The 115,343-nt window shown below is 40.5% G+C and carries 89 protein-coding genes and 1 tRNA gene (1 of these 90 running past the window's edge); 51 read left to right on the top strand and 39 right to left on the bottom strand.

The genetic code is table 11. The features are described from left to right. The 3 genes from ACM0OY_RS02715 to ACM0OY_RS02705 form a co-directional block, all read left to right on the top strand. Window positions 1-722 carry the 3' end of a filamentous hemagglutinin N-terminal domain-containing protein gene (locus tag ACM0OY_RS02715; protein WP_414567352.1) on the top strand. It extends 2,530 nt beyond the left edge of the window, so the window shows 722 of its 3,252 coding nt (coding positions 2,531-3,252); its start codon lies off the left edge, out of view; the stop codon is at window positions 720-722. 149 nt (window positions 723-871) lie between these two features. Next, window positions 872-4,129: a filamentous hemagglutinin N-terminal domain-containing protein gene (locus ACM0OY_RS02710; protein WP_414567351.1), complete on the top strand. Its 3,258-nt coding sequence runs from the start codon at window positions 872-874 to the stop codon at window positions 4,127-4,129. A gap of 122 nt (window positions 4,130-4,251) precedes the next feature. Then, complete coding sequence (locus ACM0OY_RS02705) at window positions 4,252-4,695, top strand: retroviral-like aspartic protease family protein (RefSeq protein WP_414567350.1); 444 nt, start codon at window positions 4,252-4,254, stop codon at window positions 4,693-4,695. 61 nt (window positions 4,696-4,756) lie between these two features. Here ACM0OY_RS02705 and ACM0OY_RS02700 read toward each other — a convergent pair whose 3' ends face one another. The 4 genes from ACM0OY_RS02700 to ACM0OY_RS02685 form a co-directional block, all read right to left on the bottom strand. Continuing rightward, complete coding sequence (locus tag ACM0OY_RS02700; protein ID WP_414567349.1) at window positions 4,757-6,511, bottom strand: ShlB/FhaC/HecB family hemolysin secretion/activation protein; 1,755 nt, start codon at window positions 6,509-6,511, stop codon at window positions 4,757-4,759. A gap of 248 nt (window positions 6,512-6,759) precedes the next feature. Continuing rightward, entirely contained in the window at window positions 6,760-7,497 is a 738-nt protein-coding gene (locus ACM0OY_RS02695; protein WP_414567348.1) for a DUF928 domain-containing protein, read from the bottom strand. 75 nt (window positions 7,498-7,572) lie between these two features. Further along, window positions 7,573-9,465, bottom strand: coding sequence for a CHASE2 domain-containing protein (locus ACM0OY_RS02690; RefSeq protein WP_414567347.1), 1,893 nt, complete (start codon window positions 9,463-9,465; stop codon window positions 7,573-7,575). Between the two features lie 66 nt (window positions 9,466-9,531). Next, window positions 9,532-10,242, bottom strand: a complete 711-nt coding sequence (locus ACM0OY_RS02685) for a response regulator transcription factor (protein ID WP_322732354.1) — start codon at window positions 10,240-10,242, stop codon at window positions 9,532-9,534. A gap of 700 nt (window positions 10,243-10,942) precedes the next feature. Here ACM0OY_RS02685 and ACM0OY_RS02680 point away from each other — a divergent pair. Next, on the top strand, window positions 10,943-12,997 hold the full coding sequence (locus ACM0OY_RS02680; RefSeq protein WP_414567346.1) for a S8 family serine peptidase: 2,055 nt from the start codon (window positions 10,943-10,945) through the stop codon (window positions 12,995-12,997). A gap of 257 nt (window positions 12,998-13,254) precedes the next feature. On the opposite strand, the gene ACM0OY_RS02675 is transcribed toward ACM0OY_RS02680, so the two are convergent. After that, window positions 13,255-13,467, bottom strand: coding sequence for a hypothetical protein (locus ACM0OY_RS02675; RefSeq protein ID WP_414567345.1), 213 nt, complete (start codon window positions 13,465-13,467; stop codon window positions 13,255-13,257). Between the two features lie 22 nt (window positions 13,468-13,489). Between ACM0OY_RS02675 and urtA the strand changes: the two genes are divergently transcribed. The 4 genes from urtA to urtD all read left to right on the top strand — a co-directional run bounded on the left by urtA (window position 13,490) and on the right by urtD (window position 17,701). Further along, window positions 13,490-14,608 carry an urea ABC transporter substrate-binding protein gene (urtA, locus tag ACM0OY_RS02670; protein WP_414567344.1) on the top strand — a complete coding sequence of 373 codons (1,119 nt, stop codon included), beginning with the start codon at window positions 13,490-13,492 and terminating at the stop codon, window positions 14,606-14,608. A 73-nt stretch (window positions 14,609-14,681) separates the two neighbouring features. Beyond that, the gene (gene urtB, locus ACM0OY_RS02665; RefSeq protein WP_322732358.1) at window positions 14,682-15,842 is read left to right on the top strand and encodes an urea ABC transporter permease subunit UrtB; all 1,161 of its coding nucleotides are present in this window, start codon (window positions 14,682-14,684) and stop codon (window positions 15,840-15,842) included. Then, window positions 15,835-16,980 carry an urea ABC transporter permease subunit UrtC gene (urtC, locus tag ACM0OY_RS02660; protein ID WP_414567343.1) on the top strand — a complete coding sequence of 382 codons (1,146 nt, stop codon included), beginning with the start codon at window positions 15,835-15,837 and terminating at the stop codon, window positions 16,978-16,980. The genes urtB and urtC overlap by 8 nt, the downstream gene beginning before the upstream one ends. After that, complete coding sequence (gene urtD, locus ACM0OY_RS02655; RefSeq protein ID WP_414567342.1) at window positions 16,955-17,701, top strand: urea ABC transporter ATP-binding protein UrtD; 747 nt, start codon at window positions 16,955-16,957, stop codon at window positions 17,699-17,701. Before urtC ends, urtD begins: the two co-directional genes overlap by 26 nt. A gap of 74 nt (window positions 17,702-17,775) precedes the next feature. Here urtD and ACM0OY_RS02650 read toward each other — a convergent pair whose 3' ends face one another. Beyond that, window positions 17,776-18,765: an adenosine kinase gene (locus ACM0OY_RS02650; RefSeq protein WP_322732361.1), complete on the bottom strand. Its 990-nt coding sequence runs from the start codon at window positions 18,763-18,765 to the stop codon at window positions 17,776-17,778. A gap of 94 nt (window positions 18,766-18,859) precedes the next feature. Between ACM0OY_RS02650 and urtE the strand changes: the two genes are divergently transcribed. Beyond that, on the top strand, window positions 18,860-19,558 hold the full coding sequence (gene urtE / locus ACM0OY_RS02645; RefSeq protein WP_322732362.1) for an urea ABC transporter ATP-binding subunit UrtE: 699 nt from the start codon (window positions 18,860-18,862) through the stop codon (window positions 19,556-19,558). Here urtE and ACM0OY_RS02640 read toward each other — a convergent pair. The 4 genes from ACM0OY_RS02640 to ACM0OY_RS02625 all read right to left on the bottom strand — a co-directional run bounded on the left by ACM0OY_RS02640 (window position 19,521) and on the right by ACM0OY_RS02625 (window position 24,954). After that, entirely contained in the window at window positions 19,521-20,261 is a 741-nt protein-coding gene (locus ACM0OY_RS02640) for a hypothetical protein (RefSeq protein WP_414567341.1), read from the bottom strand. The genes urtE and ACM0OY_RS02640 overlap by 38 nt on opposite strands. Window positions 20,262-20,461: 200 nt before the next feature. Then, the gene (locus tag ACM0OY_RS02635) at window positions 20,462-21,772 is read right to left on the bottom strand and encodes a cytochrome P450 (protein WP_414567340.1); all 1,311 of its coding nucleotides are present in this window, start codon (window positions 21,770-21,772) and stop codon (window positions 20,462-20,464) included. 158 nt (window positions 21,773-21,930) lie between these two features. Then, the gene (locus ACM0OY_RS02630; RefSeq protein ID WP_414567339.1) at window positions 21,931-23,244 is read right to left on the bottom strand and encodes a cytochrome P450; all 1,314 of its coding nucleotides are present in this window, start codon (window positions 23,242-23,244) and stop codon (window positions 21,931-21,933) included. Between the two features lie 222 nt (window positions 23,245-23,466). Continuing rightward, complete coding sequence (locus ACM0OY_RS02625; RefSeq protein ID WP_322732365.1) at window positions 23,467-24,954, bottom strand: MOP flippase family protein; 1,488 nt, start codon at window positions 24,952-24,954, stop codon at window positions 23,467-23,469. Between the two features lie 987 nt (window positions 24,955-25,941). On the opposite strand from ACM0OY_RS02625, the gene ACM0OY_RS02620 reads away from it, so the two are divergent. After that, entirely contained in the window at window positions 25,942-27,141 is a 1,200-nt protein-coding gene (locus tag ACM0OY_RS02620) for a polysaccharide pyruvyl transferase family protein (protein WP_414567338.1), read from the top strand. Window positions 27,142-27,267: 126 nt separating this feature from the next. Here ACM0OY_RS02620 and ilvD read toward each other — a convergent pair whose 3' ends face one another. The 4 genes from ilvD to ACM0OY_RS02600 form a co-directional block, all read right to left on the bottom strand. After that, complete coding sequence (ilvD, locus tag ACM0OY_RS02615) at window positions 27,268-28,953, bottom strand: dihydroxy-acid dehydratase (RefSeq protein ID WP_414567337.1); 1,686 nt, start codon at window positions 28,951-28,953, stop codon at window positions 27,268-27,270. A 641-nt stretch (window positions 28,954-29,594) separates the two neighbouring features. Then, complete coding sequence (locus ACM0OY_RS02610; RefSeq protein ID WP_414567336.1) at window positions 29,595-32,012, bottom strand: beta strand repeat-containing protein; 2,418 nt, start codon at window positions 32,010-32,012, stop codon at window positions 29,595-29,597. A 789-nt stretch (window positions 32,013-32,801) separates the two neighbouring features. Beyond that, window positions 32,802-34,289 (bottom strand): beta strand repeat-containing protein, encoded by a 1,488-nt coding sequence (locus ACM0OY_RS02605; protein WP_414567335.1) that lies wholly within the window; start codon window positions 34,287-34,289, stop codon window positions 32,802-32,804. 43 nt (window positions 34,290-34,332) lie between these two features. Next, window positions 34,333-34,485, bottom strand: coding sequence for a hypothetical protein (locus tag ACM0OY_RS02600; protein WP_414567334.1), 153 nt, complete (start codon window positions 34,483-34,485; stop codon window positions 34,333-34,335). A 529-nt stretch (window positions 34,486-35,014) separates the two neighbouring features. On the opposite strand from ACM0OY_RS02600, the gene modA reads away from it, so the two are divergent. The 4 genes from modA to ACM0OY_RS02580 all read left to right on the top strand — a co-directional run bounded on the left by modA (window position 35,015) and on the right by ACM0OY_RS02580 (window position 37,854). After that, window positions 35,015-35,869: a molybdate ABC transporter substrate-binding protein gene (modA, locus tag ACM0OY_RS02595; protein ID WP_414567333.1), complete on the top strand. Its 855-nt coding sequence runs from the start codon at window positions 35,015-35,017 to the stop codon at window positions 35,867-35,869. Window positions 35,870-35,935: 66 nt separating this feature from the next. Further along, on the top strand, window positions 35,936-36,553 hold the full coding sequence (locus tag ACM0OY_RS02590) for a DUF642 domain-containing protein (RefSeq protein ID WP_414567332.1): 618 nt from the start codon (window positions 35,936-35,938) through the stop codon (window positions 36,551-36,553). A gap of 256 nt (window positions 36,554-36,809) precedes the next feature. Next, window positions 36,810-37,478 carry a DUF642 domain-containing protein gene (locus ACM0OY_RS02585; RefSeq protein ID WP_414567331.1) on the top strand — a complete coding sequence of 223 codons (669 nt, stop codon included), beginning with the start codon at window positions 36,810-36,812 and terminating at the stop codon, window positions 37,476-37,478. Between the two features lie 302 nt (window positions 37,479-37,780). After that, window positions 37,781-37,854: transfer RNA gene (locus ACM0OY_RS02580), tRNA-Met, on the top strand. A 229-nt stretch (window positions 37,855-38,083) separates the two neighbouring features. On the opposite strand, the gene ACM0OY_RS02575 is transcribed toward ACM0OY_RS02580, so the two are convergent. Both ACM0OY_RS02575 and ACM0OY_RS02570 read right to left on the bottom strand, forming a co-directional pair. Next, the gene (locus ACM0OY_RS02575) at window positions 38,084-38,842 is read right to left on the bottom strand and encodes a carbonic anhydrase (protein ID WP_414567330.1); all 759 of its coding nucleotides are present in this window, start codon (window positions 38,840-38,842) and stop codon (window positions 38,084-38,086) included. A gap of 139 nt (window positions 38,843-38,981) precedes the next feature. Beyond that, entirely contained in the window at window positions 38,982-41,207 is a 2,226-nt protein-coding gene (locus ACM0OY_RS02570) for an amylo-alpha-1,6-glucosidase (protein ID WP_414567329.1), read from the bottom strand. 131 nt (window positions 41,208-41,338) lie between these two features. On the opposite strand from ACM0OY_RS02570, the gene ACM0OY_RS02565 reads away from it, so the two are divergent. The 4 genes from ACM0OY_RS02565 (at window position 41,339) to crtH (ending at window position 45,328) form a co-directional block, all read left to right on the top strand. Next, the gene (locus ACM0OY_RS02565) at window positions 41,339-41,950 is read left to right on the top strand and encodes a peroxiredoxin (RefSeq protein WP_073644091.1); all 612 of its coding nucleotides are present in this window, start codon (window positions 41,339-41,341) and stop codon (window positions 41,948-41,950) included. A 149-nt stretch (window positions 41,951-42,099) separates the two neighbouring features. After that, the gene (locus tag ACM0OY_RS02560) at window positions 42,100-42,276 is read left to right on the top strand and encodes a hypothetical protein (protein ID WP_414567328.1); all 177 of its coding nucleotides are present in this window, start codon (window positions 42,100-42,102) and stop codon (window positions 42,274-42,276) included. 14 nt (window positions 42,277-42,290) lie between these two features. Continuing rightward, complete coding sequence (locus ACM0OY_RS02555; protein ID WP_414567327.1) at window positions 42,291-42,833, top strand: peroxiredoxin family protein; 543 nt, start codon at window positions 42,291-42,293, stop codon at window positions 42,831-42,833. A gap of 1,004 nt (window positions 42,834-43,837) precedes the next feature. After that, window positions 43,838-45,328 (top strand): carotenoid isomerase, encoded by a 1,491-nt coding sequence (gene crtH, locus ACM0OY_RS02550; protein WP_414567326.1) that lies wholly within the window; start codon window positions 43,838-43,840, stop codon window positions 45,326-45,328. 180 nt (window positions 45,329-45,508) lie between these two features. Here crtH and xth read toward each other — a convergent pair whose 3' ends face one another. After that, on the bottom strand, window positions 45,509-46,291 hold the full coding sequence (gene xth, locus ACM0OY_RS02545) for an exodeoxyribonuclease III (protein ID WP_414567325.1): 783 nt from the start codon (window positions 46,289-46,291) through the stop codon (window positions 45,509-45,511). 458 nt (window positions 46,292-46,749) lie between these two features. Between xth and ACM0OY_RS02540 the strand changes: the two genes are divergently transcribed. The 5 genes from ACM0OY_RS02540 (at window position 46,750) to ACM0OY_RS02520 (ending at window position 50,640) form a co-directional block, all read left to right on the top strand. Beyond that, window positions 46,750-47,820 (top strand): glycosyltransferase family 4 protein, encoded by a 1,071-nt coding sequence (locus ACM0OY_RS02540; protein ID WP_414567324.1) that lies wholly within the window; start codon window positions 46,750-46,752, stop codon window positions 47,818-47,820. 57 nt (window positions 47,821-47,877) lie between these two features. Then, the gene (locus ACM0OY_RS02535) at window positions 47,878-48,063 is read left to right on the top strand and encodes a hypothetical protein (RefSeq protein WP_414567323.1); all 186 of its coding nucleotides are present in this window, start codon (window positions 47,878-47,880) and stop codon (window positions 48,061-48,063) included. Window positions 48,064-48,183: 120 nt separating this feature from the next. Beyond that, entirely contained in the window at window positions 48,184-49,206 is a 1,023-nt protein-coding gene (locus ACM0OY_RS02530) for a zinc-dependent alcohol dehydrogenase (protein WP_414567322.1), read from the top strand. 34 nt (window positions 49,207-49,240) lie between these two features. Beyond that, complete coding sequence (locus tag ACM0OY_RS02525) at window positions 49,241-49,513, top strand: DUF3303 domain-containing protein (protein ID WP_414567321.1); 273 nt, start codon at window positions 49,241-49,243, stop codon at window positions 49,511-49,513. Between the two features lie 515 nt (window positions 49,514-50,028). Next, the gene (locus ACM0OY_RS02520) at window positions 50,029-50,640 is read left to right on the top strand and encodes a hypothetical protein (RefSeq protein ID WP_414567320.1); all 612 of its coding nucleotides are present in this window, start codon (window positions 50,029-50,031) and stop codon (window positions 50,638-50,640) included. 93 nt (window positions 50,641-50,733) lie between these two features. Here ACM0OY_RS02520 and ACM0OY_RS02515 read toward each other — a convergent pair whose 3' ends face one another. Further along, a complete protein-coding gene (locus ACM0OY_RS02515) occupies window positions 50,734-51,102 on the bottom strand; it encodes a Dethiobiotin synthetase (protein WP_414567319.1) in 369 nt (122 codons plus the stop codon). Window positions 51,103-51,311: 209 nt separating this feature from the next. Here ACM0OY_RS02515 and ACM0OY_RS02510 point away from each other — a divergent pair, with 209 nt between their 5' ends. From ACM0OY_RS02510 to glmS, 4 genes are all read left to right on the top strand, one after another. Continuing rightward, the gene (locus tag ACM0OY_RS02510) at window positions 51,312-51,548 is read left to right on the top strand and encodes a hypothetical protein (RefSeq protein WP_414567318.1); all 237 of its coding nucleotides are present in this window, start codon (window positions 51,312-51,314) and stop codon (window positions 51,546-51,548) included. A gap of 133 nt (window positions 51,549-51,681) precedes the next feature. Then, window positions 51,682-51,918 carry a hypothetical protein gene (locus ACM0OY_RS02505; protein WP_414567317.1) on the top strand — a complete coding sequence of 79 codons (237 nt, stop codon included), beginning with the start codon at window positions 51,682-51,684 and terminating at the stop codon, window positions 51,916-51,918. A gap of 365 nt (window positions 51,919-52,283) precedes the next feature. Beyond that, a complete protein-coding gene (gene psaC, locus ACM0OY_RS02500; RefSeq protein ID WP_012411495.1) occupies window positions 52,284-52,529 on the top strand; it encodes a photosystem I iron-sulfur center protein PsaC in 246 nt (81 codons plus the stop codon). 545 nt (window positions 52,530-53,074) lie between these two features. Further along, entirely contained in the window at window positions 53,075-54,961 is a 1,887-nt protein-coding gene (gene glmS / locus ACM0OY_RS02495; RefSeq protein ID WP_414567316.1) for a glutamine--fructose-6-phosphate transaminase (isomerizing), read from the top strand. Between the two features lie 287 nt (window positions 54,962-55,248). Here the strand turns inward: glmS and ACM0OY_RS02490 are convergent, their stop codons facing one another. Continuing rightward, window positions 55,249-57,240, bottom strand: coding sequence for a protein phosphatase 2C domain-containing protein (locus tag ACM0OY_RS02490; RefSeq protein WP_414567315.1), 1,992 nt, complete (start codon window positions 57,238-57,240; stop codon window positions 55,249-55,251). 210 nt (window positions 57,241-57,450) lie between these two features. Here ACM0OY_RS02490 and ACM0OY_RS02485 point away from each other — a divergent pair, with 210 nt between their 5' ends. Further along, window positions 57,451-57,885 (top strand): NfeD family protein, encoded by a 435-nt coding sequence (locus ACM0OY_RS02485; protein WP_414567314.1) that lies wholly within the window; start codon window positions 57,451-57,453, stop codon window positions 57,883-57,885. Window positions 57,886-58,033: 148 nt separating this feature from the next. Then, the gene (locus ACM0OY_RS02480; RefSeq protein WP_414567313.1) at window positions 58,034-59,044 is read left to right on the top strand and encodes an SPFH domain-containing protein; all 1,011 of its coding nucleotides are present in this window, start codon (window positions 58,034-58,036) and stop codon (window positions 59,042-59,044) included. Window positions 59,045-59,158: 114 nt separating this feature from the next. On the opposite strand, the gene ACM0OY_RS02475 is transcribed toward ACM0OY_RS02480, so the two are convergent. Then, window positions 59,159-59,542, bottom strand: coding sequence for a Fur family transcriptional regulator (locus tag ACM0OY_RS02475; protein ID WP_414567312.1), 384 nt, complete (start codon window positions 59,540-59,542; stop codon window positions 59,159-59,161). 145 nt (window positions 59,543-59,687) lie between these two features. On the opposite strand from ACM0OY_RS02475, the gene purS reads away from it, so the two are divergent. After that, window positions 59,688-59,966, top strand: coding sequence for a phosphoribosylformylglycinamidine synthase subunit PurS (gene purS, locus ACM0OY_RS02470; RefSeq protein ID WP_414567311.1), 279 nt, complete (start codon window positions 59,688-59,690; stop codon window positions 59,964-59,966). A gap of 155 nt (window positions 59,967-60,121) precedes the next feature. Further along, window positions 60,122-60,799: a phosphoribosylformylglycinamidine synthase subunit PurQ gene (purQ, locus tag ACM0OY_RS02465; protein WP_414567310.1), complete on the top strand. Its 678-nt coding sequence runs from the start codon at window positions 60,122-60,124 to the stop codon at window positions 60,797-60,799. Window positions 60,800-60,825: 26 nt separating this feature from the next. On the opposite strand, the gene ACM0OY_RS02460 is transcribed toward purQ, so the two are convergent. The 3 genes from ACM0OY_RS02460 to ACM0OY_RS02450 form a co-directional block, all read right to left on the bottom strand. Then, window positions 60,826-67,104 carry an eIF2A-related protein gene (locus ACM0OY_RS02460; protein WP_414567309.1) on the bottom strand — a complete coding sequence of 2,093 codons (6,279 nt, stop codon included), beginning with the start codon at window positions 67,102-67,104 and terminating at the stop codon, window positions 60,826-60,828. Between the two features lie 106 nt (window positions 67,105-67,210). Beyond that, entirely contained in the window at window positions 67,211-68,635 is a 1,425-nt protein-coding gene (locus ACM0OY_RS02455; RefSeq protein WP_414567308.1) for an ATP-binding protein, read from the bottom strand. Between the two features lie 130 nt (window positions 68,636-68,765). Then, on the bottom strand, window positions 68,766-70,649 hold the full coding sequence (locus ACM0OY_RS02450; protein ID WP_414567307.1) for an ABC transporter ATP-binding protein: 1,884 nt from the start codon (window positions 70,647-70,649) through the stop codon (window positions 68,766-68,768). A gap of 662 nt (window positions 70,650-71,311) precedes the next feature. On the opposite strand from ACM0OY_RS02450, the gene ACM0OY_RS02445 reads away from it, so the two are divergent. From ACM0OY_RS02445 to ACM0OY_RS02435, 3 genes are all read left to right on the top strand, one after another. Then, window positions 71,312-72,334: a tetratricopeptide repeat protein gene (locus ACM0OY_RS02445; protein ID WP_414567306.1), complete on the top strand. Its 1,023-nt coding sequence runs from the start codon at window positions 71,312-71,314 to the stop codon at window positions 72,332-72,334. Between the two features lie 167 nt (window positions 72,335-72,501). After that, the gene (locus ACM0OY_RS02440) at window positions 72,502-73,347 is read left to right on the top strand and encodes an oxidoreductase (protein ID WP_414567305.1); all 846 of its coding nucleotides are present in this window, start codon (window positions 72,502-72,504) and stop codon (window positions 73,345-73,347) included. Window positions 73,348-73,460: 113 nt separating this feature from the next. Beyond that, a complete protein-coding gene (locus tag ACM0OY_RS02435) occupies window positions 73,461-74,477 on the top strand; it encodes a zinc-dependent alcohol dehydrogenase family protein (protein WP_414567304.1) in 1,017 nt (338 codons plus the stop codon). A 383-nt stretch (window positions 74,478-74,860) separates the two neighbouring features. Here the strand turns inward: ACM0OY_RS02435 and ACM0OY_RS02430 are convergent, their stop codons facing one another. Next, entirely contained in the window at window positions 74,861-76,468 is a 1,608-nt protein-coding gene (locus ACM0OY_RS02430) for a protein kinase domain-containing protein (RefSeq protein WP_414567303.1), read from the bottom strand. A 609-nt stretch (window positions 76,469-77,077) separates the two neighbouring features. On the opposite strand from ACM0OY_RS02430, the gene ACM0OY_RS02425 reads away from it, so the two are divergent. The 3 genes from ACM0OY_RS02425 to ACM0OY_RS02415 are packed head-to-tail and all read left to right on the top strand — an operon-like array spanning window position 77,078 to window position 80,329. Then, entirely contained in the window at window positions 77,078-78,217 is a 1,140-nt protein-coding gene (locus ACM0OY_RS02425; protein WP_414567302.1) for a glycine amidinotransferase, read from the top strand. 3 nt (window positions 78,218-78,220) lie between these two features. After that, window positions 78,221-79,567 carry a cytochrome P450 gene (locus tag ACM0OY_RS02420; protein ID WP_414567301.1) on the top strand — a complete coding sequence of 449 codons (1,347 nt, stop codon included), beginning with the start codon at window positions 78,221-78,223 and terminating at the stop codon, window positions 79,565-79,567. Between the two features lie 15 nt (window positions 79,568-79,582). Continuing rightward, a complete protein-coding gene (locus ACM0OY_RS02415; protein WP_414567300.1) occupies window positions 79,583-80,329 on the top strand; it encodes a sterol desaturase family protein in 747 nt (248 codons plus the stop codon). 254 nt (window positions 80,330-80,583) lie between these two features. Here the strand turns inward: ACM0OY_RS02415 and ACM0OY_RS02410 are convergent, their stop codons facing one another. From ACM0OY_RS02410 to ACM0OY_RS02395, 4 genes are all read right to left on the bottom strand, one after another. Further along, window positions 80,584-81,957: a condensation domain-containing protein gene (locus ACM0OY_RS02410; protein WP_414567299.1), complete on the bottom strand. Its 1,374-nt coding sequence runs from the start codon at window positions 81,955-81,957 to the stop codon at window positions 80,584-80,586. A gap of 366 nt (window positions 81,958-82,323) precedes the next feature. Continuing rightward, on the bottom strand, window positions 82,324-83,340 hold the full coding sequence (locus ACM0OY_RS02405) for an aldo/keto reductase (protein WP_414567298.1): 1,017 nt from the start codon (window positions 83,338-83,340) through the stop codon (window positions 82,324-82,326). 25 nt (window positions 83,341-83,365) lie between these two features. Beyond that, entirely contained in the window at window positions 83,366-84,715 is a 1,350-nt protein-coding gene (gntT, locus tag ACM0OY_RS02400) for a guanitoxin biosynthesis MATE family efflux transporter GntT (protein WP_414567297.1), read from the bottom strand. Between the two features lie 223 nt (window positions 84,716-84,938). Continuing rightward, on the bottom strand, window positions 84,939-87,023 hold the full coding sequence (locus tag ACM0OY_RS02395; RefSeq protein WP_414567296.1) for a BamA/TamA family outer membrane protein: 2,085 nt from the start codon (window positions 87,021-87,023) through the stop codon (window positions 84,939-84,941). A 273-nt stretch (window positions 87,024-87,296) separates the two neighbouring features. Between ACM0OY_RS02395 and ACM0OY_RS02390 the strand changes: the two genes are divergently transcribed. Then, window positions 87,297-88,661 carry a lipid-A-disaccharide synthase-related protein gene (locus ACM0OY_RS02390; protein WP_414567295.1) on the top strand — a complete coding sequence of 455 codons (1,365 nt, stop codon included), beginning with the start codon at window positions 87,297-87,299 and terminating at the stop codon, window positions 88,659-88,661. A 126-nt stretch (window positions 88,662-88,787) separates the two neighbouring features. On the opposite strand, the gene ACM0OY_RS02385 is transcribed toward ACM0OY_RS02390, so the two are convergent. After that, on the bottom strand, window positions 88,788-89,510 hold the full coding sequence (locus ACM0OY_RS02385; protein WP_414567294.1) for a response regulator: 723 nt from the start codon (window positions 89,508-89,510) through the stop codon (window positions 88,788-88,790). Window positions 89,511-90,478: 968 nt separating this feature from the next. Between ACM0OY_RS02385 and ACM0OY_RS02380 the strand changes: the two genes are divergently transcribed. From ACM0OY_RS02380 to ACM0OY_RS02370, 3 genes are all read left to right on the top strand, one after another. Then, window positions 90,479-90,625: a hypothetical protein gene (locus ACM0OY_RS02380; protein WP_414567293.1), complete on the top strand. Its 147-nt coding sequence runs from the start codon at window positions 90,479-90,481 to the stop codon at window positions 90,623-90,625. A 352-nt stretch (window positions 90,626-90,977) separates the two neighbouring features. Continuing rightward, window positions 90,978-92,312: a hybrid sensor histidine kinase/response regulator gene (locus ACM0OY_RS02375; RefSeq protein ID WP_414567292.1), complete on the top strand. Its 1,335-nt coding sequence runs from the start codon at window positions 90,978-90,980 to the stop codon at window positions 92,310-92,312. 37 nt (window positions 92,313-92,349) lie between these two features. After that, a complete protein-coding gene (locus tag ACM0OY_RS02370; protein ID WP_414567291.1) occupies window positions 92,350-93,477 on the top strand; it encodes a response regulator in 1,128 nt (375 codons plus the stop codon). 99 nt (window positions 93,478-93,576) lie between these two features. Here the strand turns inward: ACM0OY_RS02370 and ACM0OY_RS02365 are convergent, their stop codons facing one another. After that, the gene (locus ACM0OY_RS02365) at window positions 93,577-94,032 is read right to left on the bottom strand and encodes a response regulator (protein WP_414567290.1); all 456 of its coding nucleotides are present in this window, start codon (window positions 94,030-94,032) and stop codon (window positions 93,577-93,579) included. Between the two features lie 4,644 nt (window positions 94,033-98,676). Here ACM0OY_RS02365 and ACM0OY_RS02360 point away from each other — a divergent pair. The 3 genes from ACM0OY_RS02360 to ACM0OY_RS02350 all read left to right on the top strand — a co-directional run bounded on the left by ACM0OY_RS02360 (window position 98,677) and on the right by ACM0OY_RS02350 (window position 101,125). Further along, the gene (locus ACM0OY_RS02360; RefSeq protein ID WP_414567289.1) at window positions 98,677-99,546 is read left to right on the top strand and encodes a CmcJ/NvfI family oxidoreductase; all 870 of its coding nucleotides are present in this window, start codon (window positions 98,677-98,679) and stop codon (window positions 99,544-99,546) included. Window positions 99,547-99,900: 354 nt separating this feature from the next. Then, a complete protein-coding gene (locus ACM0OY_RS02355) occupies window positions 99,901-100,434 on the top strand; it encodes a GNAT family N-acetyltransferase (protein ID WP_414567288.1) in 534 nt (177 codons plus the stop codon). Then, window positions 100,415-101,125 carry an HAD family hydrolase gene (locus tag ACM0OY_RS02350; protein ID WP_414567287.1) on the top strand — a complete coding sequence of 237 codons (711 nt, stop codon included), beginning with the start codon at window positions 100,415-100,417 and terminating at the stop codon, window positions 101,123-101,125. The genes ACM0OY_RS02355 and ACM0OY_RS02350 overlap by 20 nt, the downstream gene beginning before the upstream one ends. Here the strand turns inward: ACM0OY_RS02350 and ACM0OY_RS02345 are convergent. Next, a complete protein-coding gene (locus ACM0OY_RS02345) occupies window positions 101,050-102,477 on the bottom strand; it encodes an amidase (RefSeq protein WP_414567286.1) in 1,428 nt (475 codons plus the stop codon). The two genes, ACM0OY_RS02350 and ACM0OY_RS02345, sit on opposite strands and share 76 nt — an antisense overlap. 30 nt (window positions 102,478-102,507) lie before the next feature. Beyond that, window positions 102,508-102,633: a hypothetical protein gene (locus tag ACM0OY_RS02340; protein ID WP_414567285.1), complete on the bottom strand. Its 126-nt coding sequence runs from the start codon at window positions 102,631-102,633 to the stop codon at window positions 102,508-102,510. 186 nt (window positions 102,634-102,819) lie between these two features. Here ACM0OY_RS02340 and ACM0OY_RS02335 point away from each other — a divergent pair, with 186 nt between their 5' ends. From ACM0OY_RS02335 to ACM0OY_RS02320, 4 genes are all read left to right on the top strand, one after another. Next, complete coding sequence (locus tag ACM0OY_RS02335) at window positions 102,820-103,743, top strand: DUF1932 domain-containing protein (protein WP_414567284.1); 924 nt, start codon at window positions 102,820-102,822, stop codon at window positions 103,741-103,743. Between the two features lie 493 nt (window positions 103,744-104,236). Continuing rightward, window positions 104,237-104,431, top strand: coding sequence for a heavy-metal-associated domain-containing protein (locus ACM0OY_RS02330; RefSeq protein WP_414567283.1), 195 nt, complete (start codon window positions 104,237-104,239; stop codon window positions 104,429-104,431). A gap of 132 nt (window positions 104,432-104,563) precedes the next feature. Then, entirely contained in the window at window positions 104,564-106,864 is a 2,301-nt protein-coding gene (locus ACM0OY_RS02325; protein WP_414567282.1) for a heavy metal translocating P-type ATPase, read from the top strand. Window positions 106,865-106,961: 97 nt separating this feature from the next. Next, window positions 106,962-107,183: a hypothetical protein gene (locus tag ACM0OY_RS02320; RefSeq protein ID WP_414567281.1), complete on the top strand. Its 222-nt coding sequence runs from the start codon at window positions 106,962-106,964 to the stop codon at window positions 107,181-107,183. Window positions 107,184-107,269: 86 nt separating this feature from the next. Here ACM0OY_RS02320 and ACM0OY_RS02315 read toward each other — a convergent pair whose 3' ends face one another. Beyond that, entirely contained in the window at window positions 107,270-107,701 is a 432-nt protein-coding gene (locus ACM0OY_RS02315) for a nucleoside deaminase (RefSeq protein WP_414567280.1), read from the bottom strand. A gap of 16 nt (window positions 107,702-107,717) precedes the next feature. On the opposite strand from ACM0OY_RS02315, the gene ACM0OY_RS02310 reads away from it, so the two are divergent. After that, window positions 107,718-108,641 (top strand): nucleoside hydrolase, encoded by a 924-nt coding sequence (locus ACM0OY_RS02310; protein WP_414567279.1) that lies wholly within the window; start codon window positions 107,718-107,720, stop codon window positions 108,639-108,641. A gap of 117 nt (window positions 108,642-108,758) precedes the next feature. Here ACM0OY_RS02310 and ACM0OY_RS02305 read toward each other — a convergent pair whose 3' ends face one another. Both ACM0OY_RS02305 and ACM0OY_RS02300 read right to left on the bottom strand, forming a co-directional pair. Next, window positions 108,759-109,310 (bottom strand): NUDIX hydrolase, encoded by a 552-nt coding sequence (locus ACM0OY_RS02305; protein WP_414567278.1) that lies wholly within the window; start codon window positions 109,308-109,310, stop codon window positions 108,759-108,761. Between the two features lie 130 nt (window positions 109,311-109,440). After that, complete coding sequence (locus tag ACM0OY_RS02300; protein ID WP_414567277.1) at window positions 109,441-109,653, bottom strand: hypothetical protein; 213 nt, start codon at window positions 109,651-109,653, stop codon at window positions 109,441-109,443. A 275-nt stretch (window positions 109,654-109,928) separates the two neighbouring features. Between ACM0OY_RS02300 and ACM0OY_RS02295 the strand changes: the two genes are divergently transcribed. After that, entirely contained in the window at window positions 109,929-110,078 is a 150-nt protein-coding gene (locus tag ACM0OY_RS02295) for a hypothetical protein (protein WP_414567276.1), read from the top strand. Between the two features lie 754 nt (window positions 110,079-110,832). Further along, window positions 110,833-111,075 (top strand): ferredoxin-thioredoxin reductase variable chain, encoded by a 243-nt coding sequence (locus ACM0OY_RS02290; protein ID WP_414567275.1) that lies wholly within the window; start codon window positions 110,833-110,835, stop codon window positions 111,073-111,075. A gap of 1 nt (window position 111,076) precedes the next feature. Here ACM0OY_RS02290 and ACM0OY_RS02285 read toward each other — a convergent pair whose 3' ends face one another. The 4 genes from ACM0OY_RS02285 to ACM0OY_RS02270 form a co-directional block, all read right to left on the bottom strand. After that, window positions 111,077-111,298, bottom strand: a complete 222-nt coding sequence (locus ACM0OY_RS02285; RefSeq protein WP_414567274.1) for a hypothetical protein — start codon at window positions 111,296-111,298, stop codon at window positions 111,077-111,079. Between the two features lie 8 nt (window positions 111,299-111,306). Further along, window positions 111,307-112,098, bottom strand: coding sequence for a YdcF family protein (locus ACM0OY_RS02280; RefSeq protein WP_414567428.1), 792 nt, complete (start codon window positions 112,096-112,098; stop codon window positions 111,307-111,309). 141 nt (window positions 112,099-112,239) lie between these two features. Beyond that, on the bottom strand, window positions 112,240-112,743 hold the full coding sequence (locus ACM0OY_RS02275) for a hypothetical protein (protein ID WP_414567273.1): 504 nt from the start codon (window positions 112,741-112,743) through the stop codon (window positions 112,240-112,242). Window positions 112,744-112,951: 208 nt separating this feature from the next. Then, window positions 112,952-114,496: an AAA family ATPase gene (locus ACM0OY_RS02270; RefSeq protein WP_414567272.1), complete on the bottom strand. Its 1,545-nt coding sequence runs from the start codon at window positions 114,494-114,496 to the stop codon at window positions 112,952-112,954. Between the last annotated feature and the right edge of the window lie 847 nt (window positions 114,497-115,343).

Raw genomic sequence — 115,343 nt, 5'->3', positions numbered from 1 at the left:
CAGGTAATATATCTATTAATCTGCGTAATAGTTTGCGTAGTAATAACAGTACAATTGGGACAGCTAGCACACAGTCTTCAGGTGGCGGTATCAATATTACAGCACAAGATATCCGGCTGCGGGGTGATAGTGATATTCGGACAAATGTCCTCAGCGGTGCAGGTGGTGGTGGTAATATTACCCTTACTGCTAATACCATCATTGCCTTAGAAGACAGCGACATCTTAGCATTCGCTAGTGATGGTAGAGGCGGCGATATTACTTTTAACACCCAAGCATTTTTAAGTTCTCCACTGTATCGTTCCCAAGCTGAAACAGGCAATAGAGCAAATTTAAGGACAGAATTAGAGGGTAATAATCGCGCCGATATTAACGCCAGTGGTGCAATTTCCGGTAATATCATCGGTGTGCCTGACATCACCTTTCTCCAAAACAGCCTTACGGAATTACAAGATAATCCTATTAATACTAATGCGCTAATTGCTAATAGTTGCATTGCTCGTAGTCCTAAGCAAGAAGGTACTTTTTTCATTACAGGCGTTGGTGGTTTACCTACCCGTCCCGGTAATGCTTCAGCTTCCGGCTATCCTACAGGTGATATACAAAATGTCAGCAATAATAGTGCAACCCATCATTGGAAAAAAGGCGATTCAATCATTGAACCCGAAGGTATTTATCGGCTAGCAAATGGTGAGTTAATAATGAGCCGGAAGTGTCGTTAAAAAGTACAACTCGTCTTAAGGGCACAACAATGTTGTGCCCCTACCGTCGTATTTCATTTATCTGAAAAATCCTGTAAACCCAAAACCTCATGTAGAGACGCGATTTATCGCGTCTTATCTAGACGAAAAATAAACTGGAGGTAAAAGCTGTGATTAATCAAAATTGCTGGAATTGGTATTTACCCTTGGGACTATTGTTAAACTTGGCATTGACAACAAATATCAGCGCCTTGGCTCAAGTAAAAACTGACCAAACATTAGGAACACAAGTTACAGAAAACGGCTCATTTTATTTTATTGAAGGTGGCACAACAGTTGGTAACACAAATCTATTCCACAGTTTCAGTAGTTTTAGTATTCCTAATGGTGGTGCGGGAATTTTTCTCAACGATTCCAGTATTAGTAATATCTTTGCACGAGTAACTGGCGGAACCGCCTCTGATATTCAAGGATTCATTCGTACCCAAGGCACTGCTAATTTATTTTTGATGAATCCCAACGGTATTATCTTTGGAGAAAACACTTTCTTGGATATTCGTGGTTCATTTGTAGCTACCACAGCGAATGCAATTCAATTTCCTGGTGGTGCTGAATTTTCTTTAACTTCCCCAGTTACACCCCAAAATACTTTACTAAGCGTCAATCCTACAGCCTTTTTGTTTAATCAAATTGCCAATCAAGGCGCAAACTCGATTGAAAATCGAGGTATTTTAGCAGTACCAAATAATAAAAGTTTAATATTACTTGGTGGTCGTGTGTTACCTACGCCTGAATCTACAGGGCAAATCTTCATGGATGGAGGATTAGTTGCAGCACGAGGTGGTAGGGTAGAGATTGGTGGATTAAGCGCAGCAGGAACAGTAGGACTCAATATTGATAACAACAATTTCAACTTGACTTTTCCTGATGGTGTAGCGAAAACAGATATCTCACTTGTGAATGTTTCTAGTGCTTTTAGTTTTGGTGCAAGCACTGGTAATGTTATAGTTAATGCGAATAATCTCAACCTAGAAAACTCCAGTAGTATTTATACATCTATAGCTAGAAATCAAGGTACTCCTGAAGCTAAAGCAGGCGATGTTTTCATAAATGCTGATGGAATTATTCGCTTAGAAAATGAAAGTTCTATTGCTAGTCTTGGTATTGGGACAGGAAATACAGGAAACGTCAACATCTCTGCCCAATCGCTAGAACTTTATAATGGAAGTCAAATTAATTCCACTGCTACAAAAGGTAACGCAGGTGGGGTTAATATCAAAGTTGAAGATACAATTTCTCTTATTAATAGCCAAATCATCAGTCAGGCTTTTTCAGCAGAATTAACATCTTCTTCAGAGGTAGTCAGATCCCAAACACGGACTGATGGCAGCAGTAGTGGTATTAATATACAAGCTCGAAATGTTTTGCTTTCAGATCGTGCTTTAATAACTTCTAGCAACATTTTAGCAGGCAAACCTGGAGATGTTAAAATTCAAGCTGATGATTCAATTATTTTGAATGATACAGCGATAATCTCGTCAATTACTGACGGTCAAGAAAACGCAGGAAATTTATCAATTATTGCTAATCGCTTAATTCTAAATAATGGTTTCTCGAACATATCAGCAAGTACTTTTGGCAGTGGTAATGCTGGAAGTATTAATATTAAAGTAAAAGAACTGAGAATGGAAAATAGGTCTTTTATCTCATCAAATGCATTGAACTCACAGACAAATGGTTCTGTTGGTAATGGAGGAAATATTAGTATTGAAGCAGAACAAGTATTTTTAAAGAATGGCGCATTTATAGCTGCTCAATCTGGAGGAGAAGGACAAGGAAAAGTCGGCCGCGGGGGAAACATAACTATTACTGCTAGTGATGGCATAGAAATAGATGGTACAGAAACAAATGTTTTTGCTACTGGCTTTTTAACCTCAAGCAAAGGTAATGATGCAGGCAATATAACTATTAATAGTAAATTTTTACAACTCATTAGTGGAGACATAAGTGCTGGAACTTTGGGTGAGGGTAATGGAGGTAATGTCATTATCAATAGTACAGATGCAGTAGTTCTTGACGATAGCGTTATTACTAGTGAGATAAGAGAAGGTGCAGTGGGAAAAGCTGGAGATATTCAAATTAATACATCAAAATTTACCTTAACAAATGGCGGTCAAATTATTGCAGGTATTAGTGAGCCTAATGGAAATCTCCCTGGAGGACAAGGCGAGGGTGGAAATGTTCGCATTAATGCTGCGGATGCTGTAATTATTTCCGGACTAGATGCAGATGGGTTTCCTAGCTTAATATCAGTTAGAAGCGATAACGGAAGTATTGGAAAACCAGGAAACATTACAATTAACACAGGTTATTTCCGTTTAACAGACAGGGGCGAAATCAGTGCTAGTACAAGTAATTCTAGTGATGGAGGTAATATCACCATCAACGCCCGAACACTTGAAGTGTTGAATGGTGGACGAATTCTCAACTCAACTAGCAGTAGTGGGAATGCTGGTGATATTAATATAAATGCTAAAGATAGTATAACTATTTCTGGTACAGTTGCTGAGAATATTAACGCAGCTATATTTGCAGGCACAAATCCCGATTCTATTGGTAATGGTGGAACGATATCTTTATTCACAAATAACTTCAATGTAGCTAATGGCGCTGGAGTGACTGTACGTAGCGAGGGACAAGGTATTGCAGGGGATATTAATATTATTGCAACAGGAAATTACACTGCAAATAATAGCTTTGTTAGCGCCAGGGCTGAACAAGCAGGCGGTGGGAATATTAATATTACTGCAAAAAACATTAGCTTGCGTAATAACAGTGATATCCGCACCGACCTTTCTACAGGTCAAGCAAATGGAGGTAATATTAATCTAAATGCTAACACTATCATTGCTTTAGAAGATAGCGACATTCTGGCATTTGCACCTGAAGGTCAAGGAGGCAATATTACTTTTAATACCCGTGCTTTATTGACTGCACCATTATACAGTCCGACGCAAACATCAATTGACAGAAATACTCTTGAGTCATTAGCTAATAGCGATCGCACCGATATCAACGCCAGCGGTGCAATATCTGGTAACATCATCGGTGTCCCCGATATCACCTTTATTCAAAACAGCCTCACAGAGTTACAAGATAATCCTATTGATACTAATAGGCTGATTGCTAATAGTTGTATTGCTCGTAGTTCTAAGCAAAAAGGCACTTTTTTAATTACGGGTGTTGGCGGGTTACCTACTCGTCCTAATAATGCAGTAGCCTCAAATTATCCTACAGGTAATGTAGAAAATATCAGCAATAATAATAGTACAAATCGCCAGTGGAAAAAAGGCGATCGCATTATCGAACCACAAGGAGTGTATCGGCTAACAAACGGCGATTTAGTGATGAGCCGAGAATGTCGTTAAACTTATTGAGAGTTTGAAATCCCCGACTTCTTAAAGAAGTCGGGGATCTGATTTTTCATAAAATTCAATAAAATGTAAATATATATTCACCCATCAACCTCACCAGTTTATAGGAAAATAGTATGGCAATGAGCAAAATAGAAAAAATGGGCAAAGTAACTACCACAATCACTATTACTAACCAAATTGACCAAACTCTTGCAGAAAGAGGATTTATTCCAGCAGAACAAATACGTTCAATTACTTTACATGATGTTTTAGTTGATACAGGTGCAACTAGGTTATGCTTGCCTAAAAATATTATTCTTGATTTAGGATTGCCTCTTCAAGGAGAAGTAGATGTTAAAGTCGCTACAGGAGTACACAAAGCTCGGATTTTTAAAATGTTAAATCTTTCAGTTGAGGGAAGAGAAGGAACATTTAATTGTATTGAATTGCCAGAAGGTTCAGATTCTTTATTAGGTTTAATACCTTTAGAAGATTTAGGATTAGAACCCGATTTGGTTAATCAAAAATTACGAGTTTTGCCAGTAGAAGGAAAAGATACTTATTTAATGGTTTTATAATTACAACAGAATTCAGAATTCAGGAGTCAGAATTCAAAATTATCTTTGACAATTATTGGTATTAAAACGCCTGATATCGCAGGGAAAAAGTAAAACCATTATCTTGTAGAGTATTTCCTCCGCTATTCACATCTATTAACGGAATACCATAATCTAAACGCAAATTTAAATTTTGAATTGGTTGCCAAATTAAACCTAATCCCAAACTTGCAAGAGTCTCTGAACTCGAATTAGTACCACGATTATTCCACGCTGTACCAATATCAAAAAAAGGTGCGACTTGCAATGTATTGGAAGATATTAAAGGAATACGAGCTTCAAATGACGCTGTAATTCCATTGTCTGCCACAAATTCATTTTGACGGTAGCCGCGGACTGTATCAACTCCACCAATACTAAACTTTTCTAAAGATAATAAAGAATCTCCTGTGAGTTGTGCATTTAGTCTTGCTAATAAAATTGTTCCTGGTGATAATCGCTGCACCCATTGAAATTGTCCTAGCCAAGAAAAGAAACGTCCGTCAGTACCGGAATCGTTAACTGTAGCGTCAAAAGCATCAATACCAACACTAAATTGAGAACGTGCAGCCAAAACTCTACTAGCACTGCGTTCCACCCAATCTTGTGAAAAACGAATTACTGTCACTTTTGACAAACCGTTTTCTGGGCCTTCAGAAAAAGAAAAAGGAATGTCATTGAGTAAAAATGTTTGACTGCGGCGTAAATCTAACCCTAAACCAATAGCAAATTCGGATTGGGGTTTGCGGTACAAAGGCTGGCGATAATTAAAAGAATAAGTTTGCGCGTCACTTTTAATATCTAACTCGCTAAATTCATCTTCAATGATACGGCTGTCACTATTGTTGACGCGAAAAGCAAGAGTACCGTTATTCGGATTTAGGGGAATTGTATAGCTGAAATTATATATATTCAGCCCTTCAGTAATTCCATATTCAGCAGTTAAACTATCCCCAAAACCCGACAAGTTATCATGGCTGAAAAATATTCCTGCTTGGGTAGAACCAATACTAGGAGTTTGATTGTTGGCTACAAATACTCCACCATGAAATGCAGCTGCTTCGGTAATTGTTACTTGTAAGATATTGCTACCGGGAGTACTACCGGCGGTTAATTGTGCGTTTACCTGTTCTATTAAAGGGTCGAGTTGTAGTAGTTGCAGTGCTTCTTCTAAACGTTTTTGATTTAAAGGTGTAGACGAAGCTTTTCGCAAACGCGATCGCACGTATACTGGTTGTAATCTCCTTAATCCGCCTAGCTCAATTTTTTCTAGTCCACCTTCTACTACTTGAATTTCTACCACACCATCAGTCAGATTTTGATTATTGGGTAAAAATGCGCCACTGGTGACATAGCCATTTTTGATGTAGAGTTCGGTGATGTCTGAACGCAGTTGAATCAAGTCTGCAAAAGTCACTTGACGATTTTCAAATGGCTTGATTAACTCTGCAATTTCATTTTGTAAAACTGTAGCTCCCAGAACTTCGACTTTTTTCACTAGAAAACTTTCACTACTGGGAAAACTCGTATCCGGTGATATTTGTGTTTCAGGAGGAGTCAGAATCTCAGGAGCAGCAGCAGGTGGAGTCGGCGAAGGAGTTGGTGAGGGGGTTGGTTTGGGAATTGTTTGGTCGAGGGTTTCTGGTGTTGTTGGCGGAATATTAACTCCAGGTGGAGGAGTGGACTGAGCAGATACAACACTTGGGAAAATAATTAAACTCAAGACTAGGGATATACTGTAGCGATTAAATCTTGGTTTTTTTCGCTTATTATTCAACTGTAAATCAATATTTCTCACAGCTTTAAATTTAGTAATTAACACTGAAAAATATTTTTATATAACTTAAGTTAAGATTACCATACTGAGTTTTTTCTTGCAAGTAATTGAGGCTAATTTTGCTTTTATTTGAATGGCGATCGCCAATATTATCTTGATTTCTCTTTACTATCTAATAAGTCAAAAATAGAATTAAAATGTAGTAATTATGGCGGGCAAAAAGCCCACCACACAAGAATTTCACAGTGCAACAGCTTATGAACTAAATATCACTTTTCTTGATTTGCAATTGTTTGTAAATTCGCTATTCGTTTTTTGACTAATTCTTCATTGTCTTTGAGTCTAGCTGACTCATATTTGGCAAACTCTTGCACAAGATTTGAACCTACCTGTCCTAACTTTCCAGGACTGGCTGATTTGAGGGCTTCAGCTAAGGCTTCGTACCACAAATTCGCTGCGGCGTAGGTATTGGATTTTTGTAAACCATTGTCTGTAGCCAATAATTTGTTTTCGATTGTAGATGGTATTTCTACAACCATAAATTCTGCTCTTTCTACTAAATCGTCTCCTGGACAACTGATTGCTACTTGCCAAAAATATTTTTTACCTACAGTTAATTTTGGATAACTTTCAGGGAGAGATACTTGGAAAATACCTGGTGATGTATTTTGTTTGATAGGGTTACTTAATGCGGTGACTGTATTATTGGAAACAAACTCAAAAATTTGAAATTCTATTTCATGAGAACTAGATACATAACCTGCAAAAGTAGGACGTGTAGAAGCTGTATAGCCAATGTATGTTTTAGGCGCAAGTAATGTCAGAGGAATTTGATTATCCGACTTCGGACATCCTCTACTACCTCCGCTTCTGGTGTAGTCGCTTGCAGGTTTGCGATCGCCTGGTCTAAAATTAGCACTTGCTAGTGGTGTTAAAAACAATAACAAGCCCACAACACAACTAGTTACTAATTTGACATTGATAGTTTTGTTAAAAAACTGTGACATTTTATGCCTCATATTTAAGCACAGGAATATTTAAATAAATTTACCACCCTCCAATTACTACTATTACTACTATTGCTATTTTCTTAATTTCCAACTTATTTCACAGACCGTTCCTTTGGGGGTAATGCTTTCACGTCTAAAATCACCTCCTAAGTTTTTGGCAATATTTCTCAGTTGTTTTGTTCCTTTATTTTCAATGTATGAAACAAGCCCCGGACCATTATCCTGAATTTTCAGAATATAGAAATCTTCATCTTTTTTGCCAATAGCTTCAATGCGTTTGACACCTTTAGCATGTTTCCCTACGTTGCATAAAGCTTCTTCCAGAAATAAACAAAGTTCTTGTTTATTATTTACACTCAAACATTTATCATCTACTGGTTCAAAAGTACGAATTTTCACTTTAATATTTTTTAAGTATTCTAGATCTTGCCGTTCAAGTGTGCTACTATACACTGCATAAAAAAGCTCATGTATTGGGCGTTTTAAATCAAGCTTTAACCCGCTACCTAAACGCAGACTTTCATCTTGAGATAAAGCCTCAAGCTTGAGATATTCCCCGATTTCTCGAATTTCATAATTAAGTTTTTCTAACTGTAATTTTAATTCCTCATGCGGCCAATCTTGAGCCTGCATCTGTCTCAAGACATTTGCTAAAGTTTGTAGAGGTCCATTATGAATTACAGTAAACGCATGTTCAATTGTATGTTGGCGTTCGTTCATTTTAATTTTAAATACTTGATTATTTTGATATAAAGCAAATGCAAAACCACTCAATCCTAAGCCATTTATTATTAAGGTTAATAAACCCGGTGCTATCGGAATCCACCAACCAAATGAAATTAATACTAAACCCAAACCAAATAAAGCTAAAGCTACTACTACAACTGCCAGTAAATTCTTCCATAAAGATTGGGCTAACCAAAAAAGAATTATCGGATAACAGCCGCAAATTATTATCCATATATATTCCCATTCATTCGACCAAACTTTTAACAGGGGTCGTCCATTAATTACTGCATTAATTATCTGCGAACAAGCGTGAGCATGAAATTCTACTCCATATATTTGCCCAGGAATTTTTTGATAAACAGTTGCAGAGGTATTGACAAAATCAGTGACACTAGTAGCGACAATCCCAATGATGACTACTTTGTCTTGTAGTAAATTTGGATTAAAATTTTGAGTTTTAATATCATTCAATGATAAAACGTGAAAGGGTTTTCTCCCAGCACGAAAATTCATTAATATTTTTAATCCACTACTATTTTCTTTGACATACCCTCCACTATTCGATGAGAAACGAGGCAGTTCTGTAGTTTTAAATTTGATTGTATTTTTGTCAATTATTCCAGTTTCAATATTAATATCTCGATGAGATAAATAAGCTCGTGCTAACTGTAATCCAAAAGAAAATTTATCTTCTTCAGGATTTTGAGGATTTTTAGGCGATGGTGTCCAAAGTAGGTAACGGCGATATTTATTATCCTTATCTACTACGATATCAGAAAAACCTAATTGTTTTTGTGTTAGTTGTGGCGGTGGTGAAATTGGATCTGGAGGTAATACCTTTTCAATACCAATGAGATTTTTAGAATTTTGAAATACTTCTACTAATTTTTGATGACCTGGTTCAACAGGTAAATCTCGAACTATATCAAGACCAATGGCGATGGGTTTATATTTTTGTATTTTCTGGATCAGTGTTGCAATTTCTTCATCGGGAATGGGATACCTACCAAGACTGCGGATATCTTCTTCATTAATACCGACAATCACAACTTTATCATCAGTTACTTCTCTAGGACGTAAACGTAAAAACGTGTCCAACGCCATCAATTCAAAGTCTTGTAAAAATCCGTATGAACGTGCAATGACTATAACAATTAAAAATACTGCTCCTGGAACTGACGCCAATAGTAAAATTTTGATTTCATTTTGAATCCTTCTCCAATTAACCCACACCATAAAGATTTTTAAGGCAAAACTAATAATTCAATGAAGTTCCCAAAATCACTTTTTTATCATAAATAACTAATCAATTAATCCTTCTTGTCTAGCGCGAATTTCTGTTTGAATACGGATATTTTTACCTTCCTTTTTACAGTCTTCTGGATAAAGTCCGAGAACGTCTTGAATTTTTGTCCAGTATGCTCTGACTGCACGTTCAGATCTATACATCCGTTCGGATATTAATTTATCTGTTAATCCTTCTTCAAAAGCTAATCTTAAAACTTCTAACCACTCTGGTTTGAGTTCTAAGCCGTTTTTGATATCTTGTGTATGAGTTGCGCCTTGGAGTGCTATGTAGACGCGAGCTAACATTTCTTGTTCTGATAATCCTTTATCAGCGATCGCAAATCCACCTTGATGCTCGTCAATCTCGTGTTTTATCCTTACCAAAGCCTTTACATAACTGCTTTGCACCATCAAATTTTGCTGGGGATATTGCTTGAGTAACTGTTGAATCAAGTTGATACCCGTATCAATTTGGGCCGTCATTCCTGTTTCTTCTGGTATAGATAAATCCATCACAATCAAGTCAAAGGAAGAAGTCGCAATCTTACTGAGAGCTTCAAATGCGCTTTTAACCTTAATGATATCTGCATTTGGATATTCTTGTTGCAATAAATTAAAGGTTGCAGTCAAGATTAATTGGTGGTCATCAATAAGTAGAATTTTCATCGCTGGTGATTGAGGTAAATCTTGACTTTTTATCAATTTATCAGCATAAACTCTAATCATATTTCTCTAAGCAATCAATTAACGTTTTATAACTTAATAAATATACTGCATACTATAGGATCGGATTTCGGCTACTCTTTGTTTTCATACTTACTTTATAAATAAGTTGTTAACAAGGCTTAGATTTAGCCCACAAGCTAAAGCCTGGGGCTATGAAACCAAGCCTGTCTATCCCTTCTACCCTAAAATGCAGACCGCTCGACGTAGCTTGCTTTCTCGTAAAGTTACGGAAATAATTCTCTACGAGAGGCTACGCCAACGCGAATACAGTAAAAGTTACCGTGAATGCTGACTGCTTTTAATAGGGTATTGTAATTTTTGCAACACATCTATCAAATGACAATGCAGTTTTCTGCAATCTTGCATACACCATCCTGCATCTAAGCAAGCAGCAAAGGTGCGTGAATTATATCGATGCTTTCTCTATTCTATAGGAATCATATTTGATTTTTGAAATATACGTAGGGTGTGTTATGCCGTAGGCTAACGCACCAAAACCTTCGGGTGGTGCGTTACGGAAGCCGTAACACACCCTACACATACTTAGATTTTTTCAGAAATCAAATACTAGTCCTATATTTTATGTACGTAAGTACATTACTAATTGTCAGAATTACTGCTAACAGATTAATCGACGTGGGGGCGTACAGCTTTACGCCTCTACATTCCCTCGTAATTCCAGAATTAAGGAGATAAATTTATGGTTACTTTTCCTGCTGATTTTCTATTCCCTTATCAATGGCATTTGTATAACCCTGGTGGTTTAGACCTTAACGTTGTTAATGTATGGGATGACTATACAGGGAATGGTGTTGTTGTTGGTGTTATTGATGATGGATTTGATTATCTCCACTACGACCTGGACGATAATTATGACGCAACAATTGATTATGACAGTATCGACCAAGATTTTATTCCCTTCGGAGATATCTATGAGGATAGCCACGGGACATCAGTAGCAGGTATTATTGCTGCTGAGGCCAACGGAGTTGGTAGTGTGGGCGTTGCTTTCAATGCAACAATTGCTGGTATTAGAGCGATTCCTGGCTCTATATACACTGCGACTGATGCGCTGTGGCGTGCTGTGAATTTTGATGTTGTCAATAATAGCTGGGGTTTTGGAACCAACTTTTTTCTCGATAATTTTTATAATGCCCCACAAACAGGACAAGCTATTGTAAATGCTGTTGCTAATGGACGTAATGGATTAGGAACAGCGATCGTATTTGCAGCCGGTAACGATCGCGAAAAAGGAGATAATACTAACTATCACAACTTTCAGAACTCTCGCCACGTCATTACCGTAGCAGCCCTCAATTCTGATGGTTCGGCATCTGCATACAGTACTCCAGGGGCTTCGATTCTGGTTTCTGCGTTTGGGAGCGGTAGTTATGGCAGTATTGTAACCACCGATCGCATCGGATATGGCGGCTATGATTACGGTGATTATAATTACAGTTTTAACGGCACTTCAGCCGCCGCCCCAATGGTTTCTGGCGTAATTGCCTTAATGTTGGAAGCAAATCCCAATTTAGGTTATCGAGATATCCAAGAAATTCTTGCCTATTCTGCTCGTCAAAACGATCCTTCTGCATGGGGAGCAGATTATATTTGGCAATTCAACGGCGCTAACAACTGGAATGGCGGAGGCTTACATGTCAGCCAAGACTATGGATTTGGATTAGTTGACGCTCATGCTGCTGTGCGTTTAGCAGAAACTTGGCAAAATGAAAGCCGATTAGACAACGAGCAGAGTCTTTCTTTTAGTTCGGGTAATTTAGGCTGGATTATCCCAGATAACAATAACGCAGGTATTAGCCATACGTTTACTGTCGGCGCAGATTTAGATATTGACACTGTTGAAGTGGAACTCGATCTGACTCATCCCTATCGCGGCGATTTGGTTGTTTATCTGACTTCTCCCAGTGGAACTGAAAGTGTTCTTGTTCACCAACCTGGCAATAAGGAAGATGATGGAGACAATATCGTGTTTAAGTTTTCTAGCACGCAACACTGGGGAGAAAACAGCGCTGGCAACTGGACACTCACAGTTAAGGATTTAGGCCCTACAGATATTGGTATCTTCAATAGTTGGAAATTAAATTTATATGGAGATGCAGATACTGTTAATGATACTTATTTCTACACCAATGAGTACGGCATTTATGGCGCCACAACTCTGACTGATACTTCCGGTATCGATACAATTAATGCTGCGGCAATTACTTCCAATTCTTTCCTCAACCTGACTCCGGGTTCTGTGAGTACCTTGAACGCAACAGCCCTAACTATCAGCGCCGAAACCGTGATTGAAAATGCCTTGGGTGGTGATGGCGATGACATGATTATTGGTAATAGTGCTGCTAACATTTTGTATGGTGGCAGAGGCGATGACATCCTGGTTGGCGGAACTGGCAACGATACGCTAATTGGTGGGACGGGATATGATTACTTTACCTTCTACTCTCCGACTGAAGGAAGTGATACAATTAGTGATTTTAACACCCTTGATGATACTATTTTTATATCTGCGGCTGGTTTTGGTAGTGGACTAATTGGTGGTGCTGCGATCGCTGTTAATCAATTCGCTTTAGGTTTGGCAGCTACGACGAGTGATAGTAGATTTATCTTTAATCAAGATAACGGTTCTTTATTTTTCGATCAAGACGGAACAGGAGCGATCGCTCAAACCCAAATTGCTACTCTCAACACCGGATTTTCTTTGAGCAATGCTAATATTTACGTTTTTGCTTAGATAACTTAACCACACAAGAAGTTAAAAATCAAGTTTTTCGTCAATATGCGATCGAGAGATTTGAAATTAAATCAGAGGATAGTACTAAAATACTATCCTCTGATTTATATTGACATGATAATTGCAACAACGAAACAAAAGTTAATATTGAAATTTAATTTTTTATTACAAAAACAAAGATTTTGTATAACAAGTAACTTTTTACTAGTAAACTATCGCACTAATATCACAATTTAATCATTGATATTGTCAACTTCCTATGAGTTGGCTAATTCATCAAGAAGAAAATTCATCAAATATATGACAAGAGAATTTAACCGCCGCAAGTTTTTAATCTTCGGATCTGTAAGTTTCACAAGCAGCATTTTTCTAAAGGCTTGCGCGAATAATACCCCAGTTGCTACAGAAACTGCTCCTCCGGCCGCTTCTCCTGTTGCTGCTGCTACTGGCGGGACTATCAAAGTAGGCATATTGCACTCCCTGAGTGGTACGATGGCTATTAGTGAAAAAAGCGTTGTTGACGCTGAAAAATTAGCAATTAAAGAAATTAATGCTAGTGGTGGTGTTTTAGGTAAACAAATTGAAGCAATTAGTGAAGATGGTGCTTCTAACTGGGATACTTTTAGAGAAAAGGCAACCAAGCTAATAGATCAAGATAAAGTCGCCGTAGTTTTTGGTTGTTGGACTTCTGCTAGCCGCAAGAACGTCAAACCAGTATTTGAGAGCAAAAATCATATGCTCTGGTATCCCGTACAATACGAAGGTCAAGAGTGTTCTAAAAACATTTTTTATACTGGCGCCGCGCCAAATCAACAAATCGAACCATCTGTTGATTGGTTGTTGAAAAATAAAGGTAAAGAATTCTTTTTAGTTGGTTCTGACTACGTTTTTCCTCGAACAGCTAACACAATCATCAAATCCCAATTAGAAGCTTTAGGTGGTAAAACAGTCGGCGAAGATTATTTACCATTGGGTAACACAGAAGTTACACCAATTATCACTAAAATCAAACAAAATTTACCCAACGGTGGCGTTATTTATAACACCTTAAATGGTGATAGCAATGTTGCTTTCTTCAAACAACTAAAAGGTGCTGGATTAACACCAGATAAATATCCTTCTATGTCTGTAAGTATTGCTGAAGAAGAAGTTAAAGCAATTGGTGTAGAGTATCTCAAAGGTCATTACGCTGCTTGGAATTATTTCCAAACAGTAGACACACCTGCTAACAAAAAGTTTGTTGCTGCTTTCAAAAAAGAATACGGTGAAAACCGGGTTACAAATGACCCAATGGAAGCAGCATATATCGCAGTTTATTTGTGGAAACAAGCAGTAGAAAAAGCTGGGACTACTGATTTAGAGAAAGTGCGTGCTGCAGCAGTCGGCCAAACTCTAGATGCACCTGAAGGTAAAGTGACAATGGATGCCAATCATCACATCTCTAAAATTGTGCGAATTGGCGAAGTCAGACAAGATGGTTTGTTTGATATTGTCTATGCGACGCCTGCACCAGTTGAACCAGTTCCTTGGAATCAATTTGTGAAAGAAACTAAGGGATTTGCTTGTGATTGGACCGACCCAGCGAAGGGCGGTAAATATAAGAAAGTTTAAATAATTCGTAATTCGTAATTCGTAATTCGTAATTAATTACCAATTACGAATTAGTATATGGAGAAGTAAACAAGTGTTAGCAGGTTTTTTAGAGGCTATCTTTAATGGGATTAGTATTGGCGCTGTATTATTAATTGCAGCGTTGGGATTAGCCATTGTATTTGGATTGATGGGTGTCATTAATATGGCACATGGCGAATTGATGATGTTTGGTGCCTATACAACATTTGTTGTGCAGAATGGCTGTAAACAATTGGGCGGAGTGTGGTTTGAAGGTTATATATTTTTGGCTTTGATTATTGCTTTTATTTTCACAGCCTTTGTGGGATTAATTTTAGAAAAGGGTGTAATTCGCTATCTCTATGGGCGTCCCCTAGAAACTCTCTTGGCAACTTGGGGAGTGAGTTTAATTTTTCAACAATTTGTTCGCAGTGTGAATTGGGTTTTAATAATTGGCATAGCTATATTTTCTCTGTTGTTTTTTGGCGGGTTATGGATTTTAAATTCTCGCACAAATTTAGAAAGAGTTCGTAGTTGGGTTGTGGCGGTGTTGTTATTGCTATCGCTGGGGATAACAATCATCACGGGCAATTTATTAAGCCAAACTTATCAGCTAGCAGTAACTCAACCTTGGTTCGGCGCTCAAAATGTGGATGTAACTGCACCTACTTGGTTACAAGCGGGGATGTCTTTGGGTGGCGTGCAATTGCCTTTTGCAAGGTTATTTATTATTGCTTTAACAATCATTTGTGTGGCGGGTATTTACGTATTTTTGCAACGTTCTAGCTGGGGTTTAAGAATTCGGTCTGTGACGCAAAACCGCAGTATGAGTGCTTGTTTGGGTATCCCGACTCAAAAAGTTGATGCGGTTACTTTTGCACTTGGTTCTGGTTTAGCTGGCGTGGCTGGATGTGCGATTAGTTTACTAGGTTCTGTAGGCCCAAACACCGGACAAAACTATATTATTGACACTTTTATGGTTGTTGTCGTTGGGGGTGTGGGGAATTTAGCAGGTAGTATTGTCGCAGCTTTGGCAATTGGTACAGCTAATTTTTTAATCGGTTCTGGAACTTTGGCTTTGTTGTTGAGTTCTGTGAAACCTTTGGCAGATTTCTTTACCTTTTTTGCCACGACAAGTATGGCCAAGGTAATGGTATTTGCGCTGATTATTGTGTTTTTGCAGTGGAAGCCTGGCGGAATTTTCCCGCAGAAGGGACGTACTGTTGATGTTTAAATTGAACGCACAGATGCAGAGAATGAAGCAGAAGAGAGGATTATTGATTGAAGTGGGAGTGGTGGTGGCGATCGCACTTTCCCTGATTACCATTATGCCACTGGTGCTGTCGGAGTTTCGCCTGAATTTGTTGGGGCGATTTTTATCGCTGGCGATCGTGGCTTTGGGTATTGATTTGATTTGGGGGTATACTGGTTTATTGAGTTTGGGACATGGGATTTTCTTTGGCTTGGGTGGATATGCGATCGCCATGTACCTCAAACTGCAAGTTCCAACTGGTGAATTACCCGATTTCATGGGACTTTATGGAGTTACGGAACTTCCCGCTTTTTGGCAACCTTTTTATTCTTTTCCTTTGACAATAGCTGCCGTGATATTAATTCCAGGCTTATTGGCAGGATTGTTGGGATATTTAGTATTTAGAAATCGCCTCAAGGGAGTTTATTTTTCTATATTGACTCAAGCCGGAACCATTGTCTTTTTCAACTTCTTCAATGGTCAACAAAAATTATTCAACGGTACGAATGGGCTGATAGATTTTACAACTTTATTTGGGGCAACAGTCAGCGATACTAAAACACAATTTGTATTTTACACGTTGACAGTGGTATTTCTCGCCGCTACCTACGGAATTTGTCGCTGGCTGACAAGCGGACGCTTTGGCAGATTGTTAATAGCGATTCGCGATGATGAAAGTCGAGTCAGATTTTCTGGCTATGACCCTACAGATTTTAAGGTGCTGGTGTTTGGAGTTTCAGGTGCGATCGCAGGCATAGCAGGAGCATTTTACACCGTTCAAAGTGGTTCTGTGTCACCCAGAGCGATGGATATTGCCTTTTCCATTGAAATGGTAATTTGGGTCGCTGTAGGAGGACGCGCTACTTTAATTGGCGCAATTGTCGGAACTTTATTAGTCAATTATGCCCGCACTTTTTTAAGCGAACAATTTGCTGAAATCTGGCTATTTTTCCAAGGCGCACTATTTTTGATTGTCGTAACAGTGCTTCCTGACGGCATAGTTGGATGGTTGCGTCGTCAGAATCTTTCTTTTTTCAAAGGCCCTCAAGAAATTGTTACATACCCTGCTTTAGAAGAAGACATCGAAGTGCAACATGAACGCGAAAATATTAGAAACTGAAAATGTAACTGTTAGCTTTGATGGTTTTAAAGCTATAAATAAGCTAAACTTTAGCATGGATGTGGGTGAGTTACGAGTAGTAATTGGGCCAAATGGTGCGGGAAAGACAACATTTTTAGATGTCATTACCGGGAAAGTGAAACCAACCATTGGGCGAGTTTTATTCAAAGGTAGAAACCTACGTTCTTTCTCCGAACATCAAATTGCGCGGTTGGGAATTGGGCGCAAATTCCAAACACCAAGAGTTTATCTAAATTTAACGCCCCGTGAAAATTTAGAAATTACCAACAACCGCAATAAAAATGTCTTTTCTACTTTGTTTGGCAGCTCTAGTATTACCGAAAAAAATAGTATTAAAGGCTTATTAGAAACCATCGGTTTAACTGCTAAAGCAGACATTCCAGCAGCTTTACTTTCTCATGGAGAAAAGCAACGTTTAGAAATTGGGATGTTAGTAGCACAGTCTCCTGATTTATTACTCGTTGATGAACCTGTTGCTGGTTTAACAGATGAAGAAACCTACAACGTTGGCGAACTACTTTTAGCTTTAGCTCAGAGTCATTCAATCTTAGTCATTGAACACGATATGGAATTTGTGCGTCAAATTGCTCGCAAAGTAACAGTATTACATCAAGGTTCGGTGCTGTGCGAAGGGAATTTTGAAGAAGTACAAAATGACCCCCGCGTCATTGAAGTATATTTAGGAAAACAGGAAGAATAAAGACAGTTGACCGTTGACAGTCAACCATCAACAGCCAACGACTTGAAGCAGAATAATTTATTTTTGGGAGTTCCCTAAGCAGTAAGTAATGCCTTCAATTCCTCAGTTTTTAATCTTGGCCCGTAGGATGTAACAACCTTAGAAGCCGCAGTTGATGCTAATTTTCCGGCTTCTTCATAGCTCATACCTTGGGTAATTCCATAGAGGAAAGCTCCTGCATACATATCTCCTGCTCCCACTGTATCTACGGCTTTTACTTGAGGTGCAGCGATTTCAATTAATTTATCACCATCAAATACTACTGAACCTTTGGAACCGCGAGTAATGGCAAATTTCTTACTCAATATTTTTAGTTTGTCTACAGCTACTTGAAAATCTTGTGTATCTGCTAGTCCTAATGCTTCACTTTCATTAGCAAAAATAAAGTCTAAACCAGGGCCAATGATGTCTAATAAACCATCTTTAAAAAATTTCACCATGTTGTAATCAGATAGGGACAGGCTAGTTTTTACTCCCGCTGTTTCAGCTATTTCTCTAGCTTTTATAGCTGCTTCTTTTCCTGTGGGAGAAGTTACTAAATATCCTTCAATATATAGATATTTTGAATCAGCGATCGCTTCTAATACTAATTCTTGTGTAGAAAATTCTCCAGTAATTCCCAAAAATGTATTCATGGTGCGATCTGCATCCGGAGTTACTAACACCAAACATTTACCTGTAATTCCTGATTGGCGATCGCCATTTTTTAAGTTAGTATCTACCTGACAGTTGAGTAAATCTTCTATGTAAAAGTCTCCAAATTCATCATTAGCCACTTTACAGGAATAAAAAACTTTTCCTCCTAGTTGACTAATTGCCACTATTGTGTTTGCTGCTGAACCTCCACAACTCTTACGACAATGAAGATTTTTGAGATTTTCCAAAATATGATTTTGATTATCTTCATCTAGGAGTGTCATTACACCTTTATCAATCTTTAACTGTTGTAGTAACTCTGGAGATACTTCGTATTCTATATCTACTAAGGCATTACCTACACCATAAACATCATATTTCTTGCCCATCGTTTATCTCCTAGAATAATTACTGTCTGACTTGAACAGAATTGATAATAACAGAATTCTTCCTCTCTGCGCCTTTGCGCCTCTGCGTAAACTAATGCTAAAAATCTCAAACCTCAACGTTTACTACGGCGAAAGCCACATTCTCCGCAACGTAGATTTAACCGTACCATCCGGTCAAATGGTCTGCCTCATCGGACGCAATGGTGTCGGTAAAACAACCCTACTTAAGACCATCATGGGTTTACTCAAACCCCGCATCGGTACAATTCACTTAGCCGAACAATTAATCAACTCCAAATCTCCCGACCAAAGAGCAAAATTAGGAATTGGTTATGTTCCCCAAGGACGAGAAATTATCCCCCGTTTAACAGTCAAAGAAAACCTACTGCTTGGTTTAGAAGCTAGACGCAAACCAGTCAAAAAACCAGAAATTCCCGAAGAAATTTTTAGCTTATTTCCAGTGTTAAAAACCATGCTTTCGCGCATGGGTGGCGATTTGAGTGGAGGACAACAGCAACAGTTGGCGATCGCACGTGCTTTAATGGGAGAACCTCAACTACTCGTCTTAGACGAACCCACCGAAGGTATTCAACCCTCCATCATCCTAGAAATTGAAGCCGCAGTCCGTCGCATCGTCCAAACCACAGGCATTTCTGTTTTATTAGTAGAACAACACTTACACTTTGTTCGTCAAGCCGATTACTATTACGCCATGCAAAAAGGCGGTATCGTCGCCTCCGGCTCCACCGACGAACTCAGCCAAGATGTGATTCAACGTTTTCTAGCGGTTTAATTTCTGATATTTTTAACTCAATCGTATCAGCAGCAATCAAATCTGCTGCTTCTTCTAAAAGCTCATGTTGTTCCTTTTGAATTGCCTCTAAACGACTAGAAATTTCTGCCAATCTTAGTTGTTTATTTTTTGGCAAATTATCAGGTGGTAAAACTGATAGATTATCAGCTGTTTTGGTATTTTTAATTCGCTGTACAGCAAAACTACCAACTTGAGTTAAAGAAAGAAAGCTAACTTTAACTAAACCCTGAAGTAACTTAAATGGAAACTGGAGTATTGACCAACTAGCTGTTTCGATGACGCGGACAATTGCTTTAATAATACTCCAAAATAAAGCAAGCGCAAAAATCAGAATTACAACGCTAATAATGGGATGATTGGCTGCCCAGCCGACTATTTGAATTAACCGCAAAATTACAGGGTGTTGTATCAGCCAATCATTAAAAGAAGAACTGATTGCTGTTTCAATTGCTCCCGATGTGGTGCTTTTCAACTGTTCAGCCGTTTGCCAAGTTTGTTCTAAACTTGTCGTCACTGTATCAATTGCTGTATTAGTCGTTGTAGTAGCTTGTGCTTTTAAAGATTCGCCAACTTGTTCTACTGAGTTACTCAAAGAATTAACGCTTTGGTTGACGATATCTTTCGCTGTTTGCCAGCGTTGTAAAACTTGTTCAGGCAAATTTATCTCTATGGAAAGTGCCATAAAAAAATTCGGTGTTGCAGAACAGGGGAATGAATTGAGGCAGGGGAAGCTCTTGAGGCACGGGGAGAGATTTTATCAGTTGCTAAATCATCCCTTGATTCAGCAATGCCAAAATTTCATATGCAAGTCCAGCTAATCACTTATGATTATCCCCTCATCTTTGCGTCAGCCTAAACGATTAGTCTTTAGCAGACATGATATCACTGAGGCTTAAATCGAACTCGTAACCCATCTTTAGGACGATTAGGAATTCCCATTGTATCTAAACTTTGATTGGGTAAGATTTCCCAATCATAGCTACGTAGAAGGTGAGCTGCGATAATCTTCATTTCCATTTTGGCAAAAGCTATCCCAATACACACGCGTGGCCCACCGCCAAAACCAACTAAACTAAAAGGATACTGCTTGTGTTCTTGACGCTGGGGACTGAAGCGGTCAGGCTCGAAAAGCTCTGGCTGAGAATAAATTTCTGGGAGGCGATGAGTAAATGCGATCGCATAGTATAATTGCCAACCAGCAGGAACATAAAAGCCTTTAAATTCAAATTCTTTAACAACACCACGAAATCCCGCACCAACTGACGGACGTAGCCTTTCAACTTCCCATAAAATTTGGTCTAAATAAGGCATTTGCCCCAGTTGTTCCAAAGTTAAAGAATTAACATCAGCAAATTTCAGTTGTTCTTCCCTAGCGCGTTGCAGTACCTCTGGATGACGAGCTAATTCTAAACACAACCAAGTTAACATCGTGGTTGTGGTGTCGTGTCCGGCAAAAAGTAGTAGTACTGCTTGGGCGATGAGTTCTTGTTCGCTGAGACTGTTACCATCTTCATCTCTAGCTTGCACTAACAAACTCAGAACATCTTTGGTTGGGTTTTGCTGGCGTTCTCTAACAACCTTAGTTACATGCTCTAAAATTTGATTACGGGCTGCTAGGGCTTTACCAAATTTGGTAAATGGTAAAGGCAATGGATTAATAGCAAATAACCCACTTGATAGGGTTGTAAACAAATTGCTCACGCGCCTAGCTTCAACACCAGGAGGCGTACCCAATAATAATTGACTTGCAATATCAAACGTCAGTTGTTTAAACTCCCCAAACCAGGTAAACTCCTGCTGCTTTTCCCACTTTTGCAGATAAATACGTGTGATATCTTCCATAGTAGCAACGTAATTTACCAACGCTGGTCCGTGCAACGCCGGCATCATCAAGCGGCGATTTCTGCGATGTTCCTTTCCGTCTTGCAAAAAAAGTGATTCGCCCAGCAAGATTTTGAAATTAGCAGGCCATCCCTCGCGCCAAGAAAAATTCTCCATATGGCTTGACAAAACGAACTCTAACGCCTCTGGCCCTACCATTACCACAGTTGGTCTGCCAAAAATATGAGTTTTGAAGATAGGCCCAAACTCGCGATAGCGCTTTTTACTAAAGTCGCGGTCAAAAAAAAAGGAAAGTGTTTCACCTAATACAGGTAGACCAAAGCTTCCAGGAGGAATTTGATGATTTTTCATATATTTAATTTAATTACTTCATCAAAAAAGTCATTTTAACCTGCAATTACAGCGCTTTTCATTTAAATGAGGCACATTATTCTAGCCTCTAGTCTTTCTTCCTTATCAACATCTACTTTACTCAACTGAGAAGCGCTGTATTAATATTCAGAAAAATTTCATCGCCGATGAAATCGAACTCGCAACCCATCTTTCGGGTGATTTGTGGGCAACTGCACGGAATCCAAACTTTGGTTAGGCAATATTTCCCAATCATAGTTGCGTAGGAGATGGGAAGCCACTATTTTCATTTCCATTTTGGCAAAAGCTATACCGATACAAACACGGGGACCACCGCCGAAACCAACTAGACTAAAAGGATATTTTTTGTGTTCTTGCCGTTGAGGGCTGAAACGTTCAGGCTCAAAACGGTCTGGCTGAGAATAAATTTCTTCAATTTGGTGAGTAGTTCTAATTGAATAAAATAGTTGCCAACCAGCAGGTACATGAAAACCTTTAAATTCAAAGTCTTTAATAACACCACGAAACCCACCGCCCACAGATTGATATAATCTTTCAACTTCCCATAAAACCTGTTCTAAATAAGGCATTTTTCCTAATTGTTCTAAATCCAAGTTCCCCTTACTTGCAAGTTGTAATTGTTCTTCCCTAGCCTTTTCCAGGATTTCTGGATGACGGGCTAATTCTGTACATAACCAAGTCAGCATAGAAGTAGTTGTTTCATGTCCAGCAAAAAGTAACAGCAGCGCTTGGGCTACGAGTTCCTTTTCACTTAAACTGTTACCATCTTCATCTCTAGCTTGGATTAACAAACTCAGAGCATCCTTGGTTGGATTTTGTTGGCGTTCTCGGACAATTTGAGTTATCTGCTCTAAAACTTGATTACGAGCGGCTAAAGCTTTGCCAAATTTTGTAAACGGTAAAGGCAAGGGATTAATTGCAAACAGTCCATTGGTTAAAGTTCCAAACAACTTGCTCAGGCGCGCACCTTCGGGACCAGGAGGCGTACCCAATAACAATTGACTAGCAATATCAAACGTTAGTAGTTTAAACTCCTTAAACCAGGTAAACTCCTGCTGCTTCTCCCACTTTTGCAGATAGCTACGTGTGATATCTTCCATAGTGGCGACATAATTTACCAATGCTGGACCATGCAACGCCGGCATCATCAAACGGCGATTTCTGCGATGTTCCTCTCCATCTTGCAAAAAAAGCGATTCACCAAGCAATATCTTGAAATTAGCAGGCCATCCCTCGCGCCAAGAAAAATTTTCCATATGGCTTGACAAAACGAACTCTAAAGCTTCTGGCCCCACCATCACCACAGTTGGTCTGCCAAGAATATGAGTTTTGAAGATAGACCCATGCTGTCGATAGCGCTTTTTAACAAAGTCTGGGTTAAGAACAAAAGAAAGTGTTTCACCTAATACAGGTAGACCAAAGCTTCCAGGAGGAATTTGATTATTTTTCATACGTTAACTTGTTACAAAAGTTATTTAAACAATATCTCAATGTCAGCAAATTCACGAATCATGGCACGTAGTTTGTTTCCTGCATGGTAACGCTACGAGTAATTTCAAAAATCAAATACTAGTCCTATAGTAAAATTTTTGCCCAAGAATTTTTCTTGATAGCTGAAGTTGAAATAGGCATTGCCCAATCAAGCGATGATTTAGCAATGCCAGAATTTATTATTATCTTTTACTGTGTCCCAATTTTTTAGATATCAATGGGTTAACTATCTCAAGTATTTGCTGTACTATCTTTGGTGCAAGCAATACAATAAGCACTCCATAGGTTATGGCACCCAACAATATGCAAACAGCTAATAATGTTTGTAGGTTTATGAGGTTTTTCAGGAAGTGTCTAGCCGCAAAAATTACAACTGTCATACCCAGGACTCCAGTTAATGGAATCACATACTGCCGCAGATAAACAATCAATTTTATACCAATTAATTTACGAATTAACCACAAATCTACAGGCGTCAACAAGTAACTGCGAATCACATAAACTGCTGCAACAGCTACAATTCCCCAGTGTACAGCAATTGCAAAACCGATAACATTTGCTACGGAGTGCATAAAGTTTAACTTCAGTTTCCAAGCCGGTTTACCCATCGCTGTGATTACAGTACCGTTGAAGTAGGTAACTGAATGAACAATACCAATAAAAGCAAGTATTTGCATCACTGGAATACTTGGCAACCATTGTTCTCCGAACAAAACTCTTACTAATTCGGGTGCTAATGCTGCCATACCCAAAAATGCTGGAAAAGAAATCAGACTTGTAAGTTGCGTTACCTGATAAAAAGCATTTTTCAACTTTTCAGGTTCTTGCTGTAACCTAGAAAATGCAGGTATCGCTACCTGATTGATCACGCCAGTTAATAACTGTGTAATTATTAAGAGCAAGCGATAAGCGACGGAGTAATAACCCAAAGCAACTGGGCCTAGATAATAACTAATTAATAAGTCATCAGATCTGCGATTAACAAAGTTGAGTATTTGGGTTCCAACTACATTAATACCAAAAGAAAATAATTCATGAAAATGCCTTTGAGAAAACTTGAATCTTGGTCGCCAATTGCTGGCCGACCAGAGAACTACAACCTTAGCCAAACCATTTACTAACTGCTGACTAACTAGACTCCAAACACCAAAGCCCATAAAAGCCATTGTCACGCCAACCACACCACCTAAACATACTGCTACCAGTTCGCGTATCGCTAGGGGTTTGAAATCAAGATTGCGTTGAAAAATTGCTTCCTGAGTACTACTCAGGGAAATAATTACAAAACTGAGAGATAACCAACGAATGATTGGTGTTAACTCCGGTTGAGAAAAAAAGTTGGCAACCAATCCAGCCGCCGCAATACTCAAAGCCGTCATTACCAAGCCGATGACAAAGTTAGTCCAAAAGGCTGTATCGAGATGTTCTGGTTCCAGTTCCTTTCGTTGGATGATCGCTACAGAAAATCCTTGGTCAAGAAAAATACCTACGAATGCCAGGAATATAGTAGCTGAAGCAACTAAACCAAAAGTCTCAGGCCCAAGCAGACGAGCAAGCAGCGCAAAAACAACAAAGGCGATCGCTTGGCGTCCCCAATTTTGAATTGCAGACCAAAATACACCTTTTAACGCCTTCTGTCGAAAATTCGATGATTCTTTAGGTGGTTCCATTGGGTAAGTCTCTAAAAAAAATTAATTCCTTCTGCTTGTATTGGTATGGCTACAGGTATGGTGGTGATTTTTTTGAGCAAAAAACTGTTACTGCAATGAACTCAATCCTTTCAAACAAGGCTTGTTAGAGAAATCGAATCAAAAAAATACCCAAACGTTGCTTTCGCCCCAAGGCGAAAGCGCCAGAAATATAGTTGATAGGCAATAATATTGTCGATTCGGCTGGGCATTTTTATTGGCAAGTGTCTTAAAAGACATTGTTCCTAACAATACCCTATTATGATTGTGGATACTTCCTAACCGGAATTATAAACTCCAAACTTCACCAACTATCAAACCGTCATCAATAAAGTACAAAGTTAAATATATTACATAAAGTGCTTTTTTATTCATGAGATTTAAGTATATTGCCCACACTGTAGTCATCCTAACGCATAAAGACTTACGAACTGAAGTCTGAAACTGACGCAACTGCAAAAATTGAAGAACAATTCACAAGTCAGAATTCACGAGTCAAGCCGGAAAGTTCCGTCTACCGCCAGAATCAAGACAGTGGGGAATTTACGAGTAAGCCTTAAAAAGCGGGAAATACAGCAGTCCCTGGAAGGCGTTGCCCAATTGCAGTATGAATCCAGATGTAGAGACGTTCCAACACAACGTCTCTACAATAATTTTGATATATGCACAATCGTTTTCATACATGAAATCAGCAACGCCAATTAGCAAGGCACGATGTAGCTTCTGAAAACTGTGAAATCAGGTATTTCCACCCCGGAATTTTTCCCTCTTAATATGGTCTGTTTGGACGCTATCCGGGGTTCAAAATTGAAGAAGTTTTTTTTGCCAACAGAGTTTAAAAAAAGTTAAAAAAAATAAAATTCGTACTATACTAAACAAAAGTTCAAATCTGTTAATAATCTTTAAAAATAAATGAAACAAGATATCTTGTCTCTTTTTCTGAACGCATATGCTACTAAATTAAGGCTAATGCGGATTTTTAACCATGCTCGTAATCAGCAAAATCGTTCTATTCTTATACTGCCTCCCAGCAATTTTGGTAGTATTGGCGATGAAGCTATGATTACTGGAATTATTGATTATTTCAAAGATAAAGGTGTAGAAAAAATTGGATTAATTTCCTGTAGTCTATCTCCTGATTGGAACAATTTTAAAACAGAATCTCAAAATTTAAAAATTGTTCATCACATCTTTAGCGATTCATGGAAACAGTGGTTTGAATTTATAAAACTAGCTAGCACTTATGACCAATTTTATTGTCTGGGTGCCGACGTAATGGATGGCAAGTATAGTGAGTACCGATCTGCCAGAAGAATCCAATGTGCTGCATTAGCTAAGCAAACAGGTACAGATAGTGCTATACTTGGCTTTAGCTTCAATGAAGAACCAACAGAAAAAGTAGTTGAAGCTTTTCAAAAATTACCTTTAGATATCAAGTTATACGCTCGAGATCCAATTTCACAGAATCGTCTGATTCAGAAATTAAAAAGACCAATAGAACTAGTCGCTGACTTAGCATTTCTCGTGCATCCTGCTAGTAATGATGGACATCTATCAGATGTATTGAAATGGATTAAAGACCAGAAAATCAATCAACGGGTAGTTCTTGGAATCAACGCCAATTCTCAAATAATTTCCCAACCTGACGAGCAAGATATTAATAAAATAATTCACATCTATGTAGAGGCTTTAACTGAAATATATTCTCAAAATGATAACGTCAGCTTCATACTAGTTCCTCATGATTTTCGCCATCCTGACAAGAAGTCTAGTGATATTGGTTTATCTGAGGCAATCTGGCAAGATCTTCCGGCAGAAGTGCAGTATCATTGTTTGAAGCTACCTGCACAGTTTAGTGCTAGACAAATCAAATCTATAGCTGGGAATCTTGATATGGTACTGAGCGGTAGAATGCATTTTGCTATTGCCTGTTTGGGGCAAGGAACTCCTGTCGCTTGCATAACCTATCAAGGTAAATTTGAGGGGCTATTCAGACACTTTGAGCTAGAGGGAATGCTAATTAAACCTGAAGAGGCTCTTGAGGAGAGCAATCTAGGTAAATTAATCATTGCTTTGCTTGAGAAGCGAGATAATATCCGCAAAAATATTCAAAACAAACTTTCAAAAGTTCAGCAATTAGCGCAGGCTAATTTATACGATCAAGTTTAATTAGTAAGCTGCTCCACATTTAAATTGCATAATCAGGGCAGACAAAATGCTCACGCCACAAGACTTTCATCAAATTTAGATATGCGAATTAGATGTGGAACAGCTGATTACTCTCAAATTTTCACTTTAAAATAAATCTAAATCCGTTACCGCACCAACACTACTAGAAGATACCAACTTGGCATATTTCGCCAACACACCTTTTGTGTAACGTGGTGCAGGAGGTTGCCAATTAGCACGCCGACGAGCTAATTCTTCATCGGAGATATTTAACTGCAATAAACGAGCGGGTGCATCAATGGTAATGCGATCGCCTTCTTCCACAAGAGCGATCGCACCTCCAACTGCTGCTTCTGGTGCAACGTGACCAACTACCATACCATAAGTACCACCAGAAAAGCGTCCGTCAGTAATTAATCCCACAGCATCGCCCAAGCCAGCACCAATAATTGCGGAGGTGGGGGCCAACATTTCTCGCATTCCAGGGCCTCCCTTAGGGCCTTCGTAGCGAATTACCAAAATATCACCTGGTTGAATCTTACCCGCTAAAATCGCATCCAAGGAAGCTTCTTCGGATTCAAATACCCGTGCAGGCCCAGTAATTACTGGCTTTTTCACACCAGTAATTTTAGCTACAGCCCCTTCTGTTGCCAGATTACCTCTGAGAATAGCTAAATGTCCTTGGGCATACATCGGGTTGTTCCAAGGACGAATCACATCTTGGCTCGCGGCTGGTTCTTCTGGGATATCTGCTAATGTCTCTGCAATGGTTTGACCGCTGATGGTCAAGCAATCCCCATGTAGTAAACCATGTGTAAGTAGCATTTTCATCACTTGGGGAATGCCTCCAGCTTTGTGCAAGTCTGTAGCTACATATCTACCACTTGGTTTTAAATCACACAAAACGGGAACACGGGCGCGGATAGCTTCAAAGTCGTCTATAGTTAACTCTACCTCTGCGGCACGAGCGATCGCCAAGAAATGCAACACCGCATTTGTGGAACCACCCACCGCCATAATTACAGAAATGGCATTTTCGATAGATTTGCGGGTGATGATTTGTCGGGGTAAGATTTGTTTGCGAATAGCTTCGACTAAAACAAATGCCGATTTTTCTGTACTGTCGGCTTTTTCGGCATCTTCCGCTGCCATTGTTGAGGAATAGGGCAAACTCATACCCAGCGCCTCGAAAGCAGAAGACATGGTGTTAGCCGTGAACATTCCACCACAGGAACCAGCGCCAGGACAAGCCCGACCTTCAACTTCTAATAATTCCTTTTCGTCAATTTTTCCAGCACTGTATTGACCAACAGCTTCAAAAGAACTGACAACAGTTAAATCGCGTCCGTTGTAGTGACCGGGTTTGATGGTGCCACCGTAAACAAAGATAGCTGGAATATTCATCCGAGCGATCGCCAGCATTGCTCCTGGCATATTTTTATCACAACCACCAATTGCCAACACCCCATCCATACTTTGTCCGGTACAGGCAGTTTCAATGGAATCAGCAATTACTTCCCGCGACACCAGGGAATATTTCATCCCTTCAGTTCCCATGGAAATGCCATCGCTAATGGTAATCGTCCCGAACACTTGCGGCATCGCCCCGGCAGATTTAATCCCAACTTCTGCCCTTTGCGCCAGTGTATTAATCCCCATATTACAGGGAGTGATTGTACTATAGCCATTGGCAATGCCCACAATGGCTTTGTTGAAATCTTCATCTTTAAAACCAACTGCACGCAGCATAGCTCGATTTGGCGATCGCTGCACCCCTTTGGTGACAATTTGGCTTCTCAAATTCTCCGACATCTTTTTTCCTTGTGTGCCATCATCGCTAAAGTTGCGATTGTATTACCTGATTTTCTCATGCCTGGGGAGCGCGATCGAGCCTGAGTAATTCTCGATGTTTCATCAAAAAAGTGTTGAGTAGGAGTAGGAAGATGAAAAAAGGGAGAAGCAAGCTAACCTCTCCCCCCGACTATTCAATTAACCTTACTTACAGCAGTTTCATTTATTTGAACCACATCTATCGTAGGGGTACAGCATTGCTGTGCCCCTAGCGCGTGGTCTATTTACCTGAAAATAGCTGTAATTTAATTAAAGGATAATGTCGCTTCCAGGATTTCCTGCGGCTACAAATAGTGCTGGCGCTCCTGCGAGCTGAATATCGAACTCAGATTCCAAGCCGAAAACGAGATCGGTGTTAGCTCGAAGAATGCCTCCAATATAACTGACTTGGCCAACTGCGGTGAATAGGTTAGCCCCAATGAAAGTGAAGGCTTGGTTGCCTGCTAAAAATGGGTTAGCGTCAATGGTTGATAGATCGATTCGATCGCCTAATCCAGCAGGGCAAACGCATCTAAATTACTCTTGATCACAACGAAGGTTAAAAACCAACGAAAAAATCAGGATTTCGCGCTTGATTATTTTTTAAGCCCCAAAGCGATCGCCTAAAATTTTCGCAATAAGCAAGAGTTAATGACATTAATTTTAGTTCTATTGAGAATAGACTTTGCTTGTTGACATGATGCGGCCGCCCTGCCTAATCCAGCGCCTAATCCAGCGAAGCCATTGATGACATCGCGCAACACACCAGGTTGACTCTCAGCAAGTGAGTTGAAGTCGAAAACATCGTTACCTAAACCACCAGTCAGAAGATCGGTTCCATTACCACCAGTAATGGTATCGTTGCCAGCACCACCGTTAATGTTATCGTTGCCATTACCACCAGATAATACGTTATTTTGGCTGTCACCAACAATGTTGTCACCTGCATTTGTACCGATGACATTATCAAAGTTAACCGCAGTAAATGACAATGTTCCCAAACCAGGAACATTATTTGCAGCCAAACTTTGGGTTTGCAGGTTAACAGTAATAGATACCCCAGGCAAAGATGCGGATGCATCTATGGTGTTATTGGCAACACTCGCATTCGCAACAACCTTTTCGACTTTAAAGAGTTGGTCTTGCCCGAATCCCCCAGCTTTTTGAACGGTTCCGACACCTGACAAAGTGATTTGACCTAGTTGACTGTAGTCGGCGGTATCAAAGCCATCTCCACCATTAATATTGTCATTGCCAGCACTGCCTTTGAATGTGTCATTACCAGCACTGCCATTGAGGCTATCGTTGCCAGCACCGCCATCGATGCTGTCGTTGCCATTGCCTCCATTGATGGTGTCATTGCCACTACCACCAAAGATTGTATCGTTACCGTCCAACCCAAAGAGGCTATTATTGCTACCGTTGCCGTTGATAACGTTATTCCGGAAGTTGCCTGTACCGTTTGCTGCCAACCCTGTCAAAGTTAGGTTCTCCAAGTTAGCACTCAAAGTGTAACTAACTGAAGACTGTACAGTGTCTACACCGCCCAAAGCATCACCGAATACTTCGGTAGCGATATCCCCAACGTTGTCTACAATGTACAGGTCATTGTTGTCACCACCGTCTAGTCTGTCAGCACCTGTGCCGCCATTTACGGTGTCGTTGCCATTGCCACCAAAGATTGTATCGTTACCATCCAACCCAGAGAGGTTATTATTGCCACTGTTGCCGTTGATAACGTTGTTGCGGAAGTTGCCTGTACCGTTAATTGATCCAAACCCTGTCAAAGTCAGGTTCTCTAGGTTACTGCTCAAGGAGTAGCTGACTGAAGACTGTACAGTGTCTACACCACCCAAAGCATCACCAAATATTTCGCTGGCTACATCAAAAATGTTATCTACGATGTAGGTATCATCATTGTCACCACCGTCCATTATGTCAGCACCTGTGCCGCCATCTACAAAGTCGTTGCCCAATCCACCGTTAATAGTATCGTTACCATCCAACCCAAAAAGGCTATTATTGCCACTGTTGCCGTTGATAACGTTGTTGCGGAAGTTGCCTGTACCGTTAATTGATCCAAACCCTGTCAAAGTCAGGTTCTCTAGGTTACTGCTCAAGGAGTAGCTGACTGAAGACTGTACAGTGTCTACACCACCCAAAGCATCACCAAATATTTCGCTGGCTACATCAAAAATGTTATCTACGATGTAGGTGTCATTATTGTCACCACCGTCCATTATGTCAGCACCTGTGCCGCCATCTACAAAATCGTTGCCCAATCCACCGTTAATAGTATCGTTACCATCCAACCCAAAGAGGCTATTATTGCCACTGTTGCCGTTGATAACGTTGTTGCGGAAATTCCCTGTGCCGTTAATTGCTGCAAACCCTGTTAAAGTTAGGTTTTCCAGGTTAGCACTCAAGGTGTAGCTGACTGAAGACTGTACAGTGTCTACACCGCCCAAAGCATCACCGAATACTTCGGTAGCGATATCCCCAACGTTGTCTACGATATATAGGTCATCGTTGTCACCACCATCTAGTCTGTCAGCACCTGTGCCTCCATTTACAGTGTCGTTGCCATTGCCTCCATTGATTGTATCGTTACCACCATTGCCGTTGAGAACGTTATTGGCAAATGAACCAATAATCGTTTCACCGCCTTGGCTACCTTCAACGTTCTCGAAGTTACTGATGGTTTCAGTGTTGCCACCACTGACGGAGGTAACACCTGTTGCCAGGTTGATAGTGACTACTCCATCACCGAAGGTAATACTTGAATAATCTATTGTGTCAACGCCAGATCCACCATTGTGATTATCGAAGTTTACAAAGTCATCATCAATGACGCGATCGTTGCCACCGCCTGCGTTGGTGGTGTCACTCCCACTACCTGGATTAATTGTATCGTTGGTGTTAAAAGCAGTGATAGTATCGTTACCGTCAAATCCGTTGAAGACATCAGCAACGCCTGGATCTGGATCAAAACCAAACAAAGGTAGGAAGTCAGCACCGTTAGTACCATTAAAATTTGCCATAATAAGTTCTCCTTAATTTATAGAGTCAAGAAATTGTTTGCTCACAGTCAAATGAGCAAGAAAAATCAACAGACAGCTCAATTAGACCTGATTGAAGCAGGTTGTTGCCGTCAGGTTTGAAGATTTGAGAAGCACTGCATATATCGATGATGTTGGCATCAAAAATTTGCTGTTCCTGAATCGAAGTATGAATTGACACTATCGATATGACTAAACAACAATTGTTTGGGCTTTTACCAAGGCAGTCAGTCCTTCACGGAAACTAAAAAGGATAATAAACACAGTTGCTAATGGCAGCCACCCAGACCCTTGAGGACTTGCTAACGGCAGAAACCCCCAAAATAGAGGCTACATAACTGCATTGCCGAGTCTTAGGTCGGACAGATTTATACTTTCGATCAGCAACACCAAAAATTATGTCATTAGCGATGTTGTATACTTGTGCCTTATGTCTTTGCTAGTTATAAGACTAGGTTCCTAAGCAACAAGCAGATTCTTTCGTAACAACTGTGATTGTTTCGGGACGTTTTTACTCTATTCAAAATAACAAGGTAAAGATAGTACCCCTAAGGGTACTTTTTTTAGCTATATTACAAAACTAACTAGTACCGTGAGGCGGAAGTCAAAAGTATTATCAAATCGGCTTTTTAGGGTTTTTAACTGGTTGCTCTATTTACACGTCGATGTACTAGTCAATACGTTTAACTAGAGAAATCTATGCAAATAAAAAAGGAGAGGCAAGCTCACCTCTCCCCCCGACTATTCAATTATCCTTACTTAATTACAGGATTACAGTATGATATCGCTTCCTGCTCCTCCTACAAACAGCACTGGCGCTCCTGCGATCTGAATTTCAAATTCAGCAGCAGCATCGAAATCGATGTTACCTCGAAGAATGCCTCCACTATAACTGAGATTACCAATTCCGAATCCACCACCGATAGTAAAGGCTTGGTTGCCTGCTAAAAATGGGTTAGCGTCAATGGTAGATAAATCGATTTGATCGCCTATTCCAAAACCATTGCCAACGAAGCCACTGATTACATCGCGCAATACACCGGGTTGACTCTCTGAAACTGAGTTGAAATCGAAAATATCATTACCTGCTCCTCCAATCAGAAAATCAGTCCCACTACCGCCAACGATGAAATCGTTACCACCACCACCATTGATAGTATCGTTACCAGCCAACCCAAAGAGTACGTTATTGCTACCGTTGCCATTGATGACGTTACCCCGAGCGTTGCCTGTACCGTTTGCTGCAAACCCTGTCAAAGTTAGGTTCTCCAGGTTAGCACTCAAGCTGTAGCTTACAGAAGCCTGTACAGTGTCTACACCACCCAGAGCATCACCAAATACTTCAGTAGCGATATCCCCAACGTTGTCTACGATGTAGAGGTCATTATTATCACCACCGTCTAGTCTGTCAGCACCTGTGCCGCCATTTACGGTGTCGTTGCCATTGCCACCAAAGATTGTATCGTTACCAGCCAATCCAGAGAGGAAGTTATTGGAACTGTTGCCGTTGATGACGTTACCCCGAGCGTTGCCTGTACCGTTTGCTGCAAACCCTGTCAAAGTTAGGTTCTCCAGGTTAGCACTCAAGCTGTAGCTTACAGAAGCCTGTACAGTGTCTACACCACCCAGAGCATCACCAAATACTTCAGTAGCGATATCCCCAACGTTGTCTACGATGTAGAGGTCATTATTATCACCACCGTCTAGTCTGTCAGCACCTGTGCCGCCATTTACGGTGTCGTTGCCATTGCCACCAAAGATTGTATCGTTACCAGCCAATCCAGAGAGGAAGTTATTGGAACTGTTGCCGTTGATGACGTTGCCCCGAGCGTTGCCTGTACCGTTTGCTGCAAACCCTGTCAAAGTTAAGTTCTCCAGGTTAGCACTCAAGGTGTAGCTTACAGAAGCCTGTACAGTGTCTACACCACCCAGAGCATCACCAAATACTTCAGTAGCGATATCTCCAACGTTGTCTACGATGTAGAGGTCATTATTGTCGCCACCGTCCAGTCTGTCAGCACCTGTGCCGCCATTTACGGTGTCGTTGCCATTGCCACCAAAGATTGTATCGTTACCTGCGCCCCCGTTTAGGGTGTCGTTACCATTACCACCATTCAGGGTATCGTTGGTACCAAGACCTCTGAGAGTGTCGTTACCGTCAAATCCGTTGATGACATCAGCGAAATCAATATTGAAAAAAGGAATATCAACTACACCGACCAGATTGTTAGGGCCATTATTACCGTTAATGGTTGCCATAATTAGCTTTATCCTTAATTTGTTAGGTAAAGAAACTACCTCACTAATTCCCGACAGGATGGGAAAATGAGGTGGAGAAATCAAAAAACTGTTGAATCAGACATGATTGGAATAGGCGATCGCAGTCATGTCTTAAGATTTCAGAAGCACTGCACATATCGATAATGTTGGCATCAAAAACTTTGCCAGCATTCATGTTCTGTACTTATGTCTTCAATAGTTGTAAGACCAGGCTGCAAACCAAAAAGCAGGTTTTATAGTCTGCTAACTGTATGCGTTTTTGAGATACCTTTACTTTATGTCAAAGTAGCAGATCGTGATAGTACCCCTGAGGGTACTATTTCTAGTCATCAGAGAAAATGCTAACTAGCAGTGTTCAGTACATTACCAACTTGAAGAGTAAAATTAGCTTGGTTGGTATTTAATCGGCTACCTGCTTAAGCTTGGGAAACAAAGGCTATCTATACATATTAGGGCACAAATCACTTTAGGTAACTACGAACTCATGCTTTAATGTCATGGATTTTTTACCAAAATATTTGGTATTTACCTACTTTGCTGGTAGAATCTCTACATTCTATCCTTTTTACTCCCTGTTTAGGTAAACCTACTGGAAAATCATCAATTTCCATCGTCGGAAACGCTTTGGGCGATTCCGGCTTGGTTATTTGTTTCCAGGTATCGATTACGTGAGTGATGGGATTTCATCTCAAACTATGACTTTCATGAACAGAAGAAGATTTATCGCTTGGATTGCTACGGCAGTTGCCAGCATGATGCTGGTAATAGGCTTACAGTTTGTCAATTTATCGCCAGCAAACTCTGTAACCACACTTAACGTGTATGCGGCTGTCAGCTTAACAAACGCGCTGAATGCGATTAAGACTCAGTACCAAAGTGCTAACCCAAGTGTCAACATTGTTTATACATTTGGTGCTTCTGGTACTTTGCTCAGCCAAATACAAGCAGGCGCTCCAGCAGATATTTTCATTTCTGCCGCCACCGACCAACTAGATGTTTTGCAGAATTCAAGCCCAAGCAAAATAGTCGCAGGTAGCCGTAAAAACGTTGTCAAAAACCGTCTAGTTTTGATAGCTCCTACCACGCCTCCTGTTAGTGCTGGTAGTGCTGCTCTGACTAGCTTCAATGGTTTGACCAACGCCAATATTACTGGCATCGCTATAGGTGACTACACAGGTACTCCGCCACTTGTGCCAGCGGGAAATTATGCCAAACAAGTTCTTACTAGCCGAGGTATTTTCACTACTGTTAGTCCTAAAACATACCTTGCTAGCAATGTGCGTAACGTCTTAACTGCTGTTGAAAATAAAACTCTTGTAGTTGGAGGCGTAAATAAAACTATTGATGCAGGTGCCGTTTACAAAACTGATGCCGCCATTTCTACCAAGGTAAGAGTCGTAGAAACTGCCTTAACAACAGAAAGCGATCCGATTGTCTATCCACTAGGTATACTCACCAGAACTACAGTTCTATCGACAGCACAGAGTTTTTCTACTTACTTAAGTGGTACTACCGCCCAGAATATTTTCAAAAATACTTACGGGTTTATCTTGCCTTAATCACCACAAAGTAAATCAATCAAGTACTCACCATCGTGAATTTTGAACCATTTGGAGTTATGTCTTGTGAAGTTCACTAAAAAACTCTCAATTATTGTTTGTAGTTTGACCACTGCTCTCCTTCATACTGCTGTGATTACCAATACTTACAAATCAGCAGCACAAGCAGAAGGACAAGAACTGATTATCAACGGGGGATTTGAAGACGACCAACTCGTAGATCCTAATAATGCCAACGCTACAAATCCTAATGTTACAGGATGGGTTAAAACTGGCGATCCGATAGATACATCAGGTACTAGGATTGACAATTTTGCTAACACTGGTAAACAAGGTTTATCGCTTGGTGGATTTTCAGCCTTGAGCTACATATCACAGACTATCCCTACAGTTGTTAATCAACACTACCGACTTACTTTCTATTTGGCATCCACAGAGGAGATACCTGACCTGGATAATAAATTTAAGGCTTTTATACGTGGAAACAGGGTTTGTTGGAAAAAAAATACTTCTTACCAACCCTACACACTATACACGTTTTATTTTAAAGCGAAAGAAACATCCACCGAGATCAAGTTTGCTTCCAGAGTCAAGTATGCATTTTTATATTTGGATGATGTGAGTGTCAAATCAATAGAACAACAAGGGGAAAACTCTGTGTGTGACGATCCTGAGAATGAATAAACCACAGATCGCAAGGTAACCCTCATTTTCTTAAAATCCCAAGCGATATCTGGCTCTATAGTGTTGAGAATGTCACTTAAATTCACCTGATTAAAAACTCCATCATTGGTTTATGGAAAGATTATCTATGGTGAATAGCTAATTCTTATAAACCTGGATAAAGTGTTTATTTTCTTGATACCAATTAGAGCCAGTATAGATGTAACTATCAACTTGTTTTAATTGTCGTAATTTGTATTATTTGGAGTCAAGTTTCATGAAGTTAACTAAAAAGCTCTCAAGTATTGTTTTTAGTGTTACTATTACCTTAGTTAGCACTGCTGTGGTTACCAATATTTATAATGCAGCAGCGCAAGCAGAACTTGTTAAAAACGGAAGTTTTGAACTCGACCCTCTCGTAGATCCTAACAATCCCAACACTACAAATCCCAATATTACAGGATGGAATAAGTCTGGCGATCCGATAGATACATCAGGAATTAAAATTAGTAATTTTCCCCAAAATGGTAACCAAGGTTTAGCAATTGGTTCATTTGTAAATCCTGCTTACATCTCCCAGAATCTGGCTACGACTATCGGTAGTAACTATAATCTCAGTTTCTTTTTGGGAACGGACGAAGATAGCAGTCAAGTTGATAATATATTTCAAGCATTTGTTGATGAAAGCAAAGTTTTTGAGAAAATAAATAGTATAAATGTTGCTGGAACTCCGTTCACACAATATGACTTGAATTTTGTCGCCACCAAATCATCTACAGAGTTAAAGTTGGGTGCTAGAGCTAGTTATGGTTTTTTATACTTAGATAATGTCAGTGTTAAAGCTGTGCCCGAACCATCAGCTATTGGAGGAATAGCAGTTGCAGGATTACTGGGAATTTGGCTGAATAAAAAGCGGTTAGCTGGTAATATCAAGCTAACCAAATAGGACAGCAATTTCACTGTTAGGTAACCTGGATACTTAGCCACGCGAGTATAAGTAATTTGTCTTGAGTGGTAGCCAGAGAAAGTTTTCGCCTAGACAATACCTTCGCCATTCTTTTGTAGGTTGGGTTCCGTCCGTCAACCCAACCTAGGAATCGAGGCATTTTTTGATTTGGCGAAGCTATATGCTAGATAAACTGATTTGGCCGCCATTCAGCTAAATTTCAAGCTAGAAAAACTAATTGCAAAAAAAGCTAGCGTTGAGGAGATTTATATGCTAGCATCATTAATGAATTTAAAAAATATGGCTCAGTAGCTCAGTTGGTTAGAGCACGGGACTCATAAGCCTGGGGTCGTTGGTTCAACTCCGACCTGAGCCATTTTAAAAATTATTTAAGCAATCGTAGTACAAAGATTCCAGGTTGAATGTCACTAAGAAAACCTGAAATTCTTGCGATGATTGGGTTTAGGGGTGTGGGGGTTTAGGGGAAGAACGTTATTTGTTACGTATTTTGATTTAATTATTCATTCTTTATCTTACACCCTTACCCCGATAAGCCTTATACCTTAAATAGTTGTGCTTATCTTACTGCCATTGACATATAGACTTTAGTAATTAATACAACTAGGAAGCATTCTATCGCGTACAAGACATACTTCTCCTGTATCCAAATCGTACCATCCCCCGCGAATTTTCAGTTTGCCTTTCTGTACAAGGTCAGCCAGAACTTTCGACTCTTTTTGTAGCTTTTCAATTTGATATCTAATATTTTCTTCAACTGCCTTATTCACTAAAACACTTGAATTTAGATCGCTCAAATAGCTATTGTTCTTGATTGCTGGTTCGATCGCCTTAACCAAAGTGCTAATTTGGCCAGGGAGCGGTTCCCCTGCTAACGCTGCTTTAACTGCGCCACATCTTTCATGACCAAGCACCATAATTAGAGGAACATCTAATTTTACGGCGGCGTATTCAAGACTAGCGATCGCCTCAGGGGTTGCGATATTTCCAGCGATGCGAACGTCAAATATATCTCCAATTCCCTGGTCAAAGATAATCTCTGCTGGTACACGCGAATCGGCACAACTCAGCACGGCAGCAAATGGCTGTTGCTTTTGTGCAACTTCTTTCAAACGGGAAAGCGAACGATTGGGATTCTGAAACTTTTCCTCCATAAATCGGCTATTCCCCTCCACCAGCCTTTTCAATGAAGAAACAACAGGCTTATCTGCTGATGCAACCGCGGCTTGCGCTGACTGAGCATTCCCAAATACGCTACCTGCACAACTAGCAGCAATACCAACTCCGCCAACTCCCATTAACTTTAAAAGTTGCCGCCGACTCCTCAATCCATTCATCGCAACCATAAGGCTTTTCCTTTTATTTCTAGAAATTAATTATCCTTGTTTCTAGGAACAGTACGCTACCCAGTTAACTCAACCTTTTCGGTAAGCAGCGCTATGGCTTAAAGTTGCCTTTTGCGCCCAATGCCAACACCACTCGGCACTATTTAATATGCCGAATGACTTCAGCAATTGACCAAGCTTGAGCGATCGCTCCTCTGGGTGTATGAGGTGGATCGCCATCAAAAATCTCAGAAATAGAACCAATACAAGCGGCAAATAAAAAGTGATCTACCAGGGGTTGCCAATCAAAAGGCAATGCCTGTTGTGGATAAAAGCGTTGCCAAGCACGAATATATGGGCCAATTAACCAAGCCCAAACACTACCTTGGTGATAAGCCCGATCGCGTTGCTCTTGGTTACCCTCATATTTCCCTTTGTATTCGGGATCTCCTGGGTCGAGACTGCGAAGACCGTAGGGAGTCAGTAAGCTTGCAGTTGCTAAATCTAGTATTTGACACCCTTGCTGTTCAGAAAATCCACAATGTTGCAGCGACAGGGCTAAAACAGCATTGGGACGAATTTGAAAATTTCGGCGATCGTCCGGGTCAATAGTATCGTAGAGATAACCTAGCTGAGGATTCCAAAACTTTTGCAGGGAATTTTTTACCTGTTGTGCTTGCTGAGCATAACGCTGTGCTTGTTTACTAAGGCGGACTGGTTCACCAAACTCAAGTTGACTCAAGCGTTCTGCCCACTGACTTAGCCAACACAAAGCGGAATACCACAGCGCATTGATTTCCACTGGCTTCCCACGACGGGGAGTAACAGGATTTGCGCCAATTACCACATCCATCCAAGTCAGGGCTACACCACGAGCATCCCAACCAATTAGTCCATCAGTAGCATCAGCCTGGATATTATAGCGTGTGCCACCGACAAAGGCTTTATGAATTTGCTGCACTACAGAAAACTGCTCTGCCAAAAACTGCCAGTCTTGTGTAGCTTCCAAATAAAGTCCTAAAGTTTCAATCCACCAAAGCGGCGCATCAATGCTGTTATAAAACGGTTCTTTATCGACATCGGGAAAGGCATTAGGAATCAAACCGTGGCGACAGTGATGCCCAAAAGCTTGCAATAGTTCTTTTGCTAAATCAAAGCGCTGTGGAACTAGCGTCAATCCGGGTAAGGCAATTAATGTGTCCCGCGCCCAGTCATTAAACCAGTGATAACCAGCAATCACCGTTGGGCCTGCTATTGAGGCTCGATAGACGATAAACTGATCGCTGGCTTTGAGTAGTTGTTGGGTGATTGGGGCGTCAGAAGAGGATGCAGCGACACGCACAGAAGTCGGAACGCTCGCTTCCGGCGCTCTGAACTTCGGGCGACACGGAGACGCGAAGAGTAATTTACCCGCGTCTTGCTCTTCACTCCATCCAAAAATGTCAGAGAGCCTTTGTTGTTCTGCTTCCACAGCTTCTGCAAAAGTTTCGGGGGTGAGAACACCTAGCAGTGGGTTGGGAAAACCTAATCGTGCTTCTAGAGTTACCGTATCTCCTGGTTGGAGTGTAACTGTTAAGTAACCAGGACTATGGAGGTCTTCCCTGTCGGCTAATCCCCGTTTTGTCTCCTCAGAGAATCTATAATTCCAATACCAAACCGCATCTGGTTGATAATTTCCTTGTGTCCAACGCAGATGCCAAGGTATACCAAAATGCTGAGATTTTCTTGCTTGCAGGCAAACTTGCTGTTGACCTAGCAATTGTGAAAACTGTAATTCTAGGCTAGCAGTCTGCTGATGGTGAAAGTCACGTTCTGCTATCAGCAGTCGCAGCCGTAATATTGCTTGTTCGCTTCCCTCGTAGCGATACTGGATTAAAATCCGATCGCAAAATTGGTTAGGGACATTGGGCACTTGTACTGAGCGACTTGTGCCCAGCGTACCCCTACAGGGAAGCAAGCTACGCGTAGCGTCTGGTAGAGAATTCGAGGTCAGCCGAAGTATTGGGGATTGGGCATTGGTTATTTCTCCCATCTCCCCAGTCCCTTCCCAACCATAAGGCATCACTAATTGCCTAGTTAATTGCCAGTTATTTTGACCCCAAATCCATTTTGGAACTGGTTTAATATCAAAAGAGCGCAACAGTTCGTAGCCCGCCCGCTCTATCTGACCGTTACCCCAAATATTTGTCCCCAGCGCCACAACGTCCCCTAATACTTCCAAGCTAGCTTCCAGGTGTGATAACAGCAAAGTACGCTCAGAAGGAGGGTTTTTAGCGGCAAACAGCCAACCGTGATAAGTGCGTGTACGGGTATCAGAAACCGTACCACTGGCAAAACTTCCTAGACCATTGGTAAGCAACCATTCTCTTGTATCTAAATCAGACATTGGTTACTCAAAATCGTTATGAGTATGATATAGTCGTAACAGATCGTAATCAAACTGTGAGAGCGTGGATGGGTAAGTTTTACCTGACCCTAATTCCAACGCTATTAAACCGATAAAGGAGAATTAAGTTAATGTCCCTAACTTACGGAACAGAAGGAAGCCTCCGCGTTGGTCAGCAAGCTCCCGATTTCACAGCAACAGCTGTGGTAGACCAGGAATTTAAGACAATTAAACTTTCCGATTATCGCGGTAAGTATGTCGTCCTGTTTTTCTACCCCCTAGACTTTACGTTTGTTTGTCCTACTGAAATTACAGCATTTAGCGATCGCTACGAAGAATTCAAGAAAATTAATACGGAAATCCTTGGAGCTTCCGTAGATAGTGAATTCTCTCACCTCGCTTGGATTCAAACCGATCGTAAGTCTGGTGGCGTTGGCGACCTGAATTATCCTCTAGTCTCCGACATTAAGAAAGAGATTAGCGCTGCTTACAACGTGCTTGACCCAGCAGCAGGCATAGCCTTGCGTGGTCTGTTCATCATCGACAAAGATGGTATCATACAGCACGCCACAATTAACAACTTAGCTTTTGGTCGCAGTGTAGATGAAACCCTGCGGACATTGCAAGCAATTCAGTATGTTCAATCTCACCCAGACGAAGTGTGCCCAGCTGGTTGGCAACCTGGTGACAAAACAATGAATCCTGACCCAGTGAAGTCCAAAGTCTACTTCTCTGCTGTCTAGATTAGGCTTGCTGGAAAACTTCAATCGATTTATTGCGGTTAATTCGGCAATCTAAAATAACCACAGATAAACAAAAAATCTATCTGTGGTTTTCTCATCAAAAAAGAGATTAGGAAGATGAGGGAGATGAGGAGATGGGGGAATAAACAATGACCAATACTTCTCTACCAGAGACTGCACCAATGGCTTCTCTACTAGACGCTACGCTTTCTTGTACTGAATGTACTTCGACTCCCTTCTCTACAAGAGGCTGCACCAACGGCTTCTCTACGAGACGCACTCGCGTTCGCTCAGGACAAGTGCCCGATGCCAAATTTTTTAAATAAAATAATTTAAAAATATGCTGACTTCAACTGATTTTAGCGGATTATTAAACGAGCGATTCTTTCGCAACTTTTTACCAGTTCCAGCTACAAATCAACTTAGATTAGGAGTAGGAACACCGGATTTCCAGTTGCCAGATATCACTAACGGTAGTTTAGTAAAATTGTCTGATTATAAAGGTAAGCAACCAGTGTTACTCGCCTTTACTCGCATCTTTACTGAAAAGCAATATTGCCCTTTTTGTTATCCTCACATCAAAGCTTTGAATGAAAATTACGAACAATTTAAAAATCGAGGAATAGAAGTTTTAATGGTTACTAGTACTAATGAACGGCAGAGTCAAATAGTTGTGAAACATTTAGGTTTAAAAATGCCGTTACTTAGCGATCCTAGTTGCCGAGTGTTTCGTACCTATAATGTAGGACAGGCTCTGGGAGCACCTTTGCCAGCACAGTTTGTATTAGATAAACAAGGAAAACTCCAATATGGGCATTTATTTTCCTTTTTGGATCATAATGCTAGTGTCGAGACATTGCTGGAACAATTCATCGAGAATTAATAAAAATAATTAATGTTTTGATTTTCATTTAACTAAATGAAAGTTAACTAGATTCTCAATTCAGTTGTAGCTATAAATGCTAAATTTAAAATCAATTTTACTGGATGTTTTTGTTTGATGATTTGAGGAGCGATCGCATTTGTCACATGACAGTGAGCTAAATTTTTTTTTTACTGTATTTATTCATCACATTATTTGCAGCGATCGCCCAACGGATAAGTTTTTCGCTTCCGCACGATGGATTTCTACAACCTACCATCATTAACGATCGCAATTCATCTTCAGACCTGAGTTAGGCTACTTGAATTTGTGATCATCATGCCAAAGCTACAAGTTGCCAGCCCCATCGCTTGCGGCATTGATACAGCAGATTGCAAGTAAGTGAGGTACAAAATTCAGGACTGATTTATCAAATATAAACAGTGTTTACCTCTTCCCTCCTGCCTCCTGCCTTCTGCCTCCTGCCTCAAAACCCGTAACTTTGTACTTCATGCAAATGAAAATTGCTGTAAATGTGGCATCCTCTCTGAAACTATGCATGACCACTCTTTGAGATACTTGTTTTTCAGCATTTTAGTTGGAAGTACACCTCTGGTTTCATGCTTTATTTTCTAGTTTCCAGTTGTGAATGCTCACACCCACGTAATAAACCTACACCTGTCAGGTGGGGAGGTGTGGGAAGGATGAGAAGCTTTTTTATAATTTCCCCTCACTCTCCACACTCGGCATCACCTAGTCCCCTGAGATGGCAGATAAAATTAATGTCTAAAAATTATTGATAAAAATTTTCATTAGCAGTTGACATCAATTCTCAATCAAGGTTATATTGTTATACAGTGTTCTCCTCTCTTTAAGGATCGGCAGACGGGATTAGCCAGCGGCAGCAGGCTTGTCCCTCTTTTTTGTGATTGGGCATGGGTTATGGGATATTGGGCATTGGGTATGTGGCGTTAGTAAGACTAATGACCAATGGTTAATGACTAATGACCAAGGACAAATGACAAATGACATTTGATGCGATCGTGATTGGGTCTGGGATTGGCGGTTTAGTAACAGCAACTCAGCTAGCAGCAAAGGGAGCAAAAGTGCTGGTACTGGAACGTTATTTGATCCCAGGTGGTAGCGCTGGTTATTTTGAACGGCAAGGTTATCGATTTGATGTTGGGGCATCAATGATTTTTGGGCTGGGGCAAAACGGTACTACCAACTTACTCACGCGGGCATTGTCAGCTGTCAATGTTAGCCAAGAAGCGATCGCAGATCCAGTGCAAATTCACTATCATCTACCCCAAGGTTTAGACCTGAAAGTTGACCGGGTTTATGAAAAATTTTTGCAAAATCTTACTGCTCATTTTCGCCAGGAAGAACGGGGGATTCGTCGCTTTTATGACGAATGCCAAAAAATATTCAACTGCCTCAATAACATTGATTTGCTTTCGCTGGAAGAACCTCGGTATCTACTGCGGGTATTTTTCCAGCATCCTTTAGCGTGTCTCGGTTTAGTTAAGTATCTGCCGCAAAATGCAGGGGACATAGCGCGACGCTACATTAAAGATCCTCAATTATTGAAATTTATCGATATGGAGTGTTATTGCTGGTCGGTGGTTCCAGCAGATATGACACCAATGATTAATGCTGGGATGGTCTTTTGTGATCGGCATTACGGCGGAGTCAACTATCCCAAAGGCGGAGTTGGACAAATTGCCCAAAAACTGGTCGAGGGTCTAGAAAAAGCTGGAGGTAAGATTCAGTACCAAGCCAGAGTTACGAAAATTCTTACAGAACAGGGGCGAGCGGTGGGTGTGCAACTGGCTAATGGTAAAGTATACCGGGGTAAACGCATAGTTTCTAATGCTACACGCTGGGATACATTTCACCAATTACTACCAGCAGAACAAATACCTGATAATGAGAAAAAATGGCAACAAGATTATCAAAAATCACCTAGCTTCTTGAGTTTACACATGGGAGTAAAACAGTCAGTTTTACCTGAGGGAACAGAGTGTCACCATATTTTGCTGGAAGATTGGGAAAAGATGACGGCAGTGGAAGGCACAATTTTTGTTTCGATTCCCACACTGCTCGATCCAGATTTAGCACCAGGTGGATATCATATCATTCATGCGTTTACGCCTCACTGGATTGATGATTGGCAACAACTTTCTCAGACTGAGTATCAAGCCAGGAAAGAAAAGGCGGCTTGGGGAATTATTGACCGCCTAGAGAAGATTTTTCCAGGGTTAGATGCTGGATTAGATTATTTAGAGGTAGGGACACCGCGCACCCATCGCCGTTTTTTGGGTCGTGCTGATGGTACTTATGGGCCAATTCCCCGACGCAAGTTACGTGGCTTGTTGAAAATGCCCTTTAATCGCACCGCTATTCCAGGACTTTATTGTGTAGGGGATAGTACCTTTCCCGGCCAAGGATTGAATGCAGTAGCTTTTTCTGGGTTTGCCTGCGCTCACCGCATTGCCGTAGATTTGGGATTATAAAAATTTGTCGTTTCCACTCAAAAGCGATGGCTTTTGAGTGCAGGTAAGCCACAGGAGCGGAGGGACAGAGGAGATGGCTTCGCCAAGGGAAAAGGAAAAAAGGCAAAGGAGGCATCTTTGTTTTCCCCCTTGCCCCTTGCCCCTTGCCCTTTGCCCAATGCCCCATGCCCCATGCCCAATTTAAAATTCAACAATCACCGGCACATGGTCGCTGGGTTGGGTTAATTTTCTCGGTGCAGCATCAATGATGCAACTTTTAGCGCGTTCATAAAGTATGGGTGTAAGATAGTGGTGGTCAATCCGCCAACCTAAGTTGCGACGGAAGGCGGCAGCGCGATAATCCCACCAGCTATAATTTCCGCCTTCGCTAGTAAATTTACGAAAAGCATCGGCAAACCCTAGTGTCACAATATCCCGTAACGCTTGGCGCTCTGTTTCTGTTGCCATTATATGATTTTCTGTACTCACTTGTTCGTGAATATCCTTAGCTTCTGGTGCAATGTTGAAGTCACCGCAGACACAAATATCAGGTTGCGATCGCAGGAGCAATCGCAAGTATTCACGTAGCACTGTCAGCCAACGCAGTTTATATTCGTATTTTTCGGTTCCTACCGCTGCGCCGTTGGGAATGTATAAGTTCACAATCCGAATACCGTCAATTACACCTGTAATTACTCGCTTTTGCTCATCCCATTCCGGCGATAAATCTTTCAAAATTGCCTTAAAACCGCTAGTTACGTCTAAGAGTGGTTCGCGGCTGATGAAAGCTACACCATTATAAGATTTTTGTCCTGATAGATAAAGGTGATAGCCCATTTCCTCAAAAGGCGATCGCGGAAACTCGGCATCTATAACTTTGGTTTCTTGCAAGCACAGAACATCAACGGGATTGTGAGTTAACCAATCAGTAACCTGTTCGAGACGAATGCGAATTGAGTTGACGTTCCAAGTAGCGATTTTCATGAGTTGGCCATCAAAACTTTTGTAAATTACTAATTACAAATTATGTAATTTTTGTACAATATTTTAATATTTATAATTTACATCCTATTTGTTCATTGCTTTTAAATCAAGCTGGAATAATTTGATCCCGTTTAATAATTTAGTATTTTCAGCTACAAAATATTCGCTTTTGTAAGTTCTGCTACAAAATATTTTACTAGATTATGATTCCGAAGACAGATGCAACAAGTAATTGATTAGCTATAGGTTATAAATATAGCTCAGGGTTGACTTTTGCCGACAGTCCAGCGATTTGTCGGCGAAAAATATTCGGTAGGGTTAACCGATTATTGTGTTTTTGGTAGGCTGTAAGGTTAATTTAAATTTCAAAAAAGTAAGTACAAATGCTTTGTTCTCATAAAATAATGAGGTAGTTCATTATTTTGAGGACAACTTTAGATACTGAACCAAAACAACTTATGAAAATCGCTCAAGTTGCCCCCTTATGGGAAAGGGTTCCACCTCCTAGTTATGGAGGAATAGAACTGGTAGTGAGTCGCTTGACTGACGAACTTGTTCGTCGCGGTCATGAGGTAACTTTATTTGCCTCCGGCGATTCTCAAACTATGGCTAAATTAGAAGCAGTTTATCCGCGTGCATTACGCTTAGACCCAAATGTCAAAGAGTATATAGTGTATGAAATGCTAGAAGTGAGTCAAGTTTATCAACGTGCTGCCCAGTTTGATATTATCCATTCTCATGTAGGGATTTCGGCATTACCTTTGGCGAGTTTGGTAACAACAACTTCTACAGTGCATACCCTACACAATAATTTTACAAAGGATAACCGTAACGGATTTAGCTACCACCAAAAGCAAGCATACGTCAGCATTAGCAACTCGCAGCGTCAAATCGATCTTAACTATGTTGCCACGGTTTATAACGGAATTGAGCTAACAGATTATCCATTTGTAGCCCAACCGTCAGAGCCTCTATATTTGGCATTTTTAGGTCGTTTTTCACCAGAGAAAGGGCCACAACATGCGATCGCTATTGCTAAACAGACTGGTTGGCGCTTAAAGATGGCTGGAAAAGTTGACTTAGGAGATTCTAAGTTTTTTGAACAAGAGATTGCCCCCTATATTGATGGTCAGCAAATTGAATATTTAGGCGAAATCAACCACGCCGAAAAAACTGAACTTCTGGGCAATGCTGCTATTACTCTTTTCCCCATCGCATGGCAAGAACCTTTTGGCTTAGTAATGATCGAATCAATGGCAACTGGTACACCAGTAATTGCCATGAATTTAGGCTCTGTACCTGAAGTGATTGCTCGCGGTAAAACAGGTTTTATCTGCCAAAATTATGCAGAAATGGCCGCAATGATTCCATTAGCTTTGGAACTCAATCGTCAAACCTGTCGAAAATATGTAGAAAACAAGTTTAGTGTTAGCCAAATGGTTAACGGATATGAAGCTGTTTACAGACAAATTATTAAAGACCGCATAGAATCGAATGGCCGCATTCATGCTGGGAAGATCCGCTTTTAATCAACTGCTTTTTTTGCTTAGCTTAAACAACAACTTTTATTTAAGGAGGACATTGGTATGAGTACGAGAGCCAACACTTGCCCATGTTGCGGTGGTTCCCTCCTGCGTCATATCCGTCATGGTGAACTATATTGGTTTTGCCTGTCGTGCCGACAAGAAGTACCACTGTTAACTGTTACTCGCTTGCCAAATACGGAAAGCCGAAATACCGGAGTCCTTCCTCAAACAGCTGCGAATTCCTAATTTTTCAGGATTTTAGTTTGATAAAAGCTTACTAAAAAATCAAAACCAAATTTTGGTTTAGACCTATCAAATAGATTCAACTGGTAAAATCAGGTGGATCTAATTGATAGGTTTAAAATTTTGTTAGCAGCGTTACTTTATGGGCAAGAAAATTTACGCCTAGAAGAAGTTGCTGACCCCACTCCTGCGGCTGGCGAAGTTGTCATTCAAGTGGGAACAGCAACAACTTGTGGTACTGATTTGAAAGTCTGGCGGCGTGGTGGCCATGCCAAAATGTTGAAACCGCCAACGCTGTTTGGGCATGAAGCTGCTGGGCGAATCGTTGCCTTGGGAGCAGGTGTTACGGGTTGGCAAGTAGGCGATCGCGTTGTCGCGAATAATTCTGCTCCCTGCATGGAATGTTTCTTTTGTCAACGTCAAGAATATTCATTGTGTCCAAATTTAACCTGGAATAATGGAACTTTTGCCCAATATCTGAAAATTCCTGCATCGATAGTACAGCATAATTTATTGCAGATTCCTGATGATTTGCCTTGGGAATTAGCAGCGATGACGGAACCCCTAGCTTGTGTGTTACATGGTATAGCGCGTTCTCATATTCAGCCAAAAGATAGAGTAGTGGTTTTGGGAGATGGGGCGATCGGGTTGATGTTTGTAGCTGCTTTAGCGGATACCGCTGAGGTGTTGCTGTGGGGAGGTAACGATCGCAGGTTAGAAATTGGTAAAAAATTGGGTGCAGCCCAGACCTTTAATTATCATCAAATTCCGGATATTCCAAGTGTAGTGAAAGAACTTACCCAAGGATGGGGTGCAGATGTAGTCATTGAAGCTACTGGTGTGCCTAGTGTTTGGGAAACTGCGATCGCCTGCGCTCGTCCTGGTGCAACAGTCAACTTATTCGGTGGCTGTCCGCGGGATACCAGCATAACTGTAAATACAGAACAGCTACACTATAGCGAACTAACCCTAAAAGGCGTGTTTCATAATACACCAAAGTATGTGCGATCGGCTTTATCACTAATAGCTAGTCGGAAAATTCCCTTTGAATTACTTATTAGCGAACAACGCCCATTAAAAGATTTGGAACAAGTGTTTTATGACATGAAAGCGCGTCGAGTAATTAAAGTAGCAATGATTCCTTGAATTTTGTTAGTTACAGTATGAGCAAGGAGGCAAAATGTTATTCATGGTAATCGAGCGATTTAAGGACGGTAAAACTAAAGAAATATACCGTCGATTTCAAGAGAAAGGGCGCATGATGCCTGAAGGTTTAAAGTACATACATAGCTGGGTTGAGGTGAACTGCGATCGTTGCTTTCAACTGATGGAATGTGACGATTTAAGTTTATTCCAGGAGTGGATATTGCAATGGCAAGATCTTGCTACCTTTGAAATAATTCCCGTCGTTCCGTCAAAACAAACAGCAGAGATAGTTAATAAGACGCTCTAGTCAATCTATACATTATTGATTTGCGTAAACTTTGTTGTAACAGAGTACATCTCTAAAGATTGTATCGGAATTTCACTATTGTAAGTGCAAACTTTTTATAGGAATCCGGTTTGATTTCTGAAAAAAATCCGTACACTTCTAATCCCTTTCTCACTATTGCCTATTACCTGTTCCCTGCCTCTACGAGTAATTTCAAAAATCAAATACTAGTCCTATAGAAGTATTTTTGATAAGTACAATTCTTTCATATAAAAGGCACAATACAGTTTTAATTAGTTCGCTACAGGTATTAAATTTAACTTTTGCTAGCAAAACTTGAATAATCTGTTCTTGCTCTAGAGTAAACGTAATATTCTTAACCACTTTATTGTTGGCTTTTTCTAAGATAAAGCCTTTATAAGTAAGATCCCTGATGTCTAAAGTTGAATAGATATTTGAAATAATCTTGCCCAAAAACGGGAAAACTATGGTTAATCCCTAATAGGGAAATTTCCATATAAATCCTGAATAGAAAAATGCTCAAAAAATCTCTGCTTAAAGTTTTAATTTTGTCTTTTTCTCTAGTGCCTTGGCTATGCGTGGGAACGCTTTTTGATGCCAAAGTTAATGCTTTACCAGGACAAAGTACAGAAGAAGTAGGCACTTGGATTAAAGCACATCCCACACTCCGTCCCAGGAATGGGGAGCAATTGTATGTGCAAAAAACTGATACAGCTGCTCAACGATTCACTTTTCAAGCGTCGGTATTGCCTCCTGGTAGAGTAGAGTTTTCCAAAGACCGTGGCACAATTCGCAGTGAGCGCATTGCTATGTATGATGCCATTAACGGTATGACATTCGATCGCCTCCAAGAATCCTTGCGGGTGATTTATGGCTTGGAGATTTATCAAGACTACGATCGCGCCGAAGTTGTGTATCAATACCCCAGCCAAAAGACTGTTAACTCAGCGCGTCTTGCCAAAACTCCCATTCGAGAAGCTTTAAAAGGAGAATTACGAGTAGGTTCGCGCTATGTGTATTGGGTCGAAATTGCCCAACCCAAAACAGGCAAAGCTTTTACCGGCCAAATGACGATTTTACTCAAAACAGATTTAGATAAGTTAGAAAAGGAATTGCAAATTCGGTAGTGAGTATGGGGCATGGGGCATTGGGCATTGATTATTCTCCGTGTCTCCCTCATCCCCCTCATCTCCCTATTTCCCACTCTCCAATTCTCTTGTTCACAATTTCTCCAAACTCACGGAAGCTAAGGTTTGCCATGTGCCCGAAAAGATACTTTCAGATCCTAAGGAAATTCGTAACAAATCTTCCTTGAGTAGTGGCGGCCAATCAATGCCAGCTTTACGTCCTGCGGCAAATAGCTGTTGCGTTTTGATGCTTAACTGATAAAGTGCCAAAACCAGTTCTCGGTCTAAGGTGGGGGCGTCTTTGAGGGCTTCAAACACTACTTTCAATGCCAACAAAATTGAGGTGATTTGACCAGGTACTGGGGGTTTCCCATGTTTCATACGCTCTAACAGCGCATCTGGGTAATCCTTAGTTGGGATTGTCTGATCTATCAGGAGTTTCCGAGCTGTTTCGTAATTCATGTAACAAGCTTACCCTACATTTTGATTGGGCAGTAATACTTAATTAAAATGTCATAAAACTGGCTGATGGTTATTTATAGCAATCTCATTTAATTTGTGAAAAGATAGACGTGGAAAAAATGATGACGAATTTGCGATGCTCTGGATTAACCGGATAGACTGAGTATAATAGCTTTGAAAAATACACCTTTTTGGAAATCACAAGCAAAATGATATCATCGAATTTACTAGCAATTGAGCGCTCCATCCGTGCCTTGTCTGTGGAAGAACAACTGTGGCTACTGGAAAGTATTGCTCGCGAAATTAGAGAAACGGAGTATACAAAAGATAAGTTTGCTGATGTCAAGCCTGCACAAGAAGAATTGATTGAAATAGCGAGTGAGCCAGTTATTCAAACAAAATTCTCTCTAATTAATGATGAATTTGCCAGTTCGGAAATACTCTAAAACATCTGGGAGTAAAAATTATAAATTTGCCAGAATTAAAAATCTAAATATAGAAATTCTTGGTGAGCGATCGCTGATAAATACTCAGGGCGATCGCTGTTTTTTCTGTTAGTTATGTGAGCTGATCGCATAATTGTTTCAAAACATAGCTCGTTATCGAGGATATACAGCAGATTTTGACAAGCGTGAAGTACGCTCTCTAGCTCTAAAAGCCACGTTTCGAGGCTATTCTAAATCTGACTTCACCAATTCTGCTGTATTAGAGTTTCATCGTTTTATTCTCAACAAAGATGCTGTTCTCAATCGAAACTTGCGATCGCCTACCTGCTCAGACCAGGCGATCGTTAAAATACATTATCTCAACACTTAATTTGAAACTTTTGCTAAATATTTAATATTTTGTTACAAATTTGCTGTATTTGACATTAGTATAGTATGCGATCAATAAGTACTATAGATAACTTTCTTATCTCATCTTGGGAATTGATTTTTTTGTAGATGACTTTACTATCAAACCATATTATGGTAAATGAGTAGGGTAAATACGTCATTTATAATGTTGCTAATTTAGAGGTCAATAGGGACGATCTCGTAAAAACAAATTTTCTAACGTGCTTATTAAATTGTTTGAAGTTATGTAGCCTTTTGACTACGGCCTATCAAGCACTGCGGTAAACTATGCGTTGATTATGATTCTTTCGCAGAGAAGAACACTCGAAAGGAGCCGTTTTTTCAATGTCTCATACCGTAAAAATCTACGATACCTGCATTGGCTGCACCCAATGCGTCCGCGCTTGCCCCACTGACGTACTGGAGATGGTTCCTTGGGATGGCTGCAAAGCTGCTCAAATTGCCTCTTCACCCCGTACCGAAGATTGTGTAGGCTGTAAGCGTTGCGAAACCGCCTGTCCCACCGACTTTTTGAGCATCCGGGTTTACCTGGGTGCTGAAACAACTCGCAGTATGGGTCTGGCTTACTAAAAGGCTCGTGCCGAGTGCCGAGTGCTGAGTGCCTAGTGCTGAGATACAAACAAGTAAATTAAAAAAATAATTTCTTGATTCTTCACTCAGAACTCGGAACTCAGCACTCAACAATTTCAAGTGTTTCAATAGCAAGCATCTTTAGGATTGTAGGGGAACCAGTGCCATCTTTTGATCTCCAAACGAGGTGTCAACGCCCTTCGGGCAGAGAAAAGCGAAGGGGAAAAGGGAAAAAGAACCCCATAACTAAAGTTATGGGCTTGAATCCTTTCCCCCTTCCACCTCTTGGTCAACTGGTATTGAGTACTGCCCACCTTACAAAATCGTAATTTTAGATTGGGGATAAAATCTCTGAGTATCTAAATCCGAGAAGCTGCCCTGGTAGCTTCGAGTCAAAAACGCAGAATCCGCTGTCAAAACTCAAAATCTATAACAATACCTAGTGGGAGAGGGAGCAAATAGCCCCCTTTTTTCTTTGCAAAACACCCAATTTGTGGTAACAACTATACTGGATTTAATCATCCTGAAAAAAAGTGGTGTGAGCAATGTGCGGAATTGTTGGATATATAGGCACTCAAGCTGCAACAGACATTTTACTGGCTGGGCTGGAGAAACTAGAGTACAGGGGCTATGATTCCGCTGGAATCGCCACTGTTTGGGAAGGTGAGGTTAATTGTGTGCGGGCAAAGGGCAAACTGCATAACCTACGTTCCAAACTCGAACAAATGGAAACCCCTGCCCAAATTGGTATTGGTCACACTCGCTGGGCGACTCATGGTAAACCAGAAGAGTACAACGCCCATCCCCACATGGATACCGCAATGCGAGTGGCGGTGGTGCAAAATGGCATTATCGAAAATTACCGGGATTTACGCGAAGAACTCAAAGCAAAAGGACACGTTTTTCGTTCTGAAACCGATACCGAAGTTATCCCCCACCTCATCGCGGAATTTTTAAAGAATTTTCCCCCCTCATCTAACTCATCATCTCCTTTCCTAGATGCAGTTCGCCAAGCTGTTAACCACCTAGAAGGGGCATTTGCACTCGCAGTCGTTTGTGCTGATTATCCCGATGAATTGATTGCTGTTCGCCAACAAGCACCTTTGGTGATTGGTTTTGGTCAAGGAGAGTTCTTTTGTGCCTCCGACACACCAGCGATCGTTGCCTATACCCGTGCGGTGCTACCTTTGGAAAATGGCGAAATTGCCCGCCTGACACCATTGGGTGTTGAGATTTACAATTTTGCTGGCGATAGGCTCAAAAAACAACCCCGACTACTCAACTTGAATCCCACGATGGTAGAAAAACAGGGATTCAAACATTTCATGCTCAAGGAAATTCACGAGCAACCTGGGGTAGTGAGAGCTAGTTTAGAAGCTTATTTTAATAATTTAGAAGAAAATGCGCGATCGCCGATCAATCTAGGTTTACCTGAAAATTTATACACAGATTTAGAACAAATTCACATCGTTGCTTGTGGTACAAGTTGGCACGCAGCATTAATTGGCAAATATTTAATCGAACAATTAGCAGGAATTTCAACCCAGGTACATTACGCTTCTGAGTATCGCTATGCCCCATCACCATTGACATCCAATACTTTGATTATTGGCGTTACTCAATCAGGTGAAACTGCTGATACTCTAGCAGCTTTGACCATGGAAAAAGAACGCCGCCAAGGGAAAGAAGCCAAATATCAAGCGCGACTTTTAGGTATTACTAATCGTCCAGAAAGCAGCCTTGGTCATTTAGTGCCGCATATCATTAGTACCTTAGCGGGAATTGAAATTGGGGTAGCGGCGACAAAAACTTTTACTGCCCAATTAATGGCGTTTTATGCATTGGCATTAGATTTAGCAGCTCATCGGCAAACAGTTTCAAAAGAAACTTTAGAGAAAATTATTAATGGCTTGCGACAAATTCCTAAAGACATTGAGTCAACATTAGAAAGTCAGGAAACTTTAAGCGAACAGCTAGCCCACGAATTTGCCGAAACCCAAGATTTTATTTTTGTGGGTAGAGGAATTAACTTTCCAATTGCTTTAGAAGGGGCGTTGAAATTAAAAGAAATTAGCTACATTCACGCTGAAGGATATCCAGCTGGAGAGATGAAACATGGTCCCATCGCACTTTTAGATGCGAAAGTACCAGTAGTGGCGATCGCAATTCCTGGTAGTGTATATGAAAAGGTTATTTCCAATGCCCAAGAAGCCAAAGCTAGAGATTCTCGCTTAATTGGCGTGACTCCCGTCAACGATGGCGAAGCTGCGGAAATTTTTAATGATTTACTCCCTGTCTCCCACGTCGAAGAATTACTTTCTCCCCTCCTCACAGTTGTACCTTTGCAACTATTGGCTTATCACATTGCTGCGCGTCGTGGTTTAGATGTCGATCAGCCAAGAAATTTGGCCAAGTCTGTAACGGTGGAATAGTCTATTGTGTTGTGGAAGAATAATTGTACAACAATAAAAAAGTCGTATAACAAATAAAAAAGTTATACAATACATAATTCGGTTCAACAATTCATAAAACGACTGAACAATAACCTCTGAGGAAGTACAATTGCACCATGTAAAGTGCGATCGCTTCCAGAGGTTATTTTTATGGTTAGGGGCAGAAGCGATCGCTCCACAGTAACAGTAAACGACTTAAAGTTTTACTACACCACTTCCGAGTTGAGCGAAGCCGCTCCCGCTTTTAATTGAATGGAATACACCCTTTAAAATTTACCACGCGGACATACTTGCTGTACCTTTGAAGGAAATTGCCGACATACTTGCTCAAAACTTTGAGGATTAATTTGCCACCAAGCAAATAATCCCAGACTTGTACCCCCTAGCAGCGCCAACACTCCGCCCAGCATTAGTAAAGGTTTACGCAAACGAGGTTTTTCGATTAAAGTTGGTGGAATTTCTGGGGTTGTAGAGGTTGTAACTGGTTCCTCTGGAATATCCAAATCTAGATGCAAATCTAGTAGCGCTTGCGAACTTTCTGTGAAGGAAGTTGGTTCTTCTTCTTGTGCTTGTAATTCTTCTTGTTCTTCTGGTTCTTCTATTTCTGGTTCTAGAATTTCTACTGGCGGCGTCGGAGTAACAGGTGCTACATATTCTGGGGAAACACGGCAATAAGTCAGAACGACCGAGATATTATCACGCCCATTTTTTTCGTTTGCCAGGTTAATCCAGTTGCGGACAGCATCTTCAACTGTAACTTCACCCGCGAACACAGGTTTTGCATAATCCTGCCAAGATTGTTCTACTAAGTTGCGATCGCTTAAACCATCAGAACATATTAGCAAGATACCATCTTCTTCGACGATGAAACGCTGAATCCGCAGACGCAAAGATTCTGAATCTCTTGTTCCCAATGCTTGAGTTAGGGCAGTAGCATCTGGTCTTAAGAGTGCTTTGCGATACAAGCTTTTAGCAAAACGTACTTCTCGCGCTGCCACATCATCATCTATTGTTAATAGCTGACAATAATTAGGAGTAATCCAATAGGCACGGCTATCGCCAACATTAGCTAAGTATAGTTCATGGCTATTGTTTGATTGCCAGCCAGAAATAGTCTCAATTTGTTGTGGAACTTGCACGGCCATAACAATGGTTGCCGCCATGCGTTCTCTGCCTTGACGTTTTTGCTCGTTATTGCGGGCAGAAATCACATTATTTGCCACCCGCAAGCTTGCTTCTAGTTGTTCTTGCAACAACTCTGGTGATACAAGTTGATTTTGTGCTGCTACTTCCGCTAACAAAACGCGAAGTTGCAACTTCACAGATTCCACTGCTAATCGGCTAGCAACCTCACCGCCTTCATGTCCACCAATGCCATCGCAAACAATCGACAAATAAGGCACTAAGCGATCGTCCAAATCACTAAAACCATTAGGATAGCAAGTATCTTCATTTTGCGGCATTACTAAGCCAGGATCTGTGGAGCCTGCTACCTTGAGACTTAACGGCAATTCTGCCGCAGATGCTAGTAATAAATTATTGAGTTGAGTAGCAATAGCATCTAACTCCACCTGAGTTTCACACATCTGCTGGACTATATTTTGCAACTGTTTAGCTACTGATGTTTTTGCAGACGCCACCCAAGCCTGCCAACACTGTCCTAAATCTTGTAGAGACGTTTCATCAAACGTCTCTACAAGTTCTAACAGTCGCACAGACCAACCTTGGACTCTCAAATTATCTTGTACCAATAAACTACCAGTGAGTCCCCATTCTGATAAAGGTGTCCAAAGTTGGAGAATTTGCCACAGCCAATAAACTTGTCGTACCGCCGTTGCTTGCTCCCATGCCTCAGCAATACTTGGGTAAATATGTCCTGTTTCATCTATCGGCACATTTTCCAATAAGAGAATATCACCTGTATCGCCCTCAACATCACGAGCAAATCCATAAACCTGGGGTAAATGTAGCCGTTCTTGATATAACCGTAAATAAGGAATTACTGCTTTTGGCAATTCCTCAGGTACATCTGGCAGCAGTCCTGGTAGAGTATCCAGCCAAACTTGGTGTCTAATTACCTCATATCTATTTGCTACCTTAGTGCCTGGTGGTACTTTAGCAGATAACGAGCTAGCAGCCCAAAGATAGCGGTGAACTAGGGGAGTTTGACAACTGGCACAAACAGTATTTTCCTCAGGGTTAATGGGGATATTACAGGTTGGATTGATACAATAAATTATCCGTTGAGTAGAAATCATATCAACTCATAAATTTCGATTAAATTTAGCTGTCAACAACTAGAAGGCTAGAATAGACTGGACTTGTGTACCCCTGGCTACACCTTGTTACTGAAAGTATCAAAATTATTGGTAAAAAAACCAAATTTTGCTTTCCGTTAATAGCCTACTTCTGGGTGTATCTAATCTTATAAATGCATTTACGTCAATCTAGACTCTTAGGATAGCGCTATGCCAAGTTTTGCTTTAATTTGGCTTCTTGCAGGAGCAATTCTATGTTTAATGGAACTGTTCTCACCATCGGCCTTCGTTGCTTTCATGATGGGAATTAGCGCTTTTGTCGTGGCCCTGTTGTCTACAGTCGGTTTGACAAATTTATGGTTGCAAATTCTAGTTTGGCTGTTGCTCTCCACAACACTAATTGTGCTTTCCCGTCGCTTTTTGCAACCGCGACGACGAAAGTCAAAAATTCAAGATGCAGTCACAGCTGAAACCCTTACAGAAATTCCACCTGGGAAAACAGGGCGAGTTCTGTATGAGGGAAATTCTTGGCAAGCACGATGTGAGGATGACAAATTCAGCATAGAGCCTCATCAAAAAGTTTATGTGGTCAGGAGAGAAGGCACCACGTTGATTGTGATACCAGAAAATTTGTTGCATTCTTAGTGATTTTGGAAGAGGCAGGGGGGCAGGGAGAAGGGGGCAGAGGGGAAAAACTCTTCTCCCTTGCTCCCTCCCTCATCTCCCAGTCCCATTCCCCGATATTTCCCCTTTCAAGTGATAGATATTTAATTAAAAAATCAGGAGATTTACAATGGAACAGTTATTTTTACTAGTCTTTTTAGCCCTTGGTGGTTCTGCTGTAGCGGGATCTGTGAAAGTCGTCAATCAAGGTAATGAAGCTTTGGTGGAAAGATTGGGTAGCTACAACAAAAAGCTGGAACCAGGTCTAAATTTTGTCATTCCTTTTCTGGATAAAATTGTTTACAAAGAAACTATCCGCGAAAAAGTCTTAGATATTCCTCCCCAAAAATGCATCACCCGCGACAACGTGAGCATTGAAGTGGATGCGGTGGTTTATTGGCGCATCGTAGATATGGAAAAAGCCTGGTATAAGGTTGAAAATCTCCAGTCGGCAATGGTGAACTTGGTACTTACCCAAATTCGCTCGGAAATGGGACAATTGGAACTGGATCAAACCTTTACTGCTCGTACCCAAATCAATGAACTTTTGTTGCAAGATTTGGACGTTGCCACTGACCCTTGGGGCGTAAAAGTGACGCGGGTAGAATTGCGCGATATTATTCCTTCTCAAGCAGTGCAGGAATCAATGGAATTGCAAATGTCGGCAGAACGGCGGCGACGAGCAGCAATTCTCAATTCTGAGGGTGAAAGAGAAGCTGCCATTAATAGCGCTAGAGGTAAAGCTGAGGCACAAATCTTAGATGCTGAAGCTCGTCAAAAAGCGACAATTCTGCAAGCAGAAGCGCAACAAAAAACCATTGTTTTGCAAGCGCAAGCTGAACGTCAGCAACAAGTTCTCAAAGCCCAAGCAACCGCAGAGGCACTGCAAATTATTACCAATACTCTCAAATCTGAAACAAACGCACAACAAGCGTTGCAGTTTTTACTCGCCCAAAATTATTTAGAAATGGGTACAAAGATTGGCAGCAGCGAGAGTAGTAAGGTCATGTTTATGGACCCGCGGACTATTCCTGCCACCCTAGAAGGAATGCGTTCCATTGTTGCAGACGCTAGTAATGGAAACTCTAACCCCTTGTTTGGTGGGCAAATATCAACAGTGAATAATAATCGGCCTGGGTGAGGTGTGGGGGTGGGGAGTGTGGGGAGTGTGGGGAGTGTGGGGGGAAAAAGAATTAATGCTTCCCCATCCTCCCACACCTCCCACACTCAATGTTTGCCCAATGCCCCATACGCTTTATAAAGTCTGGCATTGGCTACACAAGCCAAAAAACTCTAGGGTGTGGTAAAAAATTTTAAATTTATGGTTGGCTTCTAACTGGTCTTCTAGGTTGTGGACGGGGCATTGATTAATTTGAATTGAGATACCGCATTGCAAGCAAGTAAGGTGGTGTTTGTCTTGCTGCGTTAGGCTGTAAAGGGCTTCACCGTTAGCCAAATTCCGCATTTGTACCATGCCTTCTAGTTTTAAGGCTTCTAAGGAGCGGTAAACCGTCGCTAAACCCATACCTTGATTGCTGTTACGTAGTTCTACATAAATATCCTGGGCAGAAATGCCTTTTTTGATGGTTTTTAGCAGGTTCAAAATACGCTCTTGACTGCGGGTGCGTATGACTGTCATAGACAATTATTTAAATATGCCACTGTAATTTGAAGCTGTTGGACTGGCTAATTAATAAATTAACTCTAACTGCTTCGTAATCTTATTTTCACTCAGTTGGAACAGAAAGTTATAGTATAGCGATCGCAGCATTCAGCAAAAAGCCGTGCAAAGGAAGTATCTAGCCAAAATTCACGTGACACTTCGTCCTTCAGTCTTAGACCCTGCTGGTGTGGCTGTACAATCCGGTCTTCAGCAGCTGGGATACGATAACGTCGAGCAAGTAAGGATTGGTAAGTACATTGAACTAATCATCGTCTCGCCTGATGAGAAAAAAGCGCGTCACGACCTCAATAACATTTGTGACCAAATGCTAGCAAATACGGTGATTGAGAATTATCGCTTTGATTTGATTGAGGTCGAATCACAGACGGGAGTCTTTTAAAGACTGGGCATGGGGTATGGGGCATAGCGCATGGAAAGAGGCATAGGGGCAGGGAGAATAATTCATAACCAACGCTCATTCCTCATTCTCTACTCTCCAGTCCCCAATGCCCCATGCCCCATGCCCAATGCCCCATTCCCTAATCCAATTGACAAATGACTAAATTCGGTGTTGTTGTTTTTCCTGGTTCTAATTGCGATCGCGATGTCGCTTATGTCACCAGAGATTTGTTAGGGCAACCAACTCGCATGGTTTGGCATCAAGACACAGACATTACCGATCTGGATGTTGTTGTGATACCTGGTGGCTTTAGTTACGGGGATTATCTTCGGTGTGGTGCCATCGCCCGGTTTTCGCCTGTGATGCAGCAGGTTATCGAACACGCCCAAAAAGGTAAGTTTGTCCTCGGTATTTGCAATGGTTTTCAGGTATTAACTGAAGCTGGTCTGTTGCCGGGGGTGTTGACCAAAAATCGAGATTTGCATTTTATTTGCGATCGCGTTTCGATAAAAGTTGAGCGTACCAATCTCCCTTGGACGCAAGCTTATAACGATGATGAAGTTATCACTTTGCCCATTGCTCACGGCGAAGGTCGATTCTACGCTGACCCAGCCACTTTGGCAGAAATTGAAGATAACGGCCAAGTCTTGTTCCGCTATGGAGGAGAGAATCCCAATGGTTCATTGAACAACATTGCCGGGATTTGCGATCGCCAAGGCAATGTTTTGGGTATGATGCCTCACCCAGAAAGGGCGTCTGATGCGACGTTGGGCAATAGCGATGGCTTACGGTTGTTTCAAGGATTGTTAGAGAAAGTGGCAGCGTTGGCTTAAATGTGAAAGTGCGGCAACTTCAGTCCTTAGGTGCTGGAGTTGCTATTTTTTTGAGGGTAAAACCCCGACACCAAGAAACTTTCAAGCCTGTTGCCTATTGCCTGTTGCCTGCTATATATATCGTCACAGATATGGCGATCGCTTTCTGCCTTCGGGTTATTCTTAAGATAATCACGCGCTATCTCACAACCGCGCTTGAGAAGTTGATTTAAGTCAAAATCCCATACCAAAATTTCCTTACCGCCAGATGCAATACTTTTACCATCTGGGCTAAAAGTGACATTAGTGTTGCCAAAGCGATCGTAAGTTGTCAGTAAAGTACCATCAATGCTCCAAAGTTTCACTTTTGTCACACCAGCAGAGGCAATCATTTTGCCATCTGGGCTGAAACTGACACTGGTCATAGGTTCTTCTCCGTTTAAAGTTGCTAAACTTTTACTGTCTTTGCTATCTAGACTCCAAAGCTTTATCGTATTGTCTTGACTAGCAGAGGCAATAATTTTACCGTCTGGGCTGAAACTTACGCTTGTTACCTTGTTACCATGCTCCTCAAAAGATTTAATTACCTTGCCATCGGCTTGCCAGACTTTAACGCTTTTGTCATCACTTCCTGAGGCAGTCAGCTTACCATCTTGGCTAAAACTGACACTGTTTACCTTATTTTTATGTCCAGTGAAAGTATAAAAAAAAGTACCATCACGCTGCCAAAGTTTCACAGTTCTGTCATGGCTTGCTGAAGCAACTATTCCACTTTTAGGGTTGATACTCAAACTGTTTATCAAATTTTTATGCCCTAGTAAATTCCTTAATATTTGAGGTTCTTTGCCTGATTGTTCGGAAAAATCCCATAATTTTACTATATCATCACTCCCAACAATTGCTATTTTATTGCTATTAGGAATAGACTCTATACTTTCAATCCGATTACTTTCTACCTTGATAGTTTTTAATAGCTTTACTTTTATCTTATCATCACCATTGATTACCCAGAATTGTACTTCATTTTTATTAGTGCGGATAGCTAAGGTTTGACTATCTGAACTAAAACTCAAAATTGGTTGGCTTTCACAGAAAGTATCATCCCCAAATTGCTCAATATTTTTATCAGCAAGACACTCAAAACTTTTAATAAAAGTGCCGTCAGTTCGCCACATTTCTACTATACCAAAGCCTGTGTATATAATTAATATTTGTCCGTCTGGACTAAATTTTATTTCCGAATAATAACTATCCCTGAAGTTTCCTTTCTGATTTTTTAATTGAATAGTTCTAATTAGTGTACCGTCACGCTTCCAAAGTTTTACCTTATTATTGTCTTCAAAAGTAGCCAAGGTCTGATAATTAGGGCTAAAACTCTTTATGTCTTTATCAAAATTTGAGATCAGAGAGCCATCAAGCCTCCAAAAATATCGTTTACCAGAACGAATATCGTAACCAAAAATCATCTGACTATCAGGTATAAAACCAGAGGTTCTAATATAGCTACTTTTCTCTTTATTCTGAAGCTTTGTCAGGAAAGTCCCATCCATACGCCATAGTTCTAAGATATTTTGATCGTCACTTTGCACTCGATTTTCAATAGCTACGATCTCGCCATCAGGACTGAAATTAACTGACATTTGACGATCGGATTTCAGATTTTTAATCAATTTACCGTTTTTATCTATAAATTTTAGGGTGTTATAGTTATCCAAAATAGCCAAGGTTTCGCTATTCCGACTGAAACCAATGTTTTCGATCTCACCATTAAAGCTGGTAACAAGTGTTCCATTGCTTTGCCAGAGTTTAACAGTTTTATTTTCATGAACTGTAACAATAATTTTTCCATTCGGACTGAAGTTAATTGGAAATATCTCGTTAATTTTTCCATCTGCGTTGTAGCTAATTCGAGATACCTTATTAATATTCAAGCTATCCAGAGTGGCAATGAGTGTGCCATCCCGCTGCCAAATTTTGATAGTTTTATCTTCACTAGCTGTAGCAAGAGTTTCTCCATTTTTGCTAAAACTAATCTGAAATACTCTACCTTTATGACCTTTGAGAATTTTAATCAATTTACCATTACTTGAAGATAGTTCTACAGTATTATCATTTCTTACTAGGGCAATAGTTCGTTTGTCTGGGCTGAAACTACCATCAATCAATTCACCATCGTAAATTTTAAAAAAAGTACCATCCTGCTGCGATAGTTCTAATATACTTAGCTGACTAGCAGAAACTATTTTATGACTATTGTCAGGAAAAATAATATCTGAATTACTTCCTGGTAATGTTGTCTTGAGAGTGCCATCACGCCGCAAAAGTTTTACTTCATTGTTATCATTATCAAGGGAGGTAACTATCTGACCATCTGGACTGAAATTTACCTTTTTTATTACCCCATCTCTATCAAAAGATTGGAAGTTTCTGCTTTCTAGACTCCAGAGTTTGACAGTTTTGTCCTCACTTCCAGAAGCGAGCATCTTACCATCTGGGCTGAGGCTAACACTAGTAATTGCATTTCTATGTCCTGTGAAATCAAAGTTAACTATATTGTTAGTATTAACTTCTAAAATTGATGCACTTAGACTATCTTTTGATGAGCTAATGTCTTTTGAGAAACCAGACGAGTAAATAGTCTGACCGTCACGGCTAAAAACTAGACTTTGGTTAGTTTCAGAGGAAATATAAAACGATTTTATAAAAGAGCCGTCAAGACGCCTGGATGTAATAAAACCATTATTTTCGACAAAAATAGTTTGACCATCGTAGCTAAAACTTACCCTATCACCAATATCATTAAATGTTTTAATTATTTTTGCATCTAGACTCCATAATTTCAGGTTTTTGTCTTTTTCGCTTGTACCTTGGCTCGTAGAAATAGAAGCAATCATCTGACCATTGGGGCTGAAGCTGACACTGTTAATACTCTGCGTATGTCCCGTGAAAGTTTTGATTTCTTTGCCATCCAAATTCCAAAGTTTTAAAGTTTTGTCGTCACTACCAGAAATCACTTTCTGACCATTGGGGCTGAAGCTAAAACAAGTAATCTGTTCTTCATGTCCTTTAAAATTGACAATTTCTTTACCTTCTAAATTCCACAATTTCAGAGTTTTATCTTCACTGGCAGAAAGTATTTTTTCACTGTTAGGACTGAAGCCAAGATGAGTAATTTTCTTTTCGTGGGCTTTAAAACTTGTGATTTGTTTGCCACTCCGATTCCAAATTATTACCATACCGTCTGCACTGCCAGAAGCTACCATTTTCCCGTCAGGACTAAAACTAACACTGGTGACAGCATCGCTATGTCCTTCTAGGCTGTTACGCTCTTTTATGGTATAAACTACATCTTGTAATGCAGTCTTTACTTGCATTTCCGTTTCGGGTTTTACGCCAACTGACCACCATTGTTGCAGTCGTTTACCTGCTTTGATACTTTTGACCAGTGCCTCTAAATCTTGATTTGATTTCAGTAGACCTTTTACTTCCGTACTCATAGATGTGAGTTGGGTATTATTCTGACTTACTAACACCAGAGGCAAGAATATTGCTAATGCTCCAGATATGGTTCCCAGTGTTACTTTCCAAAGCAGTCCCTGGCGTGTTTCTAAAAGTTGTTGTTTGAGGACTTCATTAAGTTTTGCTTCTGTGAGCTTTCGTTGCTCTCTCTCCTTTTCCAACTCAGCAATTAATCTAGCTGATTGTTGTTGGCGAACAAATGGTACTAAATAATCGTGTACTAATTGATAGCGGTCAGTTGGTGATGCTGGTACTCTTAAGACTAAACCTGATTGCACTAAGATTTCTAAAACTAAGTCGAGTTTTTCAGTTTTTACATCTAACTCTAATTCCAAATCAGCGCGAGTTTTTAAAGGGCGGGTATTATTTTCATCTGTGAGCAGATATAAAACTAGTTTGGCTATTTGTTCGTTATCAGTACCACAGTCTTTGACAATTTCTTCTAAAAATCGCCCCACAAAGTTTTCTTTCGGGCCATGTTGCTGATATTGTTCTAGCTTGGTTATTTTTTCTGTTTGTAGTTGCGCTCCCACAACTTGTAATTCAATGGGACGTACTTCACCTAAGTCTCTGGCTAAATCCTTGACTAATTCATCAATTAATAGTGTTTCTAAAACTAACTGGCTGTTTTGAGTTAAGTTTTGAATGATTAATTTAGCATCTTCTAATGAGAAGTTATCTAAGTAATAAAGAATATCTTTGTCTAAAATATTATTATTGATTACATCAAAGTTGGCAAGGCGATTATTGCATTCCAATAAATAATGTAAATAATCTTCCCGCAAAGACAAAATTACCTTTACATAAGGAATATCTAAACATTCACGCAAAAATTCATAAAATTTGCGTCTACTGCTTGGATCTTTGTAAATAAAGAAAAATTCTTCAAATTGATCGAATATTAAAACTGTCAGCAGGTTATAATCTTCATGTTTTTTTAATTGTTCAATGATACACTTTTGTGCTTCTATATCTCCTGTTTGAATAGGTGAGTATTCATAACTTCTGCCTTCATAGGGAATGCGCGGTAAGTCAGCAAGAGCATCTCGTAAACGATTACCTAATTCAATAATCCAATCTGGATAAACTTGTTGTAAAACAGGTAAAACGTCACGAATGCCAATGGATCTTTGTTTTAATGCCGGAATTAATCCAGCTTGTAAAATTGAACTTTTACCAACACCTGATTGTCCGTGAATAATTGTTAGTTTGCGGTCATGTTGAGCCATACGCTCGATGAGGCGATTAATATCTTGTTGTCTTCCGGAAGCTGCAATTTCTGTCGCTACTGTTGCTTGTTGTTCAACGGATGGCAAAGCCGGGTTATTTACTGTTTGTTGAGCTTGTAATCTACCCGCACCAATGAAAGCACGGAAACGATATTGTTGTTCGAGCGATCGCCCTTCTTGTTTAAGATGAAATGCAGTCCGATATTCACCTTTTTGAAAGTACTTGGTTCGTAACTCTGCCAAAATTTGAATGTAAAGTTCTGGATCGTATTGAACTTTGGTTTCTGTTCTCGCAGTTTCTAAAGTTTGCAGTGCTGCTTCTGGTTGATTGAGTGCAGATTGCGATCGCGCCAATGCAAACAAATACCAACCCCGATGATACGATCTTTCCCAGTCTAAATCTGCTTTCATCTCTTCCGAGATTGGCAAAGATGCATCAATTTGCACGTTATCCAGCAAAGAAAGCGCTTCTTCGGCTGTTTGCTTTGCCTCGTTCCAAGCTGATTTAGCAATTAGCACCTCAGCTAGATAGCTATAAGCTCTGGCTAATTTAAACTGATTGGGATAGGTTTGATGCAGCGCAATTGCTTTGTTAGCAACAGCTTCTAACTCTTCCCACTGTTGCAGACTTTGTAATACAGAACCCAAAGCATTAATAAATTTTGCTACCAAATCTTCGCGGTTAGCTTGTTCAAATACCTCAATACATTCCTGAAAATAATCTTTAGCAAAACCAATGGCAAGGTCTTTTTCTGGGTGGTTTAATAATGCATAGGTACGCCACCAAAGTCCAAGAGAGTAGAGTAAGCACGCACGTCGTTCTAAAAAGCGGGGTGATGGAGAATCGCGGACAAAAAGTGCTAAACTCCGCTCGTAATATTGCCTTGACAATTCCAGTGAATTAGAATTTGCTCGACCGAGCATAAATTCCAAACTTGCTTCTAGTTCTGGGTTTAGATTCAAACGACGATTTTGTAAATCGTGCCATGCTGACTCCAATTCAACCCGGCGTGGAGAGCCAACTTGTAAATTCAGCGCCGTACTATCGAGATATCTACCAGCACCAGCAGCTAAGATTTTTTCAAAGACATCATCAGCAGTTTGTTCGATAAAATCAATTAGATCGTCAGTGGCGATCGCAAATTCCACAGTTGTACTCCAACTGTGTAAATCTGGTGCTAATCGCATCAGTTTGTGCAGCACATCATCCGTTACCCACAACACTAACGGAAAGTGAAAATTTTTTCTAAACTCCTCCCTCACCTGATTAGCACCATTGAGGATTAGTTCTAGCTGAGTCACTGATTCTAAACCAGATACTACCAACGCTTGCGGATGTTCAGAACCAAGTAAGTTTTGGATAGTTTGAAAAAATGTTTTAACCGATTTATCCAAAACTATCTCTCGAATTTGCAAATCGCTGGATGCTTGTAGACTTTCCATCAAACGCCTTCGCAAACTAGCACCATTACAAAGTGCCAAAATCAGCGAAAATTCTGCTTGAGAAGTAGCGATCGCCCATAATAATTCTTGTAAAGAATTTTCATTATCAGTTGCGATCGATTGCGGCTCATTCATAGCTAGACCTGTGGATGGGGAGATGGGGGTGTGGGGAGAATAATTCTTTCTTGTACAGACGCGATGAATCGCATCTCTCTTGTACAGACGCGATTCATCGCGTCTCTCAACACTTCAATTCCGTAGCTTCTGCCAAAATCGGATTAATTTCAAACCAAGACCCATCATTGTCTCGGTATTCATAGACGAATCTACTGTGTACCAAAATTCGGTATCCTTCATCGCCACTTACCCATTTCCGCTGTTGTACTTGCCGTAACAAGTCCCATTCATCATCTGTGATTGCTAAGGTCATTTGATTGCGGTAGGCTCTAATTACAGTTTCTAACCCTGCACGCGATAAAGGCAGTTTTCTTTCTTTTTTGATCCAATCATTAAGCAGTCTGAGTAATTCGCGCACATGACCGCCACTAATTCGGCAGAGTCTTTTTAATGTTTCTGGTGTATCAAAAATCTCAGTAATCCAAGCGAAGCGTTCCTCTGGCTGAAAATCAGGGTAAGCTCTGGCTAGTATCATCTGTGCCAAGAGTGCCATACCTTCGGGACATTCACTACCATCGCGTAATTGCACTGGCACCATAGGTAAGACTTTTGGATATACCATAAATCGCTGTGTCAATCGGCTCAAGTCATTGGAAAACATCAATTCTAAAGGCATGGTGTAAACAACATGGCACTTGAGCTGAGTTAATTGTTCTCCTCGGTCTACAAATAGATATTCAGGCTGGGGTCGTCCCCAAGATTTGGTAGTAGTCTCAACACGGTCGAGATTATCAACTATTACCACCAGTCCTTTTTTCCCACGTTCCTTCAATTTAACAATGGCAGGTTCTAGGAGTTCTTCGTTAATTACATCAATAATACTTTTTGTCCGCGGTCCTAAATATTCTCTTAACTTGCTGCGAAGTTCGGGACTATTTTTCGCTTTGGCTGTAACTTTGCCAATACCCAATGCCACCAGTGAGACTCCTTCTTTCTCACTAGCTTTCAATTCTCCTAAACCTGGAATCTTAGCTTCGGCAGCAAATTTACCATCAGTGCTAGCAGAAACTTTACCAATGCCAGGAATTAAAGCTTCCCCAGAAACTTCAACTTCTGTCATCAACAGTTTAGCGGCTCCTTGGAGTATTTTTTTTAGGCCTTGGGGTTCAGGAATTTCCAATTTTTCCCAGCTATCAAGACTTTCACTGACTCGACGAGCGACGCTAAGTAAAATATCACTGATATCAACATCGCCCATTTCCAAGTCTTGGCTAGACTCAAAATATACCACATGAAAATCTGCTTGCTCTAATTCGGCTTTGAGTCTAAGCAATTCTGTAGATTTGCCGCACCCAATGTGTCCCGAAAATAGTTCACAGGTAGGCTTATCAGGTGAAAAATATGTAATATTTTCCTTTAACTCTTCAATAATCCTGCCACCGCGTACTGAGGAAAAGTCAATATAGTATTTTCGATCCTCGGCATTTTCCACAGCCAAGGTTTTACTAGGGTTACACGCCTGGTAAAATTTCTGTAAATCTAGTTTCATTAACTACCCCGCAACAAGGCTTTTCTTTATTTTCACCACAAACCTTGTTACATATTCCGCAAATTCCGCAAAATTTAAGTAATTTGTTTACTAAATATTCCTTTCTTGCTATCCTCGCCTAAGTGGGAGCCTAAGTTCCTAACATCTGCAAGTTATGTAAGGTTGCGTAAAGCCCACCTTGTTGCAGTAATTGTTCGTGACTTCCCTGTTCGATTAATTCGCCGCGCTTCAAAACAAAAATCCGGTCTACATTGCGAATTGTAGACAAACGGTGAGCAATAATAATCGCGGTACGTCTGAACAAAAGCTGGTCTAATGCTTCTTGAATTAAAGCTTCTGTGCCTACATCTAAACTAGCGGTGGCTTCATCTAATACTAAAATTTGAGGATCGCGAATGGCAGCACGAGCAAAAGCTAAAAGTTGCTTTTGTCCACTAGAAATATTTGTACCTCTTTCTCTAAGTTGAGTATCGTAGCTTGCGGGTAACTCTTCTATAAACTGGGCAATGTTGGTTTTTTCAGCTACTTGTTGAATCTGTTCAATTGTATAACCATCCCCTAAAGAAATGTTGCTTTTCACATCGCCAGCAAACACAAAACCGTCTTGTAAAATTACTGCCATGTAACGTCGCAGTTCCGCTTGTGGCACTTCTTTAATATCTATGCCATCAATGAGAATGCGTCCTTGGGTGGGTTCGTAAAGACGGCATAAAAGTCGAATGATAGAAGTTTTACCCGCGCCTGTGGGCCCGACTAATGCCACTTTTTCACCAGGATGAATGGTGAAATCTAAATCTTTAATTACATAATCATCGTTTTTATAAGCAAACCAAACGTGTTCAAAACGAATTTCTCCTAAGTCGGGCGGGGAAGTTAAATCTGGAGATTCTAAATTTGCAACTATCTCGTCTATGTAGCCAAATTTAGCATCAAGAATTGAGTAGCGCACATTAGCCCGATCGCGAATTTCTATTGGTTCATCTAATACATCGCCGACACGTTCAATGGCAGTGAAACCAGCTTGAATTACGGTAAATTTTTCGGCAAAGTTCCTTAATGGGTCAAATAATCGTTGGGCATATAAAATAAATGCCGATAAAGTACCAAAAGTCAAGTCTTTATCTAAAAGCATCAAACCACCCAACCATAAAACACCTGCGATCGCAACTAGTCCAATCCATTCCAAAGTTGCGGATACAGCTGCATCATAAAAGATGTTTTTATCTACTTGCTGAGTGTAGCGGTTGTTAGTGGCACGAAATAATTCGGCATTAAATTTTTCTCTGCGGAACAACTGCACTACGTTAATACCAACTACATTTTCTTGTAGCTGTGAATTGAGTATAGAAAGTTCTTCCCGCCCTTTGTAATTGGCTTTGCGATACTGTTTCTGTAAGTAAATTGTCACCCACGTAATTGGTAACAGCATCAATAGTAACAAGCAAGCAAGTTCCCATTGAAGAGAAAGCATTAAACCTATAATCACCAGCATGGAAAACAAATCGGACACGATGCCGATCGCCCCAGTAGAAAAGACATCGCCTAACACTTCTACATCACTGGTGATTCTGGTAATTAATTTACCTACGGGTGTCCTGTCAAAAAAACGTACCGCTAGAGATGTTACATGGTGAAATAAGTCTTGGCGAATTGCGGTGGTGATTTGTTGCCCTAATTTCTGTACGAGATAACCCTGATAGCCTGTGAACACCAATCGGATGGCGATCGCAATCAGCAATAAGCCTTCTAAAATATTTAGCGCTTGCGGGAACGGGCGATTACTCAGAAATTCGTAAGTACTCGGTTCCTTGCGGATCAGGGAAATAAGTTGTCCAATTAACAGCGGTTGTACGGCATTAGCAATGGCGATCGGCACGAGTAAGAACATCGACAGTGCCAACAGTCCCCTATTGCGACGGGCATAAGGCACTAAACGTAAAAACAACCGCCAGTCATTTTCACCCCGACGGTGCTGTGTGTATGATTTTTTGTTGAGAGATGGGTAGATGCTCATAATAAGAGCATTATATTCATGTTTGCCAAAAACAGACTTTTTAATACTTGTTAGTTCGATCGCATAGTCAAACACTATACAAATACTAATTTACCTGTTTTCACTGGTTTAGATTCTGCAATCGTGAACTATCCCCCAAAAAATGGGAATACAGACTGTTAAAAAGCAACAGGGAACAGGAAATAGGCAACAGGCAATCCTCATACTTCAATCGAAATCTTTTCTCCTGTAAACAAAGACGAACTTGGTTGAGCCGACACCGTAAAAAATGCCAGCGTTTATATAATGCCAACGTCCATCTAATTGAAATTGACTTGCTGCGTCGGAGAAATAGACCATTTAACCATCCGCGTCTTTTGGATAGGTAAATCTTCTTTAGGGTAATAAAAAGGCTTTACAGACATCTTGCAGAAAATTTTATCAAGACAGCTACGTAGTCGGCTTGATATCACAGGGATCTCAGTTCAATAGTCACTGGGGTATTTGTATGAATTGCTTCATGGGTATCCTTTTAAGTATGAAACAATACCATACTTCTCTCTTTACGTCTTATATCTAAAGGTAGAAGATATAGGTTAACTCAAATCTGGGAAACCTAACCTAAGAGGAGTTCATCCCAAGAAATGTCTTGCCTATTTATCGCAGAGTGCAACTGAGGTCAGATGACGCAATCTTTAAATCCAGTCAAAGAGTGGGAACAACGCCGCGATGAAGCAAACCAGTATTACCAGCGGGGAAAATTTCAAGAGTATCTCGATCTTGTGACTAAGAATTTACAGCTAGCAAGAGCAATCCCAGACCGAATTAGGGAAGGTTACACATTGAACGACCTTGGTTTAGCTTATCTGGGTTGCTGGCAACCTCAAAGGGCATTAGAGCGGTTTCAACAAGCGCTTTGTGTTGCTGTTGAAATCGGTAATGCCTCCGCACAAGCAACTGCACTGAGCAATCTGGGTTCTACCTACAGCCGTCTTGGACGCTTTTCCCAAGCATTGGAGTATTTTGATAAAGCACTTCTGATTTTCAGGGAATTGCAAGACGTTCAAGGAGAAGTTTCTACTCTCAATGATGTAGCCCTGATTTATACCCGATTAGGAGAACCGAAACGCGCACTGCTACTACAAAACCAAATTTTGACAATGCGTCGATTGGTAGGTGACTTTTCCGGTGAAGCAACAACCCTAAATGGCATTGGGTTTGCGTACAACGTTTTAGGCAAGTTCGACGAAGCTCTAGAATATTTTCAAGCAGCACTGCCGATTCAACGAGCTGTGAAGAATTTAGTTGCTGAAGCAACCACCTTGAATAATATTGCTTCAGTTTATAGTGATTTAGGACAACCCAAACAAGCGCTGTTGCTTTATTATCAAGTTCTTTTGACACGTCGAGCCATTGGCGATCGCTCTGGCGAAGCAACAACCCTTCACAACATTGGTTTTACCCACAGTATCCTCGCCCAGCATCGCCAAGCGATGAAGTTCTACAAACAAGCCATTGCCATTTACCAACAAATGGGCGATTCTCTCGGAGAAATTTCTACTTTGCTAAATATGGGAAGCCTTTACGCCACAACCAAACGCAAAAAAATGGCGCGATTGTGCTATGAAAATGCCCAAGAGTTAGCTGAGAAAATTGAACATCAGCCACTCTTAGAAAAGGTAGAGGAGTTTATAAATTCTCTCTAGTCTTATTGGCAAGGGGACAGAGGGGCAGGGAGCAGGGAGCAGAGGGGGAAGAGGAATTTTTCATTCTCCCCCTTGCCCCTTTCCCCCTGCCCCTCTGCCTGTTTACCCATGCCCAGTATTGCTACTTAATAGCTAAAATACTGATCGAAAACCCAGCGGAATCTATCGTGTCTAATAACAATGCCAAGGTTTGGTTGATTACTGGTAGTTCTAGCGGCTTTGGGCGTAATTTAGCTCAAGCAGTACTGAAAAAAGGCGATCGCTTAATTGCTACTGCCCGTAAGCCTGAGCAACTTCAAGATCTCGTCAATCAATACCCAGATACAGCTAAGGCAGTTTCTCTAGACGTTACCAATCCCGTCCAAGTCAAAGCGGCAGTCGATGAAGCAGTTAAGGCATCTGGACAAATTGATGTGTTGGTTAACAATGCTGGATATGGTTTAATTGGGGCGCTAGAAGAGGTTAGCGATGAACAAATTCGGCGTAACTTTGATACCAACCTTTTCGGTGCAATTAATACCATGCGGGCAGTTTTGCCAATTATGAGACAGCAAAAAAGTGGGCATATCATCAATATGTCTGCAATTGCTGGATTCACAAATGAACTAGGTTTTTCCATTTATGGTGGTGCTAAGTTTGCCTTGGAGGGTGTATCAGAAGCCGTACATGGCGAAGTTGCACCTCTGGGTATCAAAGTGACCATTGTCGAGCCGGGGCCTTTTCGTACTGATTTTATTGGGCGATCGCTTGACCGTGCTGCCAATAGCATAGATGCCTACAAACCAACTGTGGGAAAATTCTTAGAGTTCCTAGAAAAAATTGAAGGCACTCAACCAGGCGATCCAGAAAAAGCAGCTCAAGCATTAATTAAGGTTGTGGAATCAGAAAATCCACCGTTGCGTTTGGTGCTGGGTAAGTATGCTTATAGCAAGTTCCGCAATAAAATTGCCTCGTTGACTGCTGAGTTGGATGCATGGGAAGCAGTGGCAGCAAATACTGATTTTGGAAGTTAGATTTTTAAGGCAAGAGGCAACGGTTCGGCTCCGCTCACCGTCCGAGGGTAATAGGCAACAGGCAATTAATCTTTCCCTATTCCCCATTCCCTACTCCCTATTCGCTATTAGCTATGAAAGTTTACGAAATTCAAAGCAATGCTGGCATCGATGCCCTGGCATTAGTCGATCGCCCCGAACCAAAACCCGCAGCCGATCAAGTTGTAATTCAAGTCAAAGCAACGTCTTTAAATTACCGTGATTTGCTCGTCGTTGAAGGAGCCTACGGTGCCGGACAGAAATATCCGTTAATTCCCATGTCTGATGGTGCGGGGGAAGTTGTGGCGGTAGGCGAAGGTGTGACACGAGTGAAAGTAGGCGATCGCGTCGCTGCTACTTTCTTCCAAGACTGGATTTATGGCTCTTTAACTAGAGAAAAAATGAAATCCGATCTCGGAGGTGGTATCGATGGTATGTTGGCTGAATATGTCGTATTACACCAAGACGGTTTAGTAATTTTACCAGACCATCTCTCCTACGCTGAAGGCGCAACCTTGCCGTGTGCAGCAGTTACAGCTTGGCATGGCCTGGTGACAAAAGGTAATATTGGCGCAGGTAATAGTGTTTTATTGCTTGGTACTGGGGGAGTTTCAATTTTTGCTCTCCAGTTTGCGAAGATACACGGTGCTAGAGCGATCGCAACTTCTAGCAGTGATGAAAAGTTAGCACGAATCAAACAGCTTGGTGCTGACGAAACAATCAATTACAAAACAACACCAGATTGGGAAAAGCAAGTTTATCAATTAACTAATCGCACAGGTGTAGATCATGTAGTTGAGGTAGGTGGTGCAGGAACTCTCCCAAAATCACTACAAGCAGTCCGCATTGGTGGACGTGTTAGTTTGATTGGTGTATTGTCAGGCAGAGGAAATGAAATTGACCCCATGCCAATACTTTTTAAAAGTTTAACGGTTCAGGGAATTTATGTTGGTAGTCGGGAAATGTTTGAGGCCATGAATCAGGCAATACAACAACATCAAATCAAACCGATTATCGATAGAGTTTTCCCATTTACTGAAGCGCGGGAAGCATATCATTACCTCAAAAGTGCTGCCCATTTCGGAAAAGTTGTTATTAACGTGAATTCATAAAACTACATTCGTACAATTTGCAGTAAGAGTAAGATAAAATACTATAGGTTTAGGCAAATAGAAACAGAAATCGGCAGTTAAGGAAAGAGCATCTGTTTAATTGTGATTGATTAAGTAGGTAGGCATGATTAAATATAGGATGTCATTGCGAGCGAAGCGAAGCAATCGCAAAGTATCGGGGATTGCTTCGCTTCGCTTGCAATGAGATAACATATTATATTTATTTACGTCCATCTACTTAGAATTCAGAATTCAGAATTAAAACAAGCTTTAGTTATGTAGCAGCTGCCAGCTAGATTCGGATATAAACTCATCGTAAAATCTGCACAACAATAAACTTTCAAACCTATTGCCTATTGCCCATGTCTTAATTACGAATTATTTCAATCTAGCGTCTGTTTTTGTAACTTCCCATCGCTTTGCGTTTGACTCTCAGTCGGTGTATTTTGCTTTTCCAGTGTTGGTACTTCTACAGCAGAAGGATCTGGGGGTCTGAAGTCCCGTGGCAGTGTTTCTGATGGTATAACTACAGAATTTGCAGGAATTACAGGTTTAAGAGGGGCAGAATTTTGATTAGAGGTTGGTGAGTTATTGTCTGGTAACTTTTTGGGGGAAGCATTACGAGATGACCGAATTGCCCGTAATTTTTCTACTAGCGAGGGTGTAGGGGCAACGCTAGGCGAAGGCGAAGGTGCTGATTGTTCAGAATTACTGCGTTGTGATTCTCTTGTAGAGCTGCTGCTAGAAGATTCTTCCTGGGAAGAAGAACGATTACGCCGACGCTGCCTGAAATTAGAGACTGGTGCAGATTCAGTTTTTGAGGTGGTGTTAGTCTCTGGAGTTCCAGAGGAAGATGTATTGCCTAAGTTAGGTACTTTGGCGGCTGGTTGTTGAGTAGGCCGTTGAAAAAGTGGTTTGGCGGTTGGCTGCGGCTGAGATTTCGGTAACATGCTAGTAATGCCAAAACCTGCTGTAGCAGCAACTACAGCTACGCCCATACCCAGAAATATCTTAGATCGCTGTTGTTTTTTAGAGTGTGAAGTTTTCTTGGCGTTGGCGATGGCCTTGCCGTCAGGCATCGCTTTTTTGACACGTTTGCCCATCAGAGTTTGTGGCTGTTGGGCAGATAAACTAACAGTTTGCACTGCGTAAGTAGGTAAGGCTTGAGGCGTGGTATTAACTCCACTTCCCGGTAGCAATTGCAGCCACTCCGTAACAGTCGCCGGACGAAAACGAGATTCTACGGCCATACCGCGCATTACTGCTTGATTGACAGCAGCACTCAAATGTGGTTGGAGTTCGCGGGGGGATGGCATTTGTTCGCGATCGCGCAATAATGCTGGCATGGGAACTTGAGCTGTTAACAGTGCATACAAGGTTGCTGCTAAACCATAAACATCGGTGGCAGGTGTGCGTGCTGCTTGGGTTAAGTACTGCTCAATGGGAGAATAACCTTCAGAAACCAAACCCGTATGAGTCTGTCTCACTCCGCCATTAAATTCCCTAGCAATACCAAAATCAATCAACACGACTTCCTGCGTTCCTTGGCGCAGGATGATATTATCTGGTTTGATATCCCGATGCAGCAAACTGTTATTGTGTACTACCTGTAAAGCTGCGCCAATTTGCTGGATGTAATGAATTGCTGTAGCTTCCGGCAAAGGTATTCCTGGTAACACAAAGGCGTCACCTAAAGTTTCGCCAGGAATGTATTCCATCACCATGTAAGGCAGCCCATCTTCCACAAAAAAATCGCTAACTCGGACTATATTTGGGTGGATACAAGTAGCTAATCGTCTGGCTTCATCTTGGAATTGGCGCTCGAACTTGGCAAAATCAGGATGTTGTCGCAGTCGTTCATTGATGGTTTTCATCACCACCTCCTGACCCAAGTAGTGATGCTTAGCTTTAAACGTAATGCCAAAGCCACCACGCCCTATTTCTTGGATTAGGGTATATTTTCCATCTTGTAAAATTGTGCCTGCTAACATAGAGAGTCCTGAGTCTTGAGTGAGCAGATAACTAGCGAGTCCTAAGTCTTAAGGGATTTCCTCAAATTTTCCCATATTTTTGAGAAGCAGGGTTTTGCTTGTCTATCCACGGGATGATTTAGTTTTTGGAATTTCCTAAGCCGGAAAAACCCCCAACGATCAAAATAGTTTTATCTTTTTCAGATGATAACGCGAGAGTCAACAAATCCTGAAGTCGGAAACATACTCAACCTGTCTTCTATCTCCGTAATGTTAGGGAGGAATTACGACTTGACAGGCTGCTTGCTACAACTTAAAGACTAGTCTTGAGAACAGAAATTTTAAATCAGAAGGGAGATGAAGGGGATCTGACTTTTCAGGGGAAGTCCTCAAGCCCCGAAAAAGCGTGACTTTTTCCACAGGCTAATTCTCAATAAGTAAGTAGGCGAGAATAAATCAAAGTATATGAAGTAATGTAAAAAATATTGAAATTTGTTTGTAGTGAGGAATTTAGTCTTTATTTGAGGGCTGAAGCCCTTACTACAAACCTTTAATTATTTATGCTGTTCTACTTAATTAATTAACCGTGATACATTTATTTAGATATACAACAGTAGCCTAAGTTATTTAATGGTAAACAGCTTTGATGAATGGTCTTCCTTAAAAGAAGTAATTGTTGGGTCGCCGATTAATTACAATAGCCAAGACTTGGAGTTATCTTTTAAGCTTTTTTTTCATGATGTGGCCTACACAGCCTTCTGGTATCCTCATTATGAAAAAAAAGAAAGCCAAAAGGAAAATTCAGCAGAAACCTCTTCAACCAGGAAGCTCGGCAAAAAATATCTCGAAGAGTTGGCAGAGGATGTAGAAGAACTGGCCAAAACTCTGGAAGGGTTAGGGGTGAAAGTCCACAAACCTATGACCTTGAGTCATCCCATTAAGTTTAAAACTCCTTATTGGGAGGCAACTTGCATTCCTGCTTTAAATGTGCGCGACCAAGCGATAATTATTGGCAATGAAATTATTGAAACGCCTCCTCAAATCAGAGCTAGGTATTTCGAGAATGATTTGTTAAAGCCGATATTTTACAATTATTTTAATCAAGGGGCAAAATGGACGACGATGCCCAGACCGATCATGAGCGATCGCTCTTTTGATATGTCTTATGTGTCAAGCGATCGCACCCCCTGTGTGGAAAATATTTACGCCCAAAACACCTCAGAGTTTGATGTCGGATATGAGATGATGATTGACGGCGCTCAATGTATCCGTTTGGGCAAAGATATTATCGTCAATGTGGCGACAGAAAATCATTGGTTAGGATTTCAGTGGTTAGAACGACATTTGGGGGATAAATTTAGATTACACAAGATTTTTCAGTTGACCGACAATCATATTGATAGTATCGTTCTGCCTTTAAGACCAGGAAAATTGTTGTTGCGTAACCCCCAATTTCTCCATAAACTGCCAGAATTCTTACAAAAATGGGATATCATTTATCCTCCAGAACCAACAGAGAATATTTTTCCTCAATATGAAGATGACGAGTTGATTCTCACCACCAAATATATTGACTTAAATATTTTATCGGTGGATGAAGAAAAAGTAATTGTTAACTCTTTGTTTCCCGAACTGATGACAACCTTAGAGAAGCATGGTTTTACACCTATTCCAGTCAGGCACAGACATCGGCGACTTTTTGGTGGTGGGTTTCATTGCTTTACATTGGATACGGTTAGAGAAGGAAAATTAGAGGATTACTTTGGTTAATTTGTGAAACAACTTGAAAGTTTGAAAACTCCCGGATGGTGGCAGAGAATTGAATTAATTCTCGCTCCTATTGGCTACTGGGAAAGAGCATTTGCAAGTCATCCTGAAGCTTTTTGGGCAAAAGGAGTAGATTGGGGAAGTCCTCTGATGATGTTTTATACTCCCCAAGCTGCTCAACAGATTATCGAAAATCGGGATAGACATTTAGGAATTGTCTCGTTTCCTGGAGAATTAACAGCAATATTTGGCAATAATTCAGTAGCGACAAGCGAAGGCGATCGCCACCAAATTTTGCGTAAAATATTGATGCCTCCTCTACATGGAAAACAGGTACGCGATTACGGAAAATTAATTTGCGATGTCACTCACCAAGTGATGCAGCAGTTACCAATCAACCAATCATTTTTGGCTTGGGAAGTTGCACAGGATATTACACTGCAAGTTCTCATCGAAATTTTGTTTGGTTCTGCTCAAAAAGAGCGCTATCAACATCTGAAAAATCTGATAGTTTCTCTGTTGAATTTGTTCGCAGCTAAAACCGCTGGCTTTCCCCTGTTAAGATTTTTCCCCAAAATTTTAGGCAACAGAAACTTAGGGCAGAAATTTATCCAAACACGCCAGCAAATAGAACAACTAATTTATGCCGAAATAGCAGAACGTCGGACTCCTATAGAGCCAGATAAAACAGATATGCTGTCCCTAATGATGTTGTTTCGTGACGAACAGGGACAGCCTCTAACTGATGTAGAAATACTGGATAACTTGTTATTACTATTATCCACAGGAAATGAATCGACTACTGCTGCAATTTGTTGGTCGTGGTACTGCGTTTACCGCAATCCAGAAATTGAGGAAAAACTGCTTCAAGAAATAGAAAATTTAGGGAATTTTTCCGATCCAATTAGTCTTTATCGTCTTCCCTATTTGACTGCTGTTTGTAATGAGACTTTACGAATATATCCGATTACAATGTTTATTCTGCCTCGCGGTGTCAACACACCCACTGAAATAGCAGGTTATGAATTACAACCGGGAAATATAGTTTCTATCAGTAATTATCTACTGCATCGACAAGAAAATTTATATCCAGAACCTGAGAAGTTTAAGCCAGAACGTTTTATTGAGCGTCAGTTTTCAGTCTATGAATTTATGCCCTTTGGTGGTGGAATTCGGAGTTGTATTGGAGCCGAATTAGCTCTGTATTTAATGAAGCTAATTTTGGCAACTACTGTGTCTGAATATCAATTAATCTTACCGGATAACCAGCCTGTAAAACCCCAAAGTCGCAATGCAAATTTAGCTCCGGTTGGTTTGCAGTTGGTAAAACAAGATTTTTCAATAAAAATTTGACCAGTGAGGTGACTAATGAGAGACTTACTAATAAAATTGTCAATGATTTTTATTTCAGGTGTTATTCTGTGGCTTTGGGAAATCCGAACCCCTTTCATCCAAATCGAATACAAAGCTACATTTCTCAAGGATTTTGGAACATCACTAATATCAACAGGTTTTACTTTTGTTATAATCTATCTTTTTGCACCAGTCATAAACTTAATAGCTTCACCCTTGATTAAGGAGTCACTAATCGCAATTTGGATATTATCCTTACCCGTATGGATCAGAGTAATAATTGCTTATCTTTTATCAGACCTTAGTTCCTATCTATTACACAGGGCAATGCACAGAAATCAATTCCTTTGGCTTGCCCACCACTGGCATCATTCGATTAAGTCGCTATGGTGGTTAGCTGGACAAAAAATAAGTTTGACCAGTTCTTTTTTATTTCAATTTGCGTTTATTTGGTTTCCACTGTTATATATTCCACCAGAGGTTATGATTTTTGTGTTCCTGCATAACACAGTTAATAGTCATTGGACACATCTCAATATAAAACGGAAACCTTGGATGAGGGTAATGGAGTGGGTTTATTGCACACCTAGCCTTCACAGCTTACATCACTATCAAGCACAAGGGAAAAACTTAGGCGTTATGTTCACTTTCTTTGATCGCATCTTTGGAACTTATGTAGATCCAGACACGGTTGATCGCAACCAGGAGCAATTTGGTTTAGGTGACGAGCCAGTTACGCTGAAGACGATTTTGGGTATTTAAGAAACAATATAGTTAGAGGGTAAGTCGAGATCGTGACTGTTTTATCAGAGATTTTAAAATTTTTCCAGAACAGAAATTTTGTTTTCTTAAGTCCCCACGAAAAGACAAATTCTATCCATGAATATAATCAATTGTATGAAAATACAATTTATGACTTTATAGAAAATGATAAAATCCGAAGCCAAGCCTATAGAAAAGTAATTTTTGTTGAATTTTTGACTCTCCCATAAGTTTTCTCAAGTTATCCCTACACCCTACACCCTTTGACTTTTCCACATACCGTGAAAAGTCAGCATTGTTAATATCGAATTTTTACTACTGCACACTTTTTCTATAACTGTCATCACATCATCAGCAAATAACTGTGCTTTTTCCTCACTTATTACAGCTTCTACATAAATAAAATTGCAAAATAATTGCTCATTTAGCGTGAGCACACCTAACCAAAAACAATCATCACTAAGTAGAGGAGTAGCAAAGTATAATTTATTAATCTTTAGCTGCTTGGCTTTATATCGTAATTTCAATTTGCCTAGATTGGAAATTTCAAAAATATTCCTTCTTCCCATAGGATTTTTATTACTGAACATAGATTTAATCTCGGTATCTCTGTCAAACCCAGGTAATATACTTTGTTGTAGTTGATTTACATGTACACTGCTAATTAAAGCATCATGTATTTTGGATTTATATTCTCTAGCTAAGTCCCAAAAAAATGTATTTTGCTCAACTAACTGATTAAAACCCAGCGCACATACAAAACAACCTAGATTTTGGTCTGTAATTTCAGGCTCACAATATTTTCTCAAATTTACAGGGAAAGTGTAGGATAAATTTACCTGTTTATCTTTATCTATTGAAATGAATTTTGCAGCAGTAAATAGCATTGCTGCACAAATAGCACCATGCACAGTTGTTTTTTCTTGTTTACATTTTTCAATTAGTATCTTAGTCTTTTCTTGACTAAGCATTCGCGGTTGCATCCGAGTAAAACGTTCATTTGCTGATGCTTGATGTTCGATAATTAATTGGGGTAGTAGAGTGGGTTGTTCATTTGTGACTTGATGATTTTCAATTTTATTTTGACTGAGAATATTATAATTAATTAAATTTTCTATCGGAGGAAGAAAAGGTAGTGATTCTACTTTAGATATATCTTCTCCATCATTAATTTGCTGACAATGAAATAAGAGGTCATCAATAAAGTGAATACATGATATACCATCAACAATTGCATGATGAAAGGTAATAATTATTTCACATGTATTTTGATGTTGATAAGAATACAAAAGAGTTAAACGACAAAGAGGATTTTTACCTTTTATAAATTTTCTATGTAGTTCTTTTTCCGCAATTTCAATCGCTTCATTCTCATCTTGTTTGTATATAAATTGTAGGGGAATTTCCGTTATTACTCCCGATTGAAAATATAACCCATCGTCAGATTCAACAATGTAAACCTGGAGGATGGGATGACGTTGTTGAACTAATTTAAGAGCTTGTTTAATAGTATCAGGTGTTAATATTCCTTCCATGTAGACAAGATTTACAATCAGTCCACCTCCCACATCATGACGTAGTGCCATCCAATTTTCTGTTAAACCAAGTTTCCTGCTGAAAGATTTCATTATTAATTTTCCGCAATTGCTAAATTATCCAAAATTGATGTTCTACAGCTGTGAGCGATCGCCTAAAATTTTGTCAATAAGCAGGCATTAATGCGATTATTTTTCAATTTATTGAGATTGAAACGCTCTTATTGACAAGATGCGTTTGCCCTAAGTCAGTGGGAGAGGACGGAGCCGTTCTTAATGGAGGTATGGAAGAGATTTCAAACAAACTGCAAACAAGTAGGCTGAGTCATTCACCCTCTGAGCAGTTCTCCAATAAGCTGAAAACCGCTAACCAGATAGCTGTAAGGGCGAAAAGTTAGTGCTTTCCTTTCAGCCAGAATCCCCTAGCTAGAAGCTAGGGGTGTGGCTCAAAATCTTCTCCTATCTGAGTTCATCGCCACAATCACCGATTAAGTCATACAAATTATGTGACTTTTCCAACACAGCATTGATTCGATCGCTATCTTCTCGATCTAGCTGCAAATTAAATACCCTAGCATTATCCTTTAAATGCTCTGATATCCCTAACCTCGCACCAACAATAACCCCAGCTACCGCAGGTTTATCGAGGATATAGCGAACTGCAATATTAGAAATGCTAACTCCATGTTTCGCGGCAATAGAAGAGAGTACAGTCAGCAATTCTTGAAATAAACCCCAACCGCCCCATTTGTCAATCATGATTTTGTATTCCTTCAAGCTAGCGGTAGAAAGCTGTTCTGCTTGAGGTTCGGGTTGTCCCAAAAACTTCTCTGACAAAAAGCCACCGCAGAGAGTGCCATAGGTGAATAGCTTGACATTCTTTTGCAGACATAATGGTATCATGTTCACTTCCGGACGGCGATCGATAAGTGAAAATTGTACCTGGTGGGAAACGATATTAATTCCAGCCTCAACAATTTCGTGCAAGTGTTCGGTATCAAAGTTGGTTAAGCCAAGGTGCTTAATTTTGCCTTCTTCCTGAAGTTCTGACAAATACTTGAGGGCATCCAGATAATTATTATCCTGGTATCTCCAACAATGGAATTGCAATAAATCTAGAGTTTCAACTCCCATCCTTTGGCGGGAAATATTAATTTGCTCCTCAACAAACTCCTTAGTCATGGGAGTAGGTTTTGGCACCCATTTGGTGAAGGCTTGAATATTAGATAAAGCTTCTTGTCCTCGGTTTATAGCTAGTTGATGCCGAAACTGTCCGATAAAATCTTCTGCTGGGCCGTAAATATCTGCTAAATCCCAAGTGGTGAACCCAGCATCTATATAATCGAACATAGTCTGAATAGCGGTAGTGGGGTCTATTGCTCCATGCTTGCCAGATACTTGCCACATTCCATTTAATATACGGCAGATATTCAAGTCTGGCGTTAACTGTAGTCGGCTCGATGAGGGTAAATTCATAATTTTAATAATTATATTTGCGACATTAATCCACAGAAGCGATCGCTTCAGTATCATTCTGAAGAGTTCTTGGTACTTGGATGGCGATCGCCACCATTTTAGTTACCATAAATCCCGACATAGCCAGCCACAAAATTTGGTTACTATGAGCTTGCCATGCCCAGACTGCTAAGGGTGCAAATCCCAATAAAGCACCGTATAAACTAGCGTTACGGATAGGTTTCCCTTCTGCTAAACCTCCGAAATATCCATCGAGGGTACTAGCAATAGCCTGACATCCTAAAATGATGATTAACCAAGGAACGTAAACTTTAATTGGCTCGATAACTTCAGTATGGTCAGATAATAACCCAAACACAGTCTCAGGAAAAAGGATGCACGCTGCTGCGATGCAAAGTCCCACGGACAGGCTGCTTCCTACTGTCACCTGCAATAAGGGGATAAACTCGTCGTTAGCTGTCTGACCTTTAAAGTTGCCAGTCAGGGTTTCAGTGGCAAAACCAATTCCCTCCACCAAAAATATACTTAGCAATATGATCTGCAATAGTAAAGCATTTTCTGCAAGCACCATTGTCCCCATTACCGCACTGAGATTACCGAAGGCAGCCCAGGTAGTCATATTGGCTAAAGACCGGACAAAAATATTGCCGTTGAGGGAAAAAGCAGATTTAAAGGCTAACCAATCCCAAAGCTGTTGGAATGCTGTTTGTAACTCTTTGAACTGGATGTCTTGACTTGCCAAAACTAATCCTACTAACAACATCAAATATTGACTTAGAGCTTGAGAAATTCCGGCTCCCGTGCTTGCCCACTCCCAACGGACAATGTAAAGGTAGTCGAACACCACATTAGCACCGTTGCCCACTACAGACATCAGCAACACCTTGCCACTCATTTCTCGTCCTAGCAGCCAACCAATGATGACCCAATTCAGCAAAACCGCAGGCGCTCCCCAAATTCGGACATTGAAATAGTCAATCCCTGATGCTTTAACTTCTGGAGTAGCACTAACTATGGCAAACCACAGTTCTCGGATAGGGTATTGCAAAATCAAGATTGCCATACCTAAGCCCAAAGCCAATAATCCATTCCGCAGTAATACTCGCAGCATTTCTTCGCGATCGTCGCGTCCAACCGCTTGAGCGGTCACCCCAGTGGTTCCCATCCGTAAAAAGTTAAAAAGGAAGTAGATGTAATCAAACAAGATGGTAGCGAGGGCGACTCCTGCTAAATGACGGATTTCTTCTAGGTGTCCTAAGAAAGCCACACTGATTAAACCTGACAGCGGCACTATGATGTTAGAGACAACGTTGGCGATCGCCAGTCGAAAGAAGCGATCGAGGAAATGATATTGGCTAAAGTGGGAAAGGTTCATGGATTCACTTGAAGTAGCTCATCTGTCCAGCATTTATACAATGTACAATAGATAACTGTGAAAAATACCAGTACCACTCTCTACCTGCTGGATTTCAACAGGCGATCGCAACTTCAAATAGAACGCTTCTGTTTTGAAGATATCTAATGTCCAGAACGCCGCACAACACAGCGCCTAGAAGAACTTACACCAAGAGTGCTGTTTAGAACTAGCGCTCATCTTCTTAAAACCGCTGCCCTATACCTAAATGTATTTGGCTTTCTCCCTGGTCATTAAAACCATAATCAGCGCGAATTAAGCCCAAGGGTGAATCGATTCGCACTCCAGCGCCATAACCAAAACCCAAACCTGGTTTGTCCCGCACACCGGCTGGATTTCCCAATACAGTATCACCAGAACCCAAGTCGGACGCAAAGTCGGCAAACAATACACCGCCGACAATTGGTAAAACCGGGAAGCGATATTCTGCCGAAGCTAAGACATAACTACGACCACTTCCAACTTCTCCAGAATCGTAACCGCGCACTGAATTAGAACCACCCAAGTTAAAGCTTTCGTAGGGTGGTAAATCACCAATGACAGTACCAGCTTGAACATTGACTGCAAATACTTGTGGCTGTTTGCTGCTAAATAATTGAACTGGTAAATATTGGCTGTAATTCGCTTTAAGGCGATTGAGAGAAATATTACCTTGACCAACAGGTATAGATTGTTCTGTACTCAGACTCAAAACGGAACCTTTAGTGGGATTAAGAGGGTTATCTCGTTGGTCTTTGGTGGCGGTGAAGGATACAGTCGTTAGGTCATCTACACCTGTGCCACTGGCAGATAAAGGATTGCCTTGAGCGTCCGTTGGGGTAACATTACCTTGGCGATCGCGGATACTAGTTCGATTATAGTTAACTCCTAATGAGGTATTCCAGTCGTCAATTGGTCGCTGGAAGCTGATACCACCACCAAGATGACCTTCTTGAACTTTATCGCCGTTAGCTAACCTAATCTCATCATCAAAGGTTTCAGAAACTTCTCGATTACGAAAAACATTCACAGTGTAACCCAAGCGATCGGGGTTAGTTATCCGATAGGGACTGATAAATTTTGTATTAAACTGTAAGTCCCGGCTACTTACACCTACATTCAAAGCTAAAGTATCGTTAATACCGCCGACATTCCGGTCTTGATAGCTGATTGTACCTATCAATCCTTGCTCGGCGTTGTAACTACCACCCAAGTTAACACCACGCGCCCCAGTTTCTTTCAGTTGATAAACGACATCAAGTTTTGTCGCGTCTCCTTCTAAAGCAACATTTACACTCTGAAATAAGCCAGTGGCATATAGCTGTTGTATGTCTTGTTTAACTACATTTTCTTGGAAGATTTGACCGGGTTTGAGCTTGAGTTGCTGTTGGAGAAAATCTGGTTTAGTGCGTCCTCCTACAGGATTACCTTTGCTATCAACGGTTTTGCCGTCCTCACCGACAAAGCGAAACTTGATATCACCCACCAAGCCTTCAGCAACATTCAAGGTGAGAATTCCTTGAGGGTTAGGTTTAACTGATAGCACCCGTGCCAAGTTATAACCATTGTCAGCGTACCACTTATTAATTTGTGCCACTGCTTGCTGGAGTCCAGCCGGACTGATAACGGTGCCAATTTGAGATTGCAAACTTTGTTGGGCTACTTGGTAAGTCAGTACTTTTGCACCAGATAATTGCAGCGATCGCACTATTACTGGTTGCACCTGATAAACTACATTCAATCCAGTAGACGTACTTTGGCTATTTACACTGGCATTACTAAATAAACCTGTATCCAAAATTGCTGCGACATCTTTTTGTAACTGGCTTTGACTAGTTTCTCCACCAGTCTGAGTTTTAATGACTTTACGAAGGATTTCTTGCAATTCTTGATTAGCTCCTACTATCTGTACGCTTGTAGCTGTAACTACTAAATCGTTGGTAGTAGCAGGCGTTTGGCCAGAGGGGGTGAGAAGAGGTGTTACGGAGGGGTTAACCTTGTCTTTTTGGTTTTGTATGACTGTGGCTGCTGGTTTTAAGATTACTGGGGAATTTTTGTTTGCAGTTGTTGGCAGTGGGAGGGGATTTTGGGAAAATTGTTGTGCAACTATAGTTTCTGGGGAAGAAATTGTTTCTACCCGTGCGGGAGTTTCTTCAATTACTGGCACTACCAAGTTATCAGCTTTTACAGTTGGAGTAACGGTTTTAGTAGGTACAGCCGTGGCTTGTTGAGTAATATTGCCAGCAGCCAAAGTTGCTAAAGTAAGAATTGCAGTTGTAGAAATTTTCATAATATTTAACTTAATTAGTTAGGAGTTATAACAATTTTGGATTTAAGATTTTGGATTAAAAGTCTTAAGTAAAAGACTGTTTCAGAAATTTCAAACAATACATACTTTCCGAATTTAGTATTAGTTGTAAACAAGTAAAGAAATAGAGATAATACGTAATAATTCAGCAGCAAGAAGCAGAATGTTTCCAGCTTCTATCCTGAATTCTCACTCTGAATTCCCTATTTATACTTCTTACCCAAACAGACAGTTAATTTTGATGTTTTGTTTCTTATGAATAATGTATCCCGGTTCTCCCCAGCTTCTAATTCCCAAGCTGCAACTTCTCGTTTGCGGTTACTTGTATTAAGTAACGGACATGGGGAAGATATAATTGCAGTCCGAATTTTGCAACAACTCCTACGACAATCAAACCCACCAGAAATCTTTGCTTTACCTCTGGTAGGTGAAGGACGTGCTTACGAACAGTTGGATATTCCCTTCATCGGTTCAGTACACACTATGCCTTCTGGTGGCTTTATTTATATGGATGGACGCCAATTGGCGCGGGATGTCCGCGGTGGTTTACTGCAACTTACCCTCAGCCAGATTAAAGCGATTCGCCGCTGGGTAAGTTCCCAAAAAAAATTAGGTAACAAGAGAGCAATTTTAGCTGTGGGAGATATTGTCCCACTGTTGTTTGCAACTTTTAGTGGTGCTAATTATGCTTTTGTTGGTACGGCAAAATCAGAATATCATGTGCGAGATGAAGTTGGATTGTTACCAAAAAAATCTAAAGGTGTAAGTTGGGAAAACTTTTCTGGTTCAATTTATCATCCTTGGGAACGTTGGTTGATGAGTCGTCGCCGTTGTCGGGCGGTGTTCCTCAGAGATGCACTGACGACGGAAACATTAAAACAATGGCCAATTCCAGCTTTGAATTTGGGAAATCCGATGATGGATGGTCTAGAACCAACATTCTCATCTGCACAATTTTATAGTTTAGCTAGCCACCAGCAGGAGACTGTTCGACCTTTTGTGGTGACTCTTTTACCTGGTTCCCGTCCACCAGAGGCCTACAACAACTGGGAAACAATTATGATTGCTGTGTCTGCATTGCTGACAAGTTTCCAACAGCGAAATTCGATTTTCCACACTTCTGGCACGGTGGTGTTTTTAGGGGCGATCGCTCCCAGTCTAGACTGTAATATCTTATCTCAAAGCTTACAATCCCAAGGCTGGCGAACTGCATCAGAATCTCCTATTCCAATTCCAGACCCAAATCTCTTGATATTTAAGCACAGAAATGCATATTTACTGTTAACACAACAAGCTTATAATGACTGTTTGCATTTAGGAGATGTGGCGATCGCGATGGCAGGTACAGCTACAGAACAGTTTATCGGCTTAGGGAAACCTGCGATCGCTATTCCCGGCAACGGTCCTCAATATAACCCTGGGTTTGCTCAAGCTCAAAGTCGGCTTTTAGGCTCATCTTTGATTTTAGTTGAGCAGCCAGCGGAAGTTGCCAAAATGGTACAGTCGTTATTCAAAGATCCCGATAATTTACAAATAATAGCTGAAAATGGCATGCGGCGCATGGGAAAACCAGGTGCAGCGCTACGCATTGCCCAATGTTTGCAGGAACGGTTGGGATGAAGGGGCATTGGGCATTGGGCAAACATTGAGTGTGGGAGGAGAGGGAGGTGTGGGAGGATGGGGAAGCACTAATTCTTTTTCCCCCCACACTCCCCACACTCCCCACACTCCCCACACTCCCCACACTCACGCTACCAAGCCAGAACGCAAGGCCCTAACAGCAGCTTGGGTACGGTCATCAGCGCAAAGTTTATTGAGAATATTCCGAACATGGGTTTTGACAGTACCAACTGTAATGTAGAGTTTTTCGGCAATTTGCCCGTTGCTACACCCAGCTACAATTAACTCCAGAATTTCTAATTCTCGTTGAGTCAAGGGGTATGTTTCCAAAACTTGCTCGTATTCGGTGGCTAGCGCTTCGATTTTGACAGTTTTCGGCTTGTCAGAGGTTTGAGTTTCTCCTGGGATTCCTTGGCGCATCTTCCGTAATACCACATTGGCGATCGCGGGATCAATCCAAGAGTTACCGCCATAAGTTGCTTGTATAGCCTCAGTTAATTTACTGATACTTGTTTCTTTCATGTAATAAGAATCTGCCCCTGCCGCAAAAGCCGCAAGTACAGCATCCTCGGTATGATCCATTGTTAAGATGAGAATCTTGGTTGCTGATTGCCCAGTTTCGGCTTGGTAGCGTCTGAATTTACGGGTAAGTTCAATGCCATCCATATCAGGCAAGCCAATATCTACAACGGCTACATCTGGCTTTGCTGTTTCCAAAAGTTTTAATCCCTGAGTAGCATTTGCAGCTTCGCCAATCACTTTTAATGCACTATGAGATTGTAATGCAGCCCGTAGTCCCATTCGCGTTAAGTCGTGATCTTCAATTAAGATAATGCTAATTTCACTCATCGCTACACTCGCTCTTACACTGTTTGCATCTTTCAAAGTATTACCTTTTGTAATTACTTTCTTTGTTAAGAAGTTAGAAGTCAGAATAGTTCAAGAATCACAAGAAAATTTTATGAATCAATATATCAATCATATTAGATTCATTCTCTATTATGACTTGTGAACGGCAGTTGCTACCCTGGGGAAACGCTAAGAGCGAACAAGTTGATAAACACGTCTGGCGGACTGCCTCATCTTGAGCGCTAAATTCTTACCTGCATTTTATTTTCCCAATCCAAAGATAGATGATCTTTTGACAACTCTGCATCCACCGATAGAAATAATAAATATCCTATTTTTTAATATTTAGATAGAGGACAAATCTAGCTGGAGATATATGGTTACTTGCACAAAAAGGATGAAATATTGATACGAATGCAAAATTGCTCACTTTTACTTAAAATTCAGCTTTCAGTTGCTATGATCCCCGATTTATTTACTATTACCTTTTATAAAGCTTGGAATCAGGAGTGGGGAGATGGGGAGATCGGGAAGTCTGGGGAGTATGGGGAGAATAACTCTTAACTCCTAAATCAGCACTTAACACTACCAATAATTCAACGAGGGAACATTGCTAAAAATTTACAAATAAGTACACCAAGTATTTCTTTATTTACCTTGTCCTAGCAATCTCATGGGTAAAACTGCTCAAGCTTATGGTACACAATAATGGTGTGCAACTCTCACTAACGACTGACGACGGTTGTTAACTCACTCATTTACAATTGTTTTAAGCTCTATAAAGTATTTTATTTTACTTTATACAAGCCTTGTCTGCTGTGTTCTGTTCAATATTTTCCAGTTTGTTAGTTGCTAATTGTTTTATAAGTATTGGTCATAAGTTAGCAAGTTTAGTCCCAATACTTACTAAACCAACCAAATTCAGGATACAACAAACTGAATTAAATCTAAGAAAACGCCTGTAATTTGTGATTAATATACTATTAATGGAGGATAAGGGGATTAATCAGATTCATGTCAAGTGTACATTCATGAAAATTAATATTGCTAACCTAGTTTACTTTACAGGCGATGAACTAGAGACAGTTACAATATTGGGCGGCGATGGCAGCTAACCTCCTGAAGATATGCCAAATAAAAGTTGCTTCTGCTGATTTAATGTCAGAAATTAGTAGTCATTATGAGGCAGTTTGTTGCTCTGGTCAAGAGATTTATGGCAACTGCCATTGATAAGTCAGAAGCGATCGTGAGTCTAGTATGATTGGTATACTGATTTAGTAAATATTGTTTTGATTCTTTAATTTTTCTGATTTTGGAATTTTTAACATACTTGGATATAGTACCAAATGTCTTAGTTAATCAAGTTACAGATTTTAGATATCAGAAAATATTACATTCTTTAATAGGATAATCTCAAAAGAGAAATGTTATACATCAACCTATGTTTTACGGCGAAAATAAAAACCGATGGAAGAGACGCTGAAAATTTTGGTTGTAGACGATGACGAAGTAGACCGGATGGCAGTACGCCGTGCCCTGACTAAAGCAGGTGTGCAAATGGATCTGTCTGAGGTAGGCGATGGTAATGATGCATTTTCTGTCTTAAGCACTACTACTTATGATTGTGTTTTCCTTGACTATCGTCTACCAGACCAGGATGGATTAACTCTCATCCAACACTTACGCGCTTCGGATATTAAAGTTCCTCTAGTAGTCCTAACTGGACAAGGAGATGAACAAATCGCTGTTGAATTAATGAAAGCTGGTGCTACAGACTATCTTTCTAAGTCTAGAATATCCTCGGAAATTTTGGCACACGTTTTGCGAAATGCCATTCGGGTTCATCGTGCCGAAATGCAGGCAGCTTTAGCAAACCAGCAACTTAGAGAAAGTCATGAGCAGTTGATTCGTAAGAACCAAGAATTGGAAAGACAACAGCAACAAATTCAAATCCAAAATTTCAAGTTATTGGAGGCATCACGGCTAAAATCACATTTTTTGGCTACCATGTCTCACGAACTTAGAACACCAATGAATGCGATTATTGGTTTTTCGCAAATACTGTTGCGTCCGAAATTTGGTCAACTAACGCACCAACAAGCGGATATGGTCGAGCGCATTTTGAATAATGGTAAACATTTGTTGATGCTGCTAAATGAAGTTCTGGATTTTTCCAAGTTGGAGGCGGGACGATTAGACTTAAAACCAGAAATATTTGATATTTCCAAGGTGATAAACGCTGCTGTAGGAGAAATGGGTTCTCTAGCTGAGGCCAAAAATCTCTCATTGCTGGTGCAAACAGATTTACAAAATCCTTTGGGATTTAACGATCCGTTTCGTGTCAAACAGATCTTAATTAACTTACTTTCTAACGCCATTAAGTTCACAGAGTCTGGTGAGATTTGGGTTGAGGTTAAGGAACTACCTGCTAACCTAGTGGCAATTATCGTTAGAGATACAGGTATTGGCATAGCACCTAGAGATTTCAAACATATTTTTGAAGCATTTCGCCAAGTCGATCAAAGTATCACTCGCAAATATCCAGGCACAGGTCTGGGTTTGGCAATTGTAGATTCGCTCGTACACATGATGGGTGGCAAAATAGTTCTTGAGAGCCAATTGGGAATCGGTTCAATGTTTAGAATTGAATTGCCACGTCAAGTAACATTAGGAAATGTAGCAGTCGAAGCTCCGAGTTTATACTCGGATAAGGATGGCCCTTTTTGTTCTGCCCCAAATCCCCATCAATCATCTACTCCAATTAGAAAAGCACCAATAGGCTCTCCCAAATTTAAACTATAAAATTACTGCTAAAAAAACTGATATAAGTTGATAAATCATGTCTGTAGCTGAAAATTATAAAATTGATCGCATTCTCGCAGTTGATGATACGCGAGATAATTTGATTTTGGTACAAACAATTTTAGAAAGTGAAGGTTATGAAGTTGATTTGGCTCCAGATGGGATAATGGCTTTGCGAAAAATTGAACAATCTCCACCGGATTTAATTTTACTAGATGTGATGATGCCGGGGATGGATGGTTATGAGGTTACACGTCGTATTCGTAATAACCGTTCAATTAATAGTTATATCCCAATTCTGTTGATTACTGCTTTTCATGAATCCAGCGTTGTTGAAGGTTTGGATGCTGGTGCTGACGATTTTATTCGCAAACCATTTGATACCGATGAACTGTTAGCAAGAGTGCGATCGCTATTGCGTCTCAAGCACAGTCTCGACGAACAACAAAAAATGGCACGCCAACGAGAAGACTTTGTTTCCCGTCTGACTCATGATTTGCGAACCCCGTTGGTAGCCGCCGATCGCATGTTGAATTTGTTCGAGATGGAAACATTCTGCAAAATTTCGCCAGAAATGAAAACAGCGATCGCAGTAATGATTCGCAGTAACCAAAATTTGATGCAGATGGTGAACACCCTCTTAGAAGTTTACCGTTTTGAAGCAGGTAAAAAAACTTTGAATTGGGAGGTGTGCGATTTGCCAGAAATTGCTCAAGAAGTGGTGAGTGAAATCACACCTCTGACTAATGAAAAAGGTTTGACTTTGAAAGTGGATACCAGTGAATTAGACCCCAAGGATAAAAATGCTGGTATAGTTATGGGCGATCGCCTCGAACTCAGGCGAGTAGTATACAACTTAATTGCAAATGCCATCAAATTTACAGACACAGGAGGCATAACAGTCCGCATTTTTGAAAAATCATCCAATTCTAAACATCAAGATTGGGTAACAATTGAAGTAGAAGATACAGGATACGGAATTGCGCCTGAAGACCAAGCAACAATTTTCGAGCGATTTCGCCAAGGTAGAAACAAACGCTCAGGTAGTGGTTTAGGACTACATCTATCCCACCGAATTGTAGAAGCGCACACAGGAACGATCCAAGTCTTTTCTGAAGTAGGTAAAGGCAGTTTATTCACTGTTCAATTACCCAAAAATATTTAATATAATTGTTGGTTAATTATCTGTAAAAAGCTTTCTGCATTAGGTATCAGTTTTAACGAGCAATTTCTCTCTTTTATCAAAAATTTTTCTGTTAGATTACTAATCTTGGTAAACCTCAAAAGCCGAGTAAAGACTGAATTTTCCCTCAAGCGCACGACGAATTACAGCCTCTAAATCCTCAATCATGTAGGGTTTGCTAATGTAATCATCAAAGCCGGCCTTCAAAATCCGCTCTCGATCCTCCTTACTGGCTAAAGCTGTAACTGCAACCACTGGAATGTTGTAAGTTAGCGGTTCTTGCTTCAAATGATACGCAACATCGATACCGCTCAGCCCTGGTAACAAAATATCCAACAATATCAAGTCTGGTTGATATTCTTTAGCCACCAACACCGTTGCAGAACAATCTGTTTGACAAATGAATCTACAACCAATTGACTCCAGAGCATAGCTAATTAGCAAAAGACTATCATCATTGTCTTCCACTACCAAAATCAAAGGCTGGTGAGAGTTTTGCTTTTTTTCATCACTCATTAATGAATGTGCCAAATACATCTCTTCTCCAGAAGATTTTATTAGGATTCATTGTCTTTCTTGAGAGATACAGACGAGGCTTCCTCGAAACGATAAAATAATGGTCAGTGAGGATTAGGTTTTGTTCTGCTTCGGCTTAGGTGATAATCCTTGCCCACGCAAAAAACGCTGAGGGTAAAAAGCCTCAAGTTTATAGCATTAGCAGATACTTTTCGATTATACGCAAAATTACAAAATATTTTTTTAATCTGTTCATAATAACTTTATATAGTAAAGCTATATAGTAAAGCTCTAAAAACTTTAAAGGATTGTTAGCAACAGCATGGATTAAACTATCTGTTTGTCAAATTAAAAGATACTAAAAGTTAAGCAATAACACTATTAACTGTTAAATTGCTTACTCTCACTTAAGTAATGGTTAGACTTTAACAGTCATCATTTATTCAGTTTCACCACTTGGTTTAAGTTTGTGACAAAGGTAATATAACGCATTCGTACAGAAGCATTATTTTGACAGGATTTGAAATCGGTAAAAACTACGGTAGGAATAATAGGATGGTAGTCAGGGCAAGGATTTGAACATTTGCTATTTTAAACTGTCCACTAGTTTACCATAAAAGTTGATGCAGAAATTTTGTTTTTAGATGATTTCACTTATTTAATATTTTAGAAAAGGAAAACATTAAGTACTGGGGTGTAAATCAATTCAAGTTACTAAGTAACTCAACTTAATTAAACGTGAAATATCATGACGTAGACCAAGCTTTTACTTGGGATATAGAAGGTAGCGAACCGAAGTAATTATCAAGACTATTTTTTAAGTTTTTCAAAATTTATATACTTAGTCAATAAGTCAATATTATAGTCATAATCATCTTAGATAATCATTTAATTCCTTGCTAAGAACTAAGATTTAATTTGATGTTAATTATGCCTAATTAAGAATTAAAAAGTAAAAACATGATCCCTATGAATCAATTCAAAATTCAACCCTGAGCGGAGTCGTACTCCTACAGAGAAGCAAGCTACGCGTAGCGTCTCGCAGATAAGGGTCAAAATTAAATACAGCCACCCACAAGGAGGAGCCAGTCTAGTGAGCGGGTTTCCCGACTTAAGAGAACTGGCGTTGGGGTTTCTACCTACCGAGTGAGACAAGGATTTTTTCGCGCCACTTGCGGGCGAGGTTTTGAACCTAGCTTTTTTCATAAATTTAGAGATAAGTTGGAACATCAGCTTCGGGCGCTTTAAACTTGTGAGGGATTTGATAAGGGAACCCCAAAAAATAAATTATTCCAATTTCTGGACTCAACACAACTGTTTTCTCCCCTGCCCCCTGCCCACACAACGATGGAATATTTTTTTACTTGGAAGTCCCTAAGAAGGTATTGTTTCTTGGCGAGAGTCCACTCAAGTCGCCAAACACCTATGCAAGCGACTTACGTATCTCCTACATTCAAAGCGGCTTCTAGGAGAGGAACAAATGTTTTTCTTTTATACGATAAGTTTTCATAGAAAATTAATTTTATGTCTAAGGGTAGTTAAATTCTTAGTTTGCTTATCCATCTAAACTACTATCAGATTTAATAATTGTTCAACACATCCTAGAGGAAGATGACTATAATTAAGACCAAGTTTAAATTAATTTTGGTGTGTCGAATAACTGCTTTCTATGGAGGTTTAGCGCTCAGCTAAGCCTTTTTTTATGATTAATATAAGTGTTTTTCAAGATATTGATAAAATATTTGTCTACTCTCTTTAGACAGATGTATTTGTCGATTAAAATGATTAAATTCTCCTGATAGACTCTACTCTTACCTAAGGCTTGGTTAACTACCAAGCCTTTCTTTATGAATTAAATTTGCTGCTTTGATTGGCAGAATTTACTCATAAACGTAGACAATATAGCTATAACCTTTGTCTTTTTTATGAACAATTGACAGGTTACAAAGGAATAATTCAGGAAATAAGTGGCAAAACTTTATTATTTATTATCATCCTTGATTTTAAAAATTCATGTAGCTAGGATTATTCAATAATTTATTAACAGTAATTTTTGTCATATAACCAATATTTTTCATAATATGTCTTTTTATGTTGCTATATTTGTTCTGAAATTATACTCGCAACTTGATATTTTTATTGACATATATTGGAATTACGTATAATTTGTATAAATCACGGGTATTAGATTAATATCTAGGCTAAGTCATTTTTTTATATCCAAAAATTATTAATTTATCAACAGATAGTACAAATTTTGTAAACATACTATAGACAGATGAACTGAAGTGAAAGTAATTTTAAATTAGCTAGGTATGGTAAACACTTGGTATATATGAGGCGTGGCTTTAAGCCATGCCTTTTTTGTGAGTAATAACAAGAAAAACTGATAAATAGTTAGTCATATACCTACTTGATGTTCTCTAACAAGAATTTTATCTAAATAAGAGATGAATACTAAGTTGCAACCTGTTTGATACCCTACTAAAGGAATAAAAAAAATTCCAAAGTAACGCTTTTCAGTATTCTAAAATACTAGACAGCATTATTGAAAATTAAAATAGGCTCTGTGCCTACTTTTGAAAGATAGACAATGTACTTCATATTTCTTCAAATCTGCTATATATAGAGATTTCATGCAGCAAAAAAGGACATATATCATATATAGACCAATCTTAGTATCATTCTGTAGATAGTAGAAATAACTATTTTGCAGAGTTAATATTCAGCCTGTTAATGCCTGAAAAACGTGTATGTACCCTGGAATAATACCCAGGGTTTTTTTTCAAATTTGAAATATAGGACAAAGAGAGACTTTCAAATATATCTGTTGGAAATTCTGTTTACGCTTAGCATTGCCACAGGCATGTGTGCTATGAGAATCTGATTAAATTTTTGAACTTATTCGTGTAGTGCACGATAAGCAGGGAGGAGCAAATAAGCAACTACCGTTAACTGGCATTAGTGAGTAGACAGTGGGAATTAGACTTTTCAATTTGAGGACGAGTTGTTTAAAATTTACCACTTAGCCGTATAAATATTTAGTATAAAATAATTTATAGGTTGATTTGAAGTTTTTTTCATACTAAAGGTCGATTAATGGTATATTTTTATATATACTTAAATTAAATTAAGTCAATATTTTTACAAAATAATTAGATATCAAATTTCCCAATATTTAGACACATTCTCTAGGATGATGATCTGTAGACAGAGTAGAACTAAATTAATTTAGTACGTTGTTAAGCACAGCAATTATTGAGGTTTGGTTTAAAGCCAAACCTTTTTTATTCAATTGTCAAAAAATGGCATAAGTAAGTCGGTGAGAATAAATCAAACTATGTTAACTAATATAACATTAGCTAAACTTAGCTCTTAGTAAGGGCTTTAGCCCTTTTCTTAGGACTAAAGTCCTTACTACAAACATTGAATTTTTCACACCGTTCTGTTTATCAGATTTTCGGATATTTAGATACAGCCCATAGGAAGATGAACTAAAGTAAGAGTGAGTCTAAATTAATCTTGGTGTAGTAAATGCTTGGTATATATAGAGGCTTGGTTCAACCAAGCCTTTTATTATGAATTATTAAGTAATTCATTAGCAGTTTATAGAATATTTTGACACAGCCTAAGGGAAGATGAACTGTCTATAAACTCGGTTTAAATTATTTTGTGATGTCTTTTTAAGCACTAAATATATTGAGGCTTAGCTCGGTGCTAAGCCTTTTTTGTGAGTTATTGCCACGATCGCAAGGTTGATTGCAAAAATATCATAGATATTATGAAATTATTGCATGACTACCTATATATCGTAGCCCAGCAGATGTCATCCTAATATCAGGGAATAAAGATGGATACCCCTGGTGTTGACTTTACCAGGGGCTTTTTGATTTACTGTAAGATGCTGCGATCGCATTGTTATCCTTACACTCATTATCTTGTCGAAGGTAAAGAGTGATCGCTTAGATTATTTATCAAAACAGATGAGACAGCAGAAGCGAAGTTGTAGTAAGTCTTTTGCCTCTACACCTGTGCCTCTTTTTCACGCCCAGTTCCTTTTACCCCCTATGAATGGTGGGTGCAATAACGAAAATATACTTAGCTTAGCTAATTATTAGCTTTACATAAATTTAAATAATCATATATTTTATTGTCGAAGAACTTGAATTTTATCTATGGCTATGTAATACTCCAGAAATAAACACCATAAAGTCGATAAATAAACAGTACTTTACAATAGATCCAGTACCGTAGAGCTAAATTATTCATATCCTCCTAATGGTTATGCAGAGATGACCTCTGTGAATCATGTCTGTTGTTTGGTGGTTGATAGAAATAAATGTCGCAATTGAAGAAGGCAGAAGGCAGGAGGCTTCGTAAGAAAGCGGGAAGCTACGCAACAGATGGGGATTCAAACCCCACCTGAACGAGAGCCACCAAATTGAAAATTTGGTGGAGGTCTTAAACCTTTGCTCCCGACTGTCGCAATCTTACGATTCGGGTAATCAGAGAAGGGATTTATCCCTTCTGCCCTCTGCCCTCTGCCTTTCTTGATAAAAGGGCGAAGCTAGTGAACGCAAATCAATTAGCCGTTCCCCAGTCGCCAATACCCAGTCACTAGTTGTTACTTCCCATCTAATCACAAAATTACAAATGGTATGACTTATGAGCTTAAATAGCCAAGTTTTAGACAGACCGATTGTTGAGGATTTGCCATCTGTAGAGGCTAACCTCAGTTACCTGCTGCCAACTACAGATAAGCTTTTTAGCTACGCTTACGAACCACCATCAGGTGTTCTTCGTTCCAATGGCAGCTATCAGTCATACAAAGTACCAATCTACAATGCTCGTTCGATCTCAGAGAATATCTCGCTAGATCGAGAAGGTTTCGCATTTACTGAGCATAATACCAGCGTCCGTAACTTTTACGATGAAGAGGAAGTACGCCAAGTTTACTATGCAGAAGCTAAACAGTTATTAAAAGAAGTAATTGGTGCAACCGAGGTAGTGATATTCGATTGCACCTTGCGTAATGCCGCATTGATGAAGCAGGACATCAACAGTGGCATTAGGGAACCTGTGAAGCGCGTACACAATGACTTCAGTACTTCCGGCGGGCATAGACGCCTACGCAGAGAGTTGGCAGCGCAGGGTATAAATAACATTGATAGCTTACTACAACAACGGTTTGCAATTATCAATGTTTGGCGAGGAATTGGTGACACAATTCAAGAATCACCATTAACACTATGTGATGCCCAAACTGTCGCACCAACAGACTTGGTAGTTAATGACCTAATATACCGCGATCGCATTGGTGAAACCTACGCCGTCACTTATAATCCAAAACATAAGTGGTACTACTTCCCGCAAATGCAAAGGAATGAAGCAATATTAATCAAGTGTTTCGACTCCGCAGAAGACGGACGCGCCCGCTTTGCACTCCATACGGGATTTGAAGACCCCACCAGCCCACCGAATGCACCTCCACGGGAGAGTATCGAGTTGCGGACATTCGTGTTCTTTCCTGAATAATTCAGTGCCACAAAATGCTAAATTTTGAGTCCTAAATATTGACAATCTCCCGCTATAACGCTGCACATTTTAGCGGGAGATTTTTTGGTTACATCTTGAGCAGCTTTATAACCTGTGTAGCCACCATCTGAATACCAATTCAAAATTCAAAATTAAGAAATCCATATTTTAAAAGGGTTTCTGGATTTGGATCTGTTTCAAAATTTGAGTGAATTGGTATGAGGCACTTCCAGAAAATAAATTATCGCAAATTATTTGTACATTTGTAGGGGCGCACAGCTGTGCGTCCCTACGATGGAATATTTTTTTCCTTGGAAGTCCCTGATACAGCGATGCTAGAAAGATTACAGATGTATGGAAGTAAATAAGTCAAACTTATACCTATGCAAAACTGAGGAAGCTGACCTTGATTATATTGTGGGTGCTGAAACTAATGATGAAAATCGCCAGTATATAATTCCTTGGTCGCGCGAACAACATTTACAAGCTATGCTAAACCCTGATATTGCTCATCTAATTGTGAAAAAAGAAACAAGAGTAGGTTACGTTATCCTTGCAGGGTTACTTGATTCCAATCAAACCATTGAATTTCGTCGAATTGTGATTACTGAAAAAGGAAAAGGTTATGGTAAAGCAACAATTGAAATAGTTAAAAAATTAGCCTTCGAGACTTATAATGCTCATAGATTATGGCTGGATGTCAAAGTAGAAAATGAAATTGCTCAGGCTGTCTATAAAAAATCAGGTTTTGTAGTAGAAGGAACGCTGCGTGAATGTTTAAAAGTCGATGGCAAGTATGATTCCTTAATTATTCTGTCTATGTTGCAGCAAGAATATCAGAACGAGTGTCTAAATTATAGTAAATATAATGAAATTAGTAATGTTTGATATTGATGGCACTCTTACTGAGTCTAATAACCTGGATAATGAATCATATTTACAAGCATTGTATGAAGTATTTGGTTTTTCAGAAGTCTCAAGTGATTGGACATCATACACTCATGTAACAGATGCTTGTATTTTAAAAGAAATCTTTCAAAGTAAACTCGATCGCATTCCTTCATTTAGAGAAATTGAGGCATTTCAACAGCGTTTTTTAGAATTACTCGTTGATGGTGCAAAAGCACATGGTGGAGTAAAAGCCATACCAGGTTCATCTAATATATTGAAAAAGCTACTTGCATCTGGTGACTATCAAGTAGCCTATGCTGGAGGAGGTTGGGCAGCATCAGCAATATTCAAGTTAAAATCTGCCGATCTTCCCATTGATAATATTCCTTGCGCTTTTTCGGATGATGAGGATTCGCGGGAGGGAATAATGGCGATCGCTCATTCTAGAGCCGAAACGTATTACAATCATCTTTTCTCGGAAGTGATTTACATTGGGGATGGTGTTTGGGATATTCGCTCGGCTCAAAAATCAGGATATTCATTCATCGGTATTGCTTCAGATCGTCAAGCTCAAGCATTATTCAATGAAGGGGCGACTGATGTTTTTCCCAACTATGATGACTGCGAAAGTTTTTTACTCGCCTTAAAAAAGGCTACAGGCATTACAAAAGGAGATACATTTTCATAAGCTTTTGCTGCTTGCAATACTAGTAAATCTCTGTATTTAGCAGCGACAATTTGTATACCTACAGGTAGACCGTTTTTGGTGAAGCCACAAGGCACAGAAGCAGCTGGTTGTTGTGTCAAATTAAAAACATAAGAAAAAGGCGACCAATCTCGCTGGGGATTGTCAATATATGACTGGGGTCTGTTTTGCCCGACGGGAAAAGCAACTACGGGTAAGGTGGGAGTAATTAGCAAATCGTAGTTTTCATGAAAGCGTTGCAGATGTCTTCCTAAAGCTTCACGAGCATCCTGAGCGCTGAGATATTCTGGTAGAGTAAGGCGATCGCCTTCTCTAGCACTAGCCTGTAATCCTTCTTCAATTACAGCTCGTTGTTCTGGACTAAAGCCGCGCAGTAGCTTGGCTGCACCGACTTGCCAAAAGGTTTGAAAAATACTCCGGGGATTGCCAAAACCAGGATCGACTTGCTCGACAACAGCACCGAGTTTGGCAAAAACATCAACTGCGGCTTTGACTAAGGCCGCTACTTCGGAATCGACATCGGCGTATCCCAAGTTCGGACTGTAAGCAATCCGCAATCCAGCAACACCCCGATTTAAATTCAAAGTATAGTCTTGTTGCTCATCTGGTAAAGCATACCAATCACGAACATCGGGATGGGCAATAACATTTAACGTCACTGCTGCATCGGTAACAGTGCGAACCAGAACGCCAATATGAAACAAAGTTCCAGTATGGGCTGATGGATAACCAGCCACGCGCCCAAAAGTCGGTTTGAAACCAAACACCCCCGTTAACGCTGCCGGTGTTCTTGATGAGCCACCGCCATCTGTACCGAGATGAAGTGTACCCATTCCTAATGCAGCAGCCACAGCCGCCCCGCCGCTACTACCTCCGGGAGTTAGTTCTGTATTCCAAGGATTGCGGGTAATACCTGTGAGGGGGCTATCGGTGACACCCTTCCAGCCAAATTCTGAAGTTGTAGTTTTTCCGAGTAGTACTGCTCCCTGTTCGCGCAAACGAGCCACCGCAGGCGCATCTTCTTCCCAAGGTTGATTGGCAATAATCGCTTTACTTCCGCGGCGTGTCGGTAAACCCTTGGTTAACAATAAATCTTTGGCAGTAAAGGGTATTCCATCCACCAAGCCAAGGGGATTACCATTGAGCCAGCGTACTTCAGAAGCCTGGGCTTCCACAAGAGCCGTCTTTTCATCGACGATCGCAAAAGCATTAACTGAGCTATTGTAAGTATCGATCCGTTCTAGGGCGGCTTTGGTTGCTTCGACTGGTGATAATTGGCGATCGCGATATAGTGATATGAGTTGAGATGCAGACAAATCAGCAATTTCTGACATATTTTGGCATTGAATAAGAATTAGCGATTTTTAGATAGGAAAGTCACGACGCTTGAGCATCGGTGCATAAATTAAGAGCATTTGTGATGCATCGTTTTCTTCAGCTAGCCTGATTATCGCCTTCACTGCAATACTTCTGTTTTTTGAGTCATTCAATAGCTTGCTTCCTGAAAACAATTTGTGATAAGTTGCTATTTAGATAAAATACAGTAAATCAATCGATTTATCGTACTTTGTCTCATAACTCAATCTCCAAACCCTTGCCTAACATGGAGTACTGGGTGCAGAGATAAACGAAGCACACCAGTACTCTTTGAATAGCAATTTGGAATCAAGTTTGCCATGCAAATTCAAACTGTTGGTATTTTAAGTCCGGGGGACATGGGACAGGCGATCGCCGCTGTACTCAATCAACATGGATTGAAGACGATTGCGGCTTTGGATGACCGGAGCGATCGCACTCGACAATTAGCCGCCGCAGCCAACATTCAAGATGTCGGTTCCCTCAAACAATTGGTTATTGAATCCGATGTGGTGCTGTCAGTACTAGTTCCTGCTGCCGCCACAGAAGCAGCCCAAGAAGTAGCCCAAGCAATAGCCAGCGTTGGTAAAAGTATTTTATATGTTGATGCCAACGCGATCGCACCCGAAAAGGTGAGAAATATTGCCCAAATAATTGAATCAAACGGCGGGCAATTTGTCGATGCATCAATTATCGGCCCGCCTCCACGAGTTCCCAATCGCACCCGCATCTATGCATCTGGAAAACAGGCCATTGAACTCAAACAATTGCGAGATTATGGCTTAGATGTGCGGGTAATTGGCGATGAAATCGGTCAAGCTTCTGGGTTAAAAATGTGCTATGCAGCACTGACAAAAGGATTAACAGCGATCGGTACAGAATTGCTGATTGCAGCCCATCGTTTAGGTTTAGACCAAGAACTGTGGGACGAAGTGTCCAACAGCCAACCAGAACTAGCAAAAATACTTAGCCGTTTCCTACCATCCATGACACCAAAAGCACATCGTTGGGTGGGAGAAATGGAAGAGATTGCAGACACATTTCAAGCCTTAGATTTGACAGAGCGGATTTTTCAAGGTGCAGCCGATGTTTATCGGTTAGTAAAAGACACCTCCTTGGGTAGGGAAACGCCGGAAGAGAATGATCGCGATCGCACACTACCAGAAATAATTACTACCCTTTCCCAAGAAACTTTAAAACTTAAGAATAGCCCTTTCAAAGCTGATAAAAACTCTCAAAAATAAGTTTCTTTTTAACCTCTTATCTCTGTGCCCTTTGCGCCTCAGCGGTGGAATAAATAACTTATAAACCACAGAGGCACAGAGATTGCAGAGACAAATAAGACGTTTTAAATTTTTTGGCTGCATGAAAACTCCAAAATCGAGTCTTAAAAAAGACCCTTTGTTATGAAGAGATAGGGAGACTTGGGTTCAGCAGCCGCGTTTGGTGGTTGTGAAGTGGTTATTTTCCCAGAATTGTGGGGAAAACAACAGGATAATTCTTACTAATGTAGTTATATGACCTTGATAGCACACACTTTGATCCAGTGACAAGTTTTTGTAGTGCATTGTATTTTTGAAACTTTTAAAAATCTCTAGACTCTCCACCCAGATGGAGAGTTTAGGATAAATTCAAGGCGATTCTTCAGCCAGAAATCAGAAATTTCTGAGGTGTAAGGCATACGTCCCAGTCATCCAGCTTGGCGTGGCGAGGTTGTTCATTTTATCCCGTAAATCTATGACTTTCCAACTCACAGTTCCCAACATGGCTTGTTCTGCTTGTGCAAGTACCATCACTAAAGCACTTCAGGCTGTCGATGCCAATGCTAGCGTTCAGGCCGATCCAACAACCAAGCTTGTCAGCGTAGAAACTCAAGCATCAGAAACAGCGATTAAAGAAGCGTTAGCTGCTGCTGGCTATCCAGTCGCTTAGAGGAGATGGGGGCACAGAGAGGGGCAAAGGAGAAGTTGCAGTAAGTTTTTCCCCTCTGCTCCCTATCTCCTCCGATGCCCAATCCTCAATCCCCAGTCCCTAATCCTCAGTCCCCAATCCCTAATCCCCAGTATGGATACTCTCACACTGAAACTTCGAGGTATGAGCTGCGCCGCTTGTGCCAACAACGTCGAAAAGGCGATTCGCTCGGTTCGCGGGGTGATTGACTGCAACGTTAACTTTGGAGCTGAGCAAGCTGCCATCAATTATGATCGCTCTCTCACCAATTTAGAAAAAATCCAAGCTGCGATCGAGGCTGCGGGCTACTCTTCCTACTCACTCTCCGAAGAAATGCTCTCTCAAGAAGATGATGCGGAAACAGCAAGTAGGCAAGCAAAACAACGCGAACTCTTCCTCAAAGTAATAGTAGGAGGTGTAATCAGCAGTTTCCTCTTTTTGGGATCGCTACCCATGATGACTGGGTTAAACTTGCCCTTGATTCCCAGTTTCCTTCACAATCCTTGGGTACAGCTAGTGCTGACAACACCGGTTATCTTTTGGTGTGGTGGATCTTTTTACCGCAATGGCTGGAAAGCTTTTAAGCGTCATACGGCGACGATGGACACGCTGATTGCTTTGGGTACAAGTGCAGCCTATCTATATTCTTTATTTATTACCGTTTTCCCTGGCTTTTTCATTGCTCAAGGCTTAATTCCTCATGTTTATTATGAAGTTGCTGCCATTGTCATTACCTTAATTTTGCTGGGACGATTATTAGAAAACCGCGCCAAGGGACAAACTTCTGAAGCTATCCGCAAACTCATGGGACTCCAAGCCAGGGATGCCAGAGTTATTCGTGATGGTGTTGAAATTGATGTACCCATCGCCGAAGTCAAAATCAACGATGTGATTTTGGTACGTCCTGGTGAAAAGATTCCGGTAGATGGCGAAGTGATTGCAGGTGTTTCCACAGTAGATGAAGCGATGGTGACTGGCGAAAGTTTGCCAGTCAAAAAGCAGCCACCAGATGAGGTGATTGGGGCAACAATAAACGGTGCAGGTGCATTTCAGTTTCGAGCGACACGAGTCGGAAAAGATACGTTTTTGGCTCAAATCGTCAAACTAGTACAACAAGCACAAGGTTCTAAAGCACCTATTCAGCGATTGGCAGATCGAGTGACGGGATGGTTTGTACCAGCTGTGATTGCCATTGCGATCGCCACTTTTATTATTTGGTTTAACTTCACAGGCAACCTCACTTTAGCAACCATGACAACGGTAGGTGTATTGATTATCGCTTGTCCTTGTGCTTTGGGTTTAGCTACTCCAACTTCTGTAATGGTGGGAACCGGCAAAGGTGCAGAAAATGGCATTTTGATTAAAGGTGCAGACAGCTTAGAACTAGCACACAAAATCCAAACCATCGTTTTAGATAAAACTGGTACTTTAACTGTGGGTAAACCTACAGTTACAGATTTTGTCACTGTCAACGGCACAGCTAACGGTAACGAACTCCAGCTTTTACAGTTAGCAGCAACGGTAGAACGAAATTCTGAACATCCCTTAGCCTCAGCGGTTGTCAGATATGCCGAGTCTCAAGAGGTGAGTTTAACGGAGGCCAAGAACTTTCAAGCAATTGCAGGTAGTGGCGTGCAAGCAGTTGTTAGCGATCGCTTGGTGCAAATTGGTACCCAACGCTGGCTAACAGAACTCGCAATTAATACCACGACTCTCCAGCAGTATAAAGATGCATGGGAAGCGGCTGGTAAAACAGTTATTTTGATTGCCGTAGATGGCGAAATCCAAGCAGTAATGGGTATTGCTGATGCCCTGAAACCTTCATCCACAGCAGTAGTGAAAACACTACAGAAATTGGGTTTAGAAGTAGTAATGCTTACCGGGGATAATCAGAAAACAGCAGAAGCGATCGCTCTCCAAGTTGGCATCAAACGAGTATTTGCCGAAGTCCGTCCAGATCAAAAGGCGGCGATTATTCAATCTTTGCAAGGAGAGATAGATAAATTTCCCGCTTCAAAATCCAAAATCCAAAATCTAAAATCTAAAATTGTAGCAATGGTAGGTGATGGTATAAATGATGCCCCAGCCTTAGCACAGGCTGATGTGGGAATTGCGATTGGGACGGGTACTGATGTGGCGATCGCTGCTAGCGATATCACCCTAATTTCTGGAGATTTACAAGGAATTGTCACAGCTATTCAACTCAGCCGCGCCACTATCAACAATATCAGGCAAAATCTCTTCTTTGCTTTTATTTATAACGTTATCGGCATTCCCATTGCAGCTGGAATTCTCTTCCCGATTTTTGGTTGGTTACTTAATCCCATTATCGCCGGAGGTGCGATGGCTCTTTCTTCGGTTTCTGTTGTGAGCAATGCCTTAAGATTGCGTAACTTTCAACCAAAAGCCATCTGATTTTAGATTTTGGATTGGGAATGATCCCAAATCCGGACATAATTCTTCAAATGATTACCCAATCCCCAATCCCCAGTCACTTTCTTGGTATTAATAAATGTTCAGCAAAAAAATGCTTTTGGGAAATTTAGCTGGTTTAATTTTTCTGACTGGAACATCAACCATAGTCTTAGCCCAAATGCCAGTCCACTCAGAGCAAAGTAGGCAATTTCAACACATAGAGCAACCTTTGGGCTTGAAAGTTGGTGTGGCGATCGCTGGTTTAGCTTTAATCGGGCTAGAGTTGTGGTGGTTTCTTCTCTATTTACCCAATGAATGATTAAAGACGCGAGAAATCGCGTCTGTTGCTTTAACTGAATTCACCAATTATGACCTCTGAATTCTGCTGTATTCACTTTTTGAACTTCACTTACCTATATCTTCATTCCAAAGTTCGGGGTTAGTTTCAATAAATTCACTCATTATTTGTTGACATTCTTCAAGATTGAGATCGATTACTTCTACACCGTGAGATATCATAAAATCTTTAGCACCAGGAAAAGTTCTGGATTCTCCGGCAATGACTTTTTTAATGCCAAATTGTACAACTGCCCCAGCGCATAAATAGCACGGCATTAAGGTTGAATAAAGTGTTGTACCTCTATAAGTACCAACTCTCCCAGCATTGCGGAGACAATCAATTTCGGCATGGGTAACAGGATCGGCATCTTGTACGCGTTTATTGTGTCCTCTGCCGAGAATTTTGCCATCCTTGACGAGAATAGAACCGATAGGAATTCCACCTTCTTGTCTGCCTTGTTTTGCCTCTTGAATTGCAGCCTGCATAAATTCATCCATTTTTTTCTCCTTAAATATGTCTAAACAACTTGTATTAATGGATCATGATGGCGGTGTAGATGATTATTTAGCAACTATGCTGCTGTTGACAATGGACGATATCGAACTTCTCGGTGTTGTTGTCACTCCAGCGGATTGTTATGTTCAACCAGCCGTTAGCGCCACACGTAAAATTCTCGATTTGATGGGATTTTCTCATATTCCGGTTGCAGAAAGTACTGTGCGTGGTATCAATCCCTTTCCCAGTCTCTATCGCCGCGATTCGTTTATTGTTGACCATCTGCCCATTCTCAACCAAAGCGAAACCATTACTACGCCTTTAGTTGCCGAAACAGGTCAAGATTTTATGATTCAGGTGTTACGTGAAGCATCAGACCCCGTAACCTTGATGGTAACTGGGCCGTTGACGACGGTTGCAGTCGCTTTGGAGAAAGCACCAGACATTAAAGCCAAGATTCACAAAATTGTTTGGATGGGGGGTGCTTTGAATGTTCCTGGCAATGTAGAAAAAAGCTTGGAACCAGGACAAGATGGTTCTGCTGAATGGAATGTGTATTGGGACCCAATTTCAGCAGCACAAGTATGGGAAACCCAAGTTGAAATTATTATGTGTCCTTTGGATTTGACAAACAATGTCCCAGTCACATCAAAATTAGTGCAAAAAATGGGGCGACAACGGCAGTATCCCATCTCCGATTTAGCCGGACAATGTTATGCACTAGTTATCCCCCAAGATTATTATTTTTGGGATGTTTTAGCAACGGCTTATTTGGGACATCCAGAGTTTTACCAATTACGCGAATGGGAAACAGAAATTATCACCACTGGTCTGAGTCAGGGGCGAACTAAAGTTGTGTTTGGTGGGCGGAAGATTTATGCGATGGATAAAGTAGATAAAGATGCTTTTTATGCTTATATTTTGCAACAATGGGCAAGGTAAAAATTAAAATATTAAGTGGTATTGCAATGTCATTTCTCAGTTTTTTCAACCAACATCCAAACTTAGGATTGCAGGAACTCTTATGGCGATAATTTTGGACTTGATTTTCACTGACTATTAATAACTGATAAACTTTAAGCCTAAGAAGAGAGCAGCTACAGTACCTGCTACAGAAATTTCTCCTTGAATAATTTTCTCTAAAACTGATTCTACGGGAATTAATACAATCTCAATTTCTTCTGTGATATCAAGTTTTTGCTCTCTAACCTTAATGGCATTTTCGGCTAAAAATAAATGTATTTGATTGGTATCTTTACTTGGTTTATCGTATAAATTTCCTATTTTTTTAAACTCTTGGGAAATATAACCAGTTTCTTCTGTAAATTCTCTCATTGCTGCTAGTTCAGCACTTTCTTTTGTAGGATCAAAACTCCCTGCGGGCAGTTCTAAAAAAAATTCACCTACGGCATGTCTATATTGCCGGACAAAAATTATCTCTCTACTACTGGTGATAGGTAAAACCATTGCAACGTCAGGCTTAATACTGACAAAATAATCATCAATAATTTTTCCATTGGGCAATTCTATTTCATCTTGCCTTACCTGACACCAGTAATGATCTAAGACCATTTTGGATTTCAAAATTTTCCATTTTTTTAAGTTGCTCATATAGCCTTTACTAGTCTAGGGAGGTAAAGCAATAACAAAGTACTTTGTATTATCTTCTAAACAATTGTTTTCCTTATTTATAACCCAATACGGTTCAGTTAAAGGTTAAATTTTTACCAAATTCGATTTTTTAACGTAGACGCGGAGCGGCTTCCTGCAAGATATGAGTAAAGAAAGAGAAGGAAGAAATACTTAACTCAAATGTATTGACTAGACCTCTTGCAAAAGTCTTTCTTTGAACCTTCTTCTTTGCGCCTTTGCGACGCGGCGTTGCTACAAAATTCAATGGCGATCGCACCGCAGACACAGCTAAATCAGTAATTTTGGTTGGTGATGCATGCAACGGAAACCCCACCCCGCATTTGCTGAGGCAAACGCTCCCCTCCCCGTTCACAGGGCTATGGTGTACACACAAGTCGGAAAGAGTAGTCTGTCAAGGAATAATGGACGAGTAGATTCTCTGTAGAGACGGCGATTTATCGCGTCTTGTGAACGTGTTGGTCTATCAGACGCGATAAATCGCGTCTCTACATGAGGGCTTTCTCGCTAATCCCAAGTGTATTAGGATAAAACTGAATCAGACTTGTGTGTACACCGTAGGTTGACGGGGAGGGGTTGATGTTGTCTCTGCATGGGAAAGATTCGGCTATGAAAGATATCTTTCCTAAAATTCCTTATTTTTGCGACTACCCTTTGAGCGCCAGTCTGATGGTTGGAATAATTGTTGGTTTTGGTGTTTGGTGGCTGAGAAAAAGATGGCGATCGTGAGAAGATGTAATATCCTCAGTATTTGAAGACTATTAATATATATAAATTAACTACAAATAATATGTTAACCACTTAGCTGACGTAGCAGCACCAGAAATTGGGCGTTGCTGAATGAAAATATGAATTAGGCGATCGCTCCAATCAGACGAGTGCGATACATCTGAAGCGGCACTGGACCATACTTGAGATCATGTATAACTAGCCGAATGGAGAATTTCCGCATTTGTGCTGACTTAGAGTAACAAAAAGATTTACGATGTAGTCGAGCCAAATAATGTCTAAAACGACTGTTTTCTCCTTCTCGCAAGGGAAGACAAGAGGACCAGGAGAATAATTCTTAACTTTTAATTCCTACTTCTTAACTTAGCACGGGCTAAACCATAGCTATCCGCTAACACCACTCTCCATGCTCGTCTACTTAATCTTCTGAGTGAAAATTGGTGAGACAGTTGACCTGGGGAACATCCTAGAGTGAAGATAAAAGGGTTATATCTGTTGCCAAAGTAATAAGGACATCTGATATCGCTTGATTTTTTTTCCTTTCCCCGGTTTTGGGGTAAAAGCGGAGGGTGAGGGCGATATACATTAACGCGGCAAAAAATTACAAAAGTACGCACGGATGGCTAAAACGTGCCTGGACGCGGAGGGTTCAATGCGCCGTCGCACCCCTGTGAAGTGTCAAGAAATAGCTGATTAAATCGAATTCGAGGCGGTTTAATCATATATTTTGTAGCAGATACTTGTGGAAAAGCAAATGCTAGGTGTAAATGTTGTTATGAAAGTTGGCGATCGCGTGCGCGTTAAAGATTCGGTGGTAATCTATCATCATCCCGAACATCGAAATCAGGCTTTTGACATCAAAGGCACAGAAGGCGAAGTCGTAGCTATTGCCACTGAATGGCAAGGTAGACCTGTAAGCGCTAATCTGCCGATTTTAGTCCAGTTTAGTAAAAAATTTAAAGCCCATTTACGTGAAAATGAGTTAGAAGTCATTTAATTCATCGGCGGCGAAACCACTGGAAAATATTCAGTTCGCCGCGCATTTTTTGTAAGTCTTGGCGGTTGCGTTCTGCTGTAGAGTAATACCATTCACAATGACGCCGAAACTCCGCCCGCGTCTGAACTTCATGATAAAACTGATGGGTTGTTTGGTAAGCGGCAAACCCTTCCTCAATTTGGGGTTGAGGCGATGGAATAATATAAGGTAAATTTTTAGACATAATGTTAATTAAAGCCAACCGCGTAACCAATAGATGAAAGAACCAATGTACTCTTTTAAAGCTGTGGTAAATTGGTGCAGGTTGTCAGTATCAGGTAATAAATTTAGTATAGCGGCTTTGGGAGTGCTGCCGAGTTCTTGCAATTCACCTTCGCTGACGAGAAAATCGGTCGGTGCAGGAATAACGTTAATACCTTGACGTTGAAAAATCTTGAGCGATCGCGGCATATGCATTGCAGAAGTTACTAATAATACTTTTTTTATGCCCCGTGCTTCCATAATTTTTCGGACATTTACGGCATTTTGATAAGTATTTAAAGACTCAGGTTCCTCGATAATTGCCTGAGATGGAATACCAATAGATGTGAGGATTGTTGCCATATCTGCCGATTCTGGTGAACCGCTACCACGCCAATCGATCCGCCCGCCACTGAGGATGATTACAGGCGCTTTTTTTTGGCGATAGAGTTGGGCGGCGTAAATTACGCGATCGCCCGATTCACTCAAGTCAACAGTAGGTCTTGGAGGAAAAGCTGATTTGGTAGCCCCACCCAAAACCACAATCGCTTCTGCATTCGGTATTTGGCCAGGGGTGAGATTTTGCCATTCTAGCGATCGCACTAGCGATTTTGCAATCCAAGCATTGCTGCAAAAGAGGAGTAAGGTTAGTGCTAGAGTAATGGCGATCGCTGCGATGCGCGGTCTTTTCCACAATGTGACTAATGCTACTATCAAACTTACACAGGCTAGCCCTAGTGGATAAAAAAATAGTGGCAGTAATTTCGAGAGATATAAAAACATATTGGGGAGTGTGGGGAGTGTGGGGAGTGTGGGGGGAAAAAGAATTAATGCTTCCCCATCCTCCCACACCTCCCTCTCCTCCCACCCCTCCCACACTCAATGTTTCCCCAATGCCCCCTGCTTCTTGCCAATACCCAATTACTACCTTTGCCAAAACCTGAAATTAACACTTCCAGTATTACGACGGGAACGGCGAGTGGGTCTTCTTGTTTGGCGTTTGTTGATCCTCTCGTTGGGTTGTTCAATTTCAGTTTCTTGTGATTCTTCAACTTGCAGTTGAGTTTTAGCTTCTTCCTTACTTCCCCACCAAGCAGTAATCCAACCTCCACCCAAAGCTGCTATTGCACCCAGGAAGATACTCATGGGTGCAGGATACCCCAAAGATACAAAGCCAAGCATAAAAAATAACCAATATTTCAGCCCTGTATCAACACCATCAGAGGAGGCTACAGTTGGAGCCTGAGAACTATTATTGGTTGCATTTGTAATCCAGCTTAAGATGAAACCCCCCAAAATTCCTAAGAAGATGCTCAGGGGTACTGCCGAGCCGGTCATGATTAATATAAATGTTAAAAATGCCCCAAATAATAGTTGAGAAAAGAAGCTGGGAGAAATAGTGAAAAAGTCGTTCTTTTTGTCTGCCATAAAGTTACGTTGCTTCGCTCCGAATTCAAAATTCAAAATTCTCTCTTGGAAAGTTCTGATGGTCGGAAACCTCCGCTCAGACTTTCCGCAAAATTCAAACATTTTTTACGCTATGGATAAATTCGGGGGCTTGAATTAATGTTGTTTTACTTTTTTTCTTTTCCATAAATTTGGGGCTTGTATCCTTATGATTGTGTAGTCAAAAAAGCTATTGCGGAATTACTAGTTTTAATTGTGCCTCTTGAGGTTGAGTTGTATCCAAAACCTTTACGTATGTTTTTTCTTCTTCAGTGAAGGGTTCGGCTTGTTTGAATTGTGAGTCTAATAAATCGGCAGTGGCATCAGCGATGTCACCAGTGCGTTTATTCAACCGCTCTTGTAATACTTCTAGCGGTGCTGTGCATTGGATAATCTGGAGAGAAAGTTGGTGTTTTGTAGCTTGGGCGATCGCTTCTTGCCGTGGCTGTTGCTTATCATACTTAGCATCTAAAATTACAGAGAAACCTTGATTAGCCAGTATAATTCCCAATGACAATAATCGGCTGTAAGTTTTCTCGGTCATTTCGGGTGTATACAAATCATCGCCGCCTTTTTCCCATAAAGGAATTCCTCCTAAATGCTTTCGCACCGCATCAGAGCGAAGGTGAATTGCTCCTAGTTTCCGGGCTAAAAGTCTCGCTGTTGTGCTTTTACCAGAACCAGACAACCCCGACATCAAAATTATTTGTCCCTGTTTTGGTTTAGTATACTCCCAAGCTTGTTTATAATAGTCAGCGGCGGTTTTTGTCGCTTCTTGTTTTACCGTTGCGGGTACACTCGGATCGTCTAGCAAAAATGAAGTTACCTTTGCTCGAACATAAGCTTGACGGCTTAAATACAAGGGCAACACCTGTAAACCTTCCCAGTCTCCAGTTTGTTCAATATAAGCATTCAAAAACGCATTACCCAAGTCTTTGCGCCCTCGCGCTTCCAAATCCATCACTGTGAATGCCACATCATACATTACATCCACAAAGCGAAACGGCTCATTAAACTCGATGCAATCAAACAGCAAGATTTTATCGTGCCACAGAGCAATATTTTTCAGGTGTAAATCCCCGTGACATTCACGAATATAGTCGCTGTGGATTCTGCTAGCAAATAATTCTGGACGTTCGGCAAAAAACCGATCTGTATATTCCTTTGTTTCTGTAAACTGGGTCTGAGTCTGGGGGCCTCCGATATATTTTTCAGTTTGCTGATAATTTTCATCAAACGCAGCCCGGACATTTGGCACTTCACCAAAACTGCGAATATAATCATTCGTCTGAGCTTGGGCATGGTATTGAGCCACCACCCGTCCCAACTCATCTAAGTATGTTTCTTTTAACTTGCCCTGTTCAAAAAGCGTGCTTAATAGCGACTCTTGGGGAAACTGACGCATTTTCAGCACATATTCTACCGCCTCTCCTGTTCCCCCTAGTTGATATTGCTTCCCTACCAGAGTAATGGGCAAAACTTCTAAATATAGCTCACCTGCTCCCCGTTGATTTAACCGTAACTCTTCCTGGCAAAAATGCTGCCGCTTCTCTAAAGTCGAAAAGTCCAAAAACCCGAAATTAACTGGTTTTTTCAACTTATAAGCGTAATCCCCAGTCAACAGCACATAAGAAATGTGAGTTTGAATGAGTTGAATAGATTCTGTTACTTCATGGGGATAAAATCCAGCCTCCAACATTTGCTCAATAAAAGCTGGAAGAGTTACTTCTGTCATCTGTTAGCCTCTGCGCTCTCTGCGCCTCTGCGGTTCAAATACAAAAAACCAGAAGTTTCCTCCTGGTAACATCAAAAATTATTACATAGTTTACCTATAGGAGTCCGATTTCATTTATGAACTTAGCTGGATGGTGGGTGATAGACAAGCAAAAGGCAATAGGCAATAGGGTTATGTAAGACTAAAATGTACAGAATTTTTTCAGGCAATTAAATAGTAGTTGTATAGCGTATAAAATAGTAAGACTTTGGAGATAAAACAGCGATCGCAAACTGTATCCGAGTTAGTTTATGCCGTTTCAAAAGGTAAATAAAGCTGCTATTAGAATTAAACGTTGGGTTTTTCTACTTATGCAGCTATAGGAATCATATTTGATTTTTGAAATATACGTAGGGTGTGTTATGCCGTAGGCTAACGCACCAAAACCTTCGGGTGGTGCGTTACGGAAGCCGTAACACACCCTACACATACTTAGATTTTTTCAGAAATCAAATACTAGTCCTATATAAGTATCTAAGTGCAAACAGCAAAGCGATCGCTTTTGATTTCTTTTGTCCAAGTCATCAGATAGCGATGTAATATTAATTCAATTAATGATTGCAACACATCCTTGGGTGAAGACGCAATTCATCGCGTCTCTACAAAATGGTCTATTTGTCGCATTCTTTGTTTAAATTGGTATAACTTACTGCTCAACAATTTGTGCAGATTCTTATCTCAAAATTAAAAGACCGGATTGCTCAACTGTGTGAACAATACGGTCTGAGGTTTATTTTAAAGAGTGGGTAGGGGGCAATACTTGTCGGTTAAGGGGAAAAGGGGAAGGGGAAAGGGGGAAAGAAAAAAC

Source organism: Nostoc sp. CCY 9925, from assembly GCF_963920935.1.
Classification (GTDB): domain Bacteria; phylum Cyanobacteriota; class Cyanobacteriia; order Cyanobacteriales; family Nostocaceae; genus Nostoc.
Note: the sequence above shows the minus strand (reverse complement) of the source record. Positions and strands in the feature narration are given on the sequence as shown.

Coding starts and splice junctions, on each gene's coding strand:
- ACM0OY_RS02705 (WP_414567350.1), top strand. CDS start 4,252: ATGGCAATGAGCAAAATAGAAAAAATGGGCAAAGTAACTACCACAATC.
- ACM0OY_RS02695 (WP_414567348.1), bottom strand. CDS start 7,497: ATGTCACAGTTTTTTAACAAAACTATCAATGTCAAATTAGTAACTAGT.
- ACM0OY_RS02690 (WP_414567347.1), bottom strand. CDS start 9,465: ATGGTGTGGGTTAATTGGAGAAGGATTCAAAATGAAATCAAAATTTTA.
- ACM0OY_RS02685 (WP_322732354.1), bottom strand. CDS start 10,242: ATGATTAGAGTTTATGCTGATAAATTGATAAAAAGTCAAGATTTACCT.
- ACM0OY_RS02680 (WP_414567346.1), top strand. CDS start 10,943: ATGGTTACTTTTCCTGCTGATTTTCTATTCCCTTATCAATGGCATTTG.
- ACM0OY_RS02675 (WP_414567345.1), bottom strand. CDS start 13,467: ATGCCTACTTTGATAGTCCCGCCAGTAGCAGCAGCAACAGGAGAAGCG.
- urtA (WP_414567344.1), top strand. CDS start 13,490: ATGGCTATTAGTGAAAAAAGCGTTGTTGACGCTGAAAAATTAGCAATT.
- urtC (WP_414567343.1), top strand. CDS start 15,835: ATGTTTAAATTGAACGCACAGATGCAGAGAATGAAGCAGAAGAGAGGA.
- urtD (WP_414567342.1), top strand. CDS start 16,955: ATGAACGCGAAAATATTAGAAACTGAAAATGTAACTGTTAGCTTTGAT.
- ACM0OY_RS02650 (WP_322732361.1), bottom strand. CDS start 18,765: ATGGGCAAGAAATATGATGTTTATGGTGTAGGTAATGCCTTAGTAGAT.
- urtE (WP_322732362.1), top strand. CDS start 18,860: ATGCTAAAAATCTCAAACCTCAACGTTTACTACGGCGAAAGCCACATT.
- ACM0OY_RS02640 (WP_414567341.1), bottom strand. CDS start 20,261: ATGGCACTTTCCATAGAGATAAATTTGCCTGAACAAGTTTTACAACGC.
- ACM0OY_RS02635 (WP_414567340.1), bottom strand. CDS start 21,772: ATGAAAAATCATCAAATTCCTCCTGGAAGCTTTGGTCTACCTGTATTA.
- ACM0OY_RS02630 (WP_414567339.1), bottom strand. CDS start 23,244: ATGAAAAATAATCAAATTCCTCCTGGAAGCTTTGGTCTACCTGTATTA.
- ACM0OY_RS02625 (WP_322732365.1), bottom strand. CDS start 24,954: ATGGAACCACCTAAAGAATCATCGAATTTTCGACAGAAGGCGTTAAAA.
- ACM0OY_RS02620 (WP_414567338.1), top strand. CDS start 25,942: ATGCGGATTTTTAACCATGCTCGTAATCAGCAAAATCGTTCTATTCTT.
- ilvD (WP_414567337.1), bottom strand. CDS start 28,953: ATGTCGGAGAATTTGAGAAGCCAAATTGTCACCAAAGGGGTGCAGCGA.
- ACM0OY_RS02610 (WP_414567336.1), bottom strand. CDS start 32,012: ATGGCAAATTTTAATGGTACTAACGGTGCTGACTTCCTACCTTTGTTT.
- ACM0OY_RS02605 (WP_414567335.1), bottom strand. CDS start 34,289: ATGGCAACCATTAACGGTAATAATGGCCCTAACAATCTGGTCGGTGTA.
- ACM0OY_RS02600 (WP_414567334.1), bottom strand. CDS start 34,485: ATGAATGCTGGCAAAGTTTTTGATGCCAACATTATCGATATGTGCAGT.
- modA (WP_414567333.1), top strand. CDS start 35,015: ATGAACAGAAGAAGATTTATCGCTTGGATTGCTACGGCAGTTGCCAGC.
- ACM0OY_RS02585 (WP_414567331.1), top strand. CDS start 36,810: ATGAAGTTAACTAAAAAGCTCTCAAGTATTGTTTTTAGTGTTACTATT.
- ACM0OY_RS02575 (WP_414567330.1), bottom strand. CDS start 38,842: ATGGTTGCGATGAATGGATTGAGGAGTCGGCGGCAACTTTTAAAGTTA.
- ACM0OY_RS02570 (WP_414567329.1), bottom strand. CDS start 41,207: ATGTCTGATTTAGATACAAGAGAATGGTTGCTTACCAATGGTCTAGGA.
- ACM0OY_RS02565 (WP_073644091.1), top strand. CDS start 41,339: ATGTCCCTAACTTACGGAACAGAAGGAAGCCTCCGCGTTGGTCAGCAA.
- ACM0OY_RS02560 (WP_414567328.1), top strand. CDS start 42,100: ATGACCAATACTTCTCTACCAGAGACTGCACCAATGGCTTCTCTACTA.
- ACM0OY_RS02555 (WP_414567327.1), top strand. CDS start 42,291: ATGCTGACTTCAACTGATTTTAGCGGATTATTAAACGAGCGATTCTTT.
- crtH (WP_414567326.1), top strand. CDS start 43,838: ATGACATTTGATGCGATCGTGATTGGGTCTGGGATTGGCGGTTTAGTA.
- xth (WP_414567325.1), bottom strand. CDS start 46,291: ATGAAAATCGCTACTTGGAACGTCAACTCAATTCGCATTCGTCTCGAA.
- ACM0OY_RS02540 (WP_414567324.1), top strand. CDS start 46,750: ATGAAAATCGCTCAAGTTGCCCCCTTATGGGAAAGGGTTCCACCTCCT.
- ACM0OY_RS02535 (WP_414567323.1), top strand. CDS start 47,878: ATGAGTACGAGAGCCAACACTTGCCCATGTTGCGGTGGTTCCCTCCTG.
- ACM0OY_RS02525 (WP_414567321.1), top strand. CDS start 49,241: ATGTTATTCATGGTAATCGAGCGATTTAAGGACGGTAAAACTAAAGAA.
- ACM0OY_RS02520 (WP_414567320.1), top strand. CDS start 50,029: ATGCTCAAAAAATCTCTGCTTAAAGTTTTAATTTTGTCTTTTTCTCTA.
- ACM0OY_RS02515 (WP_414567319.1), bottom strand. CDS start 51,102: ATGAATTACGAAACAGCTCGGAAACTCCTGATAGATCAGACAATCCCA.
- ACM0OY_RS02510 (WP_414567318.1), top strand. CDS start 51,312: ATGATATCATCGAATTTACTAGCAATTGAGCGCTCCATCCGTGCCTTG.
- psaC (WP_012411495.1), top strand. CDS start 52,284: ATGTCTCATACCGTAAAAATCTACGATACCTGCATTGGCTGCACCCAA.
- glmS (WP_414567316.1), top strand. CDS start 53,075: ATGTGCGGAATTGTTGGATATATAGGCACTCAAGCTGCAACAGACATT.
- ACM0OY_RS02490 (WP_414567315.1), bottom strand. CDS start 57,240: ATGATTTCTACTCAACGGATAATTTATTGTATCAATCCAACCTGTAAT.
- ACM0OY_RS02485 (WP_414567314.1), top strand. CDS start 57,451: ATGCCAAGTTTTGCTTTAATTTGGCTTCTTGCAGGAGCAATTCTATGT.
- ACM0OY_RS02480 (WP_414567313.1), top strand. CDS start 58,034: ATGGAACAGTTATTTTTACTAGTCTTTTTAGCCCTTGGTGGTTCTGCT.
- ACM0OY_RS02475 (WP_414567312.1), bottom strand. CDS start 59,542: ATGACAGTCATACGCACCCGCAGTCAAGAGCGTATTTTGAACCTGCTA.
- purQ (WP_414567310.1), top strand. CDS start 60,122: ATGACTAAATTCGGTGTTGTTGTTTTTCCTGGTTCTAATTGCGATCGC.
- ACM0OY_RS02460 (WP_414567309.1), bottom strand. CDS start 67,104: ATGAATGAGCCGCAATCGATCGCAACTGATAATGAAAATTCTTTACAA.
- ACM0OY_RS02455 (WP_414567308.1), bottom strand. CDS start 68,635: ATGAAACTAGATTTACAGAAATTTTACCAGGCGTGTAACCCTAGTAAA.
- ACM0OY_RS02450 (WP_414567307.1), bottom strand. CDS start 70,649: ATGAGCATCTACCCATCTCTCAACAAAAAATCATACACACAGCACCGT.
- ACM0OY_RS02445 (WP_414567306.1), top strand. CDS start 71,312: ATGACGCAATCTTTAAATCCAGTCAAAGAGTGGGAACAACGCCGCGAT.
- ACM0OY_RS02435 (WP_414567304.1), top strand. CDS start 73,461: ATGAAAGTTTACGAAATTCAAAGCAATGCTGGCATCGATGCCCTGGCA.
- ACM0OY_RS02430 (WP_414567303.1), bottom strand. CDS start 76,468: ATGTTAGCAGGCACAATTTTACAAGATGGAAAATATACCCTAATCCAA.
- ACM0OY_RS02425 (WP_414567302.1), top strand. CDS start 77,078: ATGGTAAACAGCTTTGATGAATGGTCTTCCTTAAAAGAAGTAATTGTT.
- ACM0OY_RS02415 (WP_414567300.1), top strand. CDS start 79,583: ATGAGAGACTTACTAATAAAATTGTCAATGATTTTTATTTCAGGTGTT.
- ACM0OY_RS02410 (WP_414567299.1), bottom strand. CDS start 81,957: ATGAAATCTTTCAGCAGGAAACTTGGTTTAACAGAAAATTGGATGGCA.
- ACM0OY_RS02405 (WP_414567298.1), bottom strand. CDS start 83,340: ATGAATTTACCCTCATCGAGCCGACTACAGTTAACGCCAGACTTGAAT.
- gntT (WP_414567297.1), bottom strand. CDS start 84,715: ATGAACCTTTCCCACTTTAGCCAATATCATTTCCTCGATCGCTTCTTT.
- ACM0OY_RS02395 (WP_414567296.1), bottom strand. CDS start 87,023: ATGAAAATTTCTACAACTGCAATTCTTACTTTAGCAACTTTGGCTGCT.
- ACM0OY_RS02390 (WP_414567295.1), top strand. CDS start 87,297: ATGAATAATGTATCCCGGTTCTCCCCAGCTTCTAATTCCCAAGCTGCA.
- ACM0OY_RS02385 (WP_414567294.1), bottom strand. CDS start 89,510: ATGAGTGAAATTAGCATTATCTTAATTGAAGATCACGACTTAACGCGA.
- ACM0OY_RS02375 (WP_414567292.1), top strand. CDS start 90,978: ATGGAAGAGACGCTGAAAATTTTGGTTGTAGACGATGACGAAGTAGAC.
- ACM0OY_RS02370 (WP_414567291.1), top strand. CDS start 92,350: ATGTCTGTAGCTGAAAATTATAAAATTGATCGCATTCTCGCAGTTGAT.
- ACM0OY_RS02365 (WP_414567290.1), bottom strand. CDS start 94,032: ATGTATTTGGCACATTCATTAATGAGTGATGAAAAAAAGCAAAACTCT.
- ACM0OY_RS02360 (WP_414567289.1), top strand. CDS start 98,677: ATGAGCTTAAATAGCCAAGTTTTAGACAGACCGATTGTTGAGGATTTG.
- ACM0OY_RS02355 (WP_414567288.1), top strand. CDS start 99,901: ATGGAAGTAAATAAGTCAAACTTATACCTATGCAAAACTGAGGAAGCT.
- ACM0OY_RS02350 (WP_414567287.1), top strand. CDS start 100,415: ATGAAATTAGTAATGTTTGATATTGATGGCACTCTTACTGAGTCTAAT.
- ACM0OY_RS02345 (WP_414567286.1), bottom strand. CDS start 102,477: ATGTCAGAAATTGCTGATTTGTCTGCATCTCAACTCATATCACTATAT.
- ACM0OY_RS02335 (WP_414567284.1), top strand. CDS start 102,820: ATGCAAATTCAAACTGTTGGTATTTTAAGTCCGGGGGACATGGGACAG.
- ACM0OY_RS02330 (WP_414567283.1), top strand. CDS start 104,237: ATGACTTTCCAACTCACAGTTCCCAACATGGCTTGTTCTGCTTGTGCA.
- ACM0OY_RS02325 (WP_414567282.1), top strand. CDS start 104,564: ATGGATACTCTCACACTGAAACTTCGAGGTATGAGCTGCGCCGCTTGT.
- ACM0OY_RS02320 (WP_414567281.1), top strand. CDS start 106,962: ATGTTCAGCAAAAAAATGCTTTTGGGAAATTTAGCTGGTTTAATTTTT.
- ACM0OY_RS02315 (WP_414567280.1), bottom strand. CDS start 107,701: ATGGATGAATTTATGCAGGCTGCAATTCAAGAGGCAAAACAAGGCAGA.
- ACM0OY_RS02310 (WP_414567279.1), top strand. CDS start 107,718: ATGTCTAAACAACTTGTATTAATGGATCATGATGGCGGTGTAGATGAT.
- ACM0OY_RS02305 (WP_414567278.1), bottom strand. CDS start 109,310: ATGAGCAACTTAAAAAAATGGAAAATTTTGAAATCCAAAATGGTCTTA.
- ACM0OY_RS02295 (WP_414567276.1), top strand. CDS start 109,929: ATGTTGTCTCTGCATGGGAAAGATTCGGCTATGAAAGATATCTTTCCT.
- ACM0OY_RS02290 (WP_414567275.1), top strand. CDS start 110,833: ATGCTAGGTGTAAATGTTGTTATGAAAGTTGGCGATCGCGTGCGCGTT.
- ACM0OY_RS02285 (WP_414567274.1), bottom strand. CDS start 111,298: ATGTCTAAAAATTTACCTTATATTATTCCATCGCCTCAACCCCAAATT.
- ACM0OY_RS02280 (WP_414567428.1), bottom strand. CDS start 112,098: ATGTTTTTATATCTCTCGAAATTACTGCCACTATTTTTTTATCCACTA.
- ACM0OY_RS02275 (WP_414567273.1), bottom strand. CDS start 112,743: ATGGCAGACAAAAAGAACGACTTTTTCACTATTTCTCCCAGCTTCTTT.
- ACM0OY_RS02270 (WP_414567272.1), bottom strand. CDS start 114,496: ATGACAGAAGTAACTCTTCCAGCTTTTATTGAGCAAATGTTGGAGGCT.